Below are 115,343 nucleotides of genomic sequence, written 5' to 3'. Positions count from 1 at the left end.
CCAGGGCGTCGGCGCGGCCATCATCATGCCGCTGTCGGTGACCCTGCTGACCGCCGCCGTGCCCGCCGAGAAACGCGGCGCCGCCCTGGGCATCTGGGGCGCCGTCAACGGACTGTCCATCGCCGCCGGCCCGCTGGTGGGCGGCGCCATCGTCGAGCACCTGTCCTGGCAGTGGATCTTCTGGCTGAACGTGCCGATCGGCCTGGCCCTGGCCCCGCTGTCCTTCCGCAAACTCGCCGAGAGCCGCATCGCCCACTCCCGCCTCGACGCCGTCGGCACCGCCCTGGCCAGCCTCGGCCTGTTCGGCATCGTGCTGGGCCTCATCAAGGGCCACGGCGACGGCTGGACGTCCCCGCAGGTCCTGGGCGCACTGATCGGCGGCACCGCCGTGATGGCCCTGTTCGTCGTCTGGGAGAACCGCACCGAACACCCGATGGTGCCGATGCGCATGTTCCGCAACCGCGCCTTCACCGCCATCAACCTGGCCGGCGCCCTGATGTCGGTCGGCATGTTCGGCGCGATCTTCCTGATGACCCAGTTCCTGCAGAACATCCAGGGCTACACCGCCATGCAGGCCGGCGTCCGCCTGCTGGCCTGGACCGCCATGCCGATGGTCGTCGCCCCCATCGGCGGCATGGTCTCCGACCGCATCGGCGGCAAACCCGTGGTCACCCTCGGCCTCGCCATGATGACCGCCGGCATGGTCTATTGGGCGTTCGTCCTCGAACCGGACGTCTCCTACGCCGCCCAGCTGCCCTCCCTGATGATCTGCGGTGCCGGCATGGCCCTGTTCTACGCCCCGCTGATGAACCTCACCATGGGCTCGGTCGCCGAACACGAACAGGGCATCGCCTCCGGCGTCACCGCCGCCACCCGCGAGGTCGGCGCCGCCCTCGGCGTCGCCCTGCTCGCCTCCATCTTCAGCGCCAACGGCGGCTACGCCTCACCGCGCGACTTCGTCGACGGCCTCGTCCCCGCCATGTGGGTGGGCGCCGTCGCGGTGGCCCTGGCGACCTTCTCCATGCTGATCGCCCCCTCCCGCCGCCCCGCCGCCGCGCCCGCCCGCGCACCACTCGCGCAGGCCGCCCCGGCCGGACAGCCCACACCGGCCGGGCAGCACACACCGGCGGGGGAGAGCACCCCGGCCCCGCTGCACTGACCCGCACACCCACCCGGGGTCCGCGGCGCAGGCCGCCGCGGACCCCGCCCCCGTCACACACCGCCGCACTGCTGACGGCCCGTCACCCCGCGGCCGGACGACCCCACGACCCGACGACCCGAACCGAGGAAGCATGGCCATTGAGGAGATGAAGGTCCGCGACGCCTTCCGGATCACGCCGTCGCAACTCCCGGACAACCGGGGCCGGTTCTTCGAGGCCTGGCGCCTGGGCGAGCTGACCGGAAGCAGCGGCCAGCCGTTCACCGTCCGCCAGGTCAACTTCTCGGTCTCCCACCGCAACACCCTGCGCGGCATCCACGGCACCACCCTGCCGCCCGGCCAGGCGAAACTGGTGACCTGCGTCCGCGGCGCCGCCCTGGACGTGGTGGTCGACCTGCGCGTCGGCTCCCCGACGTTCGGCATGTTCGACACCACCCTGCAGGAGGCCGGCTCCGGCATCGGCGTCTACCTCGCCGACGGCCTCGGCCACGCCTTCCTCGCCCTGACCGACGACACCTGCATGAACTACCTGTGCTCCGAGGAGTACGTCCCCGGCACCATGGTCGACATCCAGGCCCTCGACCCGGCCATCGGCATCCCCTGGCCCGCCACCACGGGCCTGATCCGCTCCGAGAAGGACGCCGGCGCCCCGAGCCTGTCCGAGGCCGTCGCACGCGGCCTGCTGCCCACCTACGAAGAGGCACTCACCTCCTACGGCCCCTCCTGGCAGCTCCCGCACCCCCAGCACCTCGCACGCTGAACGCCCCGGCGGCCGGAGGCAGCCACCGCGGGCGAGAACCCCTCCGCCGGCCGTCCGGTGGAACTTCTGACGGGCAGGGCGAGGCGTGCGGGACATTCCCCCAGCCGCTCACGCGCCCGGGGCCGAAGCGGATCCCTCTTCCTCGATGACGGCCCGTCACCTGATCGCGCTGCGGCGTACGGGCCTGGCACCCGGCCTGCCGGGACGCCTTCGCGGCGGGCGTCACGACGGCGGGCGTCACGACAGGCCGGGCGCACTCTGCCGGACGCGGTCCTTGCCTGCCGGGTGATTTGGACCGCCGCCGGTCCGGGCGGCGGCACGCAGCGCCGCCTCGACCCGGCGGTTGCTGGTCATGGATGCCGTGACGGCCGTCATCGCGAGGAGGAGGACGCCGGCGGCGCAGAGCGGGGTGCGGATGTCGTAGGCGGTGGCCAGCCAGCCGCCGAGGAAGGCCCCGACGGGGGCGGCGCACATGGCGAGCATCCGGGAGGTGGAGGCGACCCGGCCCATCAGGTGGGCGGGGACGATCGCCTGCCGGAGGGAGGGGGCGAGCACCATCGTGGCGCCCATGCCGGCCCCGCAGACGGCGAGCGCCGACCCGGCCGCGTACGGGTCCGGGGCGGCGGCCAGGCCCAGGACGGCAAGCCCCTCGACGGCGGCCGTGCAGGTCAGTGCGGTACCGGTGCCGAGTCGCCGGCCGAGGAAGGAGGCGATGCCCGCGCCGAGCAGGCCGCCGGTGGCCTCCGCCGTGAGGAGCAGGCCGAAGCCGTAGGCGCCGATGCCGAGGCGGTCGTGCGCGAAGAGGGCGAGGACGGTCTCCACGGCGAGGAAGGCGATGTTCCCGACCGCCGGGCGGAGCGCGAGCCCGAGCAGCACCCGGTCCCGGAAGACGTACGAGGCCCCGGCCCGCGCCTGCCGAAGCAGCGACTCGCGGGCCTCTGGCACGGGGCGGGGCATGGCGGGCAGCGTACGGACGAGCAGTGCGGAGAGCAGGAACGACACCGCGTCGGCGAGCAGCGGGACCGCCCGCCCGAGCGCGAGCAGGGCACTGCCCGCGGGCGGCCCGGCGAAGCCGGACGCGGCGGTCTGGGCGCCGCGCAGGCGGGAGTTGGCGCGCTCCAGGAGTGCGGGGTCGCGGCGCAGCAGATCCGGCAAGTAGGCGGTGGCGGCCGTGTCGAAGAAGAGTCCGCCGAGGCCGAGGAGGAAGGCGACGGCCGCGAGCAGCGGAATGCCCAGCACGTCGAGCGCGGCCGCCGCCGCGGGTATCGCGAGCAGCGCCGCACGCGCCGCGTCGGTGACCCACATCGTGCGGCGGCGGTCCCAGCGGTCCACCAGGGCACCGCCGAGCACCCCGAAGAGCAGCCACGGCAGGGTTCCGGCGGCCGTGACGACGGCGAGCGCCATCGGATCCCGCGTCAACGTCAACGCGAGCAGCGGCAGTGCGGCATGCGTCACCCCGTCACCGAGCGAGGAGACCGTCTGCGCGGTCCACAGCCGTCCGAATCCGGCAGGCAACCTCCGGGCGTCTGAGGTCACTTGGCGTCTCCTTCGGCCTGCTCGCCCGATGCCGGGTGGAACAGCGCGAAGACGAGTGACGCGTCCGGCAGCGACGGATCGGACAGCTCCCGGTACTCGTCCGCCAGTGCCTGCAGCCGCGCCCCCAGCTGTGCGAACTGCTCCTCGGTGAGCCGCAGGTGCGCCATCCGCACATGCCGCTCGGCGTCCACCGGCGCTGCCTCCAGGTCCGCCACCGCGTGCCGCATCAGCACATCCGGCCCTCCCTCGCCGGGATCCGGCAGCGCGATCGACCGCGCGGCCATCGCGTAGTACCGCTCGGTGACCCCCCGGACCTTCCGCGTCCGTACCACCTTCACCAGCCCGGCCCGCTCCAGCAGCCGTACGTGGTAGCTGGAACTCCCCTTCGCGAGACCCACCCGCTCGGCGAGCTGGGTGATCGTCGCGGGCTCGAAGCGGAGCACGGCCATGATCCGGTGGCGCGTGAGGTTGGAGACGGCGCGCAGCTGTTCGTCGGTGGTGACGTGGAACGTCTCGGGGAGATCGTCGGTAGGCATGCGAGCAATGGTCAACGAGTCTTGACCATTGTGCAAGGGGATTGCGCGCGGACTTCCGGAATCTGCTGTTCCGCCGGGCTCACCCGTTCACAGGGCGGCCTTGTGCTTGAGGGGTTCCCACCAGGAGCGGTTGTCGCGGTACCAGGCGAAGGTCTCCGCCAGGCCCTGGGTGAAGTCCTTGCGGGGCCGGTAGCCCAGCTCGCGGGAGATCTTGCCGCAGTCGACGGAGTAGCGCAGGTCGTGGCCCAGCCGGTCGGGCACGTGCTCGACGCTGTCCCAGCCCGCCCCGGCCAGGTCCAGCAGCAGCGTGGTCAGTTCCTTGTTGCTCAGTTCGGTGCCGCCGCCGACGTTGTACACCTCGCCCGGCCGGCCACCGGTGCGCACCAGTTCCAGGGCCTGCACGTGGTCGTCGATGTGCAGCCAGTCCCGTACGTTCTGCCCCTCCCCGTACAGCGGGACGCGGTGTCCGTCGAGGAGGTTGGTGACGAACAGCGGGATGACCTTCTCGGGGAAGTGGTGGTGGCCGTAGTTGTTGGAGCAGCGCGTCACCCGTACGTCCAGGCCGTGGGTGCGGTGGTAGGACAGGGCCACCAGGTCGGAGGATGCCTTGGAGGCGGCGTAGGGCGAGTTGGGCCGCAGCGGGTCGCTCTCCGGCCAGGACCCCTCGGCCAGGGAACCGTAGACCTCGTCGGTGGACACGTGCAGGAAGCGGGCCCGGCCGCCGGGCCGGCGCAGCGCCGCGTCCAGCAGGGTCTGGGTGCCCAGCACGTTGGTGGTGATGAACTCGGCGGCGCCGAGGATGGAGCGGTCGACGTGGGACTCGGCGGCGAAGTGCACGATCTGCTCGTGTCCGGCGACGAGTTCGGCCACCAGGCGGGTGTCGCGGATGTCGCCGTGGACGAAGCGGAGGCCGGGGTGGCCGCGGACCGGGTCGAGGTTGGCGGGGTTGCCCGCGTAGGTGAGCTTGTCGAGGACGGTGACGTGGACGTCGCCGGGGCCGCCCGCGCCGAGCAGGGTGCGCACGTAGTGCGAGCCGATGAACCCCGCGCCGCCGGTGACGAGGATGCGTGTGGTGGTCATGAGGATATCTGCACCTTGCTGTGGTCGCCGAGGATGAGCCGGTGGGCGGCGGGGATCCGCGGGGCGGGGGTCACCTCCACGTTGCGTCCGATGATGGAGGCCTCCACGCGGCGGGCGCCGCGCACCGAGGAGCCGTCCAGGACGATGGAGAACTCGATCTCGCTGTCGGTGATGCGGCAGTCGGAGGCGATGGAGGTGAACGGGCCGACGTAGGAGCCGGTGATCACACTGCCGGAGCCGATGACGGCCGGGCCCACGATGCGTGAGCCGGTGACGCGGGCGCCCTCGTCGATCCGTACCCGGCCGATGATCTCGCTGGCGGCGTCGACGTCGCCCTCGATGCGGGGTTCGGCGTGTTCCAGGACGGACCGGTTGACCTCCAGCATGTCGCCGACGTTGCCGGTGTCCTTCCAGTACCCGGAGATCGTCGTGGAGCGCACGTCGCGGTCCTGGTCGATCAGCCACTGCAGGGCGTGGGTGATCTCCAGTTCGCCGCGCCAGGACGGCTTGATGGCGCGGACGGCCTCGTGCACGGCGTCGGTGAACAGGTAGACGCCGACCAGCGCGAGATCGCTCTTGGGGTGCTCCGGTTTCTCCTCCAGGCCCACGATCCGCCCGTCGGGGCCGAATTCGGCGACCCCGAACTGCTGCGGGTCGGAGACCTGGGTGAGCAGGATCTGGGCGGCGGGCCGCTGCGCGCGGAAGGCGCCGACCAGATCCGAGATGCCGCCCACGATGAAGTTGTCGCCGAGGTACATGACGAAGTCGTCGTCGGCGAGGAAGTCGCGGGCGATGAGGACGGCGTGGGCCAGTCCCAGGGGAGCGGACTGGGGGATGTAGGTGACGGCGAGCCCGAACTTGGAGCCGTCGCCGACGGCTTGCATGATCTCGTCGGCGGTGTCCCCGACGATGATCCCGACCTCGGTGATGCCCGCGTCCGCGATCGCTTCCAGGCCGTAGAAGAGAACCGGCTTGTTGGCCACGGGCACCAGCTGCTTGGCGGATGTGTGGGTGAGGGGGCGCAGGCGGGTTCCGGTCCCGCCGGAGAGTACGAGAGCCTTCATGGCTTCGACGCTAGGAGCGGCCACTTGAGCCGGGATCGGGGATGGGCCGCGCCCACAGGCGCCCTCCAGGGCGGCTCGAGAGGCGGTGGGGATCCTCGGTGGGCAGCGGCCGGTGGCGCGGTTTACGGGGTGACCTGGGGGTCCTCTTCGCCCGGCCGTCCAGTGACGCGAGCCCAGGGAGGCACACAGGCATGGCAGACAACCACCGTGAACTCGTCCAGCGCTTCGTCGACATGATCAACAGTCATGACGTGAGCACCATGAGCGCGCACACCGCGCCCGGGCACATCGACCACAACCCGGTCGTCGAGGACGGCATCGAGGCCAACACGGCGTTCTGGGAGCAGATCTTCGCCGCGTTCCCCGACGTCAAGGTCGTCACCCACGACCTGGTCGTGGAGGGCGACCGGATCGCCGGCCGCTTCGAGTACTCCGGCACCCACCAGGGCACCTTCTTCGGCGTCGAGGCCACCGGCCGTCCGCTCAGCTTCCAGTCCATCGACTTCTGGCGGGTCGAGGACGGGCTGCTGGCCGAGCACTGGGACCAGCTGGACATGGCCGGCCTCTTCCGCCAGCTCGGCGTCGACATCCACGCCGGCCAGGACGCGTAACCGCGCCCCCGGCGGGCGGGAGCGGCCCGGCGCGCCCGCGGTGCGCGCCGGGCCGCTTTCCTGCCCCCGGCTCCGGCTGCGGCCCCGCTGCGCGGTGACGGCCGCCGGTCAGGTGGCGGCCGGCCGGAGGAAGGGACCGGAGGGGGCCGGGGGAGGCAGGGGGAGGGGAGGGGGCGGTCAGGGGGCTGCCGGGAGGGTGGCGGCGGCCTGTTCCACCTCGTCCACGAGCCGGGCGTGGGCCAGGACGGCCTCGGTGTGCGGGGTGAAGTCCTCGCCGTCGAGGACGGCGCGGGCGAAGACACCCGCGATGTTGGTGAAGTGGGCGTCCGGCGCGAGCCGGATCTCCTCGACGGCGCCGCCGCGTTCGACGTGCAGTACGGGGACGTGCTCGTCGGGGGTGCTGAAGGCGCGTTCCAGCCGCAGCCGCCCCTCGCTGCCCCACAGGTCGTAACCGCTGCGATAGGCGTGCTCGACACCGTAGGCGAGCTGGGCGGCCGCCCCGGAGGGGGCCGTCAGCAGCGCGCCGCCCGCGGGAGCGGGCCCGTGCGGGCCGGCCGGGCGCACGTGGGCGCCGGCCACCCGCAGGCCGGGGCCGAGGAAGAGCTGGGCGGCGCGCAGCGGGTAGGCGGCGACCTCGGGCAGGGTGCTGGCGCGCCGCGGGGCGCCGTCGCCCTCGGGGCGCAGCGGGATGCCGAACTCGGAGCCGAAAAGCTGCAGTTCGCCGATCAGTCCGTCGTCCAGGAGCCGGCGGACGTGTGCGTGCTGGGAGTGGTGCAGGAACATGAAGCTCTCCATCAGCAGCAGGCCGTGCTCGCGGGCGAGAGCGACCGCCTTGTCCGCGTCGGCCCGCAGCAGCGCGAACGGCTTCTCGCACAGCACGTGCTTGCCGGCCTCCAGCGCCCGCAGTGTCCACCGCGCGTGCAGTTCGGGCGGCAGCGGTATGTACACCGCGTCCACGTCCTCGCGCTCCAGCAGCCGCGCGTAACCGGCCACCGGCGTGCCGCCGAACCGGTCGGTGAACGACCGCGCCCTGTCGAGGCTGCGGCTGGCCACGGCGCTCACCTCGACGAGCGGCTGACGGGCCATCGAGGGCAGCATGCGCCGCCCGGCGATGTCCGCGCACCCCAGCACGCCGACACGCAGCACCGGGCCGCCCGGCCCTCCCGGCCCGCTCACCGGGCGTACGCCCCGCCGCGCGCCCAGACCGCGCGCAGCCCGGTCAGCAGCGTACGGGCCTCGATGTTCAGGTAGTTGCTGTGCCGCAGCAGCGCGGACATCTGGTCCACCGTCACCCACAGGAAGTCCTCGGGCACGTCGACGGGGAAGTCGCCGCCCACCTCCATCAGGACGTAGCGGTTGCCCGCGTGGTGGAAGCGCCCGCCCTCCTCGGACTGCACGGTGTCGTACAGCAGCGAGCCGGCCTCGGCCCGCAGGACCAGGTCCAGGAACCGCGGCTGCCGCGGTGCGGGCAGGGTCAGCGCGCGGCCCGGCTGGCACTGCACGGTGGGGCCGAGCTCCGCCACGTCCAGCACACCCGCCTCGGAGCGGGCGTGCGCCAGCAGGTGCGGCACACCGCCGATGCGGCGCACCAGGAACGCGGACAGGCCCTGTTCGGCCGGCGCGAGCAGCGGCTGGGTCCAGCGGGTGACCTCGCGGTTGGCGGCGGCCACGGACGCGGCGATGACGGTGAAGTGGTGGCCGCTGTCGTGGGAGATCCCGTCCTCGGTGCGCCGCCAGCGCCGCACGGCCGACAGCGGCATGCTCGTCTGCACCAGCTCCCGGTGCGCCTTGATCTCGGTGAGCCGGTTGAGGAGGTGCTCCATGGAGTGCAGCGGGGGCCCCTCGTCGGCGAAGGACGGGATCAGCGACAGCACGGTACGGGCGTCCATGTTGACCACGTTCGACTCGTGCAGCAGCTGGTGGATCTGACCGAGCGTCAGCCACACGAAGTCCTCGTGCCCGGGGACGTCGCCGAGCGCTTCCACCACCATGTTCCGGTTGCGCTTGCGCAGGAACCAGGAGCCCTGTTCGGACTGCAGGGAGTCGAACAGCACCCGTGAGGCGGTGCGCGGCGGCGCGAAGTACTCGATGTGGTTCACGGGGGCGCCCCGGTGCACCCCGGTGTAGTTGCTGCGGGTGGCCTGCACGGTGGGGGACAGCTGGACGGTCTCGATGTTGCCGGGTTCCATCTTGGCCTGCATCAGGCAGTGCAGGACGCCGTCGAACTCCTTGACGACGATGCCCAGGATGCCGATCTCCGGCTGGTTGATGATCGGCTGCGACCAGGACGCGGCGTGCCCGTTCCACTCGGTGCGCACGTGCAGGCCCTCGACGGAGAAGAACCGGCCGCTGTCGTGCACCAGGTTCCCGGTGGCGCCCTGGAAGCGCCAGCCGACCAGCTCGCGGAAGGGGATGCGGCGCACCTCGTAGCGGTTGGCGCGGCGCTGCTCGGCGAACCATTCGCGGAAGACCGGGTTGGGTGTCACCGGGCTGTCCAGGGTCTGGGCCGACAGCGTGAAGCGCCGCCCGAGGCCGGTGAGGGCACCCGGGGGCACCGCTTGGGTGATGGTCATAAAACATGACTCCTTCGCCGTGTCCCGCGCGCCCAGGGCCAGGCCGCCGCCCACGACGATCCGGCAGGGCGATCGGCCGTTGCTGGAGGGCGCCTCGAAACGCCCCGCACGCCACCTCGAGGCGCACCCCGGCACCGGCCCGGGGGAGGGGCGGGACGGGCCGCCCACCGGCCCCCGCCCGCTCCCTCCTCACCGGTTTCTCCTCCCGGTTTCTTTCAATGCTAGGTATATTGTCACCGCTAGACAAAGGGGGCGGGCGTCCCTACGCTGAGGCGGTATGAGAATCCTCTTTGCCAGCGCGGGCAACTTCGGGCACGTCTATCCCCTGCTTCCCTTGGCGAAGGCCGCGCGCGCCGCGGGCCACGAGGTGGTGTTCGCCACCGGCGAGCAGCTCCACCCGGCCCTGCGGGCCGCCGGCCTGGAGCCGGTGACGGCGGGCCGCTCGGTTCCCGAGGCGTTCATGGAAGCAGTGCGCGGTAGTGACTCCCTCGAGCACGACGGCGCCGACCTGGGCGCCCAGGACGTGCCGCCGGAGGTGCTGGCGGACCTGCATGTGAAGGTGTTCGGTTCGGTGCTGCCCCGCTGGGTGGCCGCCGACCTCGCCCCCGTCCTCGCCGGCCGGCGCCCCGACCTCGTCGTCTACGAGGCGATGAACCCGGGCGCCGCCTTCGCCGCCCGGCTGGCGGGCGTGCCCGCCGTCGCGCACGGCGTCGGGGTGATGGCGATGGGCCCCGAAGAGGCCCGGATCCAGGAGGAGTTGCTGGCCACCGCGGCCGACCTCGGCGTGGACGTGCCGTACGGCCGGCTGCTGGCACTGGCCGCCACCTACATCGACATCTGCCCGCCCTCCCTGCAGGACCCCGGCTTCCTGGCCGCCCCGCTGCCGCGCATCGAGCAGCGCCCCGTCGCCTACGGCGAGCCGGGCGAACTGCCCGCGGGCATCGGCGGCACGGACAGTCCGTTCGTCTACCTGACCCTGGGCACCGCCCTGGGCTCGGTGGAGGTGCTGCGCACGGTCATCGACGGGCTGCTGCCGCTCGAGGTGCCTGTCCTGGTGGCGACCGGCCCCGTGGTGGCCGTCGCCGACCTGGGCGAACTGCCCGAGCGCGTGGTGGCGGTGGAGTGGGTGGCCCAGCCCGAGGCGCTGAAGCGGGCGGCGCTGGTGGTGCAGCACGGCGGCGCGGGCACCACCCTGGCCGCGCTGGCGGCCGCCCTGCCCCAGCTGATCCTGCCGCAGGGCGCCGACGGCCCCGCCAACGGCACCGCCGTGCGCGACGCGGGCGCCGGCGAAGTGATCTTCGCCGGGGACCTGTCGGCCGACGCGGTCACCGAACAGGCCCGCCGCATCCTGGGCGACGAGAGCTACCGGGACGCGGCCCGCAAGGTCGCCGCCGAGATCGCCGCGATGCCCGGCCCCGCCGAAACCGCCGCCCGCCTCCCGCAGTTCACCGCCTGACCTGCCTGACCTGCCTGACCTGCCTGACCCGCTCGACCCGCCTGACCCGTTCGGTCTGTTCGCCTCCGGGTGCCGATCCGCCGGCCGCCCGGTCCCCGGCTCCGGTGCGCGCGTGCACTCCCCCGGTACGCGCGCACCGGATGCCCCCGGCCGCCGTGCGGCGCCCTCGCCCTCCTGCCGTACGACGCCGGTACGCGCCTGCCTGTGCCTGCCTGTGCCTGCCTGTGCCTGCCTGTGCCTGCCTGTGCCTGCCGCGCGCCTGTGCCGCCGTACACGACGCTCTCCCGTCGTACGGCGCAAGTCAGGGCAGGGGCACGGGGAGAGGGCGGGCGGCGGGCGCCTCGTCCCGCGCGGCCGGTGTCTCCAGCAGGTCCTCGACCGGCGTGTGCGGGGAAGAGGCCACCAGTGCCGTCAGCGCGGCGCGCAGCGCGCGGGCGAGCTGCGCGGCCTGCGCGCGGGTGAGGCGCGCGCAGGCGAACTCCAGGCTCAGCAGGGGCTGTTCGCGCCAGCGCAGCACCGTCAGGGCGGCGTCCGCGGTGACGGCGCCCGGATGCCCGTGGTGGAAACGCACGGTCAGCCCGCCCGCCCGCAGGCTCTCGGGCAGCAGCTCGTCGCGGGCCGCGAACGTCACCTGCGGCGTGGCGGGGCGGAAGCGGAAGCGGTCCGCGGGCGCCCCCGCGGCGCGCGCCGCATCCGCGTCGTCGGCGTCCGCGTACTGGAGGGCCTCACTGAACGCGCAGGCGATACCGCGCAGGAAGTAGTCGACGCCGCCCTCCAGTTCACAGGCCACCGGCACCGTCGCCGCGCACGGCACGGCCGTGCGCAGCAGCTCCGCGGTGGGCCGGCGCGGCATCTCGGTGCCCACCAGCAGCCGTTCGCGGCCCGCGTGCCGGCCCACCGCCAGCGCCCAGGCGGCCAGCAGCACCGTGCTGTGCGGCACACCGGCCCGCCGGGCCGTCGCGTCGGCCGCGTCGCGCAGCCGCGCGCCGAGGCCGAACAGCAGCCGCTCGCCGCGGAAGTCGAAGGCGGCCGCCGGACGCGCCGCGGGAGCCAGGTCCAGGCCGGCGGCCAGGGAGCGCAGCCGCTCGGCGCGTGCGGCCGGCAGCACCCGCGCCGGGCCCGGCACGTCCGGGCCCGGCCTGTCCGGACCGGGGCGGGGGGTGCGGTCCAGCGGGCGGCGGCTCACGGCGCGGTCGTAGTCGGCGAGCAGTTCCCGCCACAGCAGGGCGGCCGACCGGCTGTCCGCCACGGCGTCGTGGTGGACGAACGACAGCAGATGCGAACCGGCCGCCAGCGGGGTCAGCACGAAGGCCAGCGGCGGCAGGCCGGGCCGGCCGAGCAGCCGCCCCGCCCGCACGGCCAGCCGTGCGTGCGCCGCCGCCACCAGGTCCTCGCCCGGGGCCGCCGCCACCGGTTCCAGCGTGACCAGCGGCGGGGGGCAGACGGCGAGCACCCGCCGTACGGGGCCGCGCGGGGTGGCGGCGAAGGCCGTCCGCAGGCCCTCGTGCCGTGCGCTCAGGGCGGCCAGCGCGCGGCGCAGCGCACCCGTCTGCGGCGGCCCGGACAGCTCGGCGCTGACGATCCGGGCCACCACGCCGCCGCCGGCGGCCCGCTCGGCGGCGAGCGCCGCCGACTGCCCCGGCAGCAGCGCCCGTACCGCCCCGGCCCGCTCCGCGCCGTCCGCGGCGGGGAGCGGTGCCCGCACCGGCGCCGGCCGCGCCCGGGCCAGTACGTCCGCGAGGGGGGCGGGGCCCAGCAACTGGGCCAGGTCCACGGCCAGGCCCAGCTGCTGCTCGGCGCGCGCCTGCAGCCGTACGGCCTGCCCGAGGCCGCCGCCCAGCGTGATGAAGGGGGACCCCGCCGCCCCGGCCGGCAGGACGCGCCGGTCGCAGCCGATGACGTCCGCGGCCAGGTCGAGCAGCTCCTCCAGGGGAGTCGGCGTCAGCATGGGTGGCCCTCTCTGTGGGCAGTCGTGCCCCGATGCTGGCGCCCGCGCCTCGAAGGCCGCTCGAACGCGGCCGCACGACGGCGCCCGCCCCGCCGTACGGCGGGCCGGCAACCCCCTGTCAATTTCAAAGACAGAAACTCTATCACTGACAGCTCGATTATCGCTGAAAGTGCTAAAGTCGGTCCATGACGCTCCGAGAACGACGCCTGCGCGAGCAGGCCCAGCGCCACCGCCTGATCCTCACCACGGCCCGCGAGATGGCCGAGGCCGAAGGCTGGGACCACGTCACCACGCGGCGTCTCGCGGACCGTATCGAATACAGCCAGCCCGTGCTGTACCAGCACTTCAAGAACAAGGACGCCATCGTCCACGCGGTCGCCCTGGAGGGTTTCGCCGAACTCGCCGCCGCTCTGCGCGCCGCCCGCCTGGGCACGGCGGAGCCGCGCGGCGCGCTGGACGCGGTGGCCCGCGCCTATGTCGACTTCGCCGAGCGGGGGCCGGTCCTCTACCAGGCCATGCTCACCCTCGACCCGGGAGACGACGACGCTCCCGCAGGCACCCCCGCAGGCGCTTCGGGAGGTGCTTGCGGGGACACGCCGGCGCCGTTCGCGGACGTCCTCGCCGAGATCGGCCTCGCCGTGGCGCCCGTCGCGGCCGGCCGCGACGGGGAACTGCTGGCCGAGGTCCTGTGGAGCGCCTGGCACGGCCTGGCCGCCCTCAGCGGGGGCCGCCGTCTGCGCCCCGGCCTCACCGGCCGGCGGCTGGCCGCGCTGACCGAGGTCCTGCTCGGGCCCGCGGCGCAGCCCGCCTGACACGCCGGCGGCCCGGACCGCGGGCCCGCACGCTCGCGGCCTCGGACGCCCGGTGGTCCGAAGACGCGGTGGTCCGAAGACGCGGTGGTCCGGAGGCGTGCCGGTCCCGGGGGCCGGTGGTTCAGACCGGGGTGCCGGCCGTCTCGGCCTGCTGCTCCGGTTCGGAGGGTCCGGTTTTCGCGGGCTCGTTGAGGCGCTTGCCGATCAGCACGAACAGCAGGATGAGCCCGACCGTGAGCAGGGTGTGCCCCAGGCCCGCGGTGAGCGGCACCGCCTCGGGCACGTGGTCGCCGAGCACGGTCTCGGTGCCGTGCACGAACATCATGGCGACGGTGATCGCGATGCCCGCGTTGTAGAACCAGAAGAAGTACGTGAACAGTTTCGTCCCGGACAGCCCGAACTGCTTGTCCAGGGCGAGGACGATGAGGAAACCCATCATGCCCAGCGAGAGCAGGTGGGTGTGCATGAGCGCCAGCTGGGTGTCACCGTCGAAGTCTTTGGCTTTGGTGAACTCCCGGTAATACAGACCGGAGATCACTCCCAGGATCATGTAGACGTGTGCCGCGTAATACGACTTCCGCATCCCCGTGCTCGCTCCCTGCTGGTCATTGCCGGTCAATTCAGGCTCCCACGGGGGCCATTGAAGCACCCCGGCCTGAACCCTTCGCGCGTTTCCGGAGATCGTTCGAGCGGCCCTCCAGCGGGCCTCAAGGGCCTCTGCGAAGTCCCGGGCCACGCTGGGGCGTCGAGGTTCGTCCACGCACAACGAGAGGCATCCGCATGAGGCACTCCCGTACGGTCGCGGCCGTCGCCGCGGTCACCGGACTGGTCCTGGCCGCCGCGGGCGCGGCGAGCGCCCAGGTCACGCCCGGGCCCGTCACCCCGCCGTCGCCCCGGGACACGGAGGAGGCCGTATGAAGCACCCCCGCGGCGTCACGGGCGTCGCGGCCGCCGTCGCGGTCACCGGACTCGTCCTGGCCGCCGCCGGCGCGGCACCCGCGCGGACACCGGCCGGCCCGGAGCGCATCACCTCACGGGCGCAGCTGGCCCGCGGCATCGCCGCGGCCGTCGCCCGGGAACAGGCCGCCGCCGGCGCGCCGTTGTCCCCGGCGGCCCGGGGAATGAGCGTCGACGTCTCCTCCGTACCGCCGTGCTGACGCGGGGTCACGCGCGCCCGGACGCGGCCGCCGCCGGGACGGACACCCGTACGAGCTGGTGCCCCAGCGGGGCGGCGCACGCCCCGGAGTCGCTGGTCCTGGGCGTGCGCTCCGGCCTCGACGGACAGGTGACGTATCTCGCCGACGCGGTCCCGGCCGCCGCGGTGCTCGACCAGATCCCCGAGGACATCGAGCCGCGCCGGATCCTGCGGTTCGCCTCGCACTGCGTCACCGACTGCGCCAACCGCCGGGGCGGTGACTGCACCCTGGTGGAACGGATGGTGGCGGCCTACCCGGCGCCGGCGGGCGGCGCGGTGCCGCGCTGCCATCTGCGGGCCGGCTGCCAGTGGTGGGCGCAGGCCGGCGTCGACGGCTGCCGGCGCTGCCCGGCACTGGCCACCCGCCACCCCGCGGACGACGAACTGGCCTCCCTGGTCGCCGACCCGGACGTCACCCCCGAACAGCTCGCCGCCTGGACCGCCGCCCGCCGGGACTGACGACACCCGCCCACCGGACCCTGGTTCGCCGCGCCTTGCGCCGCACCCCGGCAGCGGCCCGCGCGGCCGGGCACCGCCGGCCCGGCTCAGGAGGCGACGCCGCGGGAGGCGAGGGCGGTGAAGGCGGGCCGGCGCAGTGCCTCGGCGAGCGACGCGCGCCAGTCGGGGAGGGCGGGCAGGCCCGCCGCGGCCCAGCGGGTGTGGCCCAGGACGCTGAACGCGGGCCGGCGCGCCGGGCGGGCGGAGGCCGCGGAGGAGGTCGGGCGCACCCGGTCGGGATCCAGCCCGCTGAGTTCGTACGCGGCCCGGGCCAGGCCGTACCAGGTGGTGCGGCCGGCGGCGGTGGCGTGGTAGACGCCAGGCGGGGCGTCGCCGACGCGGCCGAGCGCGACCAGCAGCCCGGCCAGGTCGTGGGTCCAGGTGGGCTGCCCGTGCTGGTCGTCGACGACGTCCACGGTGTCCCCGCGGGAGGCCAGACCGAGGACGGTGGCGACGAAGTTCCGTCCGTGTTCGCCGTACAGCCAGGCGGTGCGCACGATGTAGCCGGTGTCGGGCAGGAGTTCGGCGACCGCCCGTTCGCCGGCCAGTTTGCTGCGGCCGTAGGCGTTGACCGGGCCGGTCGGAGCCGACTCGGAGTAGGGCTCGGTGCCGTCTCCGGGCAGCACGTAGTCGCTGGAGACGTGCAGCAGTCGGGCGCCGGTGCGGCGGCAGGCGAGGGCCAGGTGACGTACGCCCGTCCCGTTGACGGCGGTCGCCGCGGCCTCGGCCCTCTCGGCGCCGTCGACATCCGTCCAGGCGGCGCAGTTGACCACCACGTCGTGGCCGGCGACCGCGGCACGGACGGCCCGCGGGTCGGTGATGTCGAGGCCGGCCCGGCCGGGCGCGGTGACCTGTCCGCAGGCCAGCAGCGCCCGCACCTCGCGGCCCAGCGCCCCGCCGCCCCCGGTGACCAGCCAGCGTGTCATCGACCGCTCCTCGCGTGAAAGGGGCCCGGCCTGCGGGCCGGGGAGACAACACGTCCCGCGCCCGGGGCGCGCGGCGGCACGGCTCACCCCGCCCCACTCGTCCCGTCCGTGCATGCCCCCGCACGGGCCGTCCCGCACGCCCCGCACGTCCGGCCGCGTCCCGCACATGGCCGTGTCCCGCACATGGCCGTGTCCCCGGAGCGGCCCCCGGCACGGGACGGCCGCGGGCACCGTCGCACAGCCCACACGTTTCCCGCACCCGGCCCGGCAGCACACCGGCGACCACACCTTCCCGCACGGCACTCCCGCGACGGCCGGACACGGACCGGGCAGCGACCCACGCGGGCCGACGGGCCGACCGGCCGACGGGCCTGCCGGGCCGACGGGCCTGCCGGGCCTGCCGGGCTAGGCGGGCTAGGCGGGTTGGGCGGGTTGGGCGGGCCGGACCGGCCGGACGGAGCGCGTCACGGGCGGGGCGGCGGTCAGCGAGCGCACCTGGGCGCTGCACAGCGCCGCCGCGGTCGCGCACACCACCAGCGCGGCCCCGCCCAGCAGCGCGCCGCTCGTCCCGGCGTGCGCGGCGACCGGACCCGCGGCCATCTCGCCCACCGGCAGGGCCACGAACGAGCCCAGCGCGTCGTAGGAGTACACGCGCGCCAGCCGGTCGGCGGGAATGTTCTCCTGCAGCGACACGTCCCAGGCCACCCCGAACTGCTCCAGCGCGATGCCGTTGGCGAACATCGCCGCGCCCAGCAGCAGCGCCCCGCCGCCCTGGGCCAGCACCACCAGCGGCAGCGCCTCCACCGCCACCGCCGCCACTCCCACCAGCAGGGTCCGCCGGGCCCGGGAACGGGCGGCGAACACACCGCCCAGCAGTGCCCCGGCCATCTGCGCGGCCAGCACCGCGCCCCACACCCCGCGCCCGAACGTGGCATCGGCGACGGCCGGTCCCAGCACCTGCACGCCGCCCGCGACCACGGCGTTGACGACCATGAACTGCCCCACCACGATCCACACCCAGCGGCGCGCGGTGAACTCCCGCCAGCCCGAACGCAGTTCCCGCAGCGGACGGGTGCGGCCCGGCGCGGGTCCGGGCGGGCCGCCCGGCCCGGTGCGCACGGCGAGGAAGCACCAGGCCGCCGCGCCGAACGCCGCCGCGCTGCAGGCCAGCCCCCAGCCTGCCCCGCACCCGGCGGCGACCGCGCCGCCCAGCGACACACCGGCGATCATGCCGAGGTTGGTGCCCATCCGCATCAGCGCGCCGGCCGGGCGGATCAGGCCGGCCGGCACGGTCTGCGGGGTCAGCGCGGCGGAGGCGGGCAGCGACAGCGCGGCCAGCGCGCCGTTGAGGACGCTGAGCACCGTCAGCAGGGGGAGGGAGGTGAGACCCAGCAGCACGCTCAGCGCGATCGCGGTCTGCGCCCCGCACGCGGCCAGCGCGGAACCCCGTAGGACCAGGGTGCGCCGCATCCGGTCGGCGACGACCCCGCCGGCCGGCAGCAGTGCCACGTTGGCCACCGAGCGCGCCCCGACGACCAGACCCAGGGCGGTGGCCGAGCCGGAGGCGTCGAGGACGGCGAAGGCCAGCACGACAGGGGCCATCGCGTTGGCGCAGTACACCAGCGCCCGTCCGGCGGCCAGCCGGCGGAACGAGCGGTGGCCGAGCGGGCCGCGCGGGCGCGGGGCGTGTGCGGGCGCGGCGGTGGCGGGGCTCATGGCGGGCTCCCTACGGACGGGGCAGGACGGTGAAGTGCACCCGGGAGACGCTCACGCCCAGGTCCTGTACGGCGAAGGGGCAGAAGTAGTAGGCCTGCGGGGTGGCCCGGGGTGCCAGGTCGAGGGTGAACTCGGCGTGGACGCGCCGCCCGGCGACCGCGTCGACGCGGCGCAGCACGGGGCCCACCCGGGCGTCGAGGTAGAGCGGCAGCACGATGCCCAGGTTGAGGGTGCCGTCGCGGGGGGCCACCGCCTCCACCACCACGTGCAGGGTGCTGCCCGCGGCCGTCTCGGCGGGTGCCTTCACGCGCAGTGCGACGGCGCCGGTGTGGGCGTTGGCGACGTCGCCGCAGCGCGCGCACACCGTCTGGACGGTGTCGGCGATCGCCGGTACCCGGCCGTGACGGCGGTAGGAGCGCAGCGGTCGGCCGCAGGCGCACGGGGCGTCGAGCGCGACGGGCGCGGCGGCGGTGCTGCGTTCGCCGAAGTAGGTGGGGAAGGCGAGGACGGGGTCGTCGTGGTGCTTGGCGAAGCGGTGGGCCAGCGCGAGGTCGAGGGACTTGGTCTCGGCGGCGATCGCGGCCAGTGCCGGGCCGGCCTCCGGTGCGGAGCGGGCCACGGTGCGTACCGCGTCGCGCAGCACGGTGTCCGCCAGCGCCCGCAGCCGGGGGCGCAGCGGGTAGTCGGGGCCCAGCAGCCCGCTGTCGAGCAAGCCTGACAGGCGGGCGCCGAGCCGGTGCAGCGGCGGGTACGGGCCGCCCGGGTCCGGGAAGCCGTCGGAGCCGTGAGAGTCGTAAGGGGCTTTCGGGCCGGGGGAGTCGAGGGTGCGGGGGGAACCGGAGGACTCGAAGGCGTCGGCGGTGTGGGTGTGGGTGTGAGTGTGGGGGTCGGCGGGGGAGTGGGGGTGGGACGGGCCGAGGCCGGAGGACTGCAGGCCGGCCTGGACGAACGCCGGGTAGGGGTTGATGTCGCGCAGTTGCCGGTTCATGGCGACGGCCGCGCTGCCGGCGTCCGCGGTGGCGGTGAGCCAGGCCAGGTTCTCCGGTCGCTGCCCGTCGCAGGCGGTGAGCGTGGCGACGACGGTCTGCGCGGGCCCGTCGAGCGCGTTGAGGAGGATGAGGTACTTCGGGTCGTACATCGCGTGGCCGGCGAGGGCGCCGCTGAAGCAGTTGGCCAGTACGAGTTCGGCGGCCCGGATACCGCGGGCGGGGATGAGTTTGTCCTGCGGTTTGGTGCAGCCCAGGCCGTAGGCGCAGCGGGGTCCGGGCATCCCGGGCGCGGCCGCGGCGGGGCTCGCTCCGCACAGGGTGAACTGGCCGAGGTTGAGCTGGTCGTCCTTGCCGTTGCCGTGGAAGAGCACCCGCCGCCACACCTGGCCGAGGGCGATCCGCCGGACGTCGAGGCGGTGGACGTCGGCGGCGCCGAGCCAGACGTCGGCCTGCGGCGCGGGGGCGGCGGCGTCGAGTTCGGACAGGACACCGACCGGGGCGTCCGCGCTGACGCGGGCGTACTGCTTGGCCGCCATCCAGCTGAGGCTGTGCACGTCGCGGCCGGTCAGCAGGGACAGGGGGCGGCCGGTGGCGTGGGCGGCGTCGAGGGTGTGCTGCACGGCGTCGGCGCGCAGGTGGGCGTACGCGCCGACCAGCAGTACGGATCCGGTGTCCGGCAGGTCGTGCGGGTCGTCCACCCAGTGGCGGGCCAGCGGGCGGATCAGCGCGGTCAGCGCGGCGGGCAGCGGGCCGCCGGCCACGACGCCGGTGTCGCAGGGTTCGGGGGTGCGCAGGCCGCTGTAGACCTCTTCGGCCAGGGCGATGCCGTCCAGCAGGTCCGTGCGGGGGCCGGTGAACACCGGCAGGGGTCCCCGGCCGCCGGCCACGGCCCGCGTGTAGTCGCCGAGCGAGGTGTACGGGGCGAACAGCGGCTGCCGTCCGGCACCCGGCCCGGCGCCGGCGGCGGCCGAAGTCCGCACGGGGGGCGGGGCGGTGGGGGTGCTCAGGGCGTTCACGGGTGGTCCACCTTCAGCTCGAAGTGGTCGAGGACGGCCTGCATGCGCTGTTCGACCTGGTCGGCGGTGGCGCCCTCGACATGGACGTAGCCGGTGGAGGCGTGGGAGGCGCGGGGCGGGTCGAGGACGTCGCCGGGTGCGGCGTCCAGGTGGGCGCCGATCACGCCGGGCAGCCGCAGCAGTTCCTCCTCGGAGCTGATGTGGACCACGCGGCCGGGCCGGGTGGGCAGCAGCAGGTCGCCGACCGCCCGGTCGCGGGTGTAGACGGGCTGCGGGACGCGGTCGAGGTAGGTGTCGAGGATGACGTGCAGGAAGTCGAACCCGTAGGCGAGGGAGTGGTTGACGGGGACTTCGCAGCCGCTGAGGCGGGCGGCGACCTCGCTCATGAAGAAGGAGCCGTCTTCGGTGAGGAAGAACTCGCCGTGCAGGTAGCCGAAGGGCAGGTGCAGGCCGTCGGCGAGCCGCTGGGCCAGGGCCCGCGCGTCGACGGGGAGCTGTTCACCGGGCGCGTAGGTGATGTTGGCGTTGATCGCGCCGTCGAGGACCTCCAGGATCGGGCGGGGGTTCTTCGACAGGTAGGCGTCCACGACCCGGCCGCGGGCGACGACGGCGCACAGCTGGAACTCGCGGCCGCGGATGAACTGTTCGGCCATCCAGTCCAGGGCGGGGTCGAGCGGCGGGATCGCGGCGAGCGCGGCGGGGGAGTCGACGCGGTAGGTGTTGAGGCAGGAGTCGGAGTCGACGGGCTTGAGGACGACCGGCCAGCCGTGGGTGTCGCCGAACGCGGCGACGTCGTCGAGGCTGTGCACGGCGCGGTAGGCGGCGTGCGGGATGCCGAGTTCGGCGTAACGGTCCTTCATGGTCTTCTTGTTGCGGACCCAGGCGACCTGGCGGGGGGTGAGGTGCGGCAGGTCGACGAGGGCGGCGAAGCGCTGGGCGCGGTCCTGCAGCGCCTCGTTGGGGTTGCAGAAGAACCGCGGCCGGGGCAGGCCCCGGGTGCCCTTCATCCAGCGCAGGTAGCGGGCGGCCTCCTCGTGCAGGGGGGCGGCGGTGCGCAGGGTGAACGTGGGCAGGTGCGCGGTGCGCCGGAGGTGGTCCTCGCTCAGCGGCACGCAGTCGAAGCGCAGCAGGACGACGTCCACGTCGTCGCGGGCCAGGACGCTGTCGGTGAACGCGGCCCGGCGGCTTTCGACGAGCAGTACGGCGGGGCGGGAGGGCGTGCTGGGCGTGCTGGGCATGGCGGTCTCCAGAGGTCGGGCGGGCCGGCGGGGCCGGGGTGGGCGGGGCCGTGCGGGCGGGGGTGTCAGCCGATGACGCGGGTGGCGCCGTCGAGGCGGCCGGGCCGGGTGCGCCGCAGGTCGCGGACGAGGTTGACGCGCTTGAGCCAGCGGTCGGATCCGTCGAAGCCGGCGCTGAAGGGGCGCCGTCCGTGCACCACGTTGCGGTTGTCGAGGAAGCAGACGGCGCCGGTGGGCACCAGCACGTCGGTGAGGTTGGCGTCCAGGTGCGCCACCAGCCAGGCCAGGGCCCGTTCGGCCGCCCGGTCGCCGGGCAGCGCGGTGAAGAAGTCCCGGTCGACGCGGAGCACCGGCAGGTCGCGGTGGCCCGACAGGACGGCGACCGGCTCGGCCGCGGGAGCGTCGGCGGCGAACTCGTGGGAGGTGTCGGGCAGGGCGGCGAACCGGGGCTGGGCCAGCACCGCGCGCACGTCCGCCGGGCACCTGGCGTACGTCGACGTGGGCGACGGTGGTGGGCACCCGGCCCGGGTTGCGCAGGGCGAACAGGCCGACCCAGTCCGCCCGGTGGGGGGAGAAGGCGTCCTCGGTGTGCCAGGCCAGTTCCAGTGCGCTGGAGGCGGAGACGAGGCTGTGCTCGTAGCCCTTGCTGGGCAGGATGTCGGTCACCAGCCGGCCGGCCTGCTGGGTGGCCCAGCCGGTGATGTCGCCGAGCAGCGCCGCGTACAGCACCAGCAGGCAGCCGTGGACCTGGCCCGCCTCGGTGTCGGCCGCGCTCCAGTGGCCGGGGGTGGGTCCCAGGGCCGCCTGGTCGACGAGGTGGCCGCGGACCAGGGTGGCGTGGGTGTTCTCGTCGCGGCGGGCGGAGTTGAGGTGGCGGCGGACCGCGAGCGGCAGTTCGTGGGCGATCACCGGGGCCTCGTCGACGAACCGGGGGTCGTCGGCGGCCTTGAACGTCTCGGCGCAGGACGCGGCCAGGGCGTGCGCCGCGCGGGCCTCGCGGGCGGTCAGGTCGAGGACGTGGTGGCGGGGGTCGCCGGCCGGCTCCGGGGCGGGCGGGGGACCGGCGGGGGCGGCGGCCGGGCGGGAGGAACGCGCGGGGCGGGCGGGGGCGATGACGGTCATGGCGGGATCCCTTACGGCTACGGCTACGGCTACGGCTACGGGTGCGGGTGCGGGTGCCGGCGCGGTGGGCGCTTGCGGGCGCGGGGCCGGTTCAGCGGGTGGTCCGGGTTCAGCGGGTGGTCTGCAGGTGGTCCAGGCACAGCTCGTACAGGTCCTCGGCGTGGGTCTCGTGCCAGCCCTCGGGCGCGGGTACGGCAGCCGGCCACAGGGCGTGGCGGTCGCGGGCGTCGGACAGGACGACGAAGGTGGCGTACTCGTCGGCGAAGGGGTCGTCGGCCGGGGTCGGGCCGAGGACGGTCAGCCGGCCCTCGGCGTCGATACGGGCGGCGCGGCCGGTGCGCCACATGAGGGCGGTCTGCCCGGGGCCGGCCAGCGGGTCCGGCAGGAAGCGTTCGCCGGTGGCGGCGGGTGCGCCGGTGTAGCCGTGGGCGACGCCGGCGCCCGCGATGTAGAGGCTTCCGGTGCGGCCGGCCGCGGCGGGCCGCAGCTGCGCGTCCAGGACGTAGGCGCGGTGGCCGGGGGCGGGCCGGGGCCCGGCGGGGGTGTGCTCGACCCGCAGCCGGCCCTCCGGCCAGCCGCCGGGCACGCTCAGGGTGAGGTGCCCGGTGGCGGCGCGGGCCAGGAGCGTCTCGCCGGCGGCGCCCAGCAGCACGCTCGCGCCGCAGCCGCGCAGCCACTCCAGGACGGCGTCGGGCGCGGCACCGTCCAGGGGGGCGGCGGGCAGGTGGACACGGGCGCCGCAGACGAGGGCGGCGAGCAGGCCGAGGGCGGTGTCCGCGTCCGGGTAACCGGCGCTCAGCCAGGCCGCGTCGGCGGCCGGGGCGAGGGTGGCGGCGGCGACGCTCTCGGGGCCGATCTCCACCAGCGGGCCCGCCGCCGCGGCCGCCTCCGCCGTACCGGTGGTGTCCGGTGTGGCGGGGGCCAGGACCACCGGGTGCGCGGAGTGCGCGGGGTGCGGCGGGCGGACGGGCCGGGCGGGGGTGGCGGGCAGCAGGTCGGCGGCCGGGTCGCGGACCAGGCGGGCGGCTTCGGGGACGGCCGGCAGCACGCGGTCGGCGGCCTCGTCGAGGAGCAGGACGGCGGGCCGGGCAACGGCGGGCAGGGCGCGGGCCGGGTCGAGCGGCAGGCAGGCGGCGCCGGTCTTGGCGATGGCGAGGACGGCGACCGCGAAGCCGGTCGGTGAGGCGATCGCGGTCGCCACCGCGGTGCCGGGGCCGGCCCGGTGGGCGAGCAGGGCGTGGGCCAGCAGGTCGGAACGGGCGTCCAGTTCGGCGTAGTCCATGCCCGCCAGGGCCGGTGCGCCGGGGGTACGGGCGGCCTGCGCGGCGAACAGGGCGGCGACGCCCGCTTCGGGCAGCTCCAGCGCCTCTCCCGCCCACCGCCGCGCACCGTCGGCGGGGGCACCGGGCGCGGTGCGCAGCCGGCTGAGGGCGGTGGCGGGCGCGTCCAGAGCGGTTTCGAGCAGCGCGGTCAGCAGACCGGTCAGCTGCGCGGCGGCCCTCTCACCGACACTCTCGTGGTCGAAGGCGGTGCTGACGGTGATGCCGGCCGGCGCACCGGCCGGGGTGTGCCGTTCGGTCAGTGTCAGGCCGAGGTCGGCGTCCTGCGCCGGGAGTTGCGGCGGGGCCGCCTGCACGGTGAGCCCGGCCGCCTCGTACTCGCCGCAGCTCTCCGCGAGGACACTCAGCGCGATGCCGCCGGGCCGGGCCAGGGCCGCGCCGCCGGCGCGGTAGGCGGCGAGGTCGGCGGCACGCACCCGCCGCAGCAGTTCGGTGAAGGCCGGGTCGCCGGAGGTGTCCACGGACAGCGCCAGCACCCTCCCGTAGGGTCCCACGGCGCGGCGCAGGGCGGCGCTGTCGCGGGCCGGCACCGGCGCGGCCAGGGTGATGGTGTCTCCCGCGCCGAGCCGGGCGAGCAGAGCCGCGAGCGCGGCGTGCACCACCATGAACAGGGTGGCGCCCTGCTCGGCGGCCAGCCGGACCAGCCGCTCGTGCAGGCCCGCGTCCAAGTCGAGGTCGAGACGGCCGCCGTCCCGGCCGCCGGCCGGGGACCGCCCGCTGCCCGGCAGCACGGTGGGCGGAAGATCACCGGCCGCCGCCCGGGGAGCGGCCTGCGGCATGCCGCCGTCCCGGTGCGGGGCATCGCCGGTGGCCCGCGCCCCGTAGGCCAGGGCCAGTTCGGCGGCCAGCGGGGTGTGCGACCACAGGTCGACCAGGCCGGCGGGCACCGTGAGTTCCAGCAGGTGGTCGTCGGCGGCCAGGGTACGCAGCCGGGTGCCCGCCGACCCCAGCCGGCTGTTGCGCAGCGCCTCGTGACGGCGCCCCAGGTCCCCGAGGGCCTCCTCCAGCGCCCGTACGCTCAGCGCGCCGCGCAGCCGCAGCGGCAGCACCGCGCAGCCCTCCCCGGCGCAGGCCCGGCCGGGCCCGGTGGCGTCGGCCGGCCGGTCACCGACGAGAGCGGCGAACAACGCGGGAGTGGGCGCCTCGTACAGGGCACGGCTGCCCGGGTCGGCACCCAGCACCGCCCGCGCCCGGGCCAGCAGCCGGGCCGCGGCCAGCGAGTGCCCGCCGATCCGGAAGAAGTCGGAGTCGGCGTGGACGGTACGCCGCGGCACCCCGATCACCTCGGCGAACAGGTCACGGACGATCTCCTGCAAAGGGGTGCCGGGCGGCGTGCCGGGCCGGTCGGCGCTGAACGCGGGCGCGGGCAGCGCGGCACGGTCCACCTTGCCGTTGGCGTTCAGCGGCAGCGCCGCCAGCGTCATCAGCGCCGACGGGATCATGTAGTCCGGCAACTGCTCCTGCAGATAGGCGCGCAGGACGACCTCGGTGTCGACGGTGCTCCCGAACGCGGTCGGCGTGTTGGCGCAGGCCCCGGCGGGCACCTCGGGGCCCGCGTACACACCGGTCAGGGGACCGGCGGCCACCTGCGCCGGGTCGACGAAGACGATGTCGAGGAGCCGGCCCTCCTCGGCCGACCAGGTCGGCAGGGCCCGGTAGCCGGCGCGCTCCCCGGCCGCGCACAGCTCCTCCGGGTCGGGCGCGCTCCCGCCCTCGCCCAGATGGGCCGCGGCGCCGGCGAGGCCCGCCGCGCCGTCCCGCAGGGCGCGCATCGCCGCCCACTCGCCGTGCACCCGCCGGTTGGGCACGGCGGCCAGCCGCACGGCGGCGGGCCGCCGCGTACGCAGGTACGCCTCCACGCCGGCCGGGGAGGCGGCGTCACGGCCCCACACCAGACGGGGCGCGGGGGAGAGGTCCAGAACGGGGGCGGCGGTCGACAGCACCGCCTCGTAGCGGTAGCGGGTCAGTTCGTTGTGCGCGCCGCCGCGCTTGACCCGCACGTCCACCGCGCGCACGGCGGGCAGTTCACGCGCCCAGGCGGCGAACAGCGCCGGCGAGAGCAGGAGTTCGGTCTCCAGCGCCACCCGCTGCTCGACGGCGCGCCACACGTCCGCGCCGTCGCCAGGCCGCGGCTGCCCGGCGCGGGACGCGAGTTCGACGCCGGTCTGCAGGCAGGGCGCCAGGTCGAGGTTGCGGACATCGCCCAGGAGGACCGAACCGCCGGGCGCGAGCAGCGGCAGCACCCCCTCGACGACGGAACGCAGATAGGCGAGATGGGGAAAGTACTGGACGACCGAGTTGACGACGACGGTGTCGAAGTGCCCCGCAGGCAGGCCGTCCAGGTCGTCGGCCGCACGGCAGCTCAGCCGCACCTTGCCGCGCAGCCGCTCGTCCGCCCCGGTCTGCGCGCGCAGCGCCTCGATGACGGAGGCGGAGAAGTCGGTCGCCCAGTACTCCTCGCACTCCGGCGCGCCGGCCAGCCGCGCCATCAGCAGACCGGTGCCGACACCGATCTCCAGGACGCGCCGCCCGCCGAGCTCCCGGATGCGCTCCACCGTCGCCGCCCGCCACTGCCGCATCTGCTCCAGCGGGATCGGCCGGGCGTCGTAACTGCTGTTCCAGCCCGCGAAGTTCTCCCCGTACGCGACCTCGGCGGCGTCGTCGTAGAGCGTCTCGTAGATCTCCTTCCACTCGGTGAGCTGCTCGCTCTCCCGCGCCGCGGCCCGGTGCGCGGCCGGCACCACGTGCGCCACCAGACGCCGCTCCCCGCCCGCGGCGCTCTCAGCACTCTCAGCACTCTCGGTGTTCGCGGTGTCGTCGGGGGTCGCGGTGTTCTCGGGGGTCGTGTGCACCGACACGACCGCCTCGGACACCGCGGGGTGCGCGGTCAGCACCGACTCGATCTCGCCGAGCTCGATGCGGAAGCCGCGCAGCTTGACCTGGTTGTCGACCCGGCCGGTGAACTCCATCTCCCCGTCCTCGCGCAGCCGCACCAGGTCGCCCGTGCGGTACAGCCGGCCGCCGCCGGGGGTGAAGCGGTCCTCGACGAACCGCTGCGCGGTCAGCTCGGGCCGGTCCAGGTAGCCGGTGGCCAGCCCCGGCCCGCCCAGCAGGAGTTCACCGCTGCCGCCCGGCGCGGCCGGCCGGCCGTCCGCGCTCACCACGACGGCGACGGTGGCACCCAGCGGACGTCCGATCGGCACGGTCCGCGCGTCCTTCGCGACCCCGGTCACCTCGTGCCAGGTGGCGAACGTGGTGGTCTCGGTGGGCCCGTACACGTGCAGCAGCCGCCCCGGGCCGCCGGCCGCCAGGACCTGCCGTACCCGGCGCGGGTCGCAGGCCTCGCCGCCGAACAGGACGGTGCGCAGCGGGGCGAAGGCGTCGGGCCGCTCGCGGGCGATCTGGTGGAACAGCGCGGTGGTCAGGAACACGGTGCTCACCCCGTGCTCGCGGACCGCGGCGGCGAAGCGGGCCGGATCGACGACGGTGTCCTTGGCCAGCCCGACCAGACGGGCACCGGCGGCGAGGGTCGACCAGACCTCGAAGGTGACCGCGTCGAAGGCGGGGTTGGCGGCCTGGGCGACCACGTCCTCGGGTGTCAGGCGCACGTAGTCGGTGGAGGTGACCAGGTCGAGGACGGCGCGGTGCGGGACGACGACGCCCTTGGGGGTGCCGGTGGTCCCGGAGGTGTAGCAGACGTAGGCCGCGTCCCCGGGCCCCGGCCGCACGGCCGGCAGGTCCCCGGGCCGGGCCGCGATCAGGCCGGCGTCCGCGTCCAGGTCGACGGCCACCGCGTCCAGCCCCGCGTACTCCCCGGCGCCGGAGCCCTCGGTCAGCACGGCGCGCGCCGCGCTGTCCCGCACGATCAGCCGGCGGCGCAGGCCCGGATGGGCCGGGTCCACCGGCACGTACGCCGCGCCGGCCCGCACCACCGCGAGGAAGGCGGTCACCAGACCCGGGCCCGGCCCGAGCGCGGTCACCACCCGGTCCCCGGGACCGACCCCCAGCGCCCGCAGATGGGCGGCGAGACGGTTGGCGGCCACGCTCAGCTCCCGGTAGGTGAGCCGGACGCCGGGGCCGTCGGCCGCGGGGTAGGTGACGGCGGTCGCCCCGGGCCGCGTACGGACGTGCTGCTCGATCAGGCCGGAGAGTGACATACGGGCTCGCTCCTTCGACAGCGGCTCGGAAGGACGGACGGCTCCGTCTTGGCAAAACCTTGCCAAGATGTTGGCAACAAGATCTTGAGGGTCCGTCTCGCACCACTGGAGCACCACTGGAGCCGCGGGTGACGGCCGACGAGCGCTTGCGCGGGGGCGGTCGACCGGCCTGGCGGCGGGGGCCGCCGTGCCCGGCGGACCTCTCCGGTCGTCGCGCCAGGGCGTGTCGCGCAAGTCCCGTCGCCCGCCGGGCGGGCGGGACTTGCGCGACACGCCCTAGATGTCCCGCCAGCCGGGTTCGAGGCGGTCGAGGAGGGTGTGGAAGGCCGCGCCGGCCCGGTCCCAGTCGCCGTCGGCCAGGTGGGCGAGGAGCAGGCCGAAGGAGGCGTCGACCAGAAGGGATGCCTCCGTCCGGGCCCGGACCTCGGCCATGCCCAGGTCGCGGAAGACGGAGGTGAGCAGGCGGGTCCACTCGCTCATCACGTCGCGCATGACGGGCCCGTACCGCTCGGGGTGGAGCAGGCCGACGGCCATGACCTCGAGATAGAGGGGGAGTGTGGCGCGCAGGTCGGGGTCGCTGAACTGCTGCCAGATCTCCTCCATGAAGCGGCGCACCCCCGCCGCGTCCCGGGGGGAGTCGGCGGCGTCGAACAGGCCCCGGGCGCGCAGGAGCGGCCGCCTCTCGTAGACGGTGAGCGCCTCGGCGATCATGCGTTCCTTGGTCCCGAAGTAGTACAGGAGCATGCGGTCGCTGGTCCCCAGGGCCCGGGCCAGCGGGCGCAGGGACAGGTCGGCCACACCGTTGCCGATCATGTATGCGCGGATCCGCTCCAGGAGATCGCGTCGTTTGGCCGGGTCGGGCGGCCGAGACATGAAGGGCTCCCACCTGCAGTGATGCGAGGCCGAACAAACCCCGCATGTCCGATTCATTGATCTTTGTCCAGGTATTTACCGTAGCACTCGCTACGTGTATATTTATAGATGTAGCAATCGCTACATGAATGTGGGACCTGGCACATGCCGCCCCGGACGTCGGACCTCCGCCGTTCCCGGCAGTCATCGCCGCCGGCAGTACGGAAGGGACTGATTCCCATGGCCGCCTGGGCCATCGACCTCGCCTCGATCTCACGACGGGGATGCTTCGCCTGGTGCTCCCGCGGTCGGACAGAGGGACTCGGGCGGAAGGCTGCCGCGGACCACGCTCAGGGCGAGGAGCGGTCCGCGAAGGGCGCGCCCACCTCATGGATCACCCGGACCCAGGCTCTGTGGGCGCGCTCCCTGGAGCCCCTGCGGCCGCTCGACGCGCCCCGCGCGCGGGCCACCGCCTGGGACGCCTCCTGGCCCCTGGCACGGGAGCTGACCTCGGTCCGCCGGGCCCGTCGCCTGGCCACCGCCCGGCTGAGCGAATGGGACCTGGAGGACCTGGCCGACACCGCCGAACTCCTGGTCAGTGAACTGGTCACCAACGCCCTGCGCCACACCCGCGGCCCGCTGCGGCTCAACCTGTACGCGCGCGGCTCCCACCTGCGGTGCGAAGTGGAGGACACCGACCCCACCGGCCCCGTTCGCCGCGTCGTCGACGCCGACGCGGAGGGCGGACGCGGTACCGAACTGCTCGACCTGCTCACCGAGACCTGGGGCAGCACCCGCACGGCCACCGGCAAGACCATGTGGTTCGAAATACCCACGCGGACGCCCTGACCCAAGGGGCCGCCCGCCCCACCGGCACACCTGTGGCACGCCTGTGCTGTGCACACCTGTGGCGTGCCGTGCGGACCGTGCCGTGCCGACCGCGTCGTGACAGGCGCTTCCCGGCACCGCCCCCGCTCCGGGCACCCTCTCGAGCCGTTCTCGTGCGATTCTGCGGCAGCCCCCGGCACGGTGCCCGCATACGGCCATGACGCCGCCACCCGGGTCCGTGACGCCGCGGCCGGAGTCCGTGATGCCGCCACCCGGGTCCGTGACGCCGCCACCCGGGCCGGCGTCCCCGAACCGCAGCCCCGGCCCCGCGCACTCCCCGCCCCCCAATCCCGCCGCCCCATCTCGCCACCCCCCGGATCCCCCTCCCGCCGGCCCCGTCACCCAACAGGCCCGCCCGTTCCGTCCCGTCCGCCCCGGCGGGGCTCGACCGTCGCACCCGAGCGCGGTCAAGGACCGCGCGAGGCCCCGCTGGCATGCTCCAGGGCAGCTCACCGCACCACCGCGGTGAGAACCCCGCCGCCTGTGGAGGCTGACATGGGTATCCGCGACACGAAGAACGCGATCGACAACTCCGAGAACCCGGAGGAGCTGGCGCAGACGAACATCAGCGCCGAGGAGGAGGACGCCTTCGACTCCCCGAAGACGATCATGAACCAGATCTCCAACGCCTGACACGCCAGACGGCTCCGCCCGGCCGGAACGCCCGCACTCAGCCGAGCGCTCCGGCCGGCGCCCGGACACCGAAGACACCAGAGCCCTGGGGGTCGGGTTGAACACGTCGCTCGTGGACACTCTGCGCGGCGAGGGCATCTTCGCCGACGCATGGAACAAGGAATTCAGGATCCTCCGCGGCGCGGTCGATCCCGCCGGCCACCTCTCCTCCGCCTTCATCGAACAGAAGCTGGACGCCAGCCTGCTGCGCTGGCCCTACTTCTCGGTGCTGCGCCACGGAGCCGTACCGCCGGAAAGCACCTACACCCGCTCCAGGGACGTCATCGGGCACCAGCGCCCCGGCTTCCCCGACGCCGCGGCCGTCCGCCGGCTGATGTCGGCCGGGGGCACCCTCAAGCTCAACCAGCTCTCCGACTGGCACCGCCCCACCCGCACCGTCGTCGAACAGCTCCAGGCCGCCGCCCCGGTCGCGGTGGCCTCCTACGTGTTCTGGACCCCGCCCGAGAGCCGCGGCATGCTCCCGCACCGCGACGCCTCCCACGTCGTGGCCCTCCAGCTCGAAGGCCGCAAGGAATGGCAGCTGTACGCCGGTTCGCAGCAGGTCCGTGCCGACGCGGGCCTCGACGTCGACGCCGCCCACCCCACCCACACCTTCGTCCTGGAACCGGGTGACGTGCTCTATCTGCCGCACGGCTGGCCCCACGACGCCGTCGCCCGCGACGGCGACTCCCTCCACCTCACCTTCACCCTCACCGAGCCCACCCCCGACGACCTCCTCGAAGCGCTCGGCCGCCACCTCCTGGACACGGACCCCGGCCTCGCCCACCGCTTCCACACCACCACCCTCGAACAGCGCACCGAGCACGTCCGCACCGCCCTGCTCGCGCACACCCGCGACCTCGACGACGACACCTGGGCCCACACCGCCCTCACCGCCATGCGGGAGGTGACGGGATGACCACCACCCACATCACCCTCAAGGACCTGGTCGGCGACACCGACGCGTTCTTCCGCGACCACTGGGCCACCCAGCCCGCCGTCTTCCGCGCCTCGGCCGACCTGACCGGCCTGATCACCGAGCGGGAGATGTGGGAGGAGGTGGACTGCGGCCTGCTGATCCGCCCCTACTTCACCGCCTTCGACGAAGGCGTGCGCACCGCCGTCTCCGAGATGACACGCTCGCGCACCATCGTCGGCCACCACGTCCCCGGCTACATCAACCCCGCCCAGATCAAGGCGGACTTCGCCGCCGGCGGCACCTTCAAGTTCAGCCAGCCCGAACACTGGCACCCCCGCCTGCGCGCCCTCGTACAGGCACTGGCGCCCGAATTCCGTGCCGAACTCGAGTCGTTCGTCTTCCTCAGCCCGCCCGGCAAGACCGCCATCGCCGCCCACATGGACGGCTCCCACGTCCTCGTCCTGCAGATCGCCGGCGTCAAGGACTGGGTGGTGGGCCGCCTCGACGAGACCTCGACCAGCGACTCCGACCGCTACACCGGCGGCGTCATCCCCTACGACCGGCGCATGGAGGTCACCCTGCGCCCCGGCGACGTGCTCTACATGCCGCACGGCACCCCGCACTCCGCCACCGCCCGCATCGGCACCTCCCTCCACATCGCCGTCACCATCGAGGAACCCACCCCCCAGGACCTCGCCAACGTCTTCCTCGCCGAACTCCTCGGCCTGCCCGAGTTCGAGGCCCTCACCCGCCACCACCACGAACTGTCCCTGGCCGAACGCCTCACCCGGCTGCGCGCCCTGCTCACCCGCACCCTCGGCGCGGCGGACGGGACCCAGGTGCTCAAACAGGCCGTACGGCTCAAGGCCGGGCACCTCGGATGAGACCGGTGCTGCGCCCGGCGACCGTGCTGCGCCCGGTGACCTCCGCGGACCTCGACCGGTTCGACACGGAGTTCGCCGGGCCCGACGGCCCCGGCCCCTACCAGTGGTTCGGACACACGCCGACCCTGCGGCCGCGCCGGCTGCTCGACGAGCGAGGCCTGCTCGGCGGTGACGAGAACATGCTGTCCGTCACCGTCGACGACACCCTCGCCGGACGCGTCGAGTGGTTCCGCCGCGCATGGGGACGCGTGGAGACCTCAGCCTGCTGGGAGATCGCGATCGGCCTGTTCGCCGCCCACCGCGGCCAGGGCATCGGAACCCAGGCGCAGCGCCTGCTCGTGGACTACCTCTTCGCCCACACCCGGACCGAACGCGTCCAGGTGTGCACCGACGCCGGCAACCTCGCCGAACAACGCGCCGCCGAGAAGGCCGGCTTCGAACTGGAAGGCCGGGTCCGCCGCGCCCAGTGGCGCGCCGGCACCTGGCACGACCAGCTCCTCTACTCCGTCCTGCGCCCCCTCGGCCCGCCCGCCCCCCGACCCTCCACCACCCCGGCCCCGGCCCCGGCCCCGGCCCCGGCCCCGGCCCCGAACCCGAACCTGAACCCGAACCCGAACCCACAGATACAGCCGTAGCCGTACGACCGAGCGGAGAGCGCGCATGCCCCTGTTCCCGGCCAGCCTGAACGGCCCCGCACGGCGGCTCGCCGTCCTGCACGGCATCGACGGCATCGGCGTGGGCCTGTACATGGCCGGCTCCGCGGTCTACCTCACCCAGGTCACCGGCCTGAGCCCGGCCCAGATCGGCATGGCACTGTCCGCCGCCGGACTGACCGGGCTGCTCGCCTCGGTGCTGTTCGGCATGGTCGCCGACCGCACCGGGGCACGCCCGCTGCTGACCTGGCTGCTGATCGGGCTGGGCTGCGGCTACCTCGCGCTGCCCGCCGTGCACTCGGCCTGGCAGTTCGTCGTCCTGGCGGTGGCGGTGGGCGCCCTGCAGTTCGGCACCGGCCCCTCCTTCATGTCCCTGATCGCCGAACTCGTCCCCGGCCAGGACCGGGTGAACGCGCGCGCCGCCATCCGCTCCGTCGGCAACGCCAGCATGGGCCTGGGCACCCTGGCCGCCGCGGTCCTGCTCGCCGTCGGCACCCATGGCGCCCTGCAGGTCATCCCGCTCGCCAACGGCGTCACGTTCGTGGTGGCGGGCCTGCTGGTGCACCGGCTGCCCGCGGCCGCCGCCCGCCCCGCCCCGCCCGCCGCGGGACGCTTCACGGCGCTGCGCGACGGGCCGTTCCTGCGGGTCGTCGCGGTCAACGCGGCGCTGTCGCTGCACGACTCCGTGCTGGCGGTGGCCATCCCGTTGTGGATCGTCGTCGGCACCGGCCTGCCCACCGTGCTCACCCCCCTGCTCATCGGACTCAACACCGTGCTGTGCGTGCTGCTCCAGGTCCGGGCGGCCAGGGGCAGCGACGACCTGCCCGGCGCCGCCCGCCTGGCCCGCCGCGCGGGCCTGGCCGGCGCGGTGTCCTGCCTGCTCCTGATCCCCACCGGCCATCTCGGCACCCTCACGGCCGGGTTCCTGGTGTGCGCCGCCTTCGTGGTGATGACCGGCGCCGAACTGTGGCACGCGGCCGGGTCGTTCGGCATCGGCATCGGCCTGGCCCCGGAGGACCGGCGCGGCGAGTACCTCGGCGCCTTCCAGCTCCACCACGGCCTGCAGTCGATCCTCGGCCCGCTGATCCTGACCGCGTTCATCGGCCACGGCTCCGGCCTCGGCTGGACGGCGGCCGCGGTCCTGTTCACCGCCGCGGCCCTCCTCGTCCAGCCCGCGGTACGCGCCGCCTCCGCCGCCGGGGTGCCGGCACCCCGGCCCACCGCGGACCAGCCCGCCCTGGACTGAACCCGCAGACACCACGGACACCACAGATATCGAAGACACCGAAGACACCACAGGCACCGCAGATACCGGAGGCACGGATGCTGCACCCCGCCGCCGATGCCCGCACCCCCGGCCCCTACAGCGGCCGCGAACTGGCCCGGGACCTGCGGGCCCTCGGCGTCGGACGCGGTGACGTCGTCATGGTCCACACCTCCCTGAGTGCCCTGGGCTGGACGGTGGGCGGTCCCGTCGCCCTCCTACGGGCCCTGCGGGAGGCCGTCGGGGCGTCGGGAACCCTCGTGGTGCCCGCCTTCACCACCTACCTGACCGACCCGGCGACCTGGGTCCAGCGGCCCGTGCCCCCCACCTGGTGGCCCCATATCAGGGCGTCCCTGCCCCCGTTCGACCCGGACGTGCACCCCGTCCAGCCCCGCCTGGGCCGGTTCCCCGAGTTCGTACGGACCCTGCCCGGCGTCCGCCGCTCCACGCACCCGCTCTACTCGCTGGCCGCCTCCGGCCCCGCCGCGCCCGCCCTGCTCGCCGCCCACCCGCTGCCCTACGGCCTGGGCGCGCGCAGCCCGCTGACCGCGCTGGGCGGTGCGGCCGCGAAGGTCCTGCTGATCGGAGTGGGCTGGGACAAGTGCACCGTCCTGCACCTGGCCGAACACCTCACTCCCTACCCGGGGCGCCGCGTCCACCGCATGCGGGTGCCGCGCGCGGGGACCGACGGAGCCACCGTCTGGCAGGACAGCGACCAACTCGTCATGTACGAGGGCGACTACGCGCGCATCGGCGACCGGGCCGTCCGTGCCGGTCTGGTCCGGGAGGGCCCCCTGGCCGCCGCCCGCGCCCTGTTGTGCCCGGTCGCCGCGCTCGTGGACCTGGCCTGCGGCTGGCTGGAGCGGCACCGCGACCTGAGCGCCTGGGGCGTGGCACCGAACATGACCGGCGTACGGGAGGCCCCCGCCACGGCGCTGTGACCGGCGGGGGCCTTGATCCGGGCTGTTCCCGGCTGTTTTCGGCTGTTCCCGGCACCGTCACCGGCGCCGGGGGTGCCGTCGCGGACGGTGTCGGGAGTGTCCGGGGGAGCGGCGGTGCGGCTGCCGCCGGGGTGTCCGGCAGAGGTCAGGCGACGGCCCAGGGACCCAGGTCACGCGTACGCCGGCCGGCCGCCGAGGGCCGGCTCTCGTCCCAGGCCGGCTGCAGCGCGGCGGAGAGGATGCCCCACAGCTGACCGGCGGTCAGGGTGTGCACGGGGACGGTGACCTGGCCGGCCAGACTGACCCGGAACGCCGACTCCAGTGCGCCGACGATGCCGATCAGCGCCATCGAGTCCAGCCCGTATGCCTCCATCGGAACGTCGGCCGCGGGCTCCTTGTCCTTGCCGAGCCCCGGCAGGCCCTGGCGCAGTACGTCCTCGAATTTCGCGTTCCACGGTACGTGGGCCATCGGGCGACTTCCTTCCGGACACGGGAGAGGTGGAGCGGTGCTCCGAGCAGCACCGTGCCGGATCCCGCTCGAGCCGCCGTGGACACCTGCTCAGGCCGGCCGCCGCGAGCGGCCGGCACACGACCGAAGCCCCCGCCACAGCACTGCCGGCGGGGGCCTCAAGATTCGGTTGGTTCTGTTGGTTCGGTTGATTCGGTGGGCCCGGTGGGTGCGGTAGGTCCAGCGGGTCGGTGGTCTGTTACGGCATCCGCGCCCGTCAGACGGCCGCGCTGCCGGCCGCGAGAGGCCAGCCGATGTCGTCCGTGGCCGCGACGGTGGTGACCGCCTTGGGCCAGCCGATGTTGCTGTCGTCGGCGGGGACGGCGACCGCCTTGGGCCAGCCGATGTTGTCGTCGTCGGCGGAGACGGCGACAGCCTTGGGCCAGCCGATGCTGCTCTCGTCGGCCGCGACGGTGGTGGTCTTGGGCCAGCCGATGCTGTCGTCGGCGGCGGCCGGCCACCCGATGGCGGAGGAGACCGTGCCACCCGCCGACTGCGGCCAGCCGATGCTCTGCGCGGCGGTGCTGACGCCGCCGAGGGTGAGGACGGCGGAGGCGACGGCGGCGGTGGTGACGGCGATGCGGGCGATGTTCTTCATGACGGCTCCTCCGTGGCAATGAAGCGGATCCTGCGTTGGTAACTTCTTGCCAAAAAGCTTGGCAACGCGAACTCGGGACCCGCTCGGCATTCGCTGGAGATGGGCTGGAGACCCGCGAGAGACCGGCGGCTACCTGCGTCGATGCCTGGCAAAGTTTGTCAACAACCCTGTTTCCGGGCCCGGTCGAGGCCGGTTCCGAGAGGGTGAACGGCACGTTCGCGACCCTTTCGCTAGAGCGCCGCCGGAGTCGGCGTTGCCACTTCACCCCCACGCTAGGCAACATATTGCCAAGCACGTTGGCAATGCTTGTTCGTGACGGGTCGCGCACAGCGGCCCCCCGCGTCCTGGCAGCCGATGGCCCCGACAGCGGGGGGAGGCCCCGGAAATGAACGCGACGCCGTCATCCACGGATCAGCCGTCATCCACGGATCAGAAGGACCGAAGGGACTACGCGCCCACCAGCGACAGCACGGACCGCACGGACCGGAGTGAGCACAAGGACCACAAGGACCGCGACGGCCGCACGGTCCATCTGGACACGGCGGGCCGTGGCCGTATGCCCGCCGCCGTACGCGCACTCGTCGCCGACTGCGCGGCCCGTGAGGACCGCTACGGGCCGCACGAGCTCGAGGAACACCTCGCGCACGTGCTGCGCACCGAGATCCACGACCGTCTCGGCGCACTGCTCGGCGTCCCGGCCGCCGACACCGCCGTCGTCACGGACGCGGCCACCGCCTTCGACGCGCTGGTCCGCGGCCTCGGCCCCGGCCGCGGCGACCGGATCTGGACGACCCCCTACGAGGGGGTGGCCAACCTGACCGCCCTGTACGCCCTGCGCGACCGCACCCGCTGCCGGCTCGAGGTCGTCCCGCTGCGCGAGGACGGAGACCTGGACCTGGAGTGGATGGCCCGGCACATCGACGACGACGTCGCCCTCGTCTCGGTCGTCCACGTCCCCTCCGGCCGCGGCATCGTCAACCCGGTCGAGACCATAGGGCAGATCCTCGCCCCGCACCGGTGCCTGTACGCCGTCGACGCCTCCTACGCGGTCGGCCAGCTCGGCGTGGACGCCGCCCGTACCGGCTGCCATCTGCTGACCGGCGACGGCTGGCGGTTCCTGCGCGGCCCCCACGACGTCGGATTCGCCTACCTGGCACCCCGGTTGCGGGACGCGTTCGAGGAGGCCGCCGTACACCGTCCCCCGCCGCAGAACGCGGCCGTCGCGGGCCTCAACGCGGCGCTGGCGCACCGTACGGCGACCCTCACCGGGCCTGGGGGACACGACGGGCTGCGGCTGCTGCCCGCCCTGCGTGCCGCCGTCGAGGAGACACCCGGAACCGAACTGATCACGCCCGGCCTGGTCCAGTCCGGCATCCTCGCCTTCCGCCACCGAGAGCTGCCCGCCGCGCTCGTGCGCCGGCAACTCGCGGCCCGCGGCGTCGCCCTGTGGAAGACGGTCGCGCAGGAGATCCCGCTCCTGGACCACCCCGCGGGCACCGCCCTGCGCGCGTCCCTCCACCACGACACCACCCCCGACGACATCGCCCGCTTCGGCCACGCCCTCCGGGCCGTCGTCCGCGAGGAACGCCCGCACCCCGCAGGTCCCCGCCCGGCCGCCCGCCACACCGCTCCCGCTCCGCCGGGCCCCGCCCGGCCGGCCGGCCCCCGTCCGCCCACCCACCGCCACCTGACCCTGTGTCCCACGCCCTGACCCCGCAACGCCGGTACGGGTTGGTGAGAATGGGGGCGTGCGTCATGACATCAATCCCAGGCTGCTGCGCGCCTTCGTGGCCGTCGCCGAAGAGTTGCACTTCACCCGGGCCGCCGCCCGGCTGTTCGTCGCGCAGCAGGCGCTCAGCCGGGACATCCGGCAGCTGGAACAGGTGTGGGGCAGGGCCTTGTTCGAGCGGGACACCCGGCATGTGGCCCTGACCCGCGAGGGGCAGCGGCTGCTGCCCGTCGTGCGGCACGTCCTGGCCGCCCAGGAACAGCTGGGCCGGGAACTGGAGCAGACCCCGGCCGGGGGGAGCGCCCGCCCGCTGCTCGTGGACGTCGCGCTCCACGGCGCCACCGGGCCACGCGTCCTGGCGGCGGCCAGGGAAGCGGCCCCCGGTCTGGAGTTCGTCTCCCGGTTCCACAGCGGCCTGACGCGGGCGGCGGCCGAGATGGCGGACGGCCGGCTCGACGTGTCCTTCGGCCGCGTCGCCGGGCTGCCGAGGGCTGTCCGTGCCGGTCTGGAACACCGGCTGATCCGCTATGACCGACTGGCGGTGCACCTGCCCCCCGAACACCGGCTGGCCGCCTTGCCGCGGGTGCCGCTGGCCGCGCTCGCCGGTGAGACCGTGTACGCCGCCGCGGGCAACGAGGACACCACCGAATGGACGGACTACGCGCGCGCCCTGTTCGCGGGCCGCGGTATCGGCCTGGCGCCGCCCTTCCCGAAGATCGAGGGCGAGGCCGAGTTCCGGCGGGTCATGCGCAAACACGGCTGGTCGGTCCTGGCCAACGTCGACTTCTCGGATGTTCCGGAGATGGCCCTGCGTCCCCTGACCGACCCGGTGCCTCTTTCCCCCGTCTCCCTGGTCTGGCGCCGCGGCCTTCGCCATCCGGGAGTGAGAGCTCTGGCCGACGCCGCCCGAGCCCTCGGCACGGCCGAGGGCTGGCTCGAACGGCCGCCGGACTCCTGGCTCCCCGACGCCGACCGCACCCTCGCCGCGGAGCCCTCGCACAGCTTCTGAACCACACCGTCCGGCCCCCGGCGGCTGAACCCGCCGCTTGCCCGGTCGCCGGTGCCGTCCGGGGGGCCGTACCGCCCGACGGGCGACGGCCCCCCGGCCCTCCTATCCTGAGGGGGACAGGACCCCAAGCCCCGTGTCCCACGGCACCGCTGCGCACCGCAGCCCGTCGCGTGGCCCCCGTCCGCGACGACCGGGCCCGGTCCGCATGTGCTTGCCCCGGTCCTCACGTGCTTGGAGTCAGCCCATGACCCACTCGGGCACCCGTCTGCGCAGGGGAGCCGTCGCCGCCGCCGTGGTGGGAGCGCTCATGACGGCGGCCGCGGGCTGCACCGCCCGCGGCACGACCGCGACCGCCTCCGTCCCTGCCGCCGCCGACGCCACGCACGCCACCGCGTCCCCTTCACCGTCCGACCCGGCGACGGACGGGGTCCGCACCCTCACCCCTGCAGTGACCCGCCAACTCGACGCGAGCGTGCGGCAGGTCATGGGCGAGGCGGGCGTGCCCGGGGTGACCGTGGGACTGTGGACGCACGGCCAGGGCACCTACGTACGGTCGTTCGGTGTGGCCGACAGGAGCGACGGGCGCAAGATGTCGCCGGACCTGTACACGCGGATCGGCAGCGAGACCAAGACCTTCACCGTGACGGCGCTGCTCAAGCTGGTCGACGAGGGCAGGGTGGGCCTGGACGACCCGATCGGCAGATACGTGGGCGGCGTGCCCGGCGGCGACAGGATCACGCTGCGGGACCTCGCCGGGATGCGCAGCGGCCTGTTCAACTACACCGAGGACCCGGCCTTCTTCAAGGCACTCACATCCGACCCGCAACGGCCCTTCACCCCACCGCAGTTGCTCGGCTACGCCTTCGGACACCGCGCACTGTTCCCGCCGGGGCGGAAGTTCTCCTACAGCAACACCAACCTCATCCTGCTCGGCATGGTCGTGGAGAGGGCCGGCGGTATGCCGCCCGGGGACTACATCCGCGAGAACGTCCTCGCGCCGGCCGGCATGGACCACACGTTCCTCCCGGCCGACGCGGCCTTCCCGGACCCGCACGCCCAGGGCTACACCGACCAGACCGCGAGCGGCGCGGTCGAGGAGACCGCCGGCTGGAACCCCTCCTGGGCCTGGACGGCCGGCGCGATGATCTCGGACCTGGACGACCTGCACACCTGGGCCCGCACGGTCGCCACGGGAGTCCTGCCCGACGGCACGACCCTGATCGGCTCCGCCACCCAGAAGCAGCGGCTGGCCACGCTCCCCACCACGATCCCGGGCGCCGGGTACGGCCTGGGCATCTTCGACGTCCAGGGCTGGATCGGCCACAACGGCTCCATGCCGGGCTACGAGTCCCTGACCGTCTATCTGCCGTCGGCCCAGGCCACCCTGGTCGTGCTCCTGAACACCGACATCAGCCACGACGGCGCCGAGCCCAGCACACTCGTCGGCGAGGCGGTCACGAAGATCGTCTCACCGGGACACGTCTTCGACCTGCCCGCACAGCCCGCGGCCCGCTGACCGCGCACCATCACCATCACCATCACCATCACCACTGGCACTGGCACTGGCACCGGTACTGGCACTGGCACCGGTACTGGCACTGGCACCGGTACTGGCACCGGTACGCGCGGTGGTGCACCAGCGCCCCTGGGGGCTGCCGCCCTCAGACCCCGCTCGCCCGAAAGGCTCGTCCTCAAACGCGGACGGGCTCGAAGGCATGGTCCGGACGCCGGCCTTCGAGGGCGACGACCAGTCGGCGCGGGCCCGCATCCCCAGCCCGTCCGGCGTTTGAGGACGAGGCCGTTCAGACCGATGCGGAGGTCTGGGGCGGCAGTCCTTCGGTGTCACGCGCCGCGCCGTCAGGGGGCGGACACCGCGCCGTCGCGGGAGCATGGGCATGACCGGCCCCCACGCCGGGCCGCATCCGGCAGACACGGGAACGCCGGGACACACCGAGGAGGGACAGGCCGGTGGGCATGGTGGTCTCCGTCGTTTTCGCCCTGCTGGCCGCCGCCAGCAACGCGACCGCCACCGTCCTCCAGCGCCGCGCCGCACAGGACGTCCCCCTGTCCGAAGGCTTCCGCGCCCGCCTGTTCGTCGACCTGCTGCACCGGCCGGCCTGGCTCGGCGGCATGGCCGCGGTCATGGCGGCGGCCTGTTTCCAGGCGCTGGCCCTGGTCAACGGCGCCCTGGCCGTCGTACAGCCGATCTTCGTCCTGGAACTCCCCTTCGCCCTGCTGATCGGCGGCCTGGTGCTGCGCCGGCGGGTGACCCGGCGCGGCTGGACGGCCGTGGTGTGCATCGCCGCCGGGCTGGGCATCGCACTGGCCGCGGCGGCACCCTCGGCGGGCACCGGCCAGGCCGCCGCGGGCGGCTGGGTGGTGGCCATCGTCTGCTGCGTGGGCGTCATGACGGCCGCCGTCCGGATCGCGCTGCGCCTGCCCGCCGGACGCGCCCGCGCGGCCTGCTTCGGCAGCGCCGCGGCCATCGGCTACGCGCTCACCGCGGCCCTCATCAAGGACGCCACCCACGCCTGGCAGACGGGCGGCGTCACCGGCTTCTTCCTCGCCTGGCAGACCTACGCGTTCGCCGCCGCCGGGGTCTGCGCACTGTTCCTGCTGCAGAACGCCGTCCAGTCCGGCCCCCTGGTCGCCTCCCAGCCCGCCCTCACCCTCGGCGACGCCCTGGTCAGCCTCGCCCTGGGCGTCACCCTGTACGCGGAGGAGGTGCGCACCGGCTGGTGGCTGGTCCCCGAGATCGCCGGGGCCGGACTGATCCTGTACGGAGCGGTCCAGCTGGCCCGGATCCCCCTCGCCCAGACCCTGGTCTCCGCACCCCCCGCCCGCCACCGCGGCCGGACCTGATCCCCCCGCAGCCGTCCCGGGCGCCCCGCTCGCTCCCCAAGCCCAGGTACCGAGGACTCGCTAGCCTGGAGTGGCAAGGGGGTGGCCAGGCCGACAGCCCGAGGAGGCTGACGTGGCTGAAGCGACTACCGAAACCGGAGCGACGGAGGGGCCCCGCCCCGGTCCCGGTGCGCCCGGCCCCCGCGGCACCGACACACCCCCCTACCTGCCGATCGCCGAACACGGCCTGATCGGCGACCTGCGCAGCGCGGCCCTGGTCGGCACGAACGGCACCATCGACTGGTACTGCTGCGCACGCTTCGACGCGCCCAGCGTCTTCGCCTCGATCCTCGACGCGGAGCGGGGCGGCTCCTTCGAACTGGCCGCGGACGTCCCCGCCCGCACGAAACAGTTCTACTTCCCCGACACCAACGTGCTCATCACCCGCTTCTTCGCGGAGGACGGGGTCGGTGAGATCCAGGACTTCATGCCGGTCGTCGACGACTCGCGCGAGGCCGACCGGCACCGGCTGATCCGCCGCGTGGTGTGCGTGCGCGGAACGCTGCCCTTCCGTGCGCGCGTCGCTCCCCGCTTCGATTACGGTTGCGAGCCGCACACCGTGCACACCTACGACGGCCAGGCGGTCTTCGAGTCGGCCTCCCTCCATCTCGCGCTGACCTCCACGGTGCCCATCGAGGTCGACGGCCCGGACGTGTGGTCGCTGTTCAAACTCCACGAGGGCGAGTCCGCCGTGTTCACCATCGACCGCATCGGCGGTGAGGTGGCACCGCGTTTCTGCGCCGTGGCCGAGGCGGAGAGGGAGTTCAACGCGACCGTGCGCTACTGGCGGCACTGGCTGTCCCAGTCGCGCTACCGCGGCCGCTGGCGGGAGATGGTGCACCGCTCCGCCCTCACCCTGAAACTGCTCACCTACGCGCCGACCGGCGCCATCATCGCCGCGCCGACCACCAGCCTGCCCGAGCAGATAGGCGGCGAACGCAACTGGGACTACCGCTACGTGTGGGTCCGCGACGCCGCGTTCTGTGTCTACGCGCTGCTCAGGCTCGGATTCATCGACGAGGCCGAGGCATTCATGGGTTTCCTCACCGAGAACGTCGGGCTCGAATCGGTGAGCGCGTCCCAGGCCGAGGGACCCCTGCAGATCATGTACGGCATCGACGGCCGCCGCGATCTGTCCGAGCGTGAGCTGCCGCATCTCGAGGGCTACCGCGGATCGGCCCCCGTACGCGTCGGCAACGCCGCCGTCGGTCAGCTGCAACTGGACATATACGGGGCACTGCTCGACTCGTTCTACCTCTACGACAAGTGGGGCAAGCCCATCTCCAGCGGGCACTGGGACAGCATCTGCGAACTCGTCGACTGGGTGTGCGACAACTGGGACCAGCCCGACGAGGGGGTGTGGGAGACCCGCGGCGGACGCAAGCCGTTCCTGTACTCGCGGCTGATGTGCTGGGTCGCGATCGAACGGGCGATACGGCTGGCCCGGCACCGCGGCCTGCCCGCCGACATCGTGCGCTGGGGCGGGGCACGGGACGCGATCTACCGGCGGATCATGAGCCACGGCTGGTCCGTCGAACGCCGGGCCTTCGTCCAGTACGAGAACAGCTCCATCCTCGACGCGTCGCTGCTGATGATGCCGCTGGCGAAGTTCATCTCCCCGACCGACCCGAAGTGGCTCGCCACCCTGGACGCGCTGGGCGAGGACCTGGTCTCCGACTCTCTGGTCTACCGCTACGACCCGCAGGCCAGCCCCGACGGCCTCCAGGGCGAGGAGGGCACGTTCTCGATCTGCTCGTTCTGGTACGTCGAGGCGCTCACCCGCGCGGGCCGGCTGGACGAGGCCCGGCTCGCGTTCGAGAAGATGCTCACCTACGCCAACCACCTCGGCCTGTACGCGGAGGAGATCGGCCACACGGGTGAACAGCAGGGCAACTTCCCCCAGGCGTTCACCCACCTCGCCCTGATCAGCGCGGCCTTCAACCTCGACCGCAGACTCGGTTAGAAGGATCGTTTTCCCCGGCGCGGGGGACCGCCACCCACCTCCCTCTGCGGTACGGAAGGTGACACGCGCCCGCGGCTCCCCCCCACCGAGGGCGCGAACGGGTGGATACGACCGCATGTCGCCGGCCGTTGCGATTACTTAGAGTCATATACGGTGACGGGCGTCGCGCCGCCGGACACCGGTGCGCGGCCTGTCCGGTTTTCCAGCCGTCCGGAAGGAATGAGCGTGAACGCTCGCTTCGGCATGGGCCGGGGGAAGACGCTCGCGGTCGCCGCACTGGCCGCCCTCGTCGCCTCGGTCCTCCCAGGATCCGCATCCGCTGCCGCGGGCACGGGCCGGGACCACTCGGAACACTGGGGTGTGATCACCCGCAACACGATCGGCTCGCCCGTCGCCGCGCTGCGCGACGGCCCGTTCGGCTCGTTCGGCGTCCAGGGATCCGCCGCCAGGCCGCCCTACGGAAAGGGAAGCCTGGGAATCGAGGTGGCGGACCAGAGCGAGAAGGTCGACTTCGGCAACGAGGTCGACTTCTTCGGCGATCCGGTGCTGGGCCTGACCAAGGTCGGCTTCCATGTCTTCCAGACCGGCGAGAACGTCGGCGCGGGAGGCGCGGAGAACATGCCGAACATCAGGTTCGAGATCGACCCGAACGTGAGCGCGCATGCGGGCGACAACTACTCCGCCCTGGTGTGGGTGCCGGACGCGGCGCCGGTGACGGACCGCTGGAGCCCGTACATCGACGCCACCTCGAACGGCTACTGGTACCTCTCGGGCAACGAGACCGCTTGCAACCAGGCCGCCGAGTGCACGTTCGCGCAGCTGAAGGCCTCGCTCGACGACGGCGGCGACAAGCCGACCATCCACAGCGCGGCGGTGGGCAAGGGCCGCGACCACATGTGGATCGGAGCCGTCGACGGTCTGCGCATCAACGGGACCGTCTACGACTTCGAGGCCGACGGGGTCAGGGCCCGCCGCGCCGTCTGACCCACCCCGGCCGGGCGGGGGACCGGCCGCGCAGGTGGCCGGGTCCCGCGCGGGCGCCGGGCGTCACCCGTTCGCGTGAAACCGCCCGCGCCGCCGGACCCCGGTCCCGGCAACCGCTCCACGCGCCCCCGGCCACCGGCCGGTGGCCGGGGACGCATGGAGCCGGTGCGCCGGTGCACCGGTCCGCCGGCCGGTGCGGCAAGCGCGGAGCCGGGCCTGTGCGGGCCTCTCACCGTGAACCCGGGAGCCCGTCGATCATCAGGCCGATGGTGAAGTCGAAACGGTCGTGGACGGTCCCGGCGGTGAGCTCGGCGGCGTAGCGCTTGGTCCGGGGGAAGGTGTCGGGCAGCGCGGCGAACCGGCGCAGCAGTTCGTCGCGGCTGACGACCCAGCCGTCGTCACCGCGGCCGATCCGGCTGTTCGCCAGGGAGACCTCGAGGCTGTAGGCGTTGACGTAGAGCGACAGCGAGTCCAGCGCCCAGGCGGCGGTCTGCGGGTCGATGCCCCCGGCGAGCAGGATGGCGAGCATGCCCTCGCCGACACGCAGCGTGTCCAGATTGGACGGAGCGGCGGCGAAGGCCGCCCGCGAGATGCCCGGATACCGCAGATACTGGTCGCGCAGCTGGGTGCAGACACCGGCGATCTGCTGCCGCCAGGCGGCGGGGTCCGGCTCGGGCAGGTCGATCCCGGCGCACAGACGGCCGATGAGCAGCTCGTCCAGGTCCTCCTTGTTGACCACGTGGGCGTAGAGCGACGACGGCCCCGTCTCCAGCGCGGCGGCCACCCGCCGCATCGTCAGGGCGTCGTACCCCTCCGCTTCCACGATGGCGAACGCGGTGCTGATGATGGCGTCGACCGTGATCGGCTTCTTGCGCCCGCCGGACGGTCCACGCCGGGCCGCGGGCGCGCTCGAACCGGTGCCGAGCTGGTGCCGGGCCGCGCGCCGTTGCTCCGGAGTCGGTGACATACGGGCAGTGTAACCAATCGGCGAACAGTGTTCCGCGCCACCAGGAACGCTGTTCGTATTGTTCAGAACGCCGATCCAATGTAGAACAGTGTTCGTGTCCATTGACCAGCGCTCGTCCGAGGCGCCTCCCACCAGCACACCGCCGTCGCGCACCGCATGGCTCGTCCTGACCGTCGTGGTCATGGCCGACGTCATGGATCTGATCGACTCCAGCATCGCCACCCTCGCCGGCCCGTCCATCCACGCCGACCTCGGCGGCGGCCAGTCCACCGTCCAGTGGGTGCTGAGCGCCTACACCGCGGCCTTCGCGCTCGGCCTGGCCACCTCGGGACGGCTCGGGGACCTGCTCGGGCGCCGACGGCTCTTCCTGCTCGGCATGGCCGGTTTCACCCTGACCTCGCTGGCCTGCGGGCTCGCACCCGACCCGGTCTTCCTGATAGTCGCCCGCACCCTGCAGGGCCTGTGCGGGTCGGTGATGATCCCGCAGGGGCTGGCCCTGGTGAAGGTCGTCTTCCCGCCGCAGCACCTGCGCAGGGCGCTGACCCCGATCGGCCCGCTGATGGGCCTGACCATGGTGGGCGGGCCCGTCCTGGCCGGCTGGCTGCTCCACCTGAATCTGTTCGGCAGCCAGTGGCGCTCCATCTTCCTGGTCAACGTGCCGCTCGGCGTCGTCGCCACCGTGCTCGCCCGGCGGGTCCTGCCCCACCACGGCGGGGAGGACCCGGCCGCCCGCCTCGACGTCACCGGCGTCGGCCTGCTCACCGCGGCCTCGGCCCTGCTCATCGTCCCGCTCATCCAGGGACGCGACCTCGGCTGGCCCGCCTGGACCTACGTCATGATGGCCGCCTCGGCCGTCCTGCTCACCCTGTTCGTCGTCTCCCAACGGCACAGCCGGCACCCGGTCATCACACCGTCGCTGTTCCGCAGGCGCAGCTTCGTCGTCGGCCTGGTGATCGTGGCCGGGTTCTACGCGTCACTGAGCGCGTTCGTCCTCGTCATCAACCTGCTGCTGCAGCAGGGCATGCACTGGACCCCGCTGCACACCGGTCTCACGCTGATCCCCTGGGCCCTCGGCACGGCCGTCGCCGTCCTGCTCGCGGGCGCCGTGCTCGCCGAGAAACTGGGACGCGCGAGCCTGTACCTGGGGCTGGCCATCGCCGTCATCGGCCTGCTGGCCCTGTGGTGGTCCCTCGACCTCTTCGGCACCGGCATCACTGTCTGGAAGCTGGCGCCCGCGCTGCTGCTGACCGGCTTCGGCTCCGGGCTGGTGTTCGTCCCGCTGGTCGACTTCATCATCGGCGACGCCACCGCCGAGGAGGTCGGCACCGGCGCGGGCCTGCTCAACGCCGTCCAGCAGTTCGCCGGCGCCATCGGCGTCGCCGCCCTCGGCACGGTGTTCTTCGCCCGCGCCGGGCACCCGTCCCCGTCGTCCTGCCTCGCCGCCGCGGAACTGGTCCTCGCCATCGCCGCGGGCCTGAACCTCCTGACGCTGCTGCTGGTGGGCCTGCTGCCCCAGCACGCCCAGCGGGCGCACGGCCAGGCCTGAGCTTCGGCGTCCCACCGCTGACACCGCCGCAGGCAACCCCTGAGGACGGCGACGACCCCCAGGGGCGGCGGACACGGCCTTGAGGACGGCGGCACTCCATTGAAGGGCGGCGGACCAGCCCCAGCCCCTGCGGGGGCGGCGGACAGTCCCTCGACTCGAAGGGGGGCGGGCAACCTCACATCCCGTTCTGTGACCCACGCCCTGTCGCCGTCACAACGGCCGCCCTTACGTTTGACTGCCACGCGCCTGCCCCCTCCCGGCGCCACGAGGCCCGCGACCTGGCCGGGCACGGGCACGGCGGGCACATGCGAAGGACGGTCACCTTGCCCAGCGAACTCTCACCCGTCATCAGCGCCTCCGCGCGCTGGCTGCTGTCGGCGTTCCCGCCGGCGGCCGGCTCGCTGAACCACGCCCTGGCCGAGGCCCAGGCGCAGCACGCGGTCACCATCGCCGCCGCGCTGCGCTACCCCACCCCGCTGGACGCCGAACTGCTCAGCCTGCTGGGCCCCGGAGGCTCGGGCCGCCTGGACTACGTGACCGGCGCCGACGTGCACGCGCCGGCCGGAGCCGAATACCTCTGGCGCACCTGGGTCGACGAGACTGTCGTCAGCTGGGCGGCCTGCCTGCTGGCCGACGCCGATCTCGCCGCCGTGGCGACGGCCTGCCTGGCCGCCACCCACCACGGCACCGGCGGCATCGGCAGCGCACGCAGGCTCACCGTGCCCAGCCCCCGCGACCACCGGGCGGCGCCCCTGCTGCGTCACCCGGATCTCCTCGACCCGATCGCCGACCTCCACCGCGAGACCCTGCTCGGCCTGCTGGCCGCCAGCCCGGCGGCCGGCGCACCCGGCCCGAGGTGACCCCCGCCGCCGCGCCAGCCGCGGTCAGGGTGCCTCGAAGAGGCCGGGGAAGCGGGGAGCGAGCCAGGGCCTGCGCCCCCAGACGGTGATGCCGCCCCGCCCGATGGCGCTCCACTGGCCACGGCGGCCGAGCGCCATCAGCAGGAAGGTGACCGGCTCCGTCAGGATGGTGCAGTCCGGCCGGGCCGGCGGCTGCGGATCGACCTGTACGGCCCCGTCGGCCACCGTCACACCGAACCGGGTGCCGCCCCGCAGCCGGATCGTGTAGCGGGCGCTCAGCCCGGCCGCACGGGCGGTGTCGGTCACCCGCGGCATGGCGGTGAGCAGGAACGGCACGGTCAGCTCGACCCGGGCGCGGTCGATCATGTGCGGACGCCCCAGCGCGCGGGCGAGGTCGTATCCATGGCCCAGCATGTGGGTCAGCAGGTAGGACCCCAGCACGTCGGCGCCCATCGGGCCCAGCGGGGTGAGGAGGATTCCCCGCGCGGCACCCGCGTCCCACGCCTTCAGGTACGCCTCGGCCTGCGCCTCGATCATCGCGGCCAGCGGCTGCGCCCTCCGCTCGCCGAACGCGGCGAGCGCCCGTTCGTTGGCCGCGGCGAGACTCTGCGGCGTCCCGTCCCCGTACCCGCGTACCTGTCCTGCCGCGAGCTGTGCCATCAGTTCGTTGGCCTGCGCCAGATGCGCCGCCGCCTCCCCGACGCTCCACCGCGACCCGGGTACCGGGAGATCCATGTCCGTGTCCCGGCGCAGCAGTGCGGCGATCTCCCGGGCGGTTGCGCGGATGGCCGCGTCCAGCCCCTCGGGCAGCGTGTCCCGTACGTCCTGCCCGGCCACCGACTCCACGCCGCTCCCACCTCAGGTCCCGCCTCCGCGCCGGACGCGCGGCAGCCCGGCGAGCCGGCAGGCGGACGCCTGCCGGTCAACCGGGGTACAGAACACCAGGTGAAGCGGCCCGCGACAAGACCCTGGGCACAGCCGTCAAGATCAGTTCCACAGGGGGTAGGAGACCGTCTGCCCGTATCCGGCGGGCTTGCTGTCGGTGTAGGAGAGCCTCAGCCGGGTGTACTGCGAGATCTGGGGGTTCTTCTTCCATGCCTGCGGGCGGTCGAGCCGTACGGTGACGGGGTATTCGCGGAAGGTCCCCGCTGCGCAGTACGGCTTGCAGTCGTTGACCGCGTTGACGCCCGTGGCCACCGCGGAGTTGGCGTCCCAGCTCGACCACCGCAGCGAGGTGAGACGGCTGTTGCCGTCACCGCAGGCGAGCACGAAGTTCCCGGGCTCCACCTGGGGATGCCAGAAGCAGTCGACGAGGACGGGCTGCGTCGGCACCTGGGGCTGCATCGACTCCTGCGCGAGGGTGTGCGCGGAGCGCGGCGACGCCACAGGAGCGGCGTCCGCCGCTCCCATGACCGTGGCCAGCGATACCGCGGCACAGAACGTGAGTGCCGCCCTGACGGTGAGTTTTCGCATGTCCGCTCCCGGCCGCCATTCTCCTTGGACTCATCTGGCCCCCACGTCCGTCCGGCCCGCCGGGCCCCGCCCGCAACGGCGGACGACGACCGGCTGCCTTCCCACGCGGAGGATGCCTCCTCCCACCGACGCTACGACCCAGCCGGGAGATCCACCACTCGCACGGAGCAGCACCACTTGTGGAACGGTCCGCACGGTCCGCCCCGCGCACCGGGCCCCGTCGCGAACCCCGCCACGGCACCGCGAGGCATCCCGCCACGGCCACGGCGGGATGATGGCCGGCATGCGCATCCGTATCGACGCCGTCGACCTGCCGGGCCGCACCTGCCCGGCCCCCGCCGACGCCGTGTTCCCCGTGTACCGCGACATCCATGTCGCCGTGCAACGCCGTGACCGTCCCGCCGAACTCCTCGACCCGCAGCCCGGTGACGCCCGGTCCGCGACATGGACCCTGCCGTGCACGGCGACCGTCTCGCCGGCCGGCACCGACGTCCAAGGCCCCTACGTACAGGACCGCCTGGGCCGCCGGTTCGTCTACCTGTCCTGGGGCACCGTCGACGAGGCGGGCGTCTTCACGATGTTCCGCCGCGCCAAGCTGATGCTCGACGCAGTGCCCCCGCGGGTGCTCGCCGACGCGGCGCGCGAAGGCCTCCTCGTCGGACACCTCGGCCTCAGCGACGCGCACGGCAACCCCTTGTGCGCACGTGTCGAACCTCCGCACATCACCTGGACCGCCGGCCCTGCCCGACCCGTCGGCCGGAACAGGCACATGAGGGTCCCCGGCGCCACGTCCGCATGAGGGCGCCGCCGCGGCGGCGAAGGGCACCGGCCCGCCCATGACGGTGGGTGCCGATGTGTCCGGCACGGACCTGAAGGTGTTCTTCGGCGCGGACCGGGCCGCGCGGGTACGGCTGCGCATGCCGTCGCGTCAGTCGGTGACCGGGGTCTTCTGCTCCGGGGCGGCCTGCTGCGCGGAGTCGTCGCCCGCACCGGTCCCGGCCGCCGTGTAGTACACCGAGGTGCCCTGCTTGCTGCGCTGGGCGCGTCCCTTGGCGACCAGTCCCTCCACCGTGGTGCGCACGACCGTGGCCTTGACACCGCGCTCGGGGTGGGTCTCGGAGAGCGTGGAGGTGATCTCCGCGGCGGACCGCGGCTCGGACTGCCGGCTCAGGTGGTCGTGGATGAGCTCGACCAGGGTGGGCTTGCCCGCGGCCGCCGGTGCAGGCGTCTTCGCGGCGGCCTTCGTCCCCGCGCTCCCGGGAGTTGCCTTGACGGCCTTGACGGGCTTGACGGTCCCGGTGGCCTTGACGGTCCCGGTGGCCTTGACGGTCCCGGAGGCCTTGGCAGGCTTGGCGGCAGCGGCCTTGTGCTGCTGCTTGACGGGCTTGGACTTGGGTGCGGCGGAAGCCTGCCGGGGCACCGAGGCCACCGTCACGGCGGCCTCGGCCGCCTTCGCACCGGCCGCGCCGGGGGCCTCGTCACCCAGCGTCCGCCGCAGGTTGACCAGCAGGGCCTGATCGCGCCGCAGTGCCTCCAACAGCTCCTGGAGAGCTGTCACCTCGGCGCTGATACGTTCCTGTTCCTTGGTGTTGCGCTCAAGGTCCGCGGTGAGCTGGGCCGAGTACTGCGACTGGAGTTCGGTGGTCTCCGAGTGGACTTGGGACATGACAGTTCCTTCTTCCGGGATGTCTGAATCGGTCCTGAGGGCGGATGGTACCTGCATCATCTGGCCATGATCCTGTGCGTGTTCGGGCTCGCGCGCACCGGCCGACTCCCAAGGATGCCGTGCTCGGGGCCCACATGACAGCAGGGAAGGCCACCTGTGAGTGGCACCACCAGCGCGTATCGAGGGTGTCTCATTCCCCTCATCAGCACGAGACATCCCCGGGGAGACAACCCCGCGCGGACCATGGCCGATACCGACCGCAGTGATGTGCGGCAGGCGCACACACCAACTCCCCTCCGGGCCGGGGCCGCTGAGATCGGCCACGTCGTAGGAGGCACAGTCCCAGACAACGGGGCGCGGCACCGGGGAGAACAGCGGAACTCACCCGAACGGCACCCCGTCGGTGGACCCTCTCGTTGATGGGACTCGCCGCGGGCACCCACCACCTGCCCAACCCCACCCGCTACGCGGCGGGCTGAAAACCAGCGCCCCACACCTGCCGCAATGTGTCGCAGACCTCACCCACCGTGGCTCCGGAGGCAAGTGCCCCCTTCATCGGGGGGAGGACGTTGTCAGGGCCCTCCGCCGCCTTGCGCACCGCGATGAGCGCGTCGTCGACCCGGTCGGCACACCGCCAGGCGCGCAGTTTGGCCAGCCGCTCGGTCTGCCGCTGCTCGGCGACGGGGTCGAGGCGGACCACCTCGTCCAACCCGTCCCCGTCGAGACGGCGGTGAGGGTGGGCGGCGCGCCCGATCTCGTCCTTCTGGAAGCCATGACCGAGGGCGGCGACCGCGCCACCCAGTTCCCCCACCCGCAGCGTCAGCTCCAGCGCCGCGGCCTCCAGAGCGTCGACCGTCCGCGCCGCGGCCCGACTGCCCGCGAACGGGCGCACGGTGGGGGCGGGCCCGTACAGCCGGCCGCCGAGCACCGCGGCCAGGCCCCGCACCGCCCTGCGCACCGGTATGCGCGACGCGGGGACGCGCGCACCGAACTGCTCGCCCAGCACCCGCGACCAGACGCGCCGGGCCGCACGCAGGGTGGCGAGCTCCTCCAGGAGCGTGGCCCGCGCGCCGAAGAGGAACGACAGCCGCGGCGCGAGGTCGTCCACATCCATCCCGTACGCGACCGCCGTCCGCAGGTACTCGACACCCTCGGCCAGGGTGAAGGCGATCTCCTGCGCGGGCGTGGCACCCGCCTCCGCCAGGGCGCGCCCCGAGATCGCGAGCGTGTTCCACCCGGGCAACTGCGCACGGCAGTAGGCGAAGAGGTCCGCCGCCAGCCGCAGGGACGGCTCCGGCGGGAAGACGTGCCTGCCCCGGACGACGTACTCCGCCAGCACGTCGTGGTGGACCGTGCCGGTCAACCGGTCGGCGCGCAGGCCCTGTTCCTCGGCGACCAACTGGTACAGCAGCACAAGCACGGCCGCCGGCGCGCCGACGGCCATCGACGTCGACACCCGCTCCAGGGGGATCCCGGTGAACAGCACCCGCATGTCGTCGAGGGAGTCGACCGCCACCCCCGCCCGGCCCACCTCACCGCTCGCGAGGGCGGCGTCCGAGTCGAGACCCAACTGCGTGGGCAGGTCGAAGACGACCGACAGCTCCGTCGTGCCGTGCGCGACCGACCGCCGGTAGTAGGCGTTGGACTCGCCCGCGGTGGCGAGACCGGCGGACCGGTGCGTGGTCCAGGGGCAGACGGTGAACATCGATGATCGTCCCTCCGAAAGGCCCGGCGTACCGCGGGAGCGCCACGGGTGGTCATCGTGGGGGCAGGGGCTAAAGTCCGGGCAGCGCGACCAACACCGCAAGGACCTGCCGAAACCCGCCGACGGTGTGACAGGGACGGCATCCCGGTACTTCCTGCCGTGCAGTCACCGGCCATCGCGCCGGACTCGTGTCGGGCATATGCCTTCCTAGACTGCAGGAACGTGGAGGGAATGCGACCGGGAGGGCGGGCCCATGATGCTCCTGCACCGCGACGACGAACGCGCACGACTCGACAAGGCTCTGCGCGCCTGCAGCGACGGCACCGCTCAACTGGTGCTGGTGGAAGGGGCGCCCGGCTGCGGCAAGACACGGTTCCTGCAGTACGCCGCCGACCTCGCCGCCGACCGCGGACTCACCGTGCTGCACGCCGCCGCCGACCCCGGCGCCCGCCGCGAGGACCACGCGCTGCTGCGCCGCCTCGCCGCCTGCCTCACCGAGGACCTGCGCCGGCCGGCCCCCGCACCCGACGAGACAGCCGCCGGCTTCGCCGCCCTGCTGCGCACCGCCTGCGCGAACGGCCCGGTGCTCCTGTGCGTCGACGACCTGCAGTTCGCCGACCGCGCCTCCCTCGCCGAACTGCTGCGCCTGACCCACACCCTGCACGAAGCCCCCCTCCTGACCGTGCTCGCCCAGTCCCCGTACCACCGTACGGACGGCTTCGGACTGCACACCGAACTCCTGCGCCACCAGGGCTTCGTCCGTATCCCGCTGACCCGCCTGGACGCCCGGGGCGCCGCCGAACTGGCCCGCTTCTGGGGCACCCCGGTGCCCGCGGACGCCGCCGCGCCACTGCACGCGCTCAGCGGCGGCAACCCCCTCCTGGTACGGGCCCTACTGGCCGAGACGGGCACCCCCGCCGGCCGGCCCGAGTGGCCCGAGCCCGAACCCGGCGGCCCCTTCACCGAGGCGTTCGCGACCTGTGTGCAACGCTGCGGCCCCGCCGCCCGCCGGCTGGCCACCGCCCTCGCCGTCCTGGGCGCCCAGGCCGACGTGCGGCGCGCCGCCCGGCTCGCCCGGCTCGGCACCGACGCCGCCGCCCGCGCGTACAGCGCCCTGGACGCCGCGGGCCTCGTCACCGGCGCCCGGCTGCGCCATCCCGCGGCCGAGTCCGCGGTGCTGGGCATGCTCTCCTGCGAACAGCGCCGGTCGACGCACCGCGACGCCGCCCGCGTCCTGCACCACGCGCTGGCCGAACCCGCCCTCGTGGCAGGGCAGTTACTCGCCGCCGGGACGGCCACGCACAACTGGGAGATCCAGGCCCTGCGGGACGCGGCCCGGCAGGAACCGTTCTCGCCCGGCGACCCGGACGGCGCACCGACCTTTCTCCGGCTGGCCCGTTCCGGCTGCCCCGACGAACCCACCCGGCTGCGGATCACCCTGCAACTCGCCGCCCACACCTGGCGCCTGCACCCGGCCGCGGCCCACCACCTCCTCGACGAACCCCAGGCCGCCCTGCGCGCCGGACAACTGCCCTGCGCCGACGCGGGATGGCTGGCCCGGCTGCTGGCCGCCCAGGGCCGCGTCGAGGAGGCCGACGAGGTCCTGGGCCGAGCCGCCGGGGAGGTCCGCCCGGCCCGCGACAGCGTGCCCAGCGAACCCCACGCCCAGTGCCCGGTCACCCACGAGCGCCCCGGCGCACCGGTCACCCGCGCCGCCACGCTGTGGCTGAGCCCGGGTGCGCGCGAGGACGTACCGGCCGCCGAACGGCTGCTGACCGACACCCCGCTGGCCCCGGCCACCTACGAGTCCCTGGTCCGGGCCCTGCGCACCCTGGTCCATCACCGGCCGCAGCGGGCCGTGGCCTGGTGCGGCCGGCTCGCCGAGGAGATCCCCGCCCGCAACGCTCCCGGCTGGCAGGCCGCCTTCGCCACCGCGCACGCCGAGTCCCTGCTGCGGCTCGGCGACCTCGCCGGTGCCCGGCGGGAGGCGACACGTGCCCTCGAGCACCTCGCCGGCCGCGGCGGCCCGTTCCTCCTCGCCCCGCTCGCCCTGCTGGTCCAGGCCCTCACCGAACAGGGCGAGTACGCCACGGCGGTCCTGCACCTGCACCCCACCCTGCCCGGCGAGCCGTACTCCACCGTGCACGCCCTCGCCTTCCTGCGCGCCCGCGGCCGCTACTACCTGGCCACCGGGCGCCCCCAGGCGGCCCTTGAGGAGTTCCTGGAGGCGGGCAGGACCGCGGGCCGCTGGGCGACCGACCAGCCCGAACCGCTGCCCTGGCGCACCGACGCGGCGGAGGCGCTGCTCCTGCTCGGGCGCCCCGGGGAGGCACAGGCCCTGGTCGCCGACCAGCTCGCCCTCCCGGCGGCCGCCGGGGCGCGGGTGCGCGGGGTGACACTGCGGCTCAGCGCGGCCACCGCCGAGCCCCGGCGCCGCGTCGAGCTGCTGGCCGGCGCGGTCGACGAGCTCCGCGACTACGGGGACCGCCTCGAACTCGCCCGTGCCCTGGCCGATCTGGGCAGCGCGCTGCGCCTGAACGGGGAGGGGACCCGGGCGGGGACGATCACCCGGCGGGCCTGGCAACTGGCGGGCGACTGCGGCGCGGTGCCGCTGCGCGAGCGGATACGGCCCGTCGACGGTCCGGAACGTGCCGCGCGTCCCGTCCGCAGCCGGGACACCGCCCGGCTGAGCGGTTCGGAGGAACGGGTGGCGGCGCTCGCCGCCCAGGGGCACACCAACCGGGAGATCGCGGTCAAGCTCTTCGTCAGCCCCAGCACGGTCGAACGCCACCTCACCTGCGTCTACCGCAAGCTCGGCATCGCCCGCCGCCAGGACCTGCCCTCGGACCTGCGCACCCGGACGTTCGAACAGGCCGGTCACTGAAGCGGACCGCACGGGCCCGGTGACGGCACACCCGCCACGCTCCTCGCGCACGGCGGGAGACCTGCGCCGAGCGGGACATCCCGGCCCGCGAAACTCCTGCCGGCCCGCACTCCTGGCGGGCACGCCCCTCGCGGGGGCCGCAGTCGCTCACGGCCGAACTCCTCAGTGGCACCGCGCGGTCCGCGGTGTCTGCCGCAGCACCCCGGCACACCTCGCACGAGGGACCCGGGACGGGGCGGCGGGGCCGTACGGGGGCGGACCGGGCTCATCCTGGGACAGGAGATCCTCGGCGGTCCGCCGCACGCCGTGTCGGGTGCGCGCCGCCTCCACCACGATGCCGCTTTCGGGGGTGCGATGTTCCCGGGTCCCTGGCCGGTGACGGCCAGGGACCCGGCGGGAGCATCCAGCTCGGGGGGCGGGCTGGACCAGGCCGGTCCGGCCGCTCTACTTGATGAACTCCGGGGGCACACGCGGGGGCCAGTGACCCACCGTCAGCATGCCCAGTGAGTGGGCACGGGCGACGAGGGCGGCCCGGTTGGGAGCCTTGAGCTTCCGCAGCATGAGCCCGACGTGGTACTCGACGCCCTGCCGGCTGAGGTAGAGGCGCGCGGCGAGCTGCACGGTGGAGGCGCCGGCGGCGACACCCTCCAGGACCTGCGCGTCGAGCTTGCTCAGCAGCCGCTCCGGGGCGTGCACGGCCGGCTCCTCGGCGGCCGCGGCCTCCTGGTCGGGCCGGACTTGGACAACGATGCCAGCGAGCCCACCCGTGGTGTCGTGGACCGCGATTCCGGTGATCCCGGCGGAGAACACCCGGCCCGAGTCACCGAGGCCGACCATCCGCTCGTCGAAGCGGTTGCACCGCCCCTCCGACAGACGGGTGAAGTGCCGGTCCAGATAGGACGGCGAACTCGGGTGGAGCAGCTCGTACAGGCTGCGGCCGCAGGTGTCGGCCGAGGTACGTCCGAACCGGCGGGAGAAGTCGGGCTCGGCCGCGACGATGCGCCGCTCGGGATTGAGATGGGCGGTGTAGGTGCGTCGGCCGGCCGCCGACACCGAACGGGCGGCGTAGGTGTACCGGTGTCCGGTGTGCGAGGTGGTCGACCGGTCGTTGGTGAGCAGGACATCCGTGATGCTGGTGGTCATGACGAGATACCGGCTTTCTGTATCCAAGTGCGGGACAACGCATGCCTCGTTGCACGGCCGGCTTTCACACAACGCCGGGCGATCGCCGGGAATCCGTGCGCGGCGGTTGGGGCGGGGGATCCTGTCTGCGCCGCCGCCGACGTGCTCGTGATCCCCTCGGCGTGCGGGCAGCCGTTCCGCGATCCCCGTGAGCTCCGCGATCTCCTCGATCGGCTGGATCTCTTCGTTTCCTCCTGAACGGGAAGTGACCTGTCCTACTGCACCACCGGCCGCTTGCGGCTGTGTTGTGTGCGGCATGGGGGATCTCTGTGGCAGCCCTGCGGGACCCTTCGGGGAGCGCGGACGCGGGCCCCGGAGGCCGGTTCTGTGCGCTCGGCCACAGGGGGCGTCGGGCGCCGCGGCCGGGGTTCCGCCGGCGGCCCGCGCGGTCAGCCGTACGAAGGGCCCGCCACGTCCCCTGGGAACAGCCACAGCAGGCGGCGTCGTGACATCGGGCGCCCGCCGATGGCCCGGAATATCAGTCAGGCAGGGCGACGGCACACCGCCGTGGCCGACGCGACACCCGGGCTGAAGCCCTGCAAAGAGCTGCTCGGGAGTCGCTGCTCCTGACCAGCGGGAATCAGACGATCAGGTTCGAGGCTGGTGCGGCTTCCGAGTCGGACGTGAAGGTGACCCTGAGCTGACAGTCCAGTGCCGAGGCGATGCGCTCCAACAGCGCGAGGGTGGGCTGGTCCCGCCCGGATTCGATGCGGGAGATCGCGGCCTGTCCGGTTCCGGCGAGTTCGGCCAGGCGTGCCTGGGACATGCCTCGCTGCTGTCGCCAGAAGCGCACCAGGCCGGCGGTGTCACTCATCGTCCGGCGTCCTGGCTGTAGCGGGGCAGAACCGCGGTGTCGATCTTCCAGTCGCCGACCGTGATGGTCTCCGGGAACGTGTAGTGCTGCCTGTTGTCGTAGATGGCCACGCCGGTACGCCGTGCGGGCGCCCAGTGGTGGACAGCGCTTCCGTCCCGGGGGTCGACGATCAGGTAGTGCGGCACCCCCATGGCCGGATAGTCGCGCAGCTTGCCCTCGTAGTCATTGGTGGGATTGGAACGGGAGACGATCTCGATCACCAGGTGGCAGCGGCGGGGGTCGATCGCGTCGCTGTCAGCGGTGGCCTCTTCTTCATCGACCACGACAAGGTCCGGGACGCGCAGGATGCCGAGTGCGGCGTCTTCCATGTCGGTTTCGAGCATGAGGACCAGGTCCGTACCCAGCTGGGTGCGCAGACGGTGAGCGACCGGCTGATGCTGCTTCTTGGGGCTCATCATCATGAGCAGCTGGCCGTGACTGATCTCCGGCCATGCCGGCGGGTTTGTCGAACGCCTCACGGAACTCACGCAGGTGGTGGTAACTGCTCTGTTCCGTCATGCGTCAACCGTACATGACGGAATCATCATACGCGGGACGGCTCGAGCCCAGCGGCCCCTCTCACGGACCGGCGCCACGCAGGTACGTGGGCGCGCTCAGTTGGCGCAGGGCGCCAGGCGCCACACCCCGGGCCGTACCTCCGACCAGCCCGCGGGCCGGTGCCCCTGGCCCTGCACCCGGTCGAGCCACCGCTGAGCGTAGGACTCCAGGCGCGGGTCGCGCAGGGTCGTCGCCAGGCCCAGGCAGTCGGCGAAGTGCGCCTCGGCCGTGTCCGCCCCGACGTTCTCCAGGGCCAGCAGGCCCAGTACCCGGTGTGCCTCGTAGCGGCCCCGGGGGTCGTCGGCCACCGCGTCGAGCGCGGGGGACAGCAGCGCCGCGGCCTCCTCCAGGCCGCCCGCGTCCAACTGCAGGTCGGCCAGGCCGACCAGGGCCCGGCCGCGTTCGGTGGCCGCCGCCGCCGCGTCGGCCGTCAGCAGCGCCCGCTCGTAGAACTCACCGGCCGCCGTGAGCTGCCGCCGCTGCCAGGCCAGGTCGCCCAGCGACCGCAGCAGCCGGGCCTCGGCGCCGAGGTCCTCCTGTTGGCGTGCCGCCTCCAGCGCCAGGGCGTGACATGCCTCCCAGGTGTCCCAGGCCGCCCGGGCCTCCAGGAAGCCGGTCATGGCGTCGGCGAGTTCCACCGTCTGCGCCCACAGACCGGCCGCGTGACACCGGCGTACGACGTCCACCAGCCCGTCCTGCCGCCTGCTGAACAGCTCCAGCGGATGTGTCCCGCACCTTTCGGCGTGGCCGTCGGCCTCGCGCAGCTGCCCGGTGAACTCCTGCGCCAGCCGGGCGGTGGCCGCCCGCGCCTCCGCGGCCGGGCTCTGCGAGGCCAGGCACTCCAGGGCCAGCAGCCGCCACAGCGGATGCATCCGGTGGTGCGTGCCGTGCTCCGGGCCACCCGCCACCCGGCGCAGCAGCTGGGCCTTGACCAGAGAGTTCAGCAGCTCACCGGTCTTGGCCACGTCCTCCCCGAGGACCGCGGCGGCGGTCCGGGTGTCGAAGGGGCCCACGGGCACGAGCCCCAGCAGACGGAAGGCGCGCCGCAGTACCGGCTCCGTCTCCTCGTAGCAGGAGCGCAGCCGGTCGTGGAAGCCCGGCGCCGCGGCGCTCAGCTCCGCCAGCCGCCGCTGTTCACCGCGCAGCCGGGCGGCCAGCATCTCCGGGCCCCAGTTGGGGCGCGACGCCAGCCGTGCCGCCGCCGCCCGCAGCGCCAGCGGCAGCCCCTCGCACAGTGCGGCGATCTCACGGACCGGTGTCTCGCCGCCGTGCTGCGGGATCAGGCGGCCGGCCGCCGCGGTGAACAGCCGGCGGGCCTCGTCCTGGGGGAGCACGTCGAGTTCCAGCACCCGGTCGGTCAGTCCCTCCGGCACACGCCGGCACGTGATCAGCGCGGTGCTGCCCGCCGTGGCCGGCAGCACCGCCCGTATGTGGTCGGGGGATTCGGCGCCGTCCAGGATCAGCAGGATCCGCCGGTCCTCGGTCAGCCGGTCCAGGACGCGGCGCAGCCCGGCCACGCCGGTGGGCAGCGGTCCGTCCACCCCGAGCCGCTGCAGCAGACGGGTCAGCAGGTCCGTCGGGTCGGCCTGCCGCGGAGCGCCCACTTCGAGGAAGACCCGGCCGTCGGGGAAGAGGTCGCCCAGCTCATGGCCGGCCGCGACGGCGAGCGCGGTCTTGCCGATGCCGGCCGGCCCGGCGACCGCCGCGCAGCCGCCGGCCGGGATGTCGCGCAACAGGGCGCCCAGCCGGTCCAGTTCGTCGGAGCGGCCGACGAACACCGGGTCGCGCGGGGGCAGCCGGTTCGGTGTCCGGCCGGGCAGCGGGACCTGCCCGGGACGGCCCGTGTCCGGTGTCGTCCCGGGCCCGGTGTCCTGCGGCGCGCTCTCCTCGGACGCGCGGGGGAGCGGGGCCGGGTGCAGCAGTTCCGTGTCGCCCGACAGGATCCGCTGGTGGAGCAGCTGGAGCGGCTGCCCCGGCTCGATGGCCAGTTCCGCGACGAGGGTCTGGCGCAGCTGCGCGAAGATCCGTAACGCCTCCGCCTGCCGCCCGGCCCGGTACAGGGCCGTCATCAGCAGCATGTGGAACTCCTCGCGCATCGGCATCTCGGCCACGGCGGAGTGGAGTTCACCGATCAGCCGCTGATGGTGACCGAGCCGCAGCTCGGCACGCATGCGCTGCTCCAGGGCGGCGGCCCGCACCTCGGCCAGCCGCACCGCGGTCCGGGCCAGCAGCGCGCCGTGCGGGGTGTCGGAGGCCAGCGGCGCACGCCACAGCTGCAGCGCGCGACGCTGCAGATCCGCCGCGGCGGCGTGGTCGCCGCGCAGCAGCGCCTTCTGGCCGTTGTGGTGCAGTTCCTCGAACACCGTCAGATCGAGCTGCGCGGGATCCAGGTGCAGCGCGTACCCGGGCGGGCGGGTGACCAGTGCGTCCCGGCCGTACTCAGGGTCGGCGGTGTGCAGCAGCTTGCGCAGCTGCGAGACGTAGACCTGAAGGGTGGTCGTCGCGGTGCGCGGCGGGTGCTCGCCCCACAGCTCGTCGATGAGACTGTCCACCGAGACGATCTCGTTGGCCCTGACCAGCAGGGTCGCGAGCACCGCACGGATCTTCGCCGCCCGGGGCCGGACCGGTTCGGCCGCCGCGGACGAGGTGATCTCCAAAGGACCCAGAATCCGAAAACGCATGCTCCCACCCTCTTCTCCCCGTCGCACCGGCCGGCGGGACCGGACGGCCGACGCGCGCCGGAGCCGCTCGTCGCCCGCTCGCTCCGCGGAAACCCGACGACAGACCGTGCTGCCCCAATGTAGGCGTCGGCCACACCCCAAAATCGGACAGGCGTACCCCTGAATTGTGTGAAGGGGCGGTGCATCGCAAGCGGCGCTTTAGCCCGTGATCTCACGATGAGCGTGCTCGGCGGCAGAGGGGCGTCCTGTGCCCCGCTTCGTATGCGCCATGAGGGGGCTGACGTTGACCGCTGCATTCACCACCTTCACCCAGCTGATGCGGGAACGGGTCGCCGCGCTCGGCGACGCGGACGCCCAGGTGTTCCTGCGGGACGTCAGCGAAGCCGAACACCTCACCTACTCCACTCTCGACCGCCGCGCCCGCGCCCTGGCGGTACGGCTGCACGAACTCGGCTCCCAGGGCCGGCCCGTGCTGCTCCTGTACCCCCCCGGCCCCGAATTCCTCGTCGCCTTCGTGGGATGCCTGTACGCCGGCGCGATCGCCGTGCCCGCCCCGCTGCCCGGCGACCGGGGCGAGCGGCTGCAGCGGGTCTCCGGCATCCTCCGGGACACCGCGGCCACGCTGGTGCTGACCGACTCCGAGCACGCGGCGGACACCTCCCTGTGGCTGGCCGTGACCGGCCGAGGAGAAACGGTTTGCCTGGCGACCGACCTCGACGACACCACGGCCGCCGACGCCTGGCGCGCTCCCCGCGTCGGCCCCGACGACATCGCCTTCCTGCAGTACACCTCCGGCTCGACCAGCAAACCGCGCGGCGTCATGGTCAGCCACCGCAACCTGATGGCCAACCAGGAGGCGCTGCAGCACCTCATGGGCACCACCGCCGCCGACCGCTTCGCCAACTGGCTGCCGCACTACCACGACATGGGCCTCATCGCCCATGTGCTGCACCCCCTGTGGCTGGGCACCCAGAGCGTCCAGCTGTCCCCGGTCTCCTTCATCAAACGGCCCGTCAGCTGGCTGCGCGCGATCGGCGACTACGGCCTGACCGTGAGCGGCGGCCCGAACTTCTGCTACGACCTGTGCACCCGCCGCGTCACCGACGCCCACCTCGCCGAACTCGACCTCTCCAGCTGGCGCCTGGCCCTGTGCGGCGCCGAACCCGTACGGGCCCAGACCCTCGACGCCTTCGCCCGCCGCTTCGCCTCGGCCGGCCTGCGCGCCGCGAGCCTCTACCCCGGCTACGGGCTCGCCGAGGCCACCCTGGTCGTCTCCGGCGGCCGGCCGAACGTCCCGGCCCGCCGGCTGACCGTGGACGCGGCCGCCCTGGAAAGGGACGAGCTGCGTGCCCCGGCCGAGGGCGCGGCCGCCCGCACGCTGGTCGGCTCGGGACAGGCGCACGACTTCGACCTGCGGGTCGTCGACCCGCTGGCGGGCGTGGAACTGCCCCCCGGGCGCGTCGGCGAGATCTGGCTGCGCGGCGACAGCGTCGCCCAGGGCTACTGGCGCCAGCCACTGGAGACCGACGAGACCTTCCACGCCACACTCCAGGACGCCCCCGAGGACACCGCCGGCGCCTTCCTGCGCACCGGTGACCTGGGCGCCGTGGACGACGGCGAGCTCTACATCACCGGGCGTTTGAAGGAAGTCATCATCCTCAACGGGCGCAACATCTACCCTCAGGACGTGGAGTGGGCGATCCGGGAGACCGGCCCCGCCCTCGCGGCCGGTCACGGCGCGGTGTTCACCGTCGGAGCGGACCGGGAGCAGCTCGTAGTGATCCACGAGGCACGCCTTCCCCGCGCGGACACCGACCGCCTGCGAGAACTGGCCTGCGGTATCCAGACACTCGTCGGACAGGACTTCGACGTCCCCGCCGGCAACGTCGTCCTCGTCCGTCCCGGCACCGTGCGCCGCACCACCAGCGGCAAGATCCAGCGCACCCTGATGCGCTCCCTGTTCCTGCGCGGCGAGATCACCCCGCTGCACGACGTCCTGGACCCTGCCGTGCGCGCCCTGATCACACCGTCCGCGGTGCCCAGCGCCGAGAGCGCCCCCACCATGGTCCGGAGCAGCTAGTGGTGACCTCCGCGCTGCTGACCCAGCCACCGCTGCACGAGGGACTGCCCCCGAGCGGGGCCCCGGCCCGCGTCGCCCGGCTGGAAGCGCTGCTGGGCGACCCCGCCGACCCGGCCAACCCGGCCGGCTACCGGGCCCTGCTGCACGCCGACCGGCGGGCCGCGCTGTCCGCCGACGCCGAGGGGCTGCTCGACGACTTCGGCATGAGCCACGAGTTCGTGCCGACGGAACTGGGCGGCCGCTTCGACTCCGCCGAGACCCTGCTGCGGGTGATGCGCGCGGTCTTCCGCCGCGACGTCGCCCTCGGCGCCGGTTACGGCATGACCACCTTCATGGCCGCCTCCGACGTGTGGATGCAGGGCAGCGCCGACCAGCGGACCTGGCTCGCGGGCCTGCTGCTGGCGGGCTCCAAGGCGGCCATCGCCCAGCACGAGACCGCCCACACCAACGACTTCGTGCGCAGCGGGGTGCGCGCCGAGGTGCACGCCGACGGCCTGTCGGTCACCGGCGTCAAACCGGTCATCAACAACCTGCACCGCGCCGACGCCCTGGTGCTGTTCTGCCGCACCGAACCGCAGCCGGGCACCACGGGCGCCCACTCGGTGCTGCTGCTCGATCCGCACACCCTGCCCGCCGACCGCTACCGGGTCACCCGCCGTCCCGCCACCCTCGGCCTGCGCGGCTGCTTCTTCGCCGGAGTGGAACTCGACGCCTGCGCCGTCCCCCGCGACAGCCTGCTGGGCCCCCTGGGCGGCGGGGTGGTGACCGCCCTGCGCTCCTTCCAGGTCAGCCGCACCCTCATGGCCTCCATGGTGTCCGCGGCGGTGGACACCGGCCTGCGCACCGCCGTCCTGGTCGACCGCAGCCAACGCCCCGGCCGCACCGGCCTGGACCCCACCGACCCGCAGCACACGGCGGGCACCCTCGCCGGGGCCTTCGTCAACCTGCTGCTCTACGACTGCATGGCCGTGGTGGCCACCCGGGCGCTGCACCTGCTGCCCGCCGAGACCAGCATCTACTCCGCCGCGGTCAAACTGCTGCTGCCCCAGGTGCTCAGCGACACCATGTACGACCTGGCGACGGTGCTCGGCTCGCAGATCTACACCCGCGAGGGCACCGTCGGCATCTTCCAGAAACACATCCGCGACGTGCCGGTGGTCAGCCTCGGACACGCCGGAACGGCCGCCTGCCAGGCGACGATCATCCCCCAACTGCGGTCCCTCGCCGAGAAGTCCTGGTTCACCAGCGCCGAGGCACCCGCCGCACTGTTCCGTCCCGGCGCTCCGCTGCCGCCCTTCGACTACGGCCAACTGTCGCTGGCCTGCGGCCGCGACAGCGTCAGCGCCTCCCTGCTGGCCACCGCCGCGTCCGTGCCCGGCTCCACCGCCGTCGAGCGCACGCTGCGCAACCTGGCCGGCCAGATGAGCGCCGAACTGCACGAACTGCGCAGCCGGGTACTGGCACTGCCGCCCCCCGACGCCGCCCATCCGGTGGGCCCGGCCTGGTTCGCCCTGACCGACCGCTACGTGCTGGTGCTCGCCGCGGCCTGTGTCCTGGGCGTGTGGCACCACAACCGGGGCGGCCCCGACCCCTTCCTGGCCGACCCGGCGTGGGCCGCCGCCGCCCTGCACCGCATCGCCCGGCGGCTGGGCATCCCCGCCGCCGACCTGCCCGCCGAGTGCACCGCCCGGGTCCACCGGGAAGTCCTGGCCCGCTACGGCGACCGGCGCAGCTTCGACCTGCACAACACACCGATTCCGGGCTGAGCACGGGCCCGTACCAGGACAAGGAGCCTTCAGGGATGACTCCCTCCCCGCCGTGGCACACCGAGGCCCCGCTCCACCAGTGGCTGATCACGCACCTGGCGGTCTACCTGGACCGGCTGCCCGAGAACATCGAGTCGACGGTGCCCCTGGCCGAGTACGGCATGGACTCGGTGTGCGCGCTCAGCCTGTGCGGCGACATCGAGGACGACTTCGGCATCGTCGTCGAACCCTCGCTCGTCTGGGACCATCCGACGGTGGCCCACCTGACGGCCCATCTGACCTCGCGCGGCGCGGACCCCGACCGGTGGCAACGGTGAACGCCGTCGCCGTGGTCGGACTGGACTGCGTCTTCCCCGCGGCCCACGGCGTCGAGGCATACTGGGACCTGCTGATGCGCGGCGGCGACGCGATCGGCCCGCTGCCCGAGGACCGCCGCGGACCCGGCTTCGACGACACCGTCCAGGGCGGCTTCGTCGACACCGTCACCACCTTCGACAACGACTTCTTCACCATCGCGCCCCGCGAGGCGGCCGCCATGGACCCGCAGCAGCGGCTCCTGCTGCAGTGCGCCTGGCGGGCCCTGGAGGACTCGGGCCGCGCCCCCTCCGCGCTGGCCGGCAGCGACGCCGGTGTCTTCGTCGGGGTGATGGGCAGCGAGTGGGCCCAACTGCACATGGGCGACTACGCGCGGGTCACCCCGCAACTGGGCGCCGGCAGCAGCGCCGGCATGACGGCCAACCGGATCTCCTACCACCTCGACCTCAAGGGCCCCAGCCTCGCGGTGGACACCGCCTGCTCCTCGTCCCTGGTCGCCGTGCACCTCGCCGTCAACTCACTGCTGTCCGGCGAGTGTTCCACCGCGCTGGCGGCCGGCGTCAACATCGTGCTCACCCCCGCGCTCGGCATGGTCTACCAGCAGATGGGACTGAAGGCGCCGGACGGCCGCTGCAAGCCGTTCAGCATGGACTCCGACGGCATCGGCCGCAGCGACGGCGTCGGAGTGGTGGTGCTGCGCCGGCTCCAGGACGCGCTCGACGACCACCAGCGCGTCTACGCCGTCATCCGCGGCACCGCCGTCAACCAGGACGGCCGCAGCAACGGCGTCAGCGCACCCAGCCGCTGGTCCCAGCAGGCCGTGGTGGCCGCGGCCTACCGCAGGGCCGGCGTCGACGCGGACCAGGTCCGCTTCGTCGAGGCACACGGCACCGGCACCGCGCTCGGCGACATCATCGAGTGCGCGGCCCTCGGCGAGGTCCACGCGGTGCCCCGCGACGAACCGTGCGCGATCGGCTCGGTCAAGGGCAACATCGGCCACACCGAAGGCGCCGCCGGCATCGCCGGCCTGATCAAGACCGCCCTCGCCCTGCACCACCGCATCGTGCCCGCCAGCCGCTTCGCCACCCGCGAGAACCCCCAACTGCGGCTCGCCGAGCGGGGACTGAGCCTGCTCAAAGCCCCCCTGAGGCTGCCGGCCGAGGAAGTGGTCGCCGGAGTCAGCAGCTTCGGCATGGGCGGCACCAACGCGCACGCCGTCCTGGCCTCCGCACCCCGGATGCCGGTCACCGCCGTGCGCGGGCCGGCCACCGCCGGGGCGTTCACGCTCTCCGCCGACACCCCCGAGGCACTGCGCCGCAACCTCACCGCCCAGGCCGAAGCACTGGCCCGGCGCCCGCGCGGCGACGCCGCCTCGGTGTGCTGGACCAGCAACCAGGTCAAGACCGGCCTGCCCTACCGGGCCGTGTTCACCGCACGCGACACGGCCGAACTCGCCGACACCCTGCGCACGGCCGCCGCCGACGAACACACCCTGGCCCGCGTCACCGACCGCGCCCTGCGCCCGCCCGCCGTCGCCTTCCTCTACCCCGGACAGGGCTGCCAGGAGCCCGGCATGACGGCCGCCCTCTACCGCGAATCCGTCCTCTACCGGCGCCACCTGGACGACGCCGACGACGCGCTGCGCCCCCACACCGGTGACTCCGTACGCGACCTGATCCTCGCCGACGACCCCGCGATCCACCACGCCCGATGGGCCCAGCCCGCCCTGTTCGCGGTCGCCCACGCCCTCACCAGGACCCTGGCCGAGCTGGGCGTGGTGCCCGACGCCGTCCTCGGCCACGGCACCGGCGAACTCGCCGCCGCCGTGGCCGCGGGGATGCTGACCCTGCCGGACGCCGCACGCCTGGTCGCCGCCCACGCCACCGCGGCGCACGAGCTGCCCGACGGCGGCATGCTGAGCGTGCGCGCCACCCCGCAGGAGACCGCCGGCATCCTCGCCGCCCACCCCGGCCTGTTCCTGGCCGCCACGGACGGCCCGCACGACACCGTCCTGTCGGGCACCGCCGACGTACTGCGACAGGCCGCCGCGGACCTGGCCGCACACGGGCTGAACACCCGCCGCCTCCCCGTCCCGCACGCCGCCCAGGGCTCGGCGGACACCGCCCTGGCGGCCCGGATCGCCGCCCTGGCCGGCCCGGTCACGGCCACCGCGGCCCGCATCGCCCTGGCCTCGGCCCGCCACGGCCGGATGCTGCGCGACGAGATCCCGGACACCGCGTACTGGGCGGACCTGGCCGTGCAACCGGTCCGGTTCGCCGACGCGCTGTCCGCCCTGATGACCGAGGCGGCCCCGACCTGCCTCGTCGAACTCGGCCCCGCCGCACACCTGTTGAGCCTGGCCAGGCAGGGCGACCTGCCCATGGGCATCCGGCTGCTGCACCCCGCCCCCGGCCGGGCCGCCACCTTCACCGACCTGGCCGAGACCGTGGGCGGCCTGTACCTGAGCGGCGTCGAACCGTGCTGGGACGCCCTGTACGAGCCGGCCCACCGCCGCACCGAACGCCTCGCCCCCTACGTCTTCTCCGGCGCCCACCGCTTCGGACAGAGCGCCGCGGCCCCGACCGCCGCCCAGCCCGCCGCACCGGCCACCACCCCGCGGCGGGAGAGCACCGGCGTGAGCCGCCCGCCGCACCCCGGCGGCCCCGACACCCCCGCGGACCGGCCCGACCCCGCCCTGAGCGCGGTCATCGAAGCCGTCGTCGAGGTCGGCGCCTACACACGCGAACAGGTCAACGCCGAGGCCCGCCTGTACGAGGACCTCGGCTTCGACTCGGTGATGATCATGCAGTTGAAGAACCGGATCGAACAGCAACTCCCGCAGGGCGCCGACATCACCGTGCCGCAACTGCTGCCCGCGCTGAAGTCCGTGGGCGCCCTCGCCGCCTTCGTACGCGAGCTGACCAGCACGGGGGGCACGGTATGACAGCACGCACCGCACTCATGCACATCGCCGGCACGGGCAGCGCGCTGCCCGCCGAACCCGTCGACAACGCGGCACTGAGCCGCGCCTTCGGGATCAGCGAGGACTGGATCGACCTCTTCGTGGGCACCGGCACCCGCCACTTCGGCTGGGACCTGGCGACCGGAAAGGTCACCCACACCCTCGGCGACCTGTGCGCCGAATCCGCGGCCCGAGCGCTGGCCGCCGCCGGACTGGCCGCCGCGGACCTGGACTTCCTGGTGCTGTCCACCGCCACCCCCGACACCCTGCTGCCCACCACCGCCAACGAGACCGCGGACCGGCTGGGCCTCAACCACCTGCCCACCTACCAGATCCAGGCCGGCTGCTCGGGCGCCGTCCAGGCCCTCGACGTGGCCCGCGCCCTGCTGGCCGGCGGCCACCGCACCGGCCTCGTCGTCTCCGGCGACGTCACCGCCCGCTTCCTCCAAGCCGGCCGGGACGCGTCCACCCTGGCCCGCCAGGAACTCGTCAACTACGTCCTGTTCGGCGACGGAGCCGCGGCCGCGGTGGTCACCGCGCGGCCGCACGGCGACGCCCTCGCCGTGCACGGCCTGCTGCACCGCTTCGCGGGACGCGGACGCCCGCCGGGACAGATCGTGGGCTGGCACGGGATCACCGAACCCGACCCGGACCGGCAGATGCTCTTCGAGGACTACAAGACCATCGAGGAAGAGGTACCCGCCCTCGCCGGCGAGATCGTGTGGGAACTGCTCAGCACGGCGGGCTGGACCCCGCAGCAGATCGACGCCGTCCTGCCGCCCCAGCTGTCAGGGCACATGACCGACCGGATCGTCGCCGGCCTCGGCCTGCCGCCCGGCTGCCGTGAGGTCTCCTGCGTACGCGACACCGGCAACACCGGCAACGCCCTGCCCCTGCTCCAGCTCGACCGGCTCATGGACCGGCTGGCCCCGGGCGAGCGCGCCCTGTCCGTGGTCGTCGAGTCCAGCAAATGGGTCAAGGCGGGGCTGGCGCTGGAACGGCCCGCCGGCCCCGGGGAAGAAGGACACACCCGATGACCACCGCCCTCGACGAACTGCGCACCCTGCACCGCACCGGCCGGCTGGCCGCGGCCTACCCCGACGTGGCCCCGCTGCTGACCGGCGTCACCGACGCCGCCGACCGCACCGAGGAACAGACCGCCGACGAACTGACCCGCTGCGGAAGCCTGCTGAGCCGGCTGAACCCCGACGACGTCCTCGCCCACCACCCGCACACCCCCGTGCCCACCGTGGCCGTCACCGGCCACTCAGCCACCGCCCAGCTCACCGACCCGCTGACCGCCGAACTCGCCCGGCACGGCCTGCTCGGCCGCCTCGTCACCGGCGACCACGGGGCCTACCTGCGCGACCTCACCGACGAACACAGCGAACTGCGCCGCCACCGACCGGAACTGACGGTATGTGTGCTCGGCGCCGAAGCCGTCCTGGAACAGCTCCCGCCGCCGTGGACCGTCGACGACGCCGAACAGGCCTGCGCCCGGCTCCTGGACCAGCTGCGCGGCGTCGCCGACGCGCACACCGCACACGGCACCGGAGTCCTGGTCCTCAACACCCTTCCGCTGCCCCGCGCCGCCACCCACCAGATCATCGACCAGCGACAACGCGCCCTGCTCGGCGCGGTGTGGCGGGAGTTCAACGCCCGCCTGCTGCGGCTGACCTCCGAACACCCCGCCCTGGCCGTCGTCGACCTCGACCCCCTCGTCGCCGCCACCGGACCGGCCACCGACGCCCGGCTGGCCCTCTACACCCGAAGCGCCTTCAGCGCCGCCGTCTTCGCCGCCCTGGCCCGCGAGGCCGTGCACGTGCTGCGCGCCCGGCGCGGCATGACGAAGAAGTGCCTGGTGCTCGACCTCGACCACACCCTGTGGGACGGCGTGCTGGCGGAGGACGGACCGGACGGCATCACCTGCGGACCCACCCCCCAGGGCGAGCCCTACGCCGCGCTCCAAAGAGTCGCCAAACAGCTCGCCGCCCAGGGCGTGCTGCTCGCCGTCAGCAGCAAGAACGATCCCGGCCCGGTCCAGGACGTCCTCGCCCACCACCCCGAGATGACGCTGCGCGCGCGGGACTTCGTCAGCGTGCAGGCCGGCTGGGACCCCAAGGACACCGCCCTGCGCACCATCGCCGGGCACCTGGGCATCGCGACCGACGCCCTGGTGTTCGCCGACGACAGCCCCGCCGAACGCGCCCTGATCCGCCACCGCCTGCCGGACACCCCCGTCGTCCCGCTGGGCACCGAACCGGCCTGGCACATCACCCGGCTGCTGGCCGACGGCTGGTTCGACACCCCCCACGTGACCGACGAGGACCGCGGCCGCGCCGAGCGGTACCGGGACGCCGCCGCCCGCGCCCGGATGCGCGGCACGACCGGCTCGCACGAGGAGTACCTGCGCGAACTCGGCATCGTCGTCCGCATCTCCCCACCCCGCCCCCACGAACTGCTCCGGGTCTCCCAACTCTCCCTGCGCACCAACCAGTTCAACCTCACCGGCGAACGCCTCCCGCCGGAGCGCGTCCTCACCGAAGGCCGCCGCCCGCTGACGGTGCGCGTGAGCGACCGGTACGGCGACAGCGGCCTGGTGGGCGCGCTCTTCACCCGGCGGACCGCGGACGGCCTGACCATCGACAACATGCTGCTCAGCTGCCGGGTACTGGCCCGGGGCATCGAGGACGGCTGCCTCGCCGCGGTGCTCGCGCACGCCCGTGACCTGGGCCTGCCCGCGGTCCGCGCCCGCTACCGCGCCACCCGCGGCAACGGCCGGGCGAGCGGCTTCTACCCCTCACTCGGCTTCGTGCCCGACACTCCCGGCGACAGCCCGCAGACACTCTTCCGGCACGATCTGAAGGACATCCCCGCCCTGCCCGGTCACCTGACCGTGGAGGCCGACTTCGAAGGAGACGCCGATGAGTCGTGACAGCACGGCCGACCTCGCCGGCTTCCTCGAAGCGGTGCGCGACGGCCTGGGCCTGGACCTGACCGAGGAACAGGCCGCCGCGGACTTCGACCTGCTGCCCGACTGGGACTCGGTGCACCTGCTGCGCCTGCTGATGCTCCTGGAACGCGAGACGGGCCGCAGCGTCCCGGTCGGCCGCCTGCTCAAAGCCCGCAGCGTGCGCGAGATCCACTCACTGGTCACCACCGAAGGGGGGGACACCCGATGAACGCCGTCGGCGGGGGCCTGATCGGTGTGACAGCGGAGGACAGCGACTGGACCGCGGTCCGCGAGGACCTGCGGCGCTACGGCACGGCGGTGGTCCACGGCCGGCTCGCCGACTGGCGCCCGCGAGCGCCGGACGGTCCCGCTCTGCGCGCCGTGCTGGGCCGGGACTGGTCGCGCTATCGCGACATCGGACACCCGGACACCCAGAGCCGGTACGCGGCCTCGCGGCGGCTGCTCAAACACGCGGCCGCGGCCGCCCTGCGGGCCGAGGCGATCGACCTGGAACTGGCCTACGGACCGACCGGACGGCCGTACCTGCGCGGCTGCGACCAGATCGACATCAGCCTCAGCCACACCGACGACCTCCTGCTGGTCGGCCTGACCAGCAGCGGCCTGATCGGCGTGGACGCGGAACGCGCCGACCGCAGCATCTACGCCCGGGGCCTGGCCCGGCTCATCTGCACACCCGACGAGCAGCGGATGCTGTCGGGACTGCCGGAGCCGGAACGCAATCCGAGCCTGGTGCGGCTGTGGACGCTCAAGGAGGCCTACAGCAAGGCGATCGGCCAGGGCATGCAGTTCCGCTTCAACGAGTTCGGCTTCGGCCCGCAGAGCCGCCCCGTCCAGCTGAACCGGCCCGACGGTACGCCGGGAGCGGGCGACGAGTGGACACTGCGGACCCTCGTCCTCAACAGCGGCGGCACCGAGTTCGTCGTGAGCATCGCGGTCTACGACGCCGGCATGGGCCGCACCCTGGACACGGAGATCACCACGATGCTCGACGCCGAGGCCGTCGCGGCCATCCAGGAGGCGCTGGACGCCGAACAGGAGGACTGGTCACAGATCCTCGACGACTGACACCGCCGCCTCCGTCACCGCCCTCCCCGCCTGGGTCAGGGCGAGCGTCATCGCGACCAGCGGCCGCCCCAGCGCGTCCTGCCCGGCCGACTGCGCCACCGCGACACACCGCAGCGGCAGATCGGGCTCCGCGTGGCCCCGGAAGTGCGTGTGCAGGGCCACCGGCGCACAGTGCCGCGGATCCAGGCCATGGAGCCGGTGGGCGGTCAACAGCGATGTCTGACGCAGCACTTCGAGCAGCAGCGCCGACGAGGGCACCTTGTCCGGCCGGGCCGCGCCGGCCCGCCACGTGTGGGGCGCGAGCACCGCCGCGGACAGCCGCTGGCCGTTGATCGTCACCGGGGACCGCAGCAGGACGTTGGCGGCGCTGGCGCGCCCCACGTCCGCGGGAGCGGGGCCCGGCGACGTGTCGATGGTGTCCTCGTGACCGGGATGCTGCTGCCCGGCCGTCGCGAGGACGGTGTGACGGGAGTGCTCACGGTGGCTGCGGTGCGCCATCGGGGCGAGGAAGAGCAGATTGGCCGAACCGGTGCCCGCCGCGACCCCGTCGATCTCCAGGCGCGCGTCGAACTCCAGGGCCCGCGGGACTCCGGAGATCACCTTGTCCGGCCGCACCCGCATCGTCGTCGTCAGGGTGCCGGGGCCGGAATGACGGCGCCAGGCACTGACCTCGTCCATCTCCAGGCCGAACCGGTAGAAGATCGGCACCCGGTCGGCCGCGACCCCGAAGTGGGCCTGACCGATACCCCCGCTGACCTGGCGGACCATCGCCATGGCCGCCTGCAGATCGTGGAAACGGTCGTGCCCGTCGTTGAACAGCGGGTGAGAGGTGGGCAGTTCACCGGTCAGGACGAACTCCTGGGACCGGTCGTCGGGGCTGTCGGGCGTCTGGGGGCCGAAGCACTGCGGCCGGTGCACCAGATGGCGGCTGCCGTGTCCGTACCCCGGCGGCGCGGACCGGGAAGTCTCCAACGCCTCACTCTCCTCGGCGGTGTCCTGGCTCGATGTGACTGGTCGTACCAGCCTGCCGGAGCGCGGGGCGGGAAGGCCACTTGCGTCCGGTGACAGGTTGTGGCCTGGCATGCAGTGCCGGACCGGTTCACTGGAGGTCCGGCAGCCCCGTCAGCGCGATGTGCACCCCGGCCTGGAAACGGCTGTTCGCGTCGACACTCAGCATGATCTGGGAGATGTACCGGCGGCAGGTGCGCACCGACATGCCCAGCCGGCGGGCCACGAGCTCGTCCTTGTAGCCCTGCGCCATGAGCCTGATGATCGACCGCTTCAGGTCGTCGGTGATCTCGCTGCCGTCCTCGGCCCCGGGGACGAACTGGGTGGCCCCGGACCACAGATGCTCGTAGACCCGGCAGATGAAGGCCACCAGGGTCGGCTCGCGCACCACCACCGCCCCGGGGGCCCGGCCGCCCACGTGCTGCTCGGGGAGGAAGGCCACCTCCCGGTCGTAGATGACGATCCGGTCGATCAGCTCGTCGGTGGTGCGCACCTCGGCCCCGTGCTCGGTGATCGCCCGCACGTAGGAGGCGGTGGCGAGGTCGCTGCGCGCGGTGTGCTGGTAGAGGTGGCGTATCTGCACCCCGCGTCTGAGCCGCTCCAGGGTCCTGGGCCGGGCGTTGGCCAGGAGGCTGGAGGGGCGGGCACCGCCGGGCTGCGCGCTGAGCATCTCGGTGCGGCAGCGCTCGCCCTGCTCGTCCAGCACGGCCTGCAGCGCGTTGATGTCGCTGATCACGTCGAAGGCCTCGGCCTGGTTGCGCTGCTGGCGGCTCTCGAAGTACGTCGCGCGCAGCGCGCCCATCTGGTCACGGATCTCGGTGACCTCCCGCTGCAGGTCCCGTATGCGGCCCTCGGCCGGTCCCACGAGGTCGGCCACGGCCGTGTCGGGGCTCACCGGCACCAGCAGTTCCGGCTCGCCGGGCAGCGGACGCAGCAGGCTGAGCGCCGTCAGACGCTCCTCGACTTGTGCCACCTTTTCCAGGGAGACGCCGAGGGCGGTCGCCATCTCCTCGCGGACAAAGCGGCCCAGCAGGACCGCATTGCGGTACGCCTTCGCTTCTGCGTCATCCAGCATGGCGAAAGCGCCTGCAGGGAGAGAGCTTTCAGGCACTGGAGGCTCGCATTCCCGCGCGACGGAACTTCTTGTCAGGCAACTTTACGACATCAGGAATGGGTTGGGCGGAGAACCCCGGTCGGCGAGTCTTGCTGCTGCAAGGCCAACTGTCGAACATGGGGGTAGCTATGAGCAAGCTTGTACTGCGAATCACGACCGCCGGACTTCTGGCCACCGCGGGATTCATCGCCGCGCTCGGGGCCAACATTACGGTTCCCGCCATTGCGCACGGCCAGGTGGCCGTCTCGTCGCCCTTCCCGGCGCATTCCGTGCACGCCGCGCCGCTCGGGGACGACCAGTGGGGCTGATGAATCAGCTGTGACGCGGGCGGGCCGGTGCTTCCCGGGCCGCCCGTCGGCATGTCCGCAAAGCGGGCTTTGCTCATGTTTCACCCCGACGGGCCGGCCCCGACCAGCCGGCCCGTCGAGCCGGCCCCGACCAGCCGGCCCCGAACGGTCGGACGGCCCGCCGCGGAAACCGGCGGGCCGTTCTGCTGTGCGGGGCCCGGCCGTGCCGGTGCCGGGCCCCGGGAGCGCACGCCGCGGCCCGCGGCGGACCGTGCCGCGGCCTCCCGGCCCCACCGCGGCGGCGGGCCGGGTGACGTGCCGGTACGTGCCGCGACGAGGCTCGCTCCGGCGTGAGGCGCGGCCCCGGCCCCACTCCCGCCGGGCGGCCCGGGGACTGTTGGACACCTTGGCCAATTCCGGCTGTCACACATGACTTGCGCGGTCCGGGGCATCCGGTCCTGGACGACGTAATGCCTGTTCGGTGGCCCGGACGGCGCCCACGGCGCGCCCGCCGGGGGCCACCCGGCGCGGGAGTCGGCCGGTCCCCGGCGGCCTGGCCGGATCCCGGGGCCCGGCACGCCCGGCCGGCGACTCGCGGGACACGGCGGCCGGGCCCCGCGGGCCGTCGCCGGACGCTGCCCGACACTCTGCCCGTAAGGCTCTGGACGAGATGCCCGCTCCTGTGCATGGCGGCGGCCTGCGGGCCTGGTGGAGAGGTCCGTACCGGGCGGTCGGTCGGCTGTGGCGGCGATGTGCGGGCAAAGCGGTCCCGGGTTCCCGGTACGGCCGTCATCGGCGCGGCCGGCGGGATCCTCCCGGACCCGCCCTCGCCCGTCACCGGCCCGCCTGATCCTCCGGCGCCGGTCCGGACCTGCGCGTCGTCCTCGGCGGCGGCGTCCCGGCGCCGGGACGGCGGGGACTTTGTGGCCGCAAAGTTGCCCGTAGCGGGCGTACCGGGTCCGTTTGTCCGCGGTTTTGCCGGGGGCACCGGCCACTGGCAGAACTGCCTCCGCCGGCGGACCCCCGTGCCACCGTCCGTTCACCCGGAGCCGGTCGGGTGCCCTCCGGGTGAGGGTGAACGGACGGTGGCCGGCCTCCGCGGAGCGGGCCGGCATTCCTCCCCGGGGGCCGGGAATTCGGACACCGGAAAAGAGAGGAGGAAGACGACCTGCGCCCGTGATTTCACCCCGAGTTTTTTGAATATGCGCCCGAGGTGGGTTTCCACGGTCTTGATGCTGATGTTCATGCGCGCTGCTATCTGTTTATTCGTGAGACCCGGTCCAATAAGCATCGCGATTTCCCTCTCGCGCGTACTGAGCGGAATTCCGAAATATTTCTCCGGATGATGCCCAGGACCCTCTTCGATGAATCCGAGGAGATCCTGTGCGGTGGCTGACGAATCATATGCGTCGAGCCGGTCGAATTCCGTGACGGCGAAACGGGCGTGAGCGGCGGCGGCGGTCGGGTCCCCGCAATCCAGGCAGGCCCGTGCCAGCCCCAGCGCGAAGGAGCCGAGCAAATGCCCCTGCCCGTGGTGCAGGGCGAGGTCGAAACCGAGCTGGAAACACTGCCGGGCCCGTCGGCCGTCGCCGTCCGCCACGGCCTCGCCCAGCCAGCGCCACGCCTCCACGACCGGCGCCGCCCCCTCCCGGCCGAGCCCGGACAGCAGCGGTCCGGCCTCCCCGGCCGCCTCCCGGGCCGCCTCGCCCGCTCCCTGCGCCGCGTGCGCGGCGGCCAGCAGCGCCAGCGCATGGCTGTGCGCGGCCACGTCGCCCTGCGGCGCGCAGCGCACCGCGCGGCGGGCGGCACCGAGCGCGGCCCCCCGTGCCGGCTGCCCCGACTCCAGCAGCAGCGCGGCCAGTTCGGCCTGCGCCGCCGGGACGGCGGCCCGGTCCTCGGCGGACACCGCCCGCAGCACACGTCTCGCCTGCGCGCGGGCCCCCAGCAGCCGCAGCGCCCTGGCCCGCCACACCGCGGCCTCGGTCCACACGGCGGCCTCGGTCCGCCCCGCGGCGCCGGCGGGGGGCCGTCCCGCCTCCTGCCGGGGCCACAGCCGCGCGTACTCGGTCAGTGCCTGCGCCGGCCGCCCGCACAGCACCAGGGCCTGACACCGCAGCAGCCACGCGCCGGGCGGGGCGCCGGGGCGTTCCGCCGCCCGGCGGGCGGCCCGCTCGGCACGGGCCGGCTGGGTGAAGACCGTGGTGCGCGCGTACTTCTCCAGGAGGTCCGCCTCCGCGGCCGTGAGCGGCGCGGCGCTCTCCAGCAGCGCGGGGACCGCCGTGCCGGTGTCCTCGCCCGTGGCCAGCGCGGCGAGCGCCCGCTCCCGGACCGCACGCCGCTGCGCGGCCCCCGCGGCCTGCTGCAACAGGGCCCTGGCCGCGGGACGGCGGAAGCGGAACCACCCCGCCCGGCGGTCCGGTCCGACGATGCCCTCGCTGTGCAGTTCGTCCACCGCGCGCAGCGCTTCCGCGACGGACAGCGGGGCGGTGTGCGCCACCGTCTCCACGGTGAAGGGGTCACCCGCGGCGGCGGCCGCGGCCGCGGCGCGCCGGGCGAGCGGGGACAGCGCGCCCAGGTCCAGCGCCTGGTCGGACGGCGCCAACGGGGAGGGGCCGCAGGCCAGTTCGAGGCTGCTGTGGGGTACACCCCCGGTATCGGGCGGCTCGCCGTCGGACAGTGCCCGCAGCAGCCCCGGCACCCCGGCCGCGTCCCGCAGGATCAGCTCCCGGTGCAGCGGGGAGAGCCCGGCGGGCAGCAGCGAGGCGGCCGCCTCGCGCGGCAGCGGCCGCAGCGGGATGTGGCGCACGGCGCCGTCCGGGTGGGCGAGCGAGGCCAGCCGGCCGGCGCCCTGCCCGCTGCCGCGGTGGACGAGCACCGTGAGCACGGGGGCGTCCGGCGGGCGGCGCAGCAGGTGTTCGGCGAACTCGGCCACCTCACGCCCCGCGCGGTGCGCGTCGTCCAGCACCAGCAGGAGCCCGCGCCGGCCCGCCAGCTCCTCCAGCACGGCACGAACCGCCCGGACGACCGCGTGGACGTCGACGTCGCGCGGGCTTCCCGTGACGGCGCCGCCCAGGGCCGGGAAGACCTGGGCCAGCAGGCGCAGGCGGGCCGGCCCCAGCCGTTCCAGGGCGGCGGGATCCGCCGAGGCGAGCTGGTCGTCGAGCGCGTCCACCAGGGCGTGGAAGGGGCGTCCTGTCCCGTCCCGGGCCGCCCGGCCGCACGCCACCGCCCATTCCCGGTGTGCCGCGGCCCGGGCCAGACGGAGCGCCAGACGGGTCTTGCCGACCCACGGTTCGCCGCTCAGCCGTACGAACCCGGACGCCGCGCGCGCGTGATCCAACTCCTCCGTCAGAAGGGCCAGTTCGTGTGCGCGGACACCCTCCCCGGGCTCACCGGCCTGCCCGTGCGGCACGGGGCCTCCCTCGTCGCTGCGGCTGACGGGCAGGCTGGCGCACCGTCAGGCGCGTTCCTAGAGGTTGCTGCTGGCCGGTGCCTGCATGGCAGGAAGTGCAGGTGGGGGTGGGTGCGGGCCGGGGCGGTGTCGGGGAATTCCCCGACAGGTGGCCAAGCGGCCGAATGCGCGGTGCGGCGACAAGAAGAGAGGAAAGCGGTCGGAAATTGACGTTCGCGTTGCAGGATTCAACCGTCTTTCGAGTGAGTCTCCAGCGAGTCTCAAGTTTGCGTGGCCCTTCCCCGGATATGCCCGAACCAGGCTTTCCCGCATGGAGGTTGGGGCTCACGAGGCGGCCCGTGACAACGGCGGAGCCCCGCGGGGGCCAATCACCGGCCGGTGTCCGGCCCGTGGCGCCGGCGGCCGGACACGTTCTCGCTCATTTGACGTGCGTCAGGAGAAGCGGCGGCGGCCCGTGGCGCGTGCGCCGTATTCGGTCGGGTTATGCCTGCGGGCCCGCTGTGACCGCCGACTTCACAACCCCGCCGGGACCACCGCGTCCACCGCGCCCCGGCGACACCTTCACGTCACCTTCACCCTTCCTCCGGTCCGTGAGGTGACCACCGGGTGCGGCCGTCCTCGCACCCGGCGCGGAGGGGCTCGCGGGGGCGCACCCGGCCGGTGCGCGGGGCACCCCCCGGTTGCCGCCGGCGGGGCCGCCGTGCCCGCGGCGGGCGCCGGGGCGGCGGCCCGGGGGTTTGCTCGACGGCGTGGCACCCCGGAACGCCCGTGCGGCTCGTCCGGGTTGCGAGGTGACCGGCCCCGGCCCGGATGCCCAGGTGGGAGCCGTGATCGACGGCCTTCGCGCGGGGCCCGGCACCGGCCGCGGCCGGGGGCGCGGGGTTTGCGTCGGCGATCCGGGGCGGCGGGCGGATGCCGCCCGCGACCGCGGGTGCCCGTTTGCGGCGACCCGCACGGCGGACGGCGCCGGGCGGCGCGAGACGGGTGCCCCGCCCGCCGCGCGCGACACCCGTCGGTGAACTCGACACCGACCACACGTAACCGAATAATCATCTCGAAGTTACATATGTAGCGCGAAAGATCCGAATTAAACGACCGTTAAGTCTGTCGGGCCCCGGGCCGGCTCCGGCCGGGTGTCAGCGGGAGAAAATCTTGCGGAAGGTGCCCGAGCGGTACAGCGCGATCTGCGTGACGACCTGGAGCACGATCCAGGTGGCCGCGTACAGGGCCGCGTCGAGCGCGGGCACGCTGTCGACGGGCAGGGTGTAGGCCATGATCAGGCGCAGCAGGGCGTCCACGAGGAGCCCCAGGCCCCACAGGACGGTCACCGCGCGCCACACACGGCGGAACGCGGCGTCCTGTTCCCACAGGCTCTCCAGGCGTTCGCCACGGCCGGGCAGCAGTGCCTTGACGGCCTGGTAGGTGAAGGGGCGGGCGGTGAAGAGGGTGACCAGCAGCCATCCGCCGGCGAGGGCGGTGAACAGGCTGTTGCGCGCGAGCACGATGCGCGGGCTGGCGGTCACGACCGAGGCGAGGGCGCTCACGGCGAGCAGCGTGATGGTGAAGACACCGAGGGCGTCGACCTTGCGGTGGCGCACCGCCGAGTACAGCGTGTGCAGGGCGGGCGCCGAACCGCTGACCAGAAGCGAGGTGATCTCGTCGGCGCCCAGGTCGCGCAGCACGTAGTAGAGGGCGGCCGGCAGCACGATGTCGCAGACCACGGTGGCGAGGAAGCCCCATGCCCCGGCCGGGGCCCTGGGCGACGCGGGGGCCTCGTCCGCGTCCCCGGCGGGCGGGGGCGGCGGACTGTCGTAGGCGGAACCGGGGGAGGTGGGGGGAGCCATGAGGACACTCCTCTGGTGCGGTCGGCATCCGGGCCGGCCGGTGGGCGTGGCGGGACGGGTTACGGGGGGCGTGCTCCGCTCGTCGGCTTCCGGGCCCTCCCCCTTTTTTGGTGGTCTGCCCGGCAGTGGACCACGGGTGCGCCTGAGGGGAGGGCGATTTCCGGTCGTCGTGCACGGCGGACGTCGTGATCGGGGAACGGCGCTCACCCGCCGCCGGTGGGTCTGTCCCGTTCCTCCCGGCCGTCACCCACGGGCACCCGCACGGCCACCTTGTTCACCAGGTCGACCAGGTCCATGCCCGCCACCACGGCCCGGCGCCTGTCGTCCTCCTCGACGCCGCCCGTGTCGCCCCGCCGGACCGCCGCCGCGAACTCGGCCAGACAGTTGTGCAGTTGGTCGGCGGCCGGGAGCGTGAACCGCTCCTCGTGATCCTGCTCCTCCAGCACCAGCACGGGCTGGTACGCGGGCGGCGGGGTGAAGGCGCGGGTCACCGACAGCCGCGCCGTGTCACCCCACAGCGAATACGTCGACGCATACGCGTGCTCGAAACCGAACGTCACGTTCGCGAGGACACCGGACGCCGAGACCAGCAGCGCCTGACCCGACAGGTCCAGCCCGTCCGGACGCGTGCGCAGCACCGCCCCGGCCACCTGGAGCCCCTTGCCCAGCAGCAGTTGGGCGGCGCGCAGCGGATACACCCCCACGTCCAGCAGGGCCCCGCCGCCCATGTCGGGCACGTAGCGGATGTCGTCGGCGGGCAGCGGCGGAATGCAGAAGGCGGCGTGCATCGTGCTCAGCCGGCCCAGCCGCCCCTGGCGCACCAGGTCCGCGGCGAAGGCGTGCTGCGGATGGTGCAGGAACATGAAGTTCTCCCGCAGCACCAGCCCGCGCTCCCGCGCCAGGTCGGCCAGTTCACGTGCCTCGTGCGCGTTCACCCCGACCGGCTTCTCGACCAGCACGTGCTTGCCCGCCCGCAGGGCCCGCGCCGCCCAGGTGCGGTGCAGCGCGGTCGGCGTGGAGATGTACACCGCCTCCACGTCCGGGCGCTCCAGCAGCGACGCGGGATCCGCCTCCGCCGCACAGCCGAACTGCTCGGCGAACGCCGCCGCCTTCCGCGCCGACCGGCCCGCGACGGCGACCAGTTCCACCTCCGGAGCGGCCACCGCCCTCGGCAGCGTACGGCGGCGCGCGATGGACGAGGTCCCCAGCGCACCCAGCCGCAGCGGCCGTTGCGCGGCGGCGCTCACAGCGACCTCAACGCCGCGACCAGTGTCCTGGCCTGCACGTTCAAATGGTGGCTGTAGCACAGCAGTTCATTCAGCTGATGGGGTGTCAGCCAGCGGAACTCGTCCGACACGGCGGGGAAGTCGCTCTCCGTCTCGATGATCATGTAGTGGCTCTGCGCGTTGCGGAACCGGCCGCCCTCCTCCGACAGCACCACGTCGTAGCGGGCGCTTTCGCGGCGCGCCAGCGCCTGCGCGAGATACGGCGGCCGGTCCGCCTCGGGCAGATGCTCGTAGTTCTCCGGCACACACTGCACGGTCGGACCCAGCTCCACCACGTCGAGGAAGCCCGGTTCGGCACGGGCCCGCAGCAGAGCGTGCAGAACCCCGTCGATCCGCTTCACGAACAGCGCCGCGACACCCATGCCACGGGGCTCCAGCAGCGGCTGCGACCAGGCGGGCACCTCCCGCCCGCGGGAGGACACGTCCACCGCGACGACATCGAAGTACAGGCCGTTGCAGTGCGTCACCGCGTGCTGCGTACGCAGCCAGCCCTGCGCCTGCGCCAGCGGGATCGGCGCCACGCTCACCTCGTGCTCCGCACGTCGCCGGGTGATCCAGGTGCGGACCTCCCGGTCGGTGTGCAGCGACCAGCCGGCGTCCTCGACGAGGTTCTCCTCGCCACCACGCCAGTCCGGCAGGCAGGACAGCACCGTACGGGCGTCCATGTTCACCAGGTTGTCGTGCCGCAGCAGCAGGTTGACCTGCCCCAGCGTCAGCCAGGCGAAGTCGTCGCCGGCCGCCACCTCCGGGCCCACCTCCACGACCATGTTCCGGTTGCGCTTGTGCAGGAACCACGACCCCTGCTCCGACTGCAGGACGTCCGCCACCACCTGCCCCGGACCGGGCCTGCGGAAGAGGTCCATGTACGGAACCGCCGAACCGCCGTGCACGCCCGTGTAGTTGCTCTTCGTCGCCTGCACGGTCGGCGACAACTGCACGCCGTTCACGTTGCCCGGCTCCGACTTCGCCTGCATCAACAGGTGCGGAATGCCGTCGAAGTCCCGCAGCGCGATGCCCAGGATCCCTATCTCCGGCTGGTGGATGATCGGCTGCGACCACGTCCGCACCGGCCCGAAGTCCGAGTGCACCGACAGCCCCAGCACCGAGAAGAACCGACCGCTGTCATGACGCAGATCGCCGGTGCGCTGGTCGAAACGCCAGCCGCGCAGAGCCGCGAACGGCACCCGCGCGACATGCTGCCGCTGCTCACGCTGCCGCTCGTCGATCCAGGCGAACACCTCCGCATTGCTCATCACCCCGCCCTCGACCACCGCCGCCGACGCCGCCAGCCGGGACACGAGGGGAGGGTCCGCGGCACGTGACGGCAACACCAGGTTCATCGCGGTCATGGATGCGCCTCTTCTCCTTCAGGGGTACAGCGATCGGCCCGCGCGCACGACGCTGTCGGCACACGGGCGCAGGCCTCGCGGCAGTCGGCTGCCGCCCCTTGAGCGTGCCGTCCCCAGTTCGGGCAGACGCCTAGACTTGTCCCCTTGCCCGGACCCGCGCTCCCTCGCTATGGAGGCAGGTCCCAGAGCCCGCGAAAGGCACTTCCCGGGCACCGGGGCACCGCTTAGGAATTCCCCTAGAGCACCTGGCAGGAGCGCGGAGCGCGCCGGACACCGTGCAACCGTGAGGGCTGCCCCGACCCCGTCGCCTTGGTGTTTGGAGTGCCATCCATGAACGAGCCGGTACCCGCGGACGCCCGGACCACCGTTTCGGCCCACGAACCCGTGGCCGTGGTCGGCCTTGCGTGCCGGCTGCCCGGCGCGAGCGGACCGGACGCCTACTGGAGGCTGCTCGCGGAAGGCCGCAGCGCCGTCACCGACGCCCCCGAGGACCGTCGTACCGGCACACCGCACGACGACGCCTTCACCACCGGCCGGGGCACCACGATCCCCTACCGCGGCGGCTTCATCGACGCCCCCGCGGACTTCGACGCGGCCTTCTTCGGCATCTCGCCCCGCGAGGCCGAGGCCATGGACCCGCAGGCACGGCTCGTCCTCGAACTGGGCTGGGAGGCACTCGAGCACGCAGCGCTCCCGGTGACCGGCCTGCCGCACGCCACCGGCGTCTTCGTCGGCGCCGACGTCTCCGACTACGCCGCACTCGTCCACCGGCAGGGCCCCGAAGCCGTCGGCCACCACACCGCCACCGGCCTCAACCGCGGCCTCATCGCGGGCCGCCTCTCCTACGCCCTCGGCGTCAGCGGCCCCAGCCTCACCGTCGACAGCGCCCAGTCGTCCTCCCTCGTCGCCGTCCAGCTCGCCTGCGACAGCCTGCGCGCGGGCGACTGCGAACTCGCCCTCGCCGGCGGCGTCCACCTCAACCTCACCCCCGAAAGCACCCTGGCCCTCGCCGAGTTCGGCGGCCTCAGCCCCGACGGCCTGTGCCACACCTTCGACGCCCGCGCCAACGGATTCGTCCGCGGCGAGGGCGCCGGCTTCGTCGTCCTCAAGCCCCTCTCCCGGGCACTGGCCGACGGCGACCGCATCCACGCCGTCATCCGCGGCGGAGCCGTCAACAACGACGGCACCGGCGCCACCCTCACCACCCCCGACGCCGCCGCCCAGCAGGCCGCCATCCGCAGCGCCTGCGCCCGCGCCGGCGTCGCCCCGGGCAGCATCGACTACGTCGAACTCCACGGCACCGGCACCCGGGTCGGCGACCCCGTGGAAGCCGCCGCGCTCGGCGCCGCCGTCGGCACCCACCCCGACCGCAGGGCCCCGCTGGCCGTCGGCTCGGTCAAGACGAACATCGGTCACCTGGAGGGCGCGGCCGGCATCGCGGGACTGCTCAAGGTGGTCCTCTGCCTGGCCCACGGCCAACTCGTCCCCAGCCTCAACCACACCACCCCCAACCCGGCCATCGACTTGGACGGACTCGGGCTGCGCGTCCAGCTGGAGACCGCCGAGTGGACCCCGCCGGACCCCGGCCGCCCACTGCGCGCCGGTGTCTCCTCCTTCGGCATGGGCGGCACCAACGCCCACCTCGTCCTCGAACAGGCATCCCCGCGCCCCGAGCCCGCACCCCGGTCCGCCGGCACCGGACAGCCCGCCGACCACACCGAACGACCCGTGGTGCCCTGGCTGTTGTCCGCCCGCAGCCCGGAAGCCCTGCACGCCCAGACCGCACGACTCGCCGCACACCCCGCAGCCCACGCCGACCCCGTCGACGTCGGCTGGTCCCTGCTCACCACCCGCACCCCCCTCGAATACCGGGCCGTCGGAGCCGCCACCGACTCCTCCGGCATCCTGCGCCACCTCACCGCCGCCATCCCCCCGGGCCCCGCGGGCGGGTCCCTCGACCGGCCCGTCTTCGTCTTCCCCGGCCAGGGAAGCCAGTGGGCCGGCATGGCGGACGAACTCATGACCACCGCGCCCGCCTTCGCCGACCGGATCGCCGAGTGCGAGGCCGCACTCGCCCCGCACGTCGACTGGTCGCTCTCCGCCGTCCTGCGCGGTGACGCCGGCGCACCCTCCCTGGACCGCTCCGACGTCGAAGTCGTCCAGCCCGTCCTGTGGGCCGTCATGGTGTCCCTGGCCGCCCTGTGGCAGGCACACGGCGTGCGACCGGCGGCGGTCGTCGGACACTCCCAGGGCGAGATCGCCGCCGCCTGCGTCGCCGGCGCGCTGAGCCTCGAGGACGGCGCCCTGGCCGTCGCCCAGCGCAGCAAGGCACTCATCGCGCTCAAAGGCCTCAGCGGAATGATGTCCGTGGCCCTCCCCGAGTCACAGGCACGCACCCTCATCGCCGCCTGGGACGGCCGCATCGCCGTCGCCGCCGTCAACGGCCCCTCCTCGGTCGTCGTCTCCGGCGACACCACCGCCCTCGACGAACTGACCGCCGAAGCCGAACACCGAGGCGTACGCGTACGCCGCATCGACGTCGACTACGCCTCCCACTCCGCGCACGTCGAAGCCGTCCAGGACGAGGTGCTGCGCCTCCTCGCCCCACTCACCCCCCGCACGCCCGAGATCCCCTTCCTGTCCACGGTCACCGGCGACTGGCTGCGCGACGCCCGCACCGACGCCGCCTACTGGTACGCCAACCTGCGCCGGCCCGTACTCCTGGAACCCGCCGTACGGGCCCTGGCCGCCGCCGGACACACCGTCTTCGTCGAGGTCAGCCCGCACCCCGTGCTCACCACCCCGGTCCGGGAGACCGCCCAGGCCGCGGCCGCCCACGCGGAACACACCGTCGTCACCGGCACCCTGCGGCGCGACGACGGCGGCCTCACCCGCTTCTACACCTCGCTCGGAGAACTCTGGACACGCGGCGCCGACGTCGACTGGACCCCGGCCTTCACCGCCCACCAGCCCCGCACGGTCGACCTGCCGACCTACGCCTTCCAGCGCCGCCGCCACTGGATCGACGCCGCCCCCGCCACCCCCGCACACCCCCGCACCGTCCCGGCGGCGCCCGCCCACCAGCCCCCGCCACCCACCACACCCACCGGCACCGGCGACAGTCTCCGGCTCGTCCGGGAGAGCGCGGCCCTCATCCTCGGCCACACCGACGCCGACGCCATCGACCCCGCACGCTCGTTCAAGGACCTCGGCTTCGACTCGGTCACCGTCGTCGAACTGTGCGACCGCCTCAACCGGGCCGCCGGCCTGCGCCTGCCCGCCACCGTCGTCTACGAGCACCCGACCCCGGCCCGCCTGGCCCGCCACCTCGACACGGCACACGACAGCACCGGAGCCGCAACGGCCGTTCCCGCGGCCCGCGGTGCCGTGGACGGTGAGCCGATCGCGATCGTGTCGATGGGGTGCCGGTATCCGGGTGGGGTGCGTTCGCCGGAGGACTTGTGGCGGGTGGTGCGTGCGGAGGCCGACGTCATCTCGGAGTTCCCCACGGACCGTGGCTGGGACCTGGACGCCCTCTACGATCCGGACCCCGATCGCAGCGGCACCAGCTACGTCCGCGAAGGCGGATTCCTGCACGACGCCGCGGAGTTCGACGCCGCCTTCTTCGGGATCTCACCGCGCGAGGCCCTGGCCATGGACCCGCAGCAGCGCCTGCTGCTGGAGACCACCTGGGAGGCGCTGGAACGCGCCGGCATCGACCCGCACCGCCTGCAGTCCACCGCCACCGGCGTCTTCATCGGAGCCACCGCCCCCGAGTACGGTCCACGCCTGCACGAAGCCGTCGAAGCGGTCGAGGGCCATGTCCTCACCGGCACCACGGCGAGTGTCGCCTCCGGCCGCATCGCCTACACCCTGGGCCTGGAAGGCCCCGCCGTGACCGTCGACACGGCCTGCTCCTCGTCGCTGGTCGCCCTGCACATGGCCGTCCAGTCACTGCGCTCCGGAGAGTGCTCCCTCGCCTTCGCCGGAGGCGCCACCGTCATGGGCGCCCCGGGCATGTTCGTGGAGTTCAGCCGGCAGCGCGGGCTCGCGGCGAACGGGCGGTGCAAGCCGTTCGCGGAGGGCGCGGACGGCACGGCCTGGGCCGAGGGGGTGGGTGTCCTGCTGCTGGAGCGTCTCTCGGACGCGCGCCGCAACGGGCACGAGGTCCTCGCGGTGGTCCGGGGTTCGGCGATCAACCAGGACGGCGCGTCCAACGGTCTGACCGCTCCCAACGGCCTGTCCCAGCAGCGCGTCATCCGCGCCGCCCTGGCCAACGCCGGCCTGTCGGCTGTCGACGTGGACGCGGTCGAGGCGCACGGCACGGGCACGAAACTCGGTGACCCGATCGAGGCGCAGGCGCTGCTGGCCACGTACGGGCAGGACCGGGACGCGGACCGGCCGTTGTGGCTGGGTTCGGTGAAGTCCAACATCGGTCACAGTCAGGCCGCTTCGGGTGTGGCCGGGGTCATCAAGATGGTGCAGGCGATGCGGCACGGTGTGCTGCCGAAGTCGCTGCACGCCGACGAGGTGTCGTCGTTCGTGGACTGGTCGGCCGGCGCGGTCGAGGTTCTCTCCGAGGCCCGGCCCTGGCAGGAGGACGACCGCCCCCGGCGGGCCGGTGTCTCCTCGTTCGGCGTGAGCGGCACGAACGCCCACGTCATCATCGAGCAGCCCGGGGTCGAGCGGTCCGCAGCGGCGGCCACCGAGCCCACTCCCGGGACCGACGACGTACCGGACGTTCTGCCGGACGACCTGGTGATGCCCCTGCTGGTGTCGGCCCGTTCGGAGAAGGCGCTCGACGATCAGACGGAACGGCTCCTGTCCCATCTGCGGGAGACGGACCCGCGAGAGGCGGGCGCGCGTCCCGTCGACGTGGCCTGGACGCTGTTCCACCACCGTTCCGTGTTCGAGAACAGGGCGCTGGTGATCGGCTCGGAGGTCGTGGCCTCCGGTGTCGCCGCCTCCGCCTCCGCCTCCTTGTCCCCGTCCACCGTCTTCGTGTTCCCGGGTCAGGGTGCGCAGTGGGTGGGGATGGCGGTGGAGCTCCTGGATTCCTCGCCGGTGTTCGCGGCGCGGTTCGGTGAGTGTGCGGCGGCGTTGGGTGAGTTCGTCGATTTCGATCTGTTGGATGTGGTGCGTGAGGGCCGGTCGTTGGACCGGGTGGATGTGGTGCAGCCGGTGTTGTGGGCGGTGATGGTGTCGCTGGCGGCGTTGTGGGAGTCGTTCGGTGTGCGTCCGTCGGCGGTGGTGGGTCATTCGCAGGGTGAGATCGCGGCTGCGGTCGTGGCGGGTGCGCTGAGTCTGCAGGACGGTGCGCGGGTGGCGGCACTGCGCAGTCGTGCGATCACCGCGCTGGCCGGTCATGGCGGGATGGTGTCGGTGGCGCTCTCGCGGGAGCGGGCCGAGGAACTCATCGCCGGCTGGGACGGCCGTATCTCGGTCGCGGCGGTCAACGGTCCCACCTCCGTGGTGGTCTCCGGTGACGCGGACGCCCTGGATGAACTCGTCGAGCAGGCGGCCACGCAGGATGTCCGGGTGCGGCGGGTGGAGGTGGACTACGCCTCGCACTCGGCGCATGTCGAGCTGATCCGGGAAGAACTCCTGGAGGTTCTCGCTCCGGTGGTGGCATGCGAGCCGGTGGTGCCGTTCTTCTCGACGGTGACGGGTGGGTGGCTGGAGTCGGCGGTCACGGATGCCGGGTACTGGTACACGAACCTGCGTCAGACGGTTCAACTGGAACCCGCCGTGCGTGAGTTGGTGGCTTCGGGTCATGGTGCGTTCCTGGAGATGAGTCCGCATCCTGTCCTGACCGTTCCGGTCGCGGAGACGGTGGAGGCGGCGGGCAGTGAGGCCGTGGTCACCGGGACCCTGCGCCGTGGTCAGGGCGGGCTCGCCCGCTTCTACACCTCCCTCGGCGAGGCGTGGACGCGTGGTGTCGGCGTCGACTGGGGTCAGGTCTTCGCCGAACAGCGGCCGCGTCGGGTGGAGTTGCCGACGTATGCCTTCCAGCGGCAGCGGTTCTGGCTGGAGTTGCCGAAGGCGTCCGCGGTGGTGGATCCGGTGGACGAGGCGTTCTGGAAGAGTGTCGAGGACGGTGACCTGGAGGGGTTCGCGCGCACTCTGGGTATCGAGGACCAGGAGTCGCTGGGTTCGGTCGTGCCCGCTCTGTCGTCCTGGCGCAAGGGGCGCCAGGCCCGTTCCACCCTCGACAGCTGGCGCTACCGCATCGTCTGGCGGCCGCTGTCCACCCACGCACCCACCGGCACCCACGCCGACGGCACCTGGCTGCTCGTCGTCCCCGAGACGTTCGACGACGCCCCACTGTTCCGCGCCGTCCTCGGTGCTCTCACGGAACGCACGGACGGCGTCAGCGTCCTGACGGTCGGCACCGCGGACTCCGAGCGGCAGCGGCTGGCGGAACGTCTGCGGGCCGAGGCCGAGAACCGCACCTTCGGCGGCGTCCTCTCCCTGACCGGCCTCGACGAACTGCCGCACCCCGAGCACACGTCCGTGCCCCGGGGCCTGGCCGTGAGCCTGACCCTCGTCCAGGCCCTGGGCGACGCGGAGATCCAGGCGCCGCTGTGGTGCCTCACCCGCGGTGCCGTCGCCACCGCCGACGACAGGGCACCCGCCGCTCCCGTCCAGGCAGGCGTCTGGGGACTCGGCCGCGTCGCCGCCCTCGAGCACCCGAAACGCTGGGGTGGTCTGATCGACCTTCCCGAGACGGTCGACGAGTCCACCTTGAAGCTGCTCGTGCACCTCCTCGCCGGCGAGGGCACCGAGGACCAGATCGCCGTCCGCGCCGGCAAGGGCTTCGGCCGCCGGCTGATCCGCGCACCGTACGGCCGCGCACCCGCCGCCCGCTCCTGGAAACCGAGCGGCACCGTCCTCGTCACGGGCGGTACCGGCGCCCTCGGTGTGCGCATGGCGCGCTGGCTCGCCGGCCAGGGCGCCGCACATCTCGTACTGACCGGACGCCGCGGCGCCGACACACCGGGCACGGACGAGCTCCGCCGGGAACTCCAGGAGCAGGGCACCGCCGTCAGCATCGTCGCCTGCGACATGGCCGACCCGGACTCCGTCACCGGACTGGTACGGCACCTGGAACAGGAGGATGTGCCGCCCGTCCGTACGGTCGTGCACGCCGCGGGCATCAGCGCCCTCGGATCCCTCGACGACGCGGGGATCACCGACCTGGTGTCGACCCTGTCCGGGAAGGTCCTCGGCGCCGACCACCTCGACGCCGCACTCGACCCGGCCGCACTCGACGCCGTCGTCTACTTCTCCTCCATCTCCGGGACATGGGGCGTCGCCGACCACGGCGCGTACGCCGCCGCCAACGCCATCCTCGACGCACGCGCCGAGCAGCGCCGCGCGGACGGCGTGCCCGTCCTCTCGGTCGCCTGGGGCCCCTGGGCGGGCGGCGGCATGATCGCCGAGGACCTCCAGGACACCCTCCGCCGCCGCGGTGTGCCCGTCATCGATCCGGACACCGCCGTCACCGGACTCCAGCAGGCACTGGACCACGACGAGACGCTCATCGCGCTCGCCGACGTGGACTGGCGGCGCTTCGCCGGGGTGTTCACCTCGGTCCGGCGCAGCGACCTGCTCGCCGAACTCCCCGAGGCACAGCCCGCCGACGACGAGAACACCTCCGGATCCGACCCCGCGCCGCTCCAGCACCTGACGGGACTCGACCCGGCCCGGCGCCGCACAGCCCTGCTGGACCTGGTGAGCCGACAGGTGGCCACCGTCCTCGGCCACGACAGCGCGGAGAACATCGACACCGAACTCGCCTTCAAGGACCTCGGCTTCGACTCGCTCACCGCCGTCGAACTGCGCAACCGCCTCGGCCGGACCACAGGGCTGCGGCTGCCCACCACCGTCGTCTTCGACCACCCCAGCATCTCGGCCCTGGCCGACCTCCTCGAAGAGCAGGCCTTCGGCTCCCGCCAGGACCCCGCGGGGACCGCTGCACCGGTGACACACGGTGCCGCCGACGGAGACCCGATCGCGATCGTGTCGATGGGGTGCCGGTATCCGGGTGGGGTGCGTTCGCCGGAGGACCTGTGGCGGGTGGTGCGTGCGGAGGCCGACGTCATCTCGGAGTTCCCCACGGACCGTGGCTGGGACCTGGACGCCCTCTACGATCCGGACCCCGATCGCAGCGGCACCAGCTACGTCCGCGAGAGCGGATTCCTGCACGACGCGGCGGAGTTCGACGCCGCCTTCTTCGGGATCTCACCGCGCGAGGCCCTGGCCATGGACCCGCAGCAGCGCCTGCTGCTGGAGACCACCTGGGAGGCGCTGGAACGCGCCGGCATCGACCCGCGGGCACTGCGCGGCAGCAGCACCGGTGTCTACCTGGGCATGACCGACCAGGAGTACGCCGCCCAGCTGCGCGCCGCCGCGGGGGAGGCCGAGGGCTACCTGGCCACCGGAGCCGCGGCGAGTGTCGCCTCCGGCCGCATCGCCTACACCCTGGGCCTGGAAGGCCCCGCCGTGACCGTCGACACGGCCTGCTCCTCGTCGCTGGTCGCCCTGCACATGGCCGTCCAGTCACTGCGCTCCGGAGAGTGCTCCCTCGCCCTCGCGGGTGCCGTCACCGTGATGTCCGGTCCCGGCCCCTTCGTCGCCTTCAGCCGGCAGCGGGCCCTGTCCCCGGACGGCCGCTGCAAGCCCTTCTCCGCCGAAGCCGACGGCTTCGCCTTGTCCGAGGGGGTGGGTGTCCTGCTGCTGGAGCGTCTCTCGGACGCGCGCCGCAACGGGCACGAGGTCCTCGCGGTGGTCCGGGGTTCGGCGATCAACCAGGACGGCGCGTCCAACGGTCTGACCGCTCCCAACGGCCTGTCCCAGCAGCGCGTCATTCGCGCCGCGCTGGCGAACGCGGGCCTGGCCGCCCAGGACATCGACGTCGTCGAGGCGCACGGCACGGGCACCAAGCTCGGTGACCCGATCGAGGCGCAGGCGCTGCTGGCCACGTACGGGCAGGACCGGGACGCGGACCGGCCGTTGTGGCTGGGTTCGGTGAAGTCCAACATCGGTCACAGTCAGGCCGCTTCGGGTGTGGCCGGGGTCATCAAGATGGTGCAGGCGATGCGGCACGGTGTGCTGCCGAAGTCGCTGCACGCCGACGAGGTGTCGTCGTTCGTGGACTGGTCGGCCGGCGCGGTCGAGGTTCTCTCCGAGGCCCGGCCCTGGCAGGGGAACGGCCACCCCCGGCGGGCCGGTGTCTCCTCGTTCGGCATCAGCGGCACCAACGCCCACGTCATCATCGAACAGCCCGGACCGGTACCCACCGAGCCCGCCCGCACGGACGCACCCGACCCCGCGGGAGTGAGTGTCCCCCTGCTGGTGTCGGCCCGTTCGGAGAAGGCGCTCGACGATCAGACGGAACGGCTCCTGTCCCATCTGCGGGAGACGGACCTTCGGGAGGCGGGCGCGCGTCGCGTCGACGTGGCCTGGACGCTGTTCCACCACCGTTCCGTGTTCGAGAACCGGGCGCTGGTGATCGGCTCGGAGGTCGTGGCCTCCGGTGTCGCCGCCTCCGCCTCCGCCTCCTTGTCCCCGTCCACCGTCTTCGTGTTCCCGGGTCAGGGTGCGCAGTGGGTGGGGATGGCGGTGGAGCTCCTGGATTCCTCGCCGGTGTTCGCGGCTCGTTTCGGTGAGTGTGCGGCGGCGTTGGACGGGTTCGTGGAGTGGTCGTTGATGGATGTGGTGCGGGGTGTGGAGGGTGCTCCGGGGTTGGACCGGGTGGATGTGGTGCAGCCGGTGTTGTGGGCGGTGATGGTGTCGCTGGCGGCGTTGTGGGAGTCGTTCGGTGTGCGTCCGTCGGCGGTGGTGGGTCATTCGCAGGGTGAGATCGCGGCTGCGGTCGTGGCGGGTGCGCTGAGTCTGCAGGATGGTGCGCGGGTGGCGGCATTGCGCAGTCGTGCGATCACCGCGCTGGCCGGTCATGGTGGGATGGTGTCGGTCGCCCTGCCCCGCGTGCGGGCGGAGGAGCTGATCTCCGGTTGGGACGGCCGTATCTCGGTCGCGGCGGTCAATGGTCCGACGTCGGTCGTGGTCTCGGGCGACGCGGACGCGCTGGATGAGTTGGTGGAGCAGGCGACTGCCCAGGATGTCCGGGTGCGGCGGGTGGAGGTGGACTATGCCTCGCACTCGGCGCATGTCGAGCTGATCCGTGAGGAGCTGCTGGAGGTTCTCGCTCCGGTGGTGGCATGCGAGCCGGTGGTGCCGTTCTTCTCGACGGTGACGGGTGGGTGGCTGGAGTCGGCGGTCACGGATGCCGGGTACTGGTACACGAACCTGCGTCGGACGGTTCAACTGGAACCCGCCGTGCGTGAGTTGGTGGCTTCGGGTCATGGTGCGTTCCTGGAGATGAGTCCGCATCCGGTTCTGACCGTTCCGGTCGCGGAGACGGTGGAGGCGGCGGGCAGTGAGGCCGTGGTCACCGGGACTCTGCGCCGTGGCCAGGGCGGGCTCGCCCGCTTCTACACCTCCCTCGGCGAGGCGTGGACGCGTGGTGTCGGCGTCGACTGGGCCCCGGCGTTCACGCCCTACACGCCATGCCGAGTCGAACTGCCCACCTACGCCTTCCAGCGGCAGCGCTACTGGCTGGAGTTGCCGAAGGCGTCCGCTGCGGCGGCGGATCCGGTGGACGAGGCGTTCTGGAAGAGCGTCGAGGACGGAGACCTGGAGAGCTTCGCGCGCACCCTCGGCATCGAGGACCAGGAGTCGCTGGGTTCGGTCGTGCCCGCCCTGTCGTCCTGGCGCCGCGGCCGTCGCGAGCGTTCCACCCTCGACAGCTGGCGCTACCGCATCGTCTGGCGGCCGAAGCCCGAACCGGGCACACCCGCACCGACCCTCGACGGCACCTGGCTCGTCGCCGTCCCCGAAACCCACCGGGACGACGCTCTCGTCACGGCCACCCTCGACGCCCTGCACACCGCCGGTGCCCGGATTGTCGAGCTGTCCGTGCCCGACTCCGCCCGGCGCGGCGAGCTGGCCGAGCGACTGCTCGCGGACCTTCCCGCGGACGTGACACCGGACGGCGTCCTGTCCCTGCTCGCCCTCGACACCCGTGCGAGCGAGCACGGTCCGGGCGTCTCGTACGGGCTGCTCGGAACGATGGCACTCGCCCAGGCACTCGACGACGCCGCGATACCCGGCCGGCTGTGGTGCCTGACCCGAGGCGCGGTCTCGACCGGCGAAGGCGACGGCGCCCCCGATCCCGCGCAGGCCGCCGTGTGGGGACTCGCCCGGGTGATCGGCCTCGACGACCCCGACCGCTGCGGCGGCCTCGTCGACCTGCCCGCCGGTGACACCGAGTCCGCCGTACCCCCCGTACTCCCGGCTCTGCTCACCGCGCGGACCGGGGGAGACGGCGGCCGGGAGACCGAGTTCGCGGTGCGCGGGGGAGGCGTCAGCGTCCGCCGCATGATCCGTACACCGCTCCACGCGTCCGGGACCGACGGCGACACATGGCGACCGCGCGGCACGGTCCTCGTCACGGGCGGAACGGGAGCCCTCGGCTCGCAGGTCGCCCGGTCCCTGGCACAGGACGGCGCCGAACACCTGATCCTGACCAGCAGGCGCGGCCCCGAGGCGCCCGGAGCCGCCGCACTGCGCGACGAACTCACCGCCCTGGGCTGCCGCGTGACCATCGCCGCCTGCGACGTCGCCGACCGCGCCGCACTCGCCGCGCTGCTCGGACAGGTGCCCGACGAAGCGCCCCTCACCGCGGTCGTCCACACGGCGGGCGCGGTCGAGACGGCACGCCCGCTGGGCGACCTCACCCCCGAGGACGCCGCCGGCGTGATGCACGCCAAGGTGCGCGGCGCGCAGAACCTCCACGACCTGCTGACCGGACACCCCCTGGACGCCTTCGTCCTGTTCTCCTCCGGCGCCGGCGTCTGGGGCAACGGAGGACAGGCCCCGTACGCCGCCGCCAACGCCCACCTCGACGCCCTCGCCGAACAGCGCCGTGCCCAAGGGCTGCCCGCCACCTCGATCGCCTGGGGAGCCTGGGCGGGCGGCGGCATGGTCGACGAAGAGGTCGGCGAGCAACTGCTGCGCCGCGGAGTCCCGGCGATGGCCCCCGAACTCGCGGTCCGCGCCCTGGCCGCGGCGAGCACCGGGCGACAGAGCACCCTCGTGGTCGCCGACATCCGCTGGGACCGCTTCCTGCCCGCCTACTGCGCCCACGGACACCGGCCGCTCATCGACGAGGTGCCCGAGGTGAGGGAACTCCTCGCCGCACAAAACGCCGCGCGGCCCGAGGCCCAGGACGACGGAGCTGACGCCGCCACCGCTCTGCTGGCCGAACTGGCCGCACTGCCCGAGGGCAAGCGCCGACGCCGGCTCGTGGACCTGATCCGCACCCATGTGGGCGCGGTCCTGGGCCACGGCCCCTCCGACACCGTCAAACCGGGACGCGCCTTCCGCGACATGGGATTCGACTCCCTGACCGCGGTGGAACTGCGCAACCGGCTCAGCGGGGTCTTCGGCACCCGCCTCTCGGCGACCATCGTTTTCGACCATCCGACGCCGAACGCCCTCGCCGACCACCTGGACGCGGAACTGCTGCCGGCCGTGAGCGGACCGGCCACCGATCTGCCCGCCGGTCTGCAACAGCTCGAAGCCGCCTACCGGCAGGCGTCCGACCCCGCCGCACGGCAGGCACTCACCGCATCACTGCGCACGCTGCTGGACACCTGGGCCGCATCCGAAGAGCCGGAAGAGGCGACGGTCGACGAGGAACTGCTCGCCGCCTCCGACGAGGACATGTTCGACCTGATCGACAGGGAACTCGGGATCTCCTGAGCGGAACCCCGTCATGGCTCCCGATTCTCGAAGGGCTGACTTTTTGCCATGGACAACAACGAGGACAAGCTCCGCGACTACCTCAAGCGGGTCACCACGGACCTGCGGCAGACGCGCCGCAGGCTCGCCGAGTTCGAGACCCGCGAGCACGAGCCCGTTGCCATCGTGGCGACCGCCTGCCGCCTGCCCGGCGGAGTCCGCACCCCGGAGGACCTCTGGACGGTGGTGAGCGAGGGCACCGACACCGTCGCGGCCATGCCCACGGACCGAGGCTGGGACCTCGACGCCCTCTACGACCCGGACCCCGACCGGACCGGCACCAGCTACGTCCGCGAGGGCGCCTTCCTCTACGACGCGGCGGAGTTCGACGCCGGGTTCTTCGGGATCTCACCGCGCGAGGCCCTGGCCATGGACCCGCAGCAGCGCCTCCTGCTGGAGACCACCTGGGAGCTCTTCGAGCGGGCCGGCATCGACGCCAACACCCTGCGCGGCAGCAGCACCGGCGTCTTCATCGGCTCCAGCAACCAGGGCTACGCCGTCGACGGCAGCAACGCGCCCGACGAGGTCGAGGGCCACCTGCTGACCGGCGGATCCGCGGCCGTCCTCTCCGGCCGGCTCTCCTACAGCTTCGGCTTCGAGGGACCCGCGGTCAGCCTCGACACCATGTGCTCGTCGTCCCTCGTGGCCCTGCACCTGGCCATGCAGGCCCTGCGCACCGGCGAGTGCTCCATGGCCGTCACCGGCGGCGCCACCGTCATGGCCACCACCCGCAACTTCGTGGAGTTCAGCCGCCAGCGCGGGCTCGCCACCGACGGACGCTGCAAGCCGTTCGCGGAAGGCGCGGACGGCACGGGCTGGGGCGAGGGCGTAGGCGTGCTGCTGCTGGAGCGTCTCTCCGACGCGCGCCGCAACGGACACCAGGTCCTCGCGGTGGTCCGGGGTTCGGCGATCAACCAGGACGGCGCGTCCAACGGTCTGACCGCCCCCAACGGACCCTCCCAGCAGCGCGTCATCCGCGCCGCCCTGGCGAACGCGGACCTCACCGCCCAGGACATCGACGTCATCGAGGCGCACGGCACCGGCACCAAGCTCGGCGACCCCATCGAGGCCCAGGCCCTGCTCGCCACCTACGGCAAGGACCGGCCCGCCGACCAGCCGCTGTGGCTCGGCTCGGTGAAGTCCAACATCGGCCACACCCAGGCCGCCTCCGGCGTCGCCGCCGTGATCAAGACGGTCGAGTCCCTCCGCCGCGGAGTCCTCCCCAAGAGCCTGCACGTCGACGAGCCGACCTCCCACGTCGACTGGTCCACCCAGACCCTGAAACTCCTGACGGAACCCGTCGACTGGCCCGAGACCGGCAGGCCCCGCCGCGCCGGTGTCTCCTCGTTCGGCGGCAGCGGCACCAACGCCCACGTCCTCCTCGAACAGGCACCACAGGACGAGGAACCGGAAGACACCGCGGCCGCCACCGCCCCCACCGCCCTTCCCTGGCTGCTGTCCGCACGCTCGGACAACGCGCTCAAGGCCCAGGCCGAACGGCTCGTGGCCGCCGTCGAAGCCGGTGACACCGACGCCGTCGACGTCGCCCACTCCCTGGCGGCCGGCCGGGCCGCACTCGAGGAACGCGCCGCCGTCGTCGGCGCCGACCGCGACGAACTCCTGACCGCCCTGCGCGCCGTCGCACGCGGTGAACAGCCCGCCACCGTCGCCCGCGGCCTCGCCGAGAACCCCGGCGAGGACATCGACACCGTCTTCGTGTTCCCGGGTCAGGGTGCGCAGTGGGTGGGGATGGCGGTGGAGCTCCTGGATTCCTCGCCGGTGTTCGCGGCTCGTTTCGGTGAGTGTGCGGCGGCGTTGGACGGGTTCGTCGATTTCGATCTGCTGGATGTGGTGCGTGAGGGCCGGTCGTTGGACCGGGTGGATGTGGTGCAGCCGGTGTTGTGGGCGGTGATGGTGTCGCTGGCGGCGTTGTGGGAGTCGTTCGGTGTGCGTCCGTCGGCGGTGGTGGGTCATTCGCAGGGTGAGATCGCGGCTGCGGTCGTGGCGGGTGCGCTGAGTCTGCAGGATGGTGCGCGGGTGGCGGCATTGCGCAGTCGTGCGATCACCGCGCTGGCCGGTCATGGTGGGATGGTGTCGGTCGCCCTGCCCCGCGTGCGGGCGGAGGAGCTGATCTCCGGTTGGGACGGCCGTATCTCGGTCGCGGCGGTCAATGGTCCGACGTCGGTCGTGGTCTCGGGCGACGCGGACGCCCTGGATGAGTTGGTGGAGCAGGCGGCTACTCAGGATGTTCGGGTGCGGCGGGTGGAGGTGGACTACGCCTCGCACTCGGCGCATGTCGAGCTGATCCGGGAAGAACTCCTGGAGGTTCTCGCTCCGGTGGTGGCATGCGAGCCGGTGGTGCCGTTCTTCTCGACGGTGACGGGTGGGTGGCTGGAGTCGGCGGTCACGGATGCCGGGTACTGGTACACGAACCTGCGTCGGACGGTTCAACTGGAACCCGCCGTGCGTGAGTTGGTGGCTTCGGGTCATGGTGCGTTCCTGGAGATGAGTCCGCATCCGGTTCTGACCGTTCCGGTCGCGGAGACGGTGGAGGCGGCGGGCAGTGAGGCCGTGGTCACCGGCACTCTGCGTCGTGGTCAGGGTGGGCTCGCCCGCTTCTACACCTCGCTGGGTGAGGCGTGGACGCGTGGTGTCGGCGTCGACTGGGGTCAGGCTTTTGTCGGGCAGCGGCCGCGTCGGGTGGAGTTGCCGACGTATGCCTTCCAGCGGCAGCGGTTCTGGCTGGAGTTGCCGAAGGCGTCCGCGGTGGTGGATCCGGTGGACGAGGCGTTCTGGAAGAGTGTCGAGGACGGTGACCTGGAGGGGTTCGCGCGCACTCTGGGTATCGAGGACCAGGAGTCGCTGGGTTCGGTCGTGCCCGCTCTGTCGTCCTGGCGCAAGGGGCGCCAGGCCCGTTCCACCCTCGACAGCTGGCGCTACCGCATCGTCTGGCGGCCGAAGCCCGAACAGGGCACGCCCGCACCGACCCTCGACGGCACCTGGCTCGTCGTCGTCCCCGAAACCCACCAGGACGACCCGATCGTCCAGACCGTGACCCGCCTTCTCGTCGAGGCCGGAGCCGCGACCGTTCCCCTGGTGATGAACGAGACGGAACTCGACCGGACCGCCGTCGCGGAACAACTCACCGACATCGTCGCCGCCGACGCCGCCACCCCCGTACGCGGAGTGGTGTCCCTCCTCGCCCTCGACGAGCGCCCCGCCCCCGGCCACGCCGGACCCACCGTCGGCCTCACCCAGTCCCTCGCCCTCCTCCAGGGTCTCCTCGACGCCGGGACCGACACCCGGCTGTGGCTGCTGACCACCGAGTCGGCCACCATCGGCATCGCCGGCGACACCGTGGCCCATCCGCTCCAGGCCGCCGTCTGGGGACTCGGCCGGGTCATCGCCCTCGAACAGCCCAAGCTGTGGGGCGCCCTGCTCGACCTGCCCGCCGAACTCGACGCGCGCACCGGAGCGGCACTCGTGGAAACCCTCGCCGCCGCCGGTGACGAGGACCAGATCGCCCTGCGCCCCTCCGGCACCTACATCCGCCGCCTGGTCCGCGCCCCGCTGTCCGGCCGCCGGTCCGCCCGGACATGGACCACCAGCGGCACCGCCCTGGTCACCGGCGGCACGGGCGGCCTCGGCGGCCACGCCGCACGCCTCCTCGCCCGCAGCGGCGCCGAACACCTGGTACTCACCAGCCGGCACGGCCTCGAAGCCCCCGGCGCCAGGGACCTGTGCGACGAACTCACCGCCCTCGGCTGCCGCGTGACCATCGCCGCCTGCGACGTCGCCGACCGCGAGGCCCTGACCCGGCTCGTGGAACAGGTCGAGGCCGAAGGCCCCGCCATCCGCTCCGTCATCCACACCGCGGGCGTCGGCATGCTGGCCCCGCTCGCCGGGACGGACCTCGACTTCTTCGCCGAGGGCTTGCGCGCCAAGGTCCTCGGAGCGGCCAACCTCGACGCCGTCTTCGACCACGACCGCCTCGACGCGTTCGTGCTGTACTCCTCCGTCGCGGGCACCTGGGGCAGCGGTGACCACGGCGCCTACTCCGCCGGCAACGCCTACGTCGACGCGCTCGCGGACCACCGCCGCGCCCGCGGCCTGACCGGCACGTCCGTCGCATGGGGCATCTGGAGCCCCGAGGGCGGCGGCATGGCCGTCAACATCGTCCGGGAGCAGTTGCGTTGGCGCGGCATCCCCTTCATGGACGCCCAACTGGCCGTCGAGGGACTGCAACAGGCACTCGACCACGACGACATCTTCCTCGCCGTCGCCGACATCGACTGGGAACGGTTCGTCCCGGTCTTCACCGCCGCCCACCCCCGACCGCTCCTGCACGAGGTGCCGGAGGTCACCGAGGCGATGAAGGCCGACGAGGCCGTCGTCGCGAGCGCGGTCAGCCGCGCCGACACCCTCCGCGCGGAACTGGCCCAGATGTCCGCCGCCGAACGGGACCGGGTGCTGTTCGAGCTGGTCCGCACCGAGGTGGCCGGAGTCCTCGGCCACGCGGACAGCACCGAGGTCGCCGTCACCCGCGCCTTCCGCGAGATGGGCTTCGACTCGCTCACCGCCGTCGAACTGCGCAACCGCCTCAACTCCGCCACCGGCCTCGGCCTTCCGGCGACGATCGTCTTCGACCACCCCAACGTCCGCGACCTCGTCCGCTTCCTGCGCACGAGCCTCGTCCCCGACACCCGGGCCGACGCAGGCCCGCCGGCCACCGTCACCCCCGCGGCCACCGCCCACGACGACGAGCCCATCGCCATCGTCTCCATGAGCTGCCGCTTCCCCGGCGGCGTCACCTCGCCCGACGAACTGTGGAGTCTCGTCCTGGACGAGACCGACGCGGTGTCCACCCTGCCCACCGACCGCGGCTGGGACGTCGAGAACCTCTACGACCCCGATCCGGACCGGGCCGGTACGACCTACGCCCGTGAGGGCGGATTCCTGCACGACGCCGCCGAGTTCGACGCCGCGTTCTTCGGGATCTCGCCCCGCGAGGCGACCGCGATGGACCCGCAGCAGCGCCTGCTGCTGGAGACCGCCTGGGAAGCCCTGGAGCGGGCCGGCATCGCCCCCGACAGCCTCCACGGCAGCTCCACCGGCGTCTTCGTCGGCGCCTCCCACCAGGGATACGGGTCACGCTCCGAGGTGCCGGAGGGACTCGAGGGCCATCTGATCACCGGGACCGTCACCAGCATCGCCTCCGGCCGCATCTCCTACACCCTCGGCCTGGAGGGCCCGGCCGTCACCATGGACACCGGCTGCTCCTCCGCCCTGGTCGCCCTGCACCTGGCCCTGCAGGCGCTGCGCTCCGGGGAGTGCTCCCTCGCGCTCACCGGCGGCGCCGCCGTCATGGGCGAGCCCATCGGCCTCGTCGGTTTCAGCCGGCAGCGCGGCCTCGCGGTGGACGGCCGCTGCAAGCCCTTCTCCGCCGAAGCCGACGGCATGGGCATGGCCGAAGGCGTCGGCATGGTGCTGCTGGAGCGTCTTTCGGACGCGCGCCGCAACGGGCACGAGGTCCTCGCGGTGGTCCGGGGTTCGGCGATCAACCAGGACGGCGCGTCCAACGGTCTGACCGCTCCCAACGGCCTGTCCCAGCAGCGCGTCATCCGCGCGGCCCTGGCGAACGCGGGCCTGGCCGCCCAGGACATCGACGTCGTCGAGGCGCACGGCACGGGCACCAAGCTCGGTGACCCCATCGAGGCGCAGGCGCTGCTGGCCACGTACGGGCAGGACCGGCCCGCCGACCGGCCGCTGTGGCTCGGCTCGGTGAAGTCCAACATCGGCCACACCCAGGCCGCCTCCGGCATGGCCGGGGTCATCAAGATGGTGCAGGCGATGCGGCACGGTGTGCTGCCGAAGTCGCTGCACGCCGACGAGGTGTCGTCGTTCGTGGACTGGTCGGCCGGCGCGGTCGAGGTCCTCTCCGAGGCCCGGCCCTGGCAGGAGAACGGCCACCCCCGGCGGGCCGGTGTCTCCTCGTTCGGCGTGAGCGGCACGAACGCCCACATCATCATCGAGCAGCCCGCATCCGAGCAGCCCGCATCCGAGCAGCCCGCATCCGAACAGCCGGCATCCGAACGGCCCGAGCCGGAGGCGGAGGCAGCCGAGCCCGCTCCCGGGACGGACGGCCCGGTCGTCCCGTGGCTCGTCACGGCCCGCTCGGACAAGGCGCTCAAGGCTCAGGCGGAGCGGCTCGTGGCCGCCGTCGCGGCCGGTGACGCCGGCACCGTCGACGTCGCCCACTCCCTGGTGGCCGGCCGGGCCGCACTCGAGGAACGTGCCGTCGTCGTCGGCGCCGGCCGCGACGAACTCCTGGCCGCCCTCACCTCACTCACCGATGGCGAGGCGACCCCCGCACTCGTCCGCGGAACCACCCAACGCGTCGGCGAGGACATCGACACCGTCTTCGTGTTCCCGGGTCAGGGTGCGCAGTGGGTGGGGATGGCGGTGGAACTTCTTGACTCGTCCACGGTGTTCGCGGCGCGGTTCGGTGAGTGTGCGGCGGCGTTGGACGGGTTCGTGGAGTGGTCGTTGATGGATGTGGTGCGGGGTGTGGAGGGTGCTCCGGGGTTGGACCGGGTGGATGTGGTGCAGCCGGTGTTGTGGGCGGTGATGGTGTCGCTGGCGGCGTTGTGGGAGTCGTTCGGTGTGCGTCCGTCGGCGGTGGTGGGTCATTCGCAGGGTGAGATCGCGGCTGCGGTCGTGGCGGGTGCGCTGAGTCTGCAGGATGGTGCGCGGGTGGCGGCATTGCGCAGTCGTGCGATCACCGCGCTGGCCGGTCATGGTGGGATGGTGTCGGTCGCCCTGCCCCGCGTGCGGGCGGAGGAGCTGATCTCCGGCTGGGACGGCCGTATCTCGGTCGCGGCGGTCAACGGCCCCACCTCCGTGGTGGTCTCCGGCGACGCGGACGCCCTGGATGAGTTGGTGGAGCAGGCGACTGCCCAGGATGTCCGGGTGCGGCGGGTGGAGGTGGACTACGCCTCGCACTCGGCGCATGTCGAGCTGATCCGGGAAGAACTCCTGGAGGTTCTCGCTCCGGTGGTGGCATGCGAGCCGGTGGTGCCGTTCTTCTCGACGGTGACGGGTGGGTGGCTGGAGTCGGCGGTCACGGATGCCGGGTACTGGTACACGAACCTGCGTCGGACGGTTCAACTGGAACCCGCCGTGCGTGAGTTGGTGGCTTCGGGTCATGGTGCGTTCCTGGAGATGAGTCCGCATCCGGTTCTGACCGTTCCGGTCGCGGAGACGGTGGAGGCGGCGGGCAGTGAGGCCGTGGTCACCGGGACCCTGCGCCGTGGCCAGGGCGGGCTCGCCCGCTTCTACACCTCGCTGGGTGAGGCGTGGACGCGTGGTGTCGGCGTCGACTGGGGTCAGGTCTTCACCGAACAGCGGCCGCGTCGGGTGGAGTTGCCGACGTATGCCTTCCAGCGGCAGCGCTACTGGCTGGACGCGCCCGAGCCGGCCGGACCCTTCACCGGCCCGGTCGTGTTCGGCGGGGTCGACCTGGCCGACGACGGCTTCTGGGCATCGGTCGAGGACGGTGACGTCGAAAGCCTCGCCCAGACCCTCGGCCTCGACGACCAGGAGTCACTGGGCGCGATCGTGCCCGCCCTGTCGTCCTGGCGCCGCGGCCGCCGCGAGCGTTCCACCCTCGACAGCTGGCGCTACCGCATCGCCTGGCGGCCGAAGCCCGAACAGGGCACGCCCGTCACCCTCGACGGCACCTGGCTCCTCGTCGTCCCCGAGGGGCAGGAGAACAGCGACTTCGTGCGCGGCGTGACGTCAACGGTGGCCGAGCGGGCGGACGGCCTGCGCACCCTCGTCATCGGATCCCGGGAAGCCGAACGCGACCTGCTCGCCGACCTGCTGAGGCAGGAAGCGGCCCAGGGCCCCGTACACGGCATCGTCTCCCTGCTGGCCCTCGACGAACGGCCCTGGGCCGACGAGTGCGCCCTGCCCACCGGGCTCGTCCTGATGACCACCCTGATCCAGGCGCTCGGCGACGCGGCCTTCGACGCACCCCTGTGGTGCGCCACCAGCGGCGCGGTCTCCGTGCACCGCAACGACACACTGGACCGCCCGCTTCAGGCCATGGCCTGGGGCCTCGGCCGGATCGCCTCCATGGAGTACCCGCAGCGCTGGGGCGGCCTGATCGACCTGCCGGAGACCATGGACGAGCGGGCCGGCCGACGCCTGGCCGCCGCCCTGTCCGGACTCCTCGACGAGGACCACATCGCCCTGCGCCCCTCGGGCCTCTTCGCCCGCCGCCTCGTACGCGCCGGCGACGGCCCCCGCCCGGCCGGACCGGCCTGGTCGCCCAGCGGCACCGTCCTGGTCACCGGAGGCACCGGCGGCCTCGGCCGCCACGTCTCCCACTGGCTGGCCCGCAGCGGCGCACAACACCTGGTACTGGTCAGCCGACACGGCCCCGAAGCCCCCGGAGCCGCCGAACTCGTAGCCGAACTAGCCGAGTTGGGCACCCCGGCGAGTGTCGTCGCCTGCGACGTCGCCGACCGTGACGCCGTCCGCCGACTGGTCGACGACCTGCCCGGCGGCGGCACGCTGACAGCCGTCGTGCACACCGCCGGTGTCATCGACGACGGCGTCATCGACGCACTCACCCCGCAGCGCGCCCACGGCGTCCTGCGGCCCAAGGTGGACGCCGCGCTGGCCCTGCACGAGGCGACCCGCCATCTCGACCTCACCGCGTTCGTCCTGTTCTCCTCCATGGCCGGCACCCTCGGCCGCTCCGGCCAGGGCAGCTACGCCGCCGCCAACGCCTTCCTCGACGCGTTCGCCGCCAAGCGGCGCGCCGACGGCCTGCCCGCCACCTCCATGGCCTGGGGCACCTGGGCCGGCGGCGGCATGGTCAGCGAAGAGGTCGCCCAGCGGCTGCGCCGCGACGGCGTGCCGCCCATGGAACCCGAACTCGCCGTGTCCGCCCTCCAGCAGGCCCTCGACCAGGACGAGGAGTTCCTCGTCGTCGCCGACGTCGACTGGAAACTGGTCACCGCCCGCGCCTTCGCCGCACTGCGCGACTTCCCCGAGGCCCGCGCCGCCACGACCGAGGGCGAACGCACCGAGAAGGACACCGCGGCACACGACGGCCCGCCGCTGCCGGCCCGGCTGCGCGGCCTCGCGCCCGCCGAGCGCCGCGCGGCGCTCCTCACGGAGGTCCGCCGTCAGGCCGCGGCGGTGCTCGGGCACACCGACACCGACTCCGTGCCCGAGGGCAGGGCCTTCCGCGACCTCGGCTTCGACTCGCTGACCGCCGTCGAACTGCGCAACCGCCTCGCCGAGGCGACCGGGCTGCGCCTGCCCGTCACCATGGCCTTCGACCACCCCTCGGCCGCCGCGCTCGCCGCCCACCTCGACACCGAACTGTTCACCGACGACCACGGCACCGCCGCGGACGCCACCACGGCGGACCGGCTCCCGGCCCGGCCGCCGGCCGACGACCCGATCGTCATCGTCGGCATGGGCTGCCGCTTCCCCGGCGGCGTCACCTCGCCCGAGGAACTGTGGAGCCTCGTCGCCGACGGCACCGACGCCATCAGCCCGTTCCCCGACAACCGCGGCTGGGACGTGGAAAACCTCTACGACCCCGACCCCGACAAGCCCGGCCACTCCTATGCCCGGCACGGCGGATTCCTCTACGACGCCGACCGGTTCGACCCCGCCTTCTTCGGGATCTCACCCCGTGAGGCGGTGGCCGTCGACCCGCAGCACCGGCTGCTGCTGGAGACCTCCTGGGAAGCCCTCGAACGGGCCGGGATCGACCCCGAACTCGTCCGCGGCACCCAGACCGGCGTCTTCATCGGCTCCAACTACAACGACTACGGCACCCGGGCCCGCCAGGCGCCCGAAGGACTGGAGGGCTACCTGGCCACGGGCAGCGCGAGCAGCGTCGCCTCCGGCCGCATCGCCTACACCTTCGGCCTGGAAGGCCCGGCGGTCACCGTCGACACCGCCTGCTCCTCCTCCCTCGTCGCCCTGCACCTCGCCGTGCAGGCACTGCGCTCGGGGGAGTGCGGCCTCGCCCTCGCGGGCGGTGTCACCGTGATCTCCACACCGGACACCTTCATCGAGTTCAGCCGGCAGCGCGCCCTGTCGCCCGACGGCCGCTGCAAGGCATTCTCCGCCGACGCCGACGGCGCGGGCTGGGCCGAGGGCGTCGGCCTGCTGCTCCTGGAACGACTCTCCGACGCCCGCAGCAACGGCCACACGATCCTGGCGACCGTGGCCGGTACGGCCGTCAACCAGGACGGCGCCTCCAACGGGCTCACCGCCCCCAACGGCCCCGCGCAGCAGCGGGTCATCCGCCAGGCCCTCAGCTCCGCCGGCCTCACCCCGGCCGACGTCGACGCCGTCGAGGCACACGGCACCGGCACCAAGCTGGGCGACCCCATCGAGGCACAGGCCCTGCTCGCCGCGTACGGCCAGGACCGGCCCGCCGACCGGCCTCTGTGGCTCGGCGCGTTGAAGTCCAACATCGGCCACACCCAGGCCGCCTCCGGCGTCGCCGGCATCATCAAGATGGTGATGGCCATGCGGCACGGCGTCCTGCCCCGCACGCTGCACGCCGAGAACCCCTCGCCGCACATCGACTGGTCCTCGGGCGCGGTACGCCTGCTCGACCAGGAACGCGACTGGACCCGGGGCGACGCCCCGCGCCGTGCCGGTGTCTCCTCCTTCGGCGTCAGCGGAACCAACGCCCACGTCATCCTCCAGGAACCCGAGCCCACCGACGCACCCCTCCCCGAGGCCGTACAACCGTCCGCCGGCCACCGCACCGACGCCACCGACAGCACTGGCGGCACCGGCAACTCGACGGACACCGCACCCGCCCAGCCCTCCACGGCAACGGCCACGGCAACGGCTCCGGTCGTGCCGTGGCTGCTGTCCGCCCGCGGCACGGCCGCCCTGCGCGAGCAGGCACGCCGCCTGCTCGACCACCTCGCCCCGCCCCACGACGCACGCCCGGCCGACATCGCCCTGTCCCTGGCCCGCGGACGGACCGCCTTCGAGGACCGCGCCGCGGTCGTCGCCGACGACCCCGCCTCCTTCACCGAGGCCCTGACCGCACTCGCCGAGGGCCGCGAACACCCGCTCCTCAGCGTGGACCGGGCACGCACCGGCAAGGTGGCGTTCCTCTTCTCCGGACAGGGCGCGCAACAGCCCGGCACCGGAAGCGGGCTCTACGCCCGCTACGACGCCTTCGCCGACGCCCTGGACGCGGTCTGCGCCCACATGGACCGCCACCTCGAACACCCCCTGCGCGACATCCTGTTCGCACCGGCCGGTACCCCCGAGGCCGCGCTCCTCGACCAGACCGCCTACACCCAGGCAGGCCTGTTCGCCGTGGAGGTCGCCCTGTTCCGGCTCGTGGAGAGCACCGGCCTCAGGCCCGACGCCGTCCTCGGCCACTCCGTCGGCGAGATCGCCGCCGCGCACGTCGCCGGAGTACTCGCCCTGGAGGACGCCTGCCTGCTGGTCGCCACCCGCGGCCGGCTCATGCAGGCCCTGCCGGAGGGCGGCGCCATGATCTCCGTACAGGCGTCCGAGCAGGAGGTGCTGGAACTGCTCGCCGGCCACGAGGGCAGGGCCGCGATCGCCGCCCTCAACAGCCCCCTGGCCACCGTCGTCTCCGGAGACGAGGACGCGGTGACCGCCGTCGCCGACGCACTCGCCGCACAGGGCCGCAAGACCCGGCGCCTGAACGTCAGCCACGCCTTCCACTCGCCCCGCATGGACGCCATGCTCGACGAGTTCACCGCCCTCACCACACACCTCCCGCACCACACACCGGCCCTGCCCGTCATCTCCGCCGTCACCGGCGCCCCCTACGGAGCACAGGAGATCGCCGACCCCGCCCACTGGGGACGCCAGGTCCGCGAGGCCGTCCGGTTCAGCGACGGCGTGCGCACCCTGGAGGAACAGGGCATCACCACCTACGTCGAGATCGGCCCCGGCGGCGTACTGACCGCCCTGGCCGGCGACTGCGTCACCGGCGACGCCACCCTCGTCCCGCTGCTGCGCCGCGACACCGACGAGAGCGAGTCCTTCACCACCGCACTCGCCCGACTCCACGTCCGCGGCCACGCACCCGACTGGGCCACCCTGCTCGCCCCCCTGGGCGCACGCCGGGTCGACCTGCCCACCTACCCCTTCCAGCGCGGCAGCTACTGGCTCCAGGCCACCCCCAGCACCCGCGACGTCGCCCACGCAGGACTGGAGGCCGCCGGGCACCCGCTGCTCGACATCGCCGTACCGCTGGCCGGCTCCGACGGCGTCCTGCTCACCGGCACCGTGTCCGTGGAACGCCAGCCCTGGCTGCGCGACCACGCGCTCGGCGACAGCGTCCTCTTCCCGGGCACCGCGTTCCTCGAACTCGCCCTCCATGCCTGCGAACGGGCCGGCGCCGCCCAGGTCACCGACCTCACCCTGGAGACACCACTCGTCCTGCCCCGCACCGGAACCCTCCAGATCCAGGTCACCGTCGCCCCCTCCGACGGCTCGGGAACCCGCGCCCTGACCGTGCACGCACGCCCCCTGAGCACCCACGACGACACGGCCCTGCCCTGGGTCCGGCACGCCGGAGGCACACTCGGCGACGAACCGGCCGGCCCGCCCGAGGACCTCGGCACGGCCCCGTGGCCGCCCGCCGGCGCCGAACCCCTCGACGTGTCCGGGCTGTACACCCGCATCGCCGAGAACGGCTTCCACTACGGCCCCGCCTTCCGCGGCCTGCGCGCCGCCTGGCGGCTGGGCGACGAGGTGTACGCGGAGATCGCCCCGCAGGACGGCACCGCCCACGAACGCGCCGGGGCCTTCACCGTCCACCCCGCGCTCCTGGACGCCGCCCTGCACACCGTGGCACTCGTCGCCGACGCCGACGGACCCACCGTCGTACCGTTCACCTTCACCGGAGTGACGGTGACCGCCGCCGGACCCGCCGCCCTGCGCGTACGCCTCACCCCGCGCGGAGACCACCAGTACGCCGTCCAGGTCGCCGACGCCACCGGCACGCCCGTCGCCGGCATCACCGGACTCGTCCTGCGCCCCGTCGACAGCACCCGGCCGGCCCACCCCACCGGCGCCGCCGGCCTCTACCGCGTGCGGTGGGTGCCCGCCGGCACGCACGCCGGCACCGCCCCGGCACCGGCGCTGGTCGACGCCGAAGCCGACGCCGCCCTGAGCGACTGGGCCGCCCGGCACACCGGCCCGGTGACCCGCCACGACAGCCTCGACGCCCTGCGCGCCGAGGTCGCATCCGGCGCCCCGCTGCCGCCGACCGTGGTGGTCGCGCTGCCCGCGACCACCGGTGCCGACGACCACGCCGACGCCGTCCGCAGGACCACACACCGGGCCCTCGAACTGGCCGGCGCCTGGCTGCGGGAGGAGACGTTCGCCCCGGCACGACTGGTGTTCGCCACCCGGCACGCCGTGCCCACCGGTAGCGGCGACGCCGCGGCCACCGATCCCGCGCAGGCCGCCGTATGGGGCCTGATCCGCGCGGCCAAGGCCGAGAACCCGGGCCGCTTCGGCCTCCTCGACCACGACGGCGCCGCCGCCTCCCTGGACCTGCTGCCCGCGGTCCTGGCCGGCGGAGAGGCGGAGACGGCCCTGCGTGAGGGCAGCGCACTCGCCCCGCGCCTGACCCGCGCCCAGGACCTCACGGACACCGCCGTCACGGACACCCCGGACGTCACCGGCACCACCGGGAGCCTCACCGGCCTCGACCCGTCCGGCACGGTCCTGGTCACCGGGGCGTCCGGGGTCCTCGCCCGGCAGGTCGCCCGCCACCTCGTCACCACGCACGCGGTCACCTCCCTGATCCTGGCCAGCCGCCGAGGCGCCGACGCCGAGGGCATGGACGCACTGTCCGAGGAACTGCGCGGCCACGGCGCCCAGGTGACCGTCGCCGCCTGCGACGTCGCCGACCGCGACGCCCTCGCCGCACTCCTGGCCCACGTCCCCGCCGACCGCCCGCTGACCGCCGTCGTCCACACCGCCGGTGTCCTCGACGACGGCGTCGTCGAGGCACTCACCCCCGAACGCGTGGACACCGTCCTGCGGGCCAAGGCCGACGCCGCGGCACACCTCGACGCGCTCACCCGCGACACCCACCCCGTCACCCTCGTCCTGTTCTCCTCGCTCGCAGGCACCTTCGGCGGCGTCGGCCAGGGCAACTACTCGGCCGCCAACGCCTTCCTCGACGCCCTCGCCGCCCGGCGCGGCGCCGAGGGACACCCGGCGCTCTCCCTGGCCTGGGGGCTGTGGGCCGAACGCAGCGGCATGACCGGCAAACTCGGCGAGGCCGACCTGCGCCGGGTGCGCCGCGGAGGCGTCCAGCCCATGGACACCCCCGAAGCCCTCACCCTGTTCGACACCGCACTGCGCGCACCGGACGTCTTCCTCGCGCCCGCCGCACTCGACCCGGCCGCCCTGCGCGCCTCCGACGGATCCGTGCCGCACCTGCTGCGCGACCTCGTCCGGACCCGCAACCCACGGCCGGCCCGCGCGAGCGGCCAGGCCGCCGACACCACGGCACCGGAAACCGCCGACGGCCTGAGGGAACGCCTCGCGGCCCTGCCGGCGCACGAACGCCACGGCGCCCTGCTGCAGGCGGTGCTCGCCCAGGCGGCCCTCGTCCTGGGCTACGACACGGCCGACCCCATCGACCCCGAACGGGGCTTCCTGCAAGTCGGCTTCGACTCCCTGACCGCCGTCGAACTGCGCAACCGGCTCGGCGCCGTCACCGGCGTCCGGCTCCCGGCCACCCTGCTGTTCGACTACCCGACGCCCGCCGGCCTCGCCGACCACCTGCTCACCAGGATGGCCCCCGCACCCGCCCCCGCGACACCGGGCACGGCCCCCGCCTCCGGCGACTCCGTGCTGGCACGACTCGACCACATGGAAGGGGAGTTCCAGCAGGTGCTGGCCGACGCCGGACCGTACGACGAACTGCACGACGGACTCCGCAGCCGGCTCCAGCGGCTGCTCGCCCAGCTCGACGCCGCCGCACCCGCGGCGCACCAGGCGGCCGGCACCGGCCACCCGGACGAGGTGTCGGACGACGAACTGCGCCGGTTCCTGGAGACCGAACTCGGCGGAGCGTGACCCACGGGGGCGGCCGTCCGGCAGGGCGGCCGCCCCACCCCACCCGGCCGCGTGGACGCCCCGGCGACCACCGGCCGACCAGCTACTCGTCACCTGGATGGAACTGTGAAGGCTCTCGTGCTCGCGGGGGGATCCGGTACGCGACTGCGGCCGATCACCCACACGTCCAGCAAGCAACTGGTGCCGGTCGCCAACAAACCGATCCTCTTCTACGGCCTCGAAGCCATCGCCGAAGCCGGCATCACCGAGGTCGGCATCATCGTCGGGAACACCGCCGAGGAGATCGAGGCCGCCGTCGGCGACGGCTCCGCCTTCGGCCTGGACGTCACCTACATACCGCAGGGTGACCCCCTCGGCCTCGCCCACGCCGTCCTCATCGCCCGACCCTTCCTCGGCGACGACGACTTCGTCATGTACCTCGGCGACAACTTCGTCCTCGACGGCATCACCGACGTCGTCGACGAGTTCCGCAAGGACCGCTGCGACGCGCAGATCCTGCTCACCCGCGTCCCCGACCCCACCGCCTTCGGCGTCGCCGTCATCGACGACAGCGGCAACGTCGTCGACCTGGAGGAGAAGCCCCAGCACCCCAGGAGCGACCTCGCCGTCGCCGGCGTCTACCTCTTCACCCCCCACATCCACGACGCCGTACGCGCCATCACCCCCTCCCCGCGCGGCGAACTGGAGATCACCGACGCCCTGCGCTGGCTGATCGAACAGCGACTCGACGTGCGCTCCACCGTCATCACCGGGTACTGGAAGGACACCGGCAACGTCAACGACATGCTGGAGGTCAACCGCACCCTCCTGGAACGCCTGGAGACCCGCATCGACGGCCACGTCGACGAGGCCAGCGAGATCATCGGACGCGTCCACATCGAGGCCGGCACCGTGGTCCGCAACTCGCGCATCGTCGGCCCCGCCATCATCGGCGCCGGCAGCGTCATCACCGACTCCTACATCGGCCCCTCCACCTCCGTCGCCGAGAACTGCCGCATCACCGCCAGCGAGATCGAGTTCTCCATCGTGCTGCGCGACTCCTCCTTCGACCGCATCCGCCGCGTCGAGGCCTCCCTCATCGGCCGCAACGTCCAGGTGACCCTCGCCCCACGCCTGCCCGCCGCCCACCGGTTCGTGATCGGTGACCACGGCCGCGTGCAGATCCCGTCATGACCCCCGTACGGCTGCTCGTGGTGACCGCCGTCACCGCGGAACGCGAAGCCGCCGCCCGGGGCCTCGAGCCCGCCGCACCCCCCGCCGAACACGCCCTGCCCGGCTACGTCCTCAGACGCACCGGCGACGGCACCGCCCCCGGCCCGCTGCGCGCCGACCTGCTCGCCGGGGGCGTCGGCCCGGCCTCCGCCGCGGCCGCCACCGGCGCCGCGCTCACCGCCGCCGCCCTGCGCGACGAGCCCTACCACCTCGTCATCGCCGCGGGCATCGGCGGCGGCTTCGCCCCCCAGGCACCCGTCGGCGCCGCCGTCGTCGCCGACCGCATCGTCGCCGCCGACCTCGGCGCCGACTCCCCGGGCGGCTTCCTCCCCGTCGACACCCTCGGCTTCGGCAGGACCACCCACACCTGCCCGCCGCGTCTGGCCACCGCCGTGGCCCGCGCCCTCGGCGCCACCCACGCCCCCGTCCTGACCGTCTCCACCGCCACCGGCACCGCCGCGCGCGCCCGCGTCCTCGCCCACGCCCACCCCGACGCCGGCGCGGAGGCCATGGAGGGCTTCGGCGTCGCCGAAGCGGCGGCCGCGCACGGCACGCCCGTACTGGAGATCCGCACCGTCTCCAACGCCGTCGGCCCCCGCGACCGTTCGGCCTGGCGCATCGGCGAGGCACTCACCGCCCTTCAGGAGGCCTTCTCCGTCCTGCGCACCGTCCTGGAGAAGGGCGATCCACCCCCGTACACCTGAGCGGGTCCGACCGCCGCTTCGCCGTGTCCACGGCCACGTCCCCGGCCTGCGGTGATGATTTCCAAGCGTTTCCCCAGACAACCCGGCCAGGGCCACGGAAACGGTCCACCCCCGGGACATGCTGTCCAAGCCGCACGAGACGCGACCCTTTCTCACCACAACAGCATGGGGGCAGTCCATGACAACTGAAGCTCGGCTTCGGGACTACCTCAAACGACTCACCGTCGATCTTCACGAGACCCGGCTCAAACTGCGCCAGTTGGAGTCCAAGGACGACGAACCCGTCGCCATCGTCGGCATGAGCTGCCGTCTGCCCGGCGGTGTCCGCTCGCCCGAGGACTTCTGGGACCTGCTCGTGTCGGGAGCCGACGCGGTCACCGACTGGCCCGCCGACCGCGGCTGGGACCTCGGCACCGACGCCACCGGCGGCGCCCGCCGCCAGGGCGGCTTCGTCTTCGACGCCGACCGCTTCGACCCCGCCTTCTTCGGCATCTCACCGCGCGAAGCCCTCGCCATGGACCCCCAGCAGCGCCTGCTGCTCGAAGCGACCTGGGAGGCCTTCGAACGCGCGGGCATCGACCCCGCCGCTCTGCGCGGCAGCCGCTGCGGAGTCTTCGTCGGATGCAGCGACCAGGGCTACAGCAGCGGACTGCGGGAGGTCCCCGACGACGTCCGCGGCCACCTGCTGACCGGCACCTCCATGTCCGTCGTCTCCGGCCGCGTCGCCTACACCCTCGGCCTCGAAGGCCCCGCGATCACCGTCGACACCGCCTGCTCCTCCTCCCTCGTCGCTCTCCACCTGGCCGCACAGTCCCTGCGCTCCGGCGAGTGCTCACTCGCCGCCGTCGGCGGCGTGACGGTCATGTCAAGCCCCGGCGCCTTCATCGAGTTCGGCCAGCAGGGCGGCCTCGCCTCCGACGGCCGCTGCAAGGCGTTCTCCGAGGACGCGGACGGCACCGGCTGGGCCGAGGGCGTCGGCGTCGTCGTCGTCGAGCGCCTGTCGGACGCCCGCCGCAACGGCCACCGCGTCCTCGCCGTCGTCCGCGGCTCCGCCGTCAACCAGGACGGCGCCTCCAACGGGCTCACCGCCCCCAACGGCCCCTCCCAGCAGCGCGTCATCCTCGCCGCCCTCGCGAACGCGGGCGTACCCGCCACCGAGATCGACACCGTCGAGGCCCACGGCACGGGCACCGCGCTGGGCGACCCCATCGAGGCCCAGGCCCTGCTCGCCACCTACGGCCAGGGCCGCGAGGCCGACCGCCCCCTCTGGCTCGGCTCGGTGAAGTCCAACATCGGCCACACCCAGGCCGCCGCGGGCGTCGTCGGCGTCATCAAGACGGTCCTGGCGATCCGCCACGGCGTCCTCCCGCCCACCCTCCACGTCGAGAACCCCTCCTCCCACGTCGACTGGAACGCCGGCAACGTCAGGCTCCTGACCGAGTCCGTCGACTGGCCGCGGGCCGACCGGCCCCGCCGCGGCGCCGTGTCCGCCTTCGGAGTCTCCGGAACCAACGCCCACGCCGTCATCGAGCAGGCCCCCGTCACCGAACCGGCCACCGAGGCTCCCGCCCGCGCCGGCCTGCCCCTGCTGCCCTGGGTGCTCTCCGCCCGCGACGAACACACCCTGCGCGAACAGGCCGCACGCCTCAGCGCCCACCTCACCGACCACCCCGACACCGACCTCTACGACCTCGCCTGGTCCCTCGCCGCCACCCGCTCCGCCCTCCCCGAGCGGGCCGCACTCCTCGGCACCGGCCTCACCGACCTGCTCAGCGGCCTCGCCGCCCTCGCCGAAGGCCGCAACGCCGACCGCGTTCTCACCGGCTCGACGAACGGAGACGGCAAGCTCGCCTTCCTCTTCTCCGGCCAGGGCGCGCAACGCCTCGGTATGGGCCGGGAGTTGTATGACTCGTATCCGGTGTTCGCCGAGGCCTTCGACGCGGTGTGCGCGCAGGTGGACGAGGGGTTGCGGGAGGTGGTGTTCGGTGCGGACGCGGATCTGCTGAACGGGACGGGCTGGACGCAGCCCGCGCTGTTCGCGATCGAGGTGGCGTTGTTCCGGCTGGTGGAGTCGTGGGGGATGAGCCCCGACTTCCTGGTGGGCCACTCAGTCGGCGAGCTCGCTGCCGCGCACGTGGCGGGAGTGTTCTCCCTGGAGGACGCGTGCCGTCTGGTGTCGGCGCGTGGTCGTCTGATGCAGGAACTCCCCTCCGGTGGTGCGATGTTCGCGCTGGAGGCCGCCGAGGACGAGGTGCTTCCGCTGCTGACGGAGGGGGTGTCGGTCGCGGCGGTCAACGGCCCTCGCTCGGTGGTGGTCTCCGGTGTCGAGACCGCGGCGGCGGCGGTCGCGCAGGAGACAGCCGCTCTGGGGCGCCGTACTTCGCGTCTGAGGGTCAGTCACGCCTTCCACTCGCCGCTGATGGAGCCGATGCTCGCCGAGTTCCGTGCGGTCGCGGAGAGTGTCACCTACGCGCCGCCCCGCATCGCGGTCGTGTCGAACCTGACCGGACAGGCCGCTGGCGTGGGGGAGTTGGAGTCGGCCGAGTACTGGGTGCGGCACGTGCGGGAGGCCGTACGGTTCGCCGACGGGGTCGGGTGGCTGGCCGCGAACGGTGTCACCCGGTTCGTGGAGCTCGGCCCCGACGGCACCCTCACCGCCCTCGCCCAGACCAGCCTGCCCGACCTCCAGGACACGTTCTTCGCCCCCACGCTCCGCAAGGACCGGGACGAGACCGAGACCCTGACGTCCGCCGTCGGCCTCCTCCACGTCCACGGCCGCACCCCCCAGTGGAACTCCCTCCTCCCCGGCGCCGGACGCGTCGACCTGCCCACCTACGCCTTCCGCCGGGACCGCTACTGGCTCGAACGCTCCTACCGGGCCGACGGCTCCGCCGCACCCACCACCGAAGGCGACCACCGCCACCAGGTGACCTGGCGCCCCGTGACCGGCCTGCCCGCCGAGGCGCGACTGAGCGGCCGCTGGCTGCTCGTCACCCCGGCCGCCCTCGGAGACGACGGCTGGGACGGCGCCCTCACCGAAGCCCTGGCCGCACGCGCCACCGACCTCGTCACCGTGCCCTGCCCCGCC

The 115,343-nt window shown here is 73.6% G+C and carries 71 protein-coding genes (2 of these 71 running past the window's edge); 39 read left to right on the top strand and 32 right to left on the bottom strand.

The annotated features are described in order from the left end of the window. Together ACFVTC_RS16265 and ACFVTC_RS16260 are read left to right on the top strand one after the other, a co-directional pair. Nucleotides 1-1,159, top strand: the 3' portion of a protein-coding gene (locus ACFVTC_RS16265) for a DHA2 family efflux MFS transporter permease subunit (RefSeq protein ID WP_390127350.1). The gene continues 347 nt to the left of window position 1, outside the view; 1,159 of the gene's 1,506 nt are visible here — the last part of the coding sequence; the start codon falls outside the window, past its left edge; the stop codon is at nucleotides 1,157-1,159. Between the two features lie 133 nt (nucleotides 1,160-1,292). Then, complete coding sequence (locus tag ACFVTC_RS16260) at nucleotides 1,293-1,919, top strand: dTDP-4-dehydrorhamnose 3,5-epimerase family protein (RefSeq protein ID WP_390127348.1); 627 nt, start codon at nucleotides 1,293-1,295, stop codon at nucleotides 1,917-1,919. 237 nt (nucleotides 1,920-2,156) lie between these two features. On the opposite strand, the gene ACFVTC_RS16255 is transcribed toward ACFVTC_RS16260, so the two are convergent. The 4 genes from ACFVTC_RS16255 to ACFVTC_RS16240 all read right to left on the bottom strand — a co-directional run bounded on the left by ACFVTC_RS16255 (nucleotide 2,157) and on the right by ACFVTC_RS16240 (nucleotide 6,135). Next, the gene (locus ACFVTC_RS16255) at nucleotides 2,157-3,455 is read right to left on the bottom strand and encodes an MFS transporter (RefSeq protein WP_390127346.1); all 1,299 of its coding nucleotides are present in this window, start codon (nucleotides 3,453-3,455) and stop codon (nucleotides 2,157-2,159) included. After that, nucleotides 3,452-3,991 (bottom strand): ArsR/SmtB family transcription factor, encoded by a 540-nt coding sequence (locus ACFVTC_RS16250; RefSeq protein WP_390127344.1) that lies wholly within the window; start codon nucleotides 3,989-3,991, stop codon nucleotides 3,452-3,454. Before ACFVTC_RS16250 ends, ACFVTC_RS16255 begins: the two co-directional genes overlap by 4 nt. An 87-nt stretch (nucleotides 3,992-4,078) precedes the next feature. Then, nucleotides 4,079-5,071, bottom strand: coding sequence for a dTDP-glucose 4,6-dehydratase (gene rfbB / locus ACFVTC_RS16245; RefSeq protein ID WP_390127342.1), 993 nt, complete (start codon nucleotides 5,069-5,071; stop codon nucleotides 4,079-4,081). Then, nucleotides 5,068-6,135, bottom strand: a complete 1,068-nt coding sequence (locus ACFVTC_RS16240; protein WP_390127341.1) for a glucose-1-phosphate thymidylyltransferase — start codon at nucleotides 6,133-6,135, stop codon at nucleotides 5,068-5,070. The genes rfbB and ACFVTC_RS16240 overlap by 4 nt, the downstream gene beginning before the upstream one ends. 191 nt (nucleotides 6,136-6,326) lie before the next feature. Between ACFVTC_RS16240 and ACFVTC_RS16235 the strand changes: the two genes are divergently transcribed. Next, the gene (locus ACFVTC_RS16235; RefSeq protein WP_168525295.1) at nucleotides 6,327-6,746 is read left to right on the top strand and encodes an ester cyclase; all 420 of its coding nucleotides are present in this window, start codon (nucleotides 6,327-6,329) and stop codon (nucleotides 6,744-6,746) included. A 177-nt stretch (nucleotides 6,747-6,923) separates the two neighbouring features. Here ACFVTC_RS16235 and ACFVTC_RS16230 read toward each other — a convergent pair whose 3' ends face one another. Together ACFVTC_RS16230 and ACFVTC_RS16225 are read right to left on the bottom strand one after the other, a co-directional pair. Continuing rightward, a complete protein-coding gene (locus ACFVTC_RS16230) occupies nucleotides 6,924-7,922 on the bottom strand; it encodes a Gfo/Idh/MocA family protein (RefSeq protein WP_390127338.1) in 999 nt (332 codons plus the stop codon). After that, entirely contained in the window at nucleotides 7,919-9,319 is a 1,401-nt protein-coding gene (locus ACFVTC_RS16225; RefSeq protein WP_390127336.1) for an NDP-hexose 2,3-dehydratase family protein, read from the bottom strand. The genes ACFVTC_RS16230 and ACFVTC_RS16225 overlap by 4 nt, the downstream gene beginning before the upstream one ends. Before the next feature lie 277 nt (nucleotides 9,320-9,596). Between ACFVTC_RS16225 and ACFVTC_RS16220 the strand changes: the two genes are divergently transcribed. Further along, nucleotides 9,597-10,775 (top strand): glycosyltransferase, encoded by a 1,179-nt coding sequence (locus ACFVTC_RS16220; protein WP_390127335.1) that lies wholly within the window; start codon nucleotides 9,597-9,599, stop codon nucleotides 10,773-10,775. A gap of 301 nt (nucleotides 10,776-11,076) precedes the next feature. Here the strand turns inward: ACFVTC_RS16220 and ACFVTC_RS16215 are convergent, their stop codons facing one another. Further along, the gene (locus ACFVTC_RS16215) at nucleotides 11,077-12,723 is read right to left on the bottom strand and encodes a condensation domain-containing protein (protein ID WP_390127333.1); all 1,647 of its coding nucleotides are present in this window, start codon (nucleotides 12,721-12,723) and stop codon (nucleotides 11,077-11,079) included. Nucleotides 12,724-12,908: 185 nt separating this feature from the next. Between ACFVTC_RS16215 and ACFVTC_RS16210 the strand changes: the two genes are divergently transcribed. Next, the gene (locus ACFVTC_RS16210) at nucleotides 12,909-13,535 is read left to right on the top strand and encodes a TetR/AcrR family transcriptional regulator (protein WP_390127331.1); all 627 of its coding nucleotides are present in this window, start codon (nucleotides 12,909-12,911) and stop codon (nucleotides 13,533-13,535) included. Between the two features lie 121 nt (nucleotides 13,536-13,656). Here the strand turns inward: ACFVTC_RS16210 and ACFVTC_RS16205 are convergent, their stop codons facing one another. Continuing rightward, nucleotides 13,657-14,118 (bottom strand): DUF2871 domain-containing protein, encoded by a 462-nt coding sequence (locus ACFVTC_RS16205; protein WP_390127329.1) that lies wholly within the window; start codon nucleotides 14,116-14,118, stop codon nucleotides 13,657-13,659. A 197-nt stretch (nucleotides 14,119-14,315) separates the two neighbouring features. On the opposite strand from ACFVTC_RS16205, the gene ACFVTC_RS16200 reads away from it, so the two are divergent. From ACFVTC_RS16200 to ACFVTC_RS16190, 3 genes are read left to right on the top strand one after another with little or no spacing between them, the layout of a single operon-like run. Continuing rightward, on the top strand, nucleotides 14,316-14,453 hold the full coding sequence (locus tag ACFVTC_RS16200; protein ID WP_168525281.1) for a hypothetical protein: 138 nt from the start codon (nucleotides 14,316-14,318) through the stop codon (nucleotides 14,451-14,453). Next, the gene (locus ACFVTC_RS16195) at nucleotides 14,450-14,692 is read left to right on the top strand and encodes a hypothetical protein (RefSeq protein ID WP_390127328.1); all 243 of its coding nucleotides are present in this window, start codon (nucleotides 14,450-14,452) and stop codon (nucleotides 14,690-14,692) included. Before ACFVTC_RS16200 ends, ACFVTC_RS16195 begins: the two co-directional genes overlap by 4 nt. Further along, nucleotides 14,686-15,189, top strand: coding sequence for a hypothetical protein (locus ACFVTC_RS16190; protein ID WP_390127326.1), 504 nt, complete (start codon nucleotides 14,686-14,688; stop codon nucleotides 15,187-15,189). The genes ACFVTC_RS16195 and ACFVTC_RS16190 overlap by 7 nt, the downstream gene beginning before the upstream one ends. An 86-nt stretch (nucleotides 15,190-15,275) precedes the next feature. On the opposite strand, the gene rfbD is transcribed toward ACFVTC_RS16190, so the two are convergent. From rfbD to ACFVTC_RS16155, 7 genes are all read right to left on the bottom strand, one after another. Next, complete coding sequence (rfbD, locus tag ACFVTC_RS16185) at nucleotides 15,276-16,154, bottom strand: dTDP-4-dehydrorhamnose reductase (RefSeq protein WP_390127324.1); 879 nt, start codon at nucleotides 16,152-16,154, stop codon at nucleotides 15,276-15,278. A gap of 414 nt (nucleotides 16,155-16,568) precedes the next feature. Further along, on the bottom strand, nucleotides 16,569-17,870 hold the full coding sequence (locus ACFVTC_RS16180) for an MFS transporter (RefSeq protein ID WP_390127322.1): 1,302 nt from the start codon (nucleotides 17,868-17,870) through the stop codon (nucleotides 16,569-16,571). Between the two features lie 10 nt (nucleotides 17,871-17,880). Further along, the gene (locus ACFVTC_RS16175; RefSeq protein WP_390127320.1) at nucleotides 17,881-19,875 is read right to left on the bottom strand and encodes a hypothetical protein; all 1,995 of its coding nucleotides are present in this window, start codon (nucleotides 19,873-19,875) and stop codon (nucleotides 17,881-17,883) included. Further along, nucleotides 19,872-21,113, bottom strand: coding sequence for an ATP-dependent carboxylate-amine ligase (locus tag ACFVTC_RS16170; RefSeq protein WP_390127318.1), 1,242 nt, complete (start codon nucleotides 21,111-21,113; stop codon nucleotides 19,872-19,874). The genes ACFVTC_RS16175 and ACFVTC_RS16170 overlap by 4 nt, the downstream gene beginning before the upstream one ends. A gap of 65 nt (nucleotides 21,114-21,178) precedes the next feature. Beyond that, nucleotides 21,179-21,583, bottom strand: coding sequence for a TauD/TfdA family dioxygenase (locus ACFVTC_RS16165; protein ID WP_390127316.1), 405 nt, complete (start codon nucleotides 21,581-21,583; stop codon nucleotides 21,179-21,181). 761 nt (nucleotides 21,584-22,344) lie between these two features. Next, nucleotides 22,345-27,732 carry an amino acid adenylation domain-containing protein gene (locus ACFVTC_RS16160; RefSeq protein WP_390127314.1) on the bottom strand — a complete coding sequence of 1,796 codons (5,388 nt, stop codon included), beginning with the start codon at nucleotides 27,730-27,732 and terminating at the stop codon, nucleotides 22,345-22,347. 276 nt (nucleotides 27,733-28,008) lie between these two features. Next, nucleotides 28,009-28,605, bottom strand: coding sequence for a TetR family transcriptional regulator (locus tag ACFVTC_RS16155; RefSeq protein ID WP_390127312.1), 597 nt, complete (start codon nucleotides 28,603-28,605; stop codon nucleotides 28,009-28,011). 219 nt (nucleotides 28,606-28,824) lie between these two features. On the opposite strand from ACFVTC_RS16155, the gene ACFVTC_RS16150 reads away from it, so the two are divergent. From ACFVTC_RS16150 to ACFVTC_RS16120, 7 genes are all read left to right on the top strand, one after another. Next, nucleotides 28,825-29,433, top strand: coding sequence for an ATP-binding protein (locus ACFVTC_RS16150; RefSeq protein ID WP_390127310.1), 609 nt, complete (start codon nucleotides 28,825-28,827; stop codon nucleotides 29,431-29,433). A 534-nt stretch (nucleotides 29,434-29,967) separates the two neighbouring features. Then, nucleotides 29,968-30,105: a hypothetical protein gene (locus ACFVTC_RS16145; protein WP_168500444.1), complete on the top strand. Its 138-nt coding sequence runs from the start codon at nucleotides 29,968-29,970 to the stop codon at nucleotides 30,103-30,105. Nucleotides 30,106-30,217: 112 nt separating this feature from the next. Beyond that, nucleotides 30,218-31,063 (top strand): JmjC domain-containing protein, encoded by an 846-nt coding sequence (locus ACFVTC_RS16140; RefSeq protein ID WP_390127308.1) that lies wholly within the window; start codon nucleotides 30,218-30,220, stop codon nucleotides 31,061-31,063. After that, nucleotides 31,060-31,947 (top strand): JmjC domain-containing protein, encoded by an 888-nt coding sequence (locus ACFVTC_RS16135; RefSeq protein ID WP_390127306.1) that lies wholly within the window; start codon nucleotides 31,060-31,062, stop codon nucleotides 31,945-31,947. The genes ACFVTC_RS16140 and ACFVTC_RS16135 overlap by 4 nt, the downstream gene beginning before the upstream one ends. Then, the gene (locus tag ACFVTC_RS16130; protein WP_390127303.1) at nucleotides 31,944-32,582 is read left to right on the top strand and encodes a GNAT family N-acetyltransferase; all 639 of its coding nucleotides are present in this window, start codon (nucleotides 31,944-31,946) and stop codon (nucleotides 32,580-32,582) included. The genes ACFVTC_RS16135 and ACFVTC_RS16130 overlap by 4 nt, the downstream gene beginning before the upstream one ends. Before the next feature lie 25 nt (nucleotides 32,583-32,607). Continuing rightward, entirely contained in the window at nucleotides 32,608-33,846 is a 1,239-nt protein-coding gene (locus ACFVTC_RS16125; RefSeq protein WP_390127301.1) for an MFS transporter, read from the top strand. A 77-nt stretch (nucleotides 33,847-33,923) separates the two neighbouring features. Then, the gene (locus ACFVTC_RS16120) at nucleotides 33,924-34,805 is read left to right on the top strand and encodes an aminoglycoside N(3)-acetyltransferase (RefSeq protein WP_390127300.1); all 882 of its coding nucleotides are present in this window, start codon (nucleotides 33,924-33,926) and stop codon (nucleotides 34,803-34,805) included. A 145-nt stretch (nucleotides 34,806-34,950) separates the two neighbouring features. On the opposite strand, the gene ACFVTC_RS16115 is transcribed toward ACFVTC_RS16120, so the two are convergent. Both ACFVTC_RS16115 and ACFVTC_RS16110 read right to left on the bottom strand, forming a co-directional pair. Continuing rightward, nucleotides 34,951-35,274, bottom strand: a complete 324-nt coding sequence (locus ACFVTC_RS16115) for an acyl carrier protein (protein ID WP_390127298.1) — start codon at nucleotides 35,272-35,274, stop codon at nucleotides 34,951-34,953. 256 nt (nucleotides 35,275-35,530) lie between these two features. Further along, complete coding sequence (locus ACFVTC_RS16110) at nucleotides 35,531-35,911, bottom strand: hypothetical protein (protein WP_390127296.1); 381 nt, start codon at nucleotides 35,909-35,911, stop codon at nucleotides 35,531-35,533. Between the two features lie 385 nt (nucleotides 35,912-36,296). Here ACFVTC_RS16110 and ACFVTC_RS16105 point away from each other — a divergent pair, with 385 nt between their 5' ends. From ACFVTC_RS16105 to ACFVTC_RS16080, 6 genes are all read left to right on the top strand, one after another. Continuing rightward, nucleotides 36,297-37,622 carry an aminotransferase class V-fold PLP-dependent enzyme gene (locus ACFVTC_RS16105; protein ID WP_390127294.1) on the top strand — a complete coding sequence of 442 codons (1,326 nt, stop codon included), beginning with the start codon at nucleotides 36,297-36,299 and terminating at the stop codon, nucleotides 37,620-37,622. A 37-nt stretch (nucleotides 37,623-37,659) separates the two neighbouring features. Beyond that, entirely contained in the window at nucleotides 37,660-38,649 is a 990-nt protein-coding gene (locus ACFVTC_RS16100; protein WP_390127292.1) for a LysR family transcriptional regulator, read from the top strand. 244 nt (nucleotides 38,650-38,893) lie between these two features. Beyond that, entirely contained in the window at nucleotides 38,894-40,165 is a 1,272-nt protein-coding gene (locus ACFVTC_RS16095; protein ID WP_390127290.1) for a serine hydrolase domain-containing protein, read from the top strand. A gap of 458 nt (nucleotides 40,166-40,623) precedes the next feature. Then, nucleotides 40,624-41,511 carry a DMT family transporter gene (locus ACFVTC_RS16090; RefSeq protein ID WP_390127424.1) on the top strand — a complete coding sequence of 296 codons (888 nt, stop codon included), beginning with the start codon at nucleotides 40,624-40,626 and terminating at the stop codon, nucleotides 41,509-41,511. A 112-nt stretch (nucleotides 41,512-41,623) separates the two neighbouring features. Further along, nucleotides 41,624-43,513 (top strand): glycoside hydrolase family 15 protein, encoded by a 1,890-nt coding sequence (locus tag ACFVTC_RS16085; RefSeq protein WP_390127289.1) that lies wholly within the window; start codon nucleotides 41,624-41,626, stop codon nucleotides 43,511-43,513. 225 nt (nucleotides 43,514-43,738) lie between these two features. Further along, nucleotides 43,739-44,497: a hypothetical protein gene (locus ACFVTC_RS16080; protein ID WP_390127287.1), complete on the top strand. Its 759-nt coding sequence runs from the start codon at nucleotides 43,739-43,741 to the stop codon at nucleotides 44,495-44,497. Between the two features lie 229 nt (nucleotides 44,498-44,726). Here ACFVTC_RS16080 and ACFVTC_RS16075 read toward each other — a convergent pair whose 3' ends face one another. After that, complete coding sequence (locus ACFVTC_RS16075) at nucleotides 44,727-45,464, bottom strand: TetR/AcrR family transcriptional regulator (RefSeq protein ID WP_390127285.1); 738 nt, start codon at nucleotides 45,462-45,464, stop codon at nucleotides 44,727-44,729. A gap of 94 nt (nucleotides 45,465-45,558) precedes the next feature. Between ACFVTC_RS16075 and ACFVTC_RS16070 the strand changes: the two genes are divergently transcribed. Beyond that, nucleotides 45,559-47,010 carry a DHA2 family efflux MFS transporter permease subunit gene (locus tag ACFVTC_RS16070; RefSeq protein ID WP_390127283.1) on the top strand — a complete coding sequence of 484 codons (1,452 nt, stop codon included), beginning with the start codon at nucleotides 45,559-45,561 and terminating at the stop codon, nucleotides 47,008-47,010. A 323-nt stretch (nucleotides 47,011-47,333) separates the two neighbouring features. Beyond that, nucleotides 47,334-47,870, top strand: coding sequence for a hypothetical protein (locus ACFVTC_RS16065; RefSeq protein WP_390127281.1), 537 nt, complete (start codon nucleotides 47,334-47,336; stop codon nucleotides 47,868-47,870). Nucleotides 47,871-47,894: 24 nt separating this feature from the next. Here the strand turns inward: ACFVTC_RS16065 and ACFVTC_RS16060 are convergent, their stop codons facing one another. After that, nucleotides 47,895-48,716: a maleylpyruvate isomerase family mycothiol-dependent enzyme gene (locus tag ACFVTC_RS16060; protein WP_390127279.1), complete on the bottom strand. Its 822-nt coding sequence runs from the start codon at nucleotides 48,714-48,716 to the stop codon at nucleotides 47,895-47,897. A gap of 141 nt (nucleotides 48,717-48,857) precedes the next feature. After that, nucleotides 48,858-49,343 (bottom strand): hypothetical protein, encoded by a 486-nt coding sequence (locus tag ACFVTC_RS16055; RefSeq protein WP_390127277.1) that lies wholly within the window; start codon nucleotides 49,341-49,343, stop codon nucleotides 48,858-48,860. Nucleotides 49,344-49,626: 283 nt separating this feature from the next. Between ACFVTC_RS16055 and ACFVTC_RS16050 the strand changes: the two genes are divergently transcribed. Continuing rightward, on the top strand, nucleotides 49,627-50,142 hold the full coding sequence (locus ACFVTC_RS16050; RefSeq protein ID WP_390127275.1) for a DUF5990 family protein: 516 nt from the start codon (nucleotides 49,627-49,629) through the stop codon (nucleotides 50,140-50,142). A gap of 129 nt (nucleotides 50,143-50,271) precedes the next feature. On the opposite strand, the gene ACFVTC_RS16045 is transcribed toward ACFVTC_RS16050, so the two are convergent. Together ACFVTC_RS16045 and ACFVTC_RS16040 are read right to left on the bottom strand one after the other, a co-directional pair. Beyond that, nucleotides 50,272-51,009: a hypothetical protein gene (locus tag ACFVTC_RS16045; RefSeq protein WP_390127274.1), complete on the bottom strand. Its 738-nt coding sequence runs from the start codon at nucleotides 51,007-51,009 to the stop codon at nucleotides 50,272-50,274. Between the two features lie 463 nt (nucleotides 51,010-51,472). Then, on the bottom strand, nucleotides 51,473-52,816 hold the full coding sequence (locus tag ACFVTC_RS16040) for a methylmalonyl-CoA mutase family protein (RefSeq protein ID WP_390127272.1): 1,344 nt from the start codon (nucleotides 52,814-52,816) through the stop codon (nucleotides 51,473-51,475). Nucleotides 52,817-52,967: 151 nt separating this feature from the next. Here ACFVTC_RS16040 and ACFVTC_RS16035 point away from each other — a divergent pair, with 151 nt between their 5' ends. Continuing rightward, on the top strand, nucleotides 52,968-55,598 hold the full coding sequence (locus ACFVTC_RS16035) for an AAA family ATPase (protein ID WP_390127271.1): 2,631 nt from the start codon (nucleotides 52,968-52,970) through the stop codon (nucleotides 55,596-55,598). A gap of 444 nt (nucleotides 55,599-56,042) precedes the next feature. On the opposite strand, the gene ACFVTC_RS16030 is transcribed toward ACFVTC_RS16035, so the two are convergent. From ACFVTC_RS16030 to ACFVTC_RS16015, 4 genes are all read right to left on the bottom strand, one after another. Beyond that, complete coding sequence (locus ACFVTC_RS16030; RefSeq protein ID WP_390127269.1) at nucleotides 56,043-56,741, bottom strand: LuxR C-terminal-related transcriptional regulator; 699 nt, start codon at nucleotides 56,739-56,741, stop codon at nucleotides 56,043-56,045. Nucleotides 56,742-57,360: 619 nt separating this feature from the next. Further along, nucleotides 57,361-57,594 (bottom strand): helix-turn-helix domain-containing protein, encoded by a 234-nt coding sequence (locus tag ACFVTC_RS16025; protein WP_390127267.1) that lies wholly within the window; start codon nucleotides 57,592-57,594, stop codon nucleotides 57,361-57,363. Then, nucleotides 57,591-58,112 (bottom strand): Uma2 family endonuclease, encoded by a 522-nt coding sequence (locus ACFVTC_RS16020; RefSeq protein WP_390127265.1) that lies wholly within the window; start codon nucleotides 58,110-58,112, stop codon nucleotides 57,591-57,593. Before ACFVTC_RS16020 ends, ACFVTC_RS16025 begins: the two co-directional genes overlap by 4 nt. Nucleotides 58,113-58,247: 135 nt before the next feature. Further along, nucleotides 58,248-60,872 carry a BTAD domain-containing putative transcriptional regulator gene (locus ACFVTC_RS16015; protein ID WP_390127263.1) on the bottom strand — a complete coding sequence of 875 codons (2,625 nt, stop codon included), beginning with the start codon at nucleotides 60,870-60,872 and terminating at the stop codon, nucleotides 58,248-58,250. Nucleotides 60,873-61,155: 283 nt separating this feature from the next. Between ACFVTC_RS16015 and ACFVTC_RS16010 the strand changes: the two genes are divergently transcribed. From ACFVTC_RS16010 to ACFVTC_RS15975, 8 genes are read left to right on the top strand one after another with little or no spacing between them, the layout of a single operon-like run. Continuing rightward, the gene (locus ACFVTC_RS16010) at nucleotides 61,156-62,952 is read left to right on the top strand and encodes a fatty acyl-AMP ligase (RefSeq protein WP_390127261.1); all 1,797 of its coding nucleotides are present in this window, start codon (nucleotides 61,156-61,158) and stop codon (nucleotides 62,950-62,952) included. Between the two features lie 2 nt (nucleotides 62,953-62,954). Then, nucleotides 62,955-64,718, top strand: a complete 1,764-nt coding sequence (locus ACFVTC_RS16005) for an acyl-CoA dehydrogenase (protein ID WP_390127260.1) — start codon at nucleotides 62,955-62,957, stop codon at nucleotides 64,716-64,718. Between the two features lie 35 nt (nucleotides 64,719-64,753). Continuing rightward, nucleotides 64,754-65,035 (top strand): acyl carrier protein, encoded by a 282-nt coding sequence (locus tag ACFVTC_RS16000; RefSeq protein ID WP_351725730.1) that lies wholly within the window; start codon nucleotides 64,754-64,756, stop codon nucleotides 65,033-65,035. After that, entirely contained in the window at nucleotides 65,023-67,977 is a 2,955-nt protein-coding gene (locus tag ACFVTC_RS15995; protein WP_390127258.1) for a type I polyketide synthase, read from the top strand. The genes ACFVTC_RS16000 and ACFVTC_RS15995 overlap by 13 nt, the downstream gene beginning before the upstream one ends. Beyond that, nucleotides 67,974-69,032 (top strand): 3-oxoacyl-[acyl-carrier-protein] synthase III C-terminal domain-containing protein, encoded by a 1,059-nt coding sequence (locus ACFVTC_RS15990; RefSeq protein ID WP_390127256.1) that lies wholly within the window; start codon nucleotides 67,974-67,976, stop codon nucleotides 69,030-69,032. Before ACFVTC_RS15995 ends, ACFVTC_RS15990 begins: the two co-directional genes overlap by 4 nt. Next, nucleotides 69,029-70,930, top strand: coding sequence for an HAD-IIIC family phosphatase (locus ACFVTC_RS15985; RefSeq protein WP_390127254.1), 1,902 nt, complete (start codon nucleotides 69,029-69,031; stop codon nucleotides 70,928-70,930). The genes ACFVTC_RS15990 and ACFVTC_RS15985 overlap by 4 nt, the downstream gene beginning before the upstream one ends. Then, on the top strand, nucleotides 70,920-71,177 hold the full coding sequence (locus tag ACFVTC_RS15980) for an acyl carrier protein (protein ID WP_390127252.1): 258 nt from the start codon (nucleotides 70,920-70,922) through the stop codon (nucleotides 71,175-71,177). Before ACFVTC_RS15985 ends, ACFVTC_RS15980 begins: the two co-directional genes overlap by 11 nt. Beyond that, nucleotides 71,174-72,034, top strand: coding sequence for a 4'-phosphopantetheinyl transferase family protein (locus ACFVTC_RS15975; protein WP_390127250.1), 861 nt, complete (start codon nucleotides 71,174-71,176; stop codon nucleotides 72,032-72,034). Before ACFVTC_RS15980 ends, ACFVTC_RS15975 begins: the two co-directional genes overlap by 4 nt. Here the strand turns inward: ACFVTC_RS15975 and ACFVTC_RS15970 are convergent. Both ACFVTC_RS15970 and ACFVTC_RS15965 read right to left on the bottom strand, forming a co-directional pair. Then, nucleotides 72,014-73,006, bottom strand: coding sequence for an AfsA-related hotdog domain-containing protein (locus ACFVTC_RS15970; RefSeq protein ID WP_390127248.1), 993 nt, complete (start codon nucleotides 73,004-73,006; stop codon nucleotides 72,014-72,016). The genes ACFVTC_RS15975 and ACFVTC_RS15970 overlap by 21 nt on opposite strands. A gap of 127 nt (nucleotides 73,007-73,133) precedes the next feature. Beyond that, nucleotides 73,134-74,117, bottom strand: a complete 984-nt coding sequence (locus ACFVTC_RS15965; protein WP_168525204.1) for a hypothetical protein — start codon at nucleotides 74,115-74,117, stop codon at nucleotides 73,134-73,136. Nucleotides 74,118-74,284: 167 nt separating this feature from the next. On the opposite strand from ACFVTC_RS15965, the gene ACFVTC_RS15960 reads away from it, so the two are divergent. Then, nucleotides 74,285-74,464, top strand: a complete 180-nt coding sequence (locus ACFVTC_RS15960) for a hypothetical protein (RefSeq protein ID WP_390127246.1) — start codon at nucleotides 74,285-74,287, stop codon at nucleotides 74,462-74,464. A 1,018-nt stretch (nucleotides 74,465-75,482) separates the two neighbouring features. On the opposite strand, the gene ACFVTC_RS15955 is transcribed toward ACFVTC_RS15960, so the two are convergent. From ACFVTC_RS15955 to ACFVTC_RS15940, 4 genes are all read right to left on the bottom strand, one after another. Continuing rightward, nucleotides 75,483-77,855, bottom strand: a complete 2,373-nt coding sequence (locus tag ACFVTC_RS15955; RefSeq protein WP_390127244.1) for a LuxR C-terminal-related transcriptional regulator — start codon at nucleotides 77,853-77,855, stop codon at nucleotides 75,483-75,485. A 1,136-nt stretch (nucleotides 77,856-78,991) separates the two neighbouring features. Then, complete coding sequence (locus ACFVTC_RS15950) at nucleotides 78,992-79,699, bottom strand: VC0807 family protein (protein WP_390127242.1); 708 nt, start codon at nucleotides 79,697-79,699, stop codon at nucleotides 78,992-78,994. Nucleotides 79,700-79,902: 203 nt separating this feature from the next. Continuing rightward, nucleotides 79,903-80,946 carry a Gfo/Idh/MocA family protein gene (locus ACFVTC_RS15945; RefSeq protein WP_390127241.1) on the bottom strand — a complete coding sequence of 348 codons (1,044 nt, stop codon included), beginning with the start codon at nucleotides 80,944-80,946 and terminating at the stop codon, nucleotides 79,903-79,905. Beyond that, on the bottom strand, nucleotides 80,943-82,334 hold the full coding sequence (locus tag ACFVTC_RS15940) for an NDP-hexose 2,3-dehydratase family protein (RefSeq protein WP_390127240.1): 1,392 nt from the start codon (nucleotides 82,332-82,334) through the stop codon (nucleotides 80,943-80,945). The genes ACFVTC_RS15945 and ACFVTC_RS15940 overlap by 4 nt, the downstream gene beginning before the upstream one ends. 330 nt (nucleotides 82,335-82,664) lie before the next feature. Here ACFVTC_RS15940 and ACFVTC_RS15935 point away from each other — a divergent pair, with 330 nt between their 5' ends. The 5 genes from ACFVTC_RS15935 to ACFVTC_RS15915 all read left to right on the top strand — a co-directional run. Next, nucleotides 82,665-95,162 (top strand): type I polyketide synthase, encoded by a 12,498-nt coding sequence (locus ACFVTC_RS15935; protein ID WP_390127238.1) that lies wholly within the window; start codon nucleotides 82,665-82,667, stop codon nucleotides 95,160-95,162. A gap of 48 nt (nucleotides 95,163-95,210) precedes the next feature. Continuing rightward, on the top strand, nucleotides 95,211-110,339 hold the full coding sequence (locus ACFVTC_RS15930) for a type I polyketide synthase (RefSeq protein ID WP_390127236.1): 15,129 nt from the start codon (nucleotides 95,211-95,213) through the stop codon (nucleotides 110,337-110,339). Between the two features lie 105 nt (nucleotides 110,340-110,444). Then, on the top strand, nucleotides 110,445-111,512 hold the full coding sequence (locus ACFVTC_RS15925; protein ID WP_390127234.1) for a glucose-1-phosphate thymidylyltransferase: 1,068 nt from the start codon (nucleotides 110,445-110,447) through the stop codon (nucleotides 111,510-111,512). After that, complete coding sequence (locus ACFVTC_RS15920; protein WP_390127233.1) at nucleotides 111,509-112,255, top strand: futalosine hydrolase; 747 nt, start codon at nucleotides 111,509-111,511, stop codon at nucleotides 112,253-112,255. The genes ACFVTC_RS15925 and ACFVTC_RS15920 overlap by 4 nt, the downstream gene beginning before the upstream one ends. A 178-nt stretch (nucleotides 112,256-112,433) precedes the next feature. Then, a protein-coding gene (locus tag ACFVTC_RS15915) for a type I polyketide synthase (protein WP_390127231.1) crosses the window boundary here: on the top strand, nucleotides 112,434-115,343 show its beginning. It continues 21,207 nt past the right edge of the window; the window shows 2,910 of its 24,117 coding nt (coding positions 1-2,910); its start codon is at nucleotides 112,434-112,436; the stop codon falls past the right edge of the window.

Source organism: Streptomyces sp. NPDC057950 (assembly GCF_042887295.1).
In the GTDB taxonomy this organism is placed as follows: domain Bacteria; phylum Actinomycetota; class Actinomycetes; order Streptomycetales; family Streptomycetaceae; genus Streptomyces; species Streptomyces kaempferi.
Note: the sequence above shows the minus strand (reverse complement) of the source record. Positions and strands in the feature narration are given on the sequence as shown.

Excerpts from the sequence above, each read along its gene's own strand:
- ACFVTC_RS16260 (WP_390127348.1), top strand. The coding sequence starts at position 1,293 with ATGGCCATTGAGGAGATGAAGGTCCGCGACGCCTTCCGGATCACGCCG.
- ACFVTC_RS16250 (WP_390127344.1), bottom strand. The coding sequence starts at position 3,991 with ATGCCTACCGACGATCTCCCCGAGACGTTCCACGTCACCACCGACGAA.
- rfbB (WP_390127342.1), bottom strand. The coding sequence starts at position 5,071 with ATGACCACCACACGCATCCTCGTCACCGGCGGCGCGGGGTTCATCGGC.
- ACFVTC_RS16240 (WP_390127341.1), bottom strand. The coding sequence starts at position 6,135 with ATGAAGGCTCTCGTACTCTCCGGCGGGACCGGAACCCGCCTGCGCCCC.
- ACFVTC_RS16235 (WP_168525295.1), top strand. The coding sequence starts at position 6,327 with ATGGCAGACAACCACCGTGAACTCGTCCAGCGCTTCGTCGACATGATC.
- ACFVTC_RS16225 (WP_390127336.1), bottom strand. The coding sequence starts at position 9,319 with ATGACCATCACCCAAGCGGTGCCCCCGGGTGCCCTCACCGGCCTCGGG.
- ACFVTC_RS16220 (WP_390127335.1), top strand. The coding sequence starts at position 9,597 with ATGAGAATCCTCTTTGCCAGCGCGGGCAACTTCGGGCACGTCTATCCC.
- ACFVTC_RS16215 (WP_390127333.1), bottom strand. The coding sequence starts at position 12,723 with ATGCTGACGCCGACTCCCCTGGAGGAGCTGCTCGACCTGGCCGCGGAC.
- ACFVTC_RS16210 (WP_390127331.1), top strand. The coding sequence starts at position 12,909 with ATGACGCTCCGAGAACGACGCCTGCGCGAGCAGGCCCAGCGCCACCGC.
- ACFVTC_RS16205 (WP_390127329.1), bottom strand. The coding sequence starts at position 14,118 with ATGCGGAAGTCGTATTACGCGGCACACGTCTACATGATCCTGGGAGTG.
- ACFVTC_RS16200 (WP_168525281.1), top strand. The coding sequence starts at position 14,316 with ATGAGGCACTCCCGTACGGTCGCGGCCGTCGCCGCGGTCACCGGACTG.
- ACFVTC_RS16195 (WP_390127328.1), top strand. The coding sequence starts at position 14,450 with ATGAAGCACCCCCGCGGCGTCACGGGCGTCGCGGCCGCCGTCGCGGTC.
- rfbD (WP_390127324.1), bottom strand. The coding sequence starts at position 16,154 with ATGACACGCTGGCTGGTCACCGGGGGCGGCGGGGCGCTGGGCCGCGAG.
- ACFVTC_RS16180 (WP_390127322.1), bottom strand. The coding sequence starts at position 17,870 with ATGAGCCCCGCCACCGCCGCGCCCGCACACGCCCCGCGCCCGCGCGGC.
- ACFVTC_RS16170 (WP_390127318.1), bottom strand. The coding sequence starts at position 21,113 with ATGCCCAGCACGCCCAGCACGCCCTCCCGCCCCGCCGTACTGCTCGTC.
- ACFVTC_RS16160 (WP_390127314.1), bottom strand. The coding sequence starts at position 27,732 with ATGTCACTCTCCGGCCTGATCGAGCAGCACGTCCGTACGCGGCCCGGG.
- ACFVTC_RS16155 (WP_390127312.1), bottom strand. The coding sequence starts at position 28,605 with ATGTCTCGGCCGCCCGACCCGGCCAAACGACGCGATCTCCTGGAGCGG.
- ACFVTC_RS16150 (WP_390127310.1), top strand. The coding sequence starts at position 28,825 with ATGGCCGCCTGGGCCATCGACCTCGCCTCGATCTCACGACGGGGATGC.
- ACFVTC_RS16145 (WP_168500444.1), top strand. The coding sequence starts at position 29,968 with ATGGGTATCCGCGACACGAAGAACGCGATCGACAACTCCGAGAACCCG.
- ACFVTC_RS16135 (WP_390127306.1), top strand. The coding sequence starts at position 31,060 with ATGACCACCACCCACATCACCCTCAAGGACCTGGTCGGCGACACCGAC.
- ACFVTC_RS16130 (WP_390127303.1), top strand. The coding sequence starts at position 31,944 with ATGAGACCGGTGCTGCGCCCGGCGACCGTGCTGCGCCCGGTGACCTCC.
- ACFVTC_RS16125 (WP_390127301.1), top strand. The coding sequence starts at position 32,608 with ATGCCCCTGTTCCCGGCCAGCCTGAACGGCCCCGCACGGCGGCTCGCC.
- ACFVTC_RS16120 (WP_390127300.1), top strand. The coding sequence starts at position 33,924 with ATGCTGCACCCCGCCGCCGATGCCCGCACCCCCGGCCCCTACAGCGGC.
- ACFVTC_RS16115 (WP_390127298.1), bottom strand. The coding sequence starts at position 35,274 with ATGGCCCACGTACCGTGGAACGCGAAATTCGAGGACGTACTGCGCCAG.
- ACFVTC_RS16110 (WP_390127296.1), bottom strand. The coding sequence starts at position 35,911 with ATGAAGAACATCGCCCGCATCGCCGTCACCACCGCCGCCGTCGCCTCC.
- ACFVTC_RS16105 (WP_390127294.1), top strand. The coding sequence starts at position 36,297 with ATGAACGCGACGCCGTCATCCACGGATCAGCCGTCATCCACGGATCAG.
- ACFVTC_RS16095 (WP_390127290.1), top strand. The coding sequence starts at position 38,894 with ATGACCCACTCGGGCACCCGTCTGCGCAGGGGAGCCGTCGCCGCCGCC.
- ACFVTC_RS16090 (WP_390127424.1), top strand. The coding sequence starts at position 40,624 with ATGGTGGTCTCCGTCGTTTTCGCCCTGCTGGCCGCCGCCAGCAACGCG.
- ACFVTC_RS16075 (WP_390127285.1), bottom strand. The coding sequence starts at position 45,464 with ATGTCACCGACTCCGGAGCAACGGCGCGCGGCCCGGCACCAGCTCGGC.
- ACFVTC_RS16055 (WP_390127277.1), bottom strand. The coding sequence starts at position 49,343 with ATGCGAAAACTCACCGTCAGGGCGGCACTCACGTTCTGTGCCGCGGTA.
- ACFVTC_RS16050 (WP_390127275.1), top strand. The coding sequence starts at position 49,627 with ATGCGCATCCGTATCGACGCCGTCGACCTGCCGGGCCGCACCTGCCCG.
- ACFVTC_RS16045 (WP_390127274.1), bottom strand. The coding sequence starts at position 51,009 with ATGTCCCAAGTCCACTCGGAGACCACCGAACTCCAGTCGCAGTACTCG.
- ACFVTC_RS16035 (WP_390127271.1), top strand. The coding sequence starts at position 52,968 with ATGATGCTCCTGCACCGCGACGACGAACGCGCACGACTCGACAAGGCT.
- ACFVTC_RS16030 (WP_390127269.1), bottom strand. The coding sequence starts at position 56,741 with ATGACCACCAGCATCACGGATGTCCTGCTCACCAACGACCGGTCGACC.
- ACFVTC_RS16025 (WP_390127267.1), bottom strand. The coding sequence starts at position 57,594 with ATGAGTGACACCGCCGGCCTGGTGCGCTTCTGGCGACAGCAGCGAGGC.
- ACFVTC_RS16015 (WP_390127263.1), bottom strand. The coding sequence starts at position 60,872 with ATGCGTTTTCGGATTCTGGGTCCTTTGGAGATCACCTCGTCCGCGGCG.
- ACFVTC_RS16000 (WP_351725730.1), top strand. The coding sequence starts at position 64,754 with ATGACTCCCTCCCCGCCGTGGCACACCGAGGCCCCGCTCCACCAGTGG.
- ACFVTC_RS15990 (WP_390127256.1), top strand. The coding sequence starts at position 67,974 with ATGACAGCACGCACCGCACTCATGCACATCGCCGGCACGGGCAGCGCG.
- ACFVTC_RS15985 (WP_390127254.1), top strand. The coding sequence starts at position 69,029 with ATGACCACCGCCCTCGACGAACTGCGCACCCTGCACCGCACCGGCCGG.
- ACFVTC_RS15980 (WP_390127252.1), top strand. The coding sequence starts at position 70,920 with ATGAGTCGTGACAGCACGGCCGACCTCGCCGGCTTCCTCGAAGCGGTG.
- ACFVTC_RS15975 (WP_390127250.1), top strand. The coding sequence starts at position 71,174 with ATGAACGCCGTCGGCGGGGGCCTGATCGGTGTGACAGCGGAGGACAGC.
- ACFVTC_RS15965 (WP_168525204.1), bottom strand. The coding sequence starts at position 74,117 with ATGCTGGATGACGCAGAAGCGAAGGCGTACCGCAATGCGGTCCTGCTG.
- ACFVTC_RS15960 (WP_390127246.1), top strand. The coding sequence starts at position 74,285 with ATGAGCAAGCTTGTACTGCGAATCACGACCGCCGGACTTCTGGCCACC.
- ACFVTC_RS15950 (WP_390127242.1), bottom strand. The coding sequence starts at position 79,699 with ATGGCTCCCCCCACCTCCCCCGGTTCCGCCTACGACAGTCCGCCGCCC.
- ACFVTC_RS15940 (WP_390127240.1), bottom strand. The coding sequence starts at position 82,334 with ATGACCGCGATGAACCTGGTGTTGCCGTCACGTGCCGCGGACCCTCCC.
- ACFVTC_RS15935 (WP_390127238.1), top strand. The coding sequence starts at position 82,665 with ATGAACGAGCCGGTACCCGCGGACGCCCGGACCACCGTTTCGGCCCAC.
- ACFVTC_RS15930 (WP_390127236.1), top strand. The coding sequence starts at position 95,211 with ATGGACAACAACGAGGACAAGCTCCGCGACTACCTCAAGCGGGTCACC.
- ACFVTC_RS15920 (WP_390127233.1), top strand. The coding sequence starts at position 111,509 with ATGACCCCCGTACGGCTGCTCGTGGTGACCGCCGTCACCGCGGAACGC.